Origin of the sequence: Dietzia sp. PP-33 (assembly GCF_033790845.1) — a bacterium.
Lineage (GTDB): Bacteria > Actinomycetota > Actinomycetes > Mycobacteriales > Mycobacteriaceae > Dietzia.
Genome location: NZ_JAMYEI010000007.1, coordinates 1 through 115,343 on the forward strand (window position 1 = coordinate 1; position 115,343 = coordinate 115,343).

Sequence of the window (115,343 nt, forward strand, 5' to 3'; positions counted from 1 at the left end):
ACGCCATCCCCCCCGCCGTCCCCCATCCCCATGCCATCCCCCCGCCGTCCCCCATCCCGGTTGGCGGACATCGCCCCGCGCCTGGCGGACTTCTCGCGCGAGATCCGGCCCGAGAATCAGCGAGGAGTCCGCCAACTAGGTGGGGCTGTCCGCCAACCGGGGTGACGTGGGATTCGCGGGATGCCGGATGGGCGCGGATAATCGACGCCCGTGACCACTTCATCGCAACAGAACCCTGACCTGCGCGGGCCTGGGCGGCCGGACGGGACCACCCCCGAGCCGGCGCGCAGCACCCCGAACCCCACAGACTCGACCACTACCGATACGACCACCTCCGATCCCCGCTCCGGCGCCGACTCCGGCACCGGCACCGGCACCGGAACAGCGACCGACCGCAGCAGGACCGACCGCGCGGTCTTCGCCACCGTCGCCAGCCCGTACTTCGGCTACCTGATCGCCCTGTTCGTGGGCGTCATGCTCATCAGCAACGTCTCCGGCACCAAGGGCGTCCTCCTCTTTCCCGGCCTGAGCTTCGAGCTGGGGTTTCTCAGCCTCGACGGGCTCGTGACCGACGGCGCCTTCCTGCTCTTCCCGCTGGCCTACGTGCTGGGCGACGTGATCAGCGAGGTGTACGGCTTCAAGGCGATGCGCCGGGTCGTACTCTCCGGCTTCGCCGTCCTGGCGCTGGCCGCGCTGAGCTTCACGTTCACCGTCCACCTGCCGGCGGCCCCGTTCTACGAGAACCAGGACGCGTTCGAGGCCGTCGCCGGCGTGATCCCGCAGTTCTTCCTCGCCGGCCTGGCCGGGTACGTGGTCGGCGAGCTGCTCAACTCCTACGTCCTGGTGTGGATGAAGCGCCGCACCGGCGAGCGGACCCTGTGGGCGCGGCTGCTCGGCTCGACCGTGGTGGGCCAGCTCGCGGACACGATCGTCTTCTGCACCATCGCCGCCCCGGCCCTGGGCATGGTGCTCGGGTCCGGTGACTACTGGAACTACGTGGTGATCGGGTTCGTCTGGAAGACCCTCGTGGAGGCCGTCCTGCTCCCGGTCACCTACGTCGTGATCGCGTGGATCAAGAAGCGCGAGCCGAGCTACCAGACCGCCCTGGCCGGCTCGACCACGGCGGGATCACCAGTGCCGGGATCGCCAGTGGCGGGATCGCCCCCGTCGGACCCGAGGGCATGACATCCCACCACGAGGGCTCGGGCGACGAGGGCTCGGGCGGCGGGGACGGCGCCGGCGCATCGATACCGGTGCTCGGCGCCACCGTCGACGACCAGACCCGCTGCGTGCACTACCGCGGGCCCCTGGACGTGGTGGCGATCCGGTTCCACTGCTGCCTGGACTTCTATCCCTGTTTCCGCTGCCACGCCGACGCCACCGACCACGCGCTGTCGGTGTGGCCGCGGGACGAGTTCGACTCCCACGCCCTCCTCTGCGGCGCCTGCCGGACCACGTTGTCGATCACCGAGTACCAGTCCACAGACGCCTGCCCGGCCTGCGGCACGGCGTTCAACCCGGGCTGTTCCCTGCATTACCCGCTCTACTTCGAGTCCTAGACCGGGCGCAGCGACCGCCGGCGCTCCTCAGGCCACCCAGGATTCATGTAGATCCCCCGTTCACCCGGGTTGCGACCTCATAGTGAGGTATGGCCTCACAACGAGTATCCGGCACACTCGCACTACTGTCCGCCGCCCTGCTTCTGGCGGGGTGCGCGGGTTCGGGCGAGGACCCGCCGGTCATCAGCACGCAGGGCACCGGCATCGTCAACGGCTCCCCCGATACCGTCAACATCGTGCTCGGTGTCGAAACCCGGGCATCTGAGGCCAGCACCGCGCTGAACGACAACGCGGAACGCGCCCGATCCCTGATCGAGACCATCAGAGCCCAGGGGGTCGAAGAGCAGGACATCACCACCGAGAACCTGTCGGTGCGACCCGATTTCCAGCCCGACGGCGGCATCGACGGATACATCGTCACCAACCAGGTGACAGCGACCTTGCGCGACGTCGACAAGAGTGGCGAACTCATCGATGCAGCCGCCGGAGCCGCCGGCGATGCGATCCGGATCGAGCAGCTGACGTTCTCCATCGACGACGACAGCGATCTCAGGGCACAGGCCCGGGCCCGGGCAGTCACCCGTGCGCAGGAGCAGGCCGAACAGATCGCCGACGCGGCAGGCGCGGAGCTGGGGGCGGTGCGATCGATAGCCGAGGTCCCGGAGACCGACGCGACGCCGTTCCCGGCGTCGCGGTCGTTGGCGGACGGTGCATCGTCCACGCCGATCGAGGCCGGTAGCCAGGAACTCACGGTATCGGTCTCCGTGACCTACGAGATCAACTAGACGACTCCGCCGAGGAGACCGGGCGCGGTCCGGCCGGTCAGCCGACGATCACCGTCCCGAGTAGTACCGCCCGAGGAACTGCTCCTTGTACGCCAGGTACTCGTCGGGCCCGGCGTCCATCGCGGCGCGCACCTCGTCGACCAGCCGCACCACGAAGGCCAGATTGTGCATCGTCAGCAGGGTGGAGCCGAGGAACTCCTTGGCTTTGAACAGGTGGTGGAGGTAGGCGCGGCTGTACTCCTGCGAGACCTCGGAGGGCTCCTCGGGGTCGAGCGGGGTGTGGTCGTGCCGGAACTGGGCGCGGGTGACGTTGACCCGTCCGTCCAGGGTGTAGATGCCGCCGTGGCGGGCCAGTCGGGTGGGGGCGACGCAGTCGAAGGTGTCGGCGCCGTTCTCCACGGCGGTGAAGATGTCGTCGGGCTCGCTGATCCCCAGCAGGTGTCGCGGCCGGTCCTCGGGCAGTTCCTCGGTGCACCAGCCCACGATCGTGCCGAGGTTCTCCTTCTCCAGCGCCCCGCCGATCCCGTAGCCGCCGAACCCGCGCCGCCCCTGCGCCTCGGCGCGGTCGCTCATCTCCACCAGGCCGCGCACCGCCTGGCGCCGCAGGTCCTCGAACTGGGCCCCCTGGATCACGCCCCACAGTGACTGGCCGGGCCGGTGGGCACGCTGCTCGGACAGCTTCTGGTGCTCGTCGAGGCAGCGCTGCGCCCAGCGGCGGGTCCGCTCGACGGAGCTCTCCTGGTAGACGCGGGTGTTCATCAGGGTGGTGAGTTCGTCGAACGCGAACAGGATGTCGGCGCCCAGCCCGTGCTGGATCTGCATGGAGACCTCGGGCGAGAAGCGGTGGCGGGAGCCGTCGAGGTGCGAGGTGAAGGTGACCCCGTCCTCGTCGACTTTGGCCAGTCTTCCTTGGCTTTTGTTGGTGGCGGAGTCGTCGGGGGCCTTGGCCGCGCCCGCGGACATCTCGATGACCTTCTTGAACCCCACCCCCAGGCTCATCACCTGGAAGCCGCCGGAGTCGGTGTAGGTGGGCCCGGGCCAGCGCATGAAATCACCCAGACCCCCGGCGGCGTCAACCACGTCGTGTCCGGGCTGGAGATACAGGTGGTAGGCGTTGGCCAGGACTGCCTGCGCACCGGTGGAGCGGATCTGCCCGGGCGTGAGCGTCTTGACCGTCGCCTTGGTGCCGACGGGGATGAACGCCGGGGTGGCGATGTCGCCGTGCGGGGTGTGGATGACGCCGGTGCGGCCCCCCGCGGCGCCGTCGAGGACCATCCGTGACCCCACGTCGAACGTGGTCGCGCGCGGGGTGGCGGGTGCGTGGTCCGACATGGGTTCCATCGTGGCACGCACGGCCCGGGGGGTCGGCCGTGGCCCTACGATGGGAGGGATCGACGACGGCAGGGATCGACGACGACGAGGTGGGCGATGACCGGTACGAGCGGCCGACGGCTCCCCCGGCACGAGCGCCGCGACCAGCTGATCGGCCTGGGAGTGAGGCTCCTGGAGACGGTGCCCTTCCACGCGCTCTCGATGGATGATGTCGCGGAGCGGGCCGGGGTCTCGCGCAGTCTGCTGTTCCACTACTTCCCCACCAAGCTGACCTACCTCACGGCGGTGGTCAACGCGGCCGCCGAGCACGTCCTGTCACTCACCAGGGTGCCCGAGGGGACGAGCGCGGAGGACGTCACCCGCGCGATCATCACGGCGCTCGTGCGCTACATCCAGCGGCGGCGCGACAACTACGTGGCGGTCCTGCGCTCGGGCAGGTCCGTGGACCCGGTGTTGGAACAGGTCGTCGACGGCATGCACCGCACCATCAGCCTCCGCATCCTCCACAGCATCGGGATCGCCGGGCCCGGCCCCATGGCTCTGGTGCTCACACGCGCCTGGTTGGCCGGAGTCGAGGAGTTGGCGCTGCTGGGCGAGGAGTCCGGGGTGCCACAGGAGACCGTGATCGAGTCTGCGCTGACCACTCTCCAGGCGGTCGCGACCCTGCCGGAATTCGTCGCGGACGCGATCACGGACGGGCACCTGCCCGGCCCGGACGACAGGGGTTGACGACGACAAGAGTTGACGACGACAGGGGGTGACCCTGCCCCACCCGGGCAGCGGGTGCACAGATGAGAGAACCCCGGACCTCGACTCGAGATCCGGGGTTCTCCCGTGGCGGTGGCGGTGGGATTTGAACCCACGGTTGGGGGTTACCCAACACAGCATTTCGAGTGCTGCACCTTCGGCCGCTCGGACACGCCACCGCCGATCAGGCTACTTCACATGCGGCCGCAGGCGGAAATCGCCTGGTCGCACGGGAAGGTCAGCTCACTTGTCGTGGCCGGTGAGCTTGCCCGCGGCCTCGTTGGCCTTGTCCTTGAGCTTCTCGGCACCCTGCTTGATGCCGGCCGAGCCCTGGTCGGCCTGGCCCTCGGCCTGGAGGTCACGGTCGCCGGACGCGGCGCCCGCCGACTCCTTGGCGCGGCCGCCGAGCTCCTCGGCCTTGTTCGAGAACTTGTCTCCCACACCCATGCGGTGCTCCTCTCGATCACGGCGCCGGTGCCCGGCGCCTGTCCCCGTCCACGGTACGGAGATGCCCGGCGGGCCTCCACCGGTCGGCGGTCACGGTCGCCGTCACCGCAGGTACCGACGGCGGGCGGGAGCATCGTCAGCGCCGCGCCCGGAAGAACTCCTCCACCAGCCCGGCGCACTCGGCCTCGAGCACCCCGCCGCGGACCTCGGGACGGTGGACCAGTCGCCGGTCGCGCACGACGTCCCACAGCGACCCGCACGCGCCGGTGCGGGGCTCCCACGCGCCGAAGACCACCCGACCGACGCGCGCGGCGACCGCGGCGCCCGCGCACATGGTGCACGGTTCGAGGGTCACCACGAGGGTGCAGTCCTCCAGTCGCCAACCGTCACCCAGGACCCGGGCGGCCTCACGCAGCGCGAGCACCTCCGCGTGGGCGAGGGGGTCCCCGTCCGCCTCCCGGCGGTTGGTGGCGGCCGCCAGCTCCCGGCCGTCCGGACCCACCACGAGGGCGCCGACGGGCACGTCCTGCCCGGGGGTCCCGGCCGCGACCACCAGGGCCCGCCGGACCAGCTCCTCGTCGGCGGCCCGGGGCGATATCAGGGGCATCGACGCCACGGGGACGACCGCCTCACGAGTCGGGCAGGTGCCGCTCGAGCTCCTCGCCGAAGCCCATCCGCTCGGCCACCGACTGCAGCTGCTCGTCGGCGTAGAGGTCGGTCTCGGACACGATGATCTCCAGGACCCCGGGCGGCAGCCCCAGGTCCTCGAGGATCGCCATGTCCCCCTCACCCCAGGGGTCGGTGTCCTCGAGCTCCTCATCCGACATGTCGGGCACGTCCACGTTCAGCTCGTCCAGCACGTCGGCGGCCAGGTCGTAGTCCAGTGACGCGGTCGCGTCGGACAGCATGAGCCGCATCCCGGACGGGCCGGGGCGCAGGATCACGAAGAACTCGTGGTCCACGTCCACCAGACCGAACGACGCCCCCTCGGTGCGGAGTGAGCGGACCTGCCGGGCGGCGTCGTCGAGACTGGACAGCGCGGAGTCGTCCAGCCGGGTGATCTGCCAGGAGCCGCCCTCCTGCAACACCCCGAGTGCGGAACCGGTGACCCGGTCGCTGTCGTTGCCGGTGCTGCCGCTGTCGCGGGAGCGTTGGTCGGAGGTGCTGGCCATGGGCCCAACCGTAGTCTGCTGTGAGAACCTTGTCAGGTGGCGGCGGTGACGGACGTGTGCGTGCTCGGGGTGGGCCTGATCGGCGGTTCGATGCTGCGGGCCCTGGGGCCGGACCGGGCGTTCGGGTGGAACCGCTCGACAGCGGGCGCGGGAGCGGCCTCGGCGGCGGGTTTCGACGTCTCCACGGACCTCGCGCACACGCTCCGCCGGGCCGGGCGGACGGATGCCCTCGTCGTCGTCGGAGTCCCCCTCCCCGCCCTCGGCGCCGTCCTGGACGCGGTGGCCGACCACGCGCCCACCGTCGCCCTCACCGACGTGGTGAGCGTCAAGGGGCCGGTCCTGGCCGCGGTGCGCGAGCGCGGCCTGGGCGCGCGGTTCGTCGGCGGACACCCCATGGCCGGCACCGCGCACTCCGGATGGGACGCCACCGACCCTGACCTCTTCCGCGGGGCGACGTGGCTGGTGGCCGCGGACGACGACGCCGACCCCGACACCTGGTCCCGGGTGGCCCGGACGGCACTGGACTGCGGCGCCCGGATCATCTCGTCCACCTCCGCCGACCACGACGCGGCCGTGGCGCGGATCTCCCACCTCGGGCACGTGCTGGCCGAGGCGCTGGCGCTGGCCGGGGGCCGGGGCGGAGACCTCGCTCTGGCGTTGGCCGCCGGGTCGTTCCGCGACGGCACCCGCGTGGCGGGCAGCGCGCCGGACCTCGTCCGTGCCATCTGCGAGCCAAACCGCGACGCGCTGCTGGCCGTGCTTGACGAGTGCCTGGGCGACCTGGGCGCGGCGCGGGAGGCGCTGGCCGAGCGGGGCACCCTGGGGCCGCTGATCGACGAGGGACATCGCGCGCGAGGAGCCTACGAGGCCGTTCAGGCGGGGCGCGCGGACGCGGTCGTGACGGTGACGCCGGGCGCGCCCGGCTGGCTGGAGGCCCTGCGCCGGGCGGGGGCGGACGGGACGGAGGTCAGGCCCGCCGGCTGAGTCCGGCCACGTCGATGATGAACCCGTCGGGGTCGACCGTCGCGCTCGTGGCCGCGGTGGCCGTGATCCCGTGGACCTTCTCGTCGTCGCTGGAGAAGGTGACCGAGTCCTCGGTGACGTCGAGCGTCAGGGAGTCCACCGAGAGCACCCGCTGCTCGACCGAAGCGGGCTGCGAGTGCAGGCCGAGCCGTCGGCTGATGACGCTGGCGAAGAACACGCTGTACGTCACGTCCACGTCGACCACACCGTCACCCCCCATGCGGGAGCGCGTGTCGGCGGGATCGTCGAGCAGCCAGGATCCGTCGTCGTCGCACACCAGGTCGATCGTGCGCTCGTACTCCTCCGTGGAGACGGTGAGCTGCACCCGGTGCGGCGCCAGGTCCGTGCCGATCTCGACCTGGTACTCCAGCGTGAACGCGGCGTGGTCGGGATGCGCGGCGGAGACGATTCGGCCGCGGGCGCGGGAGGAATCGCCCTTCCGGACGATTCTCACCTGCTCGATCACCCTGCCGGTCTCGGAGATCCACGTGTACACGCGGGGAGCGGAGGCGCGCGGCGCTTCGGCCTGCGGCGAGGGCGACTGAGAAGCGTTCACATCTCCTACGGTAGGAAAATCTCCACCGAAACGCACATCGGTGGCCCCTCGCGGCGGCACGGTGCTCACCTCGGGCGCAGTTCGAGACGGGCGCGCCGCCAGGGGTACAACGTCACATTCCGCGACCTCGGCCACTCCCGGCCGCTACCCACGGGGGCGAGCCGATAGCGCTCCAGCACCTGTCGGAGGATCACCTCGCCCTCCATCATCGCGAAGGACGCCCCGATGCACCGCCGGGCGCCGCCGCCGAAGGGAAGCCAGGTGGTGGGGGTCGGGATGTCGCCGAGGAAGCGCTCCGGATCGAAGTCCTTCGGCGCCGGGTAGGCGGCGGGGGCGCGGTGGGCCAGGACGATCGACGGCGAGATGGTCAGCCCCCGCGGATAGGTGCGGCCGCCGACGGTGGCGGGCTCCTGCAGCTCCCGCATGACCATCGGCACCACGGGGTGTAGTCGGAGGGCCTCCTTCAGTACGGCGTCGAGATAGTCCGTCTCCCCGCCCCGTGTGATCTCGTCGACGCACCGGTCCTGGATCCGCGGGTGCCGGGCCAGCTCGAGCATCGACCAGGCCATCGCCGTGGCGGTGGTCTCGTGTCCGGCCGCCAGGAGGGTCATCAGCTGATCGCGCAGTTCGGCGTCCGACAGGCCCTGTGTGTCGTCCGGGCCCTTTTCGTCGTCCGGGCCCTGTGCGTCATCCGCCGAGGCCCGGACCAGGAGCGCCAGCAGGTCCTTCCGCTCGGCGAGTGCGGGATCGCGGCGCGCGGCGGCGATCTGCTCGTCCAGGAACTCGTGGATGCTCGCGAGATCGCGGATCTCCCGGGTCCAGGGCCAGAGACGGCGCAGAGCGGGAATCGCCAGCCCGATCATCATCACCGGCCCGGCGTCCACGGTGCGGGCCACCACCGGGCGCATCTGGTCCAGCCGCTCGGAGTCGGTCACCCCGAACACCACGCGCAGGATCACCTCGAGGGTCAGCTCGTTGAGCAGGACGTGGGCGCGGATCCGACCCGAGCGCGGCCACCGGCTCAGCTGCTGCGCCGTGACCTCCTCGACCAACGAGCGGTAGCCGGAGATCTCGCGCCGTCCGAACGCGGGCGCCAGGAGGCGACGGGCCCGGGCGTGCGCGTCGCCGTCCTGCAGGAGCAGCGAGTCCTCCCCGAGCAGAGGTCGGAGCAGTTCGTTGCCCTTGCCGGCGTGGAAGACCGACGGCGATCCGGCGAACACGTCCTTGATGTCCGCGGGATCAGCGACCGCGACGATTCTCCGCCCCTTGGGCATCAGGTCGAGCCTGAACGGCACCCCGTATCTCCGGGCCGCCGCCGGGAAGACGGCCGCGGGGGCCGACAGGGTGAGCAGGGCCTGCACCAGAGTGGGGAGGCGGGGGCCGGGGGGAAGACCGTTGTCCGTGGTCACACTGTCCATGGTCACACCGTAGGAGGCGGCGGGTGTCGCCGCAGCCGGTCCGGCCAAGACGGCCGACCGCGCCGACACCTCCCCGGCTGGGAGGTGTCGGCGCGGGTCCGCGATGCGACAGGTGTCAGTGTCCCAGGCCCGCACTGCCGAGGGAGCCGGTGCCGACACCTGCACTCCCCGCGAGACGTGCCCACGGGCCGGTGACCGCGAAGGTGATGCCGTCGCCCTGGATCGAGACGAACATCACCGACCCGTCCTCGTTGAACACCGGGCCGGCGAACTCCGAGTTGCTCACGCGGTTGCGGGCGATGGGGTACGCCTGACCCCGGTCGTTGACGCCCACGACGTGCTGGATTCCGGAGCCGTCCTCGGAGATCACCACGCCGCCGTGGGGCGAGACCGTGATGTTGTCCGGACCGTCGAAGCTCCCGCCGTCCGCGAGCTCGACGGACGTGTCCGGGTTCTTCCCGAAGATCGAGTACAGCGTGATGGACGCACCGTCCGGCGCGATGCGCCAGACCTGGCCGTCGTGCTCGGCCGCCGAACCGTCCCCCATCCGGGCGAACGAGGCCACGATGTACGCGCCCTCCTTCCACCACGCGCCCTCGAGCTTGCGGGAGCGGGTTCCGCGCTCGCCGTAGGACTGCCTACGGATCGAGGTGGTCTCGGCGAGGCGGTCGCGGCCCGGAACCTCGACCCATTCGACCTGGTAGGTCGTCCCGACGGTGGTGGCCACCGACAGGTCCGGGACGTGCGCACCACCGGAAACGCAGCGCATCATCTCGAAGGTCCCGGCCGTGTCGCCGCCCTCCGAGCGGGCGAGCTCGGCGAGCGCACCGGTGCCGGGACGGAAGCCCGCAGGCGGGGTCCAGCGGTACACGTGGCCATTGGGATTGCCGGCGTCCTCGGTGAGGTAGATGACGCCCGTCGTGGGATGCACCGCGACGGCCTCGTGGGCGAAGCGCCCGAGGAATTTGAGGGGCACCGCGGCCTGGGCCTGGTTGAGCGCCGTGTCCGGCGAGACCTCGAACACCCAGCCGTGGTCCATCGACGCGGTCTTTCCCGCGAGCGACCTGCCGCCGGCCTGGACGTCGGTCTCCTCGCAGGTGAGCCACGAGCCCCACGGGGTGACGCCGCCCGCGCAGTTGTTCACCGTGCCGGCCACGCCCACGTACTGTGCTTTGCGCTGCCCCTGGGCGTCGACGGCGATGACCGTGCAGCCCCCGCCCGCCTGGTCGTCGAAGGTGACGCCATCGGTCACCGGCACGACATGAGGCTCATTGTTACTGATCTCGTGGTTCAGGATGAGGAACCCGCCCCCCGCGCCCACTCCGAGCGAACCGAGTGCTCCGGAGAGCGAACCGAGGAACCCGGAGGCCTCGAAGTACCCGGCGCCGTCGGGGTCGGACGGGGACTTCGCGCCGCCCTCCATGGTGGTCTCACCGGCGTGGGTGACCACCGAGTAGGTGAATCCCTCGGGCAGATCGAGCAGGCCGTTCGGGTCCGGCACCAGGTCCCCGTAGCCCTCGGTCCCGACACCCGTGGCGCTCGCGATGGCACCGGAGCCCGTGAAGGTGCCGGTGAGGTTGCCCGCGACGTAGACTCCCGCGCCGACGGCGGCCGCGCCGGCCAGGAATCGACGGCGATCGATGCTGATTTCTGCCATGGTTCCGGTGTCCTCTCCCCGCGTCCGGCCGTTCCGGTGCGCGGGCTCCGACGCTAGGACCCGGTGGAGACGGCAACGCGCCGTTGAGGTGTCGCGCCAGTGAACGCACGGCGGAGACCCGGTGCGGGCGGCCGAGGACCCGCCACACGGGTCCGGCCGTCCATCCACGGCTCGCCGACTGTTCACCGACGAGCAATCGACCGAACCCTCGACTTGGCCTAATGTGACCGGCATGGCCCTGCTCCCCGTGGACCTGGACTCGACGCCCGACGACATCGTCTCCCTCCTCGCCGTGGACGCCGCGGTGCGGGTGGCGGTGGGCCTGGAGCACTGCCCACCGTCCACCTCCGCCCTGCACTGGAGCGGGGAGGAGGGCATGTGGATGGCCCTCGTCCGGCCCGGTGAGGGACGCGCGCTCCTGGCCGGCTGGCACCACGAGTTCTCACTCACCGAGGGCAGCGGCCGCGCCGGCGAGGCCGGGACCGATCTCGTCGGGGACGCCCCGGGCTGGTGGCGCCGTGGCGTCGAGCACGCCCGCTCGAGGGGCGCCTACCTGGGGTTCCTGTACGGCTGGGACGGCGACGGGTGGTGGCGGTTGGACCAGCCGGTGGACGACGGCTTCGATCCGGAGATCTTCCCCGTGACCACCGCGGCCGTGCGGGACATCATCGACGAGCTGGCCGACGACACCCTGCTCGACGCTCCCGCCGCCGGGGCGGTGGACGCGCTCCTGGGAGCCGGTGCGCGGCTGTCCGCGCCGGATCTGGCGGCCGTCCTGCACTCCCCCGACGGGTGGCCGGAGGTCGACCTCGAGGCGGGTGTCCGCGCCGCCCGGGAGTTCGGCTCGCCGGTCCCGGCCTGAGCCCAATCCACCCACGGATCCGACGAATCCGCTGGTAAGGATAGCCTTTCGAGGCTTGCCGGTCCGCGCGGCTGCTCCTACGGTGATCGTGTGGCCCCCACCCCGCGCCCGACCCCTCACCTCGCCGTCGAACCGCACGCGGTGTCGTTCTCCGACAAGCTCAACCGCCTGCGGGCGGCGGTCCTGGGCGCCAACGACGGCCTGCTCTCGACCGCCGGGTTGGTCATGGGCGTGGCCGCCGCGACCACCGACCGTTCGGCGATCTGGATCGCGGGGATCGCCGGACTCTCCGCCGGCGCGATCTCCATGGCGATCGGCGAGTACGTCTCGGTGAGCACGCAGCGCGACACCGAGAAGTCGCTCATCGCCAAGGAGGCGCGCGAACTCGCGGAGGATCCCGAGGCCGAGTTCACCGAGCTCGTCGATCTCTACACCGCCAAGGGGCTCAGCGAGGAGACCGCCCGGCGGGTGGCCACCGAACTCCATGCCGTGGACCCGCTCGCCGCCCACCTCGACGCCGAGCTGGGGTTGGACGCGGACGAACTCACCAACCCCGTCCACGCCGCGGTCTCGTCCGCCGTCGCCTTCGCGCTCGGAGCGCTCCTGCCCCTGCTCGCGATCGTCGCGCCGGCCACCGTCCGGGTTCCGGTGATCGCGGTTCTCACCGTGGTCGGTCTCGCGCTCGCGGGTTACGTCTCGGCCCGGCTGGGTGACGCGGACCGGAGGAAGGCGGTCCGCAGGCTCGTGCTGGGAGGGCTCGCCGCCATGGTCGTGACCTACGGGATCGGCCTGCTCCTGGGCACCACCGTCGCCTGACCGGCCCGGCACATCCGCGCCCGATGCCGGAATTCTGCCACCATGGTCTGGTGCGAAGACTCGGTTACGTCGCGGCGAAGCGCCTCGCGCTCGAGACTCTCGGGTGGACCCTCGTGGTGCTGGGCATCGCGGCGCTGTTCCTCCCGGGCCCCGGACTGCTCATGCTCTTCTCCGGGATGGTGGTGCTCTCCCAGCAGTACGAGTGGTTCGAGAAGCGGGTCGACCCCGTCAAACGCCTGGCGATGGAGGGCGCCTCCCGCGGGGTTCAGACCTGGCCCCGGATCGCGGCGTCGATCCTCGGGGTGACGTGGCTCGTGGGACTGGGCGTCTTCTGGGGAGAGCACCCCCCGGCGCCCGGGTGGTGGCCCTTCGACCCCGACTGGTGGTTCATCGGCGGCTGGGGCACCGGGACCAGCCTGATCGTCTCCGGACTGATCGGCCTGGCGCTGCTGGTCTACTCGATCCGGCGCTTCCGGGGGAACCCGTACGACCACCACGTTGAGACCGAGCGGGAGCGGGAGCGTCACGCCGCCCGGCACCGCGAGAGGGAGGAGCGGCACCGCTCTCCCAGCGGCGTCACCCGGGCCTGATCCTCACCCTGGCCTGATCCTCATCCCGGCCTGACTTCACCCCGGCCTGATCTTCACCCCAGGCTGAACGTCTCCTCGCCACCCACCGCGACCAGCCGCTCCTGCCCGGCCACCCGAACCCGGACGGGGGTCGCGTCGATCACCCCGTCGTGGTGCTGCACCGTGACGCTGTCCCTCATCACCGTCACCGTCAGCGGGGAACGCAGGTAGGTCATGTTGAACGAGACCCCGTCGATCCCGCGGGGCAGATTGGGGTCGAGCCGCAGCATCCCGCCCCGGACCCGCATGCCGGCGTAGAACCGCTGCACCAGATCGACCGTCCCGGACATCACCCCCATGTGGATCCCCTCACGCGTGGTGCCGCCCTGGATGTCACCCACATCGCTGGCCAGCGCGATCTTGAACCGCTCCCACGAGGCGTCGGGGTCGAAGCGCGCCAACACCCCGGCGTGGGTGATGTAGGAGAGCGTCGAGCCGTGCGAGGTCCGCTGGTCGTAGTACTCGATGGTCCTCCGGGCGGCGTCGGGGGGGAAGTCGTATCCGAGCCTCTCGACGACCCGCCTGAGCTCGGAGTCGCTGAACAGGAAGAACAGCATCACCGCGTCCGCCTGTTTGGCGAGCTTGTACCGGTCCGGCGTGTCCCCCTCGGCCTTGAGGATCCGGTCCAGCCGCTGGATGTCGCCGTACTCGGCGCGGTAGGAGTCCCAGTCCAGCTCCTCGAGGTCCTCGTAGCCCTCGAACTGGCTGATGATCCCGTCATGGAACGGGACGAACATCTTCCGGCTCATGTCCTTCCACCGGGTGATCTCCTCGTCGCGCAGTTCTAGCCGGGCGCGCACCGCGTCGGCCCGGGGCTCCGGGAGGAGGTCGAGCAGACTCGCGGCGATGTCGCAGATCCAGGCCACGAAGACGTTGGTGTAGGCGTTGTTGCGCAGGCCCCCCTCGGAGGCACCGGGGTACTTCTCGTGGTACTCGTCCGGCCCCATGACCCCGTGGATCTCGTAGCGGTCCCGCTCCGGCACGTACCGGGCGATCGACGACCAGAAGCGGGCGATCCCCAGCATCATCTCCGCCCCCCGGAACTCGAGGAACATGGTGTCCTCGGTGAGCGTGACGTACTGCCAGACGTTGTAGAAGATGGCCGCGCTGACGTGGCGCTGGTGATGCGAGAGGTCCTGGTCCCACTGCCCGGACATCGGGTTGAGGTGGACCTCCTGTGTCTCCTCGGTCCCCAGGGAGGCGCTCTGCCACGGGAACATGAAGCCCTCGTAACCTGCGGCCTCGGCCGCCGCCCGCGCCTCCGACAACCGGCGGTAGCGGTACATCAGCAGGCCCCGAGTGACGTCCGGGGTCCGGAAGGTCAGGAACGGCAGGACGAACAGCTCGTCCCAGAAGATGTGTCCGCGGTAGGCCTCCCCGTTGATCCCGCGGGCGGGCACCCCGGCGTCCAGGTCCGCGGTGTGGTGGGAGCACGTCTGCAGGATGTGGCTGATGTGGACCCGCAGCAGGTGCTGGGCCTCGTCGTCGCCGAACACCCGCACGTCACACGCCTGCCACTGTCGGTCCCACGCCTGACGGTGGTGCGCGTGCGCGGACTCGAAGGACCGGCTGCGCACGACCGACCGGTGCGCGCGAGTCAGCGTGTTCCCGGTGGCGGGGTCACGTGAGGTGAACAGCGACACCGACTTCTCGATGGTCACCGGGACCCCGCGCTCGAGGTCCAACCCCAGTGTCTGCTGGATGTAGTCCGAGGTCCGGAAGTCCGCGCGCGGGACGTCGAGCTCCTCCCCGCCCGAGTGCACCAGGGTGCGCGCGGCCAGGCTGATGACGACCTCGGACTGCCTCGTCTGCGACTTGAGGGCGATGACCTTCGGCTCCGGGAACACGGTGCTCCCGGGGCGCAGATGGTCGCTCTCGAGCTGCCGGTAGCGGGGCACCCCGTCATTGGTGACCCGTCCGTCGATCGCGGTGACCACCTCTGCCGGACCCGACCAGTTCAGTGGCGTGATGGTCCACTCGAGGTAGGCGTGGTGGAGCGCGGCCATCGAGACGAACCGCCTGCTGACCAGCTCGGTCTCCCGGCCCTGCTTGTCCCGGAACCGCAGGCGCCGGGTGAGCGTGGCGGACCGCAGATCGAGTGTGTGGTCGTAGTCGAGCAGTTCCACCTCGGCGAGCCGCAACACCTCCGCGCCTCCGATACGGAGCTTGAGGGGCAGCCAGTTGGGGAGGTTGACCAGGTCCTCGTTGTGCACGGGGACCCCGCCGAGCATCGTGGTCGCGCGGTTGTACACGCCGTGGACGTACGTCCCGGGGTAGTGGACCCCGTCGGCGTCCTCCCACTCGGCGGCGCCCCGGGTGGCCATGTAGCCGTTCCCCGTCGAGGAGAGGGTCTCGCGCAGTCCCTCCACGGCGGGATCGAACCCGGTATAGGCCAGCGTGAAGGCGTCGGTCTGCTCCGTCATGGCGTCCTTCGCGGGTCCGGGGTGCGGGTGTTCACCCCTGCGACCCTATCCACCGACCTGCGGTGTCGACCCTCTTCCGGAGTGGGTGTTCCCGCGATCGTCATCTCACCGAGATGCTCGGGTCACGGCCTTGGGGTATGATCTACGTCACAGTCGGGACGGCCGGGGCCGCGCCGCGTGCCCTGTCGTCGACCGTTCCGCCGGAACAGGGGTTCGCCATGACCGTCCAGCTCATCGAGATCACGGAGGACGTGGCCGACAGGCTGCAGGTCCTCACCACACCGACGGCCTGCCAGGTCGGCGATGCGCGCATGATCATCATCGATCTGCTCGGTTCGGGGCCGTCCTGGCCGCTGTCGGTGCTGGTCGACCAGGTCTGTACCGCGTACGAGGCCCCGGACGGGGAACGCCTCATGGTCGATCTCCGGGACCGCGAGCACATGGCGGAGAGCGACCTCCGCGACGAACCGGCGCTGCGGCACGTGACGTGGGTGCGCGCCACCCGCCGCGCTCTACGGGACCTCACCGACTCCGGCGAGGTGGTCTGGAGTCTGCTGTCCGACGATCCGGACGAGGTGGACCATCCCGAGGTCGAGATCCTGATGTCCGGCGCCGAGCCGCGCGCCTTCCGCGTCTACGTGGGGGAGCCGCTCCCCGACGGTTCGGTGTCCCTGCGGTAGCGGACGGCCACGGCGAGCATCACCGCGCCCACCGCGATGAAGGACAGGACCCGCAGCAGTCCGGGCAACGTCGCCAGGTCCAGGAAGAGCAGTTTGGCCAGCGCGAGCGCACCCAGCACGAAACCCATCCTGCGCGCGTCCTTCAGTCGGGGGCTCGGGGAGAGGATCAGCCGGGCCGCGCAGCTGATCCACAGCACGGTGACCACCAGGTGCGCGACGAGGAAGCCGTTCCGGGGTGCCCCGGCCAGGTCCCCGATCACCACGCCCGTGGCCACGACCATGACCGAGAAGGTCAGCAGCGCGACGACCGCGCCCGCCATCACCACCCGGGCCGCGTCGTGCGGGAGTCGGCGGGAGGCCCACCACGTGGCGGCGACGGCCAGGACCGTGATCGCGAACGCCGCCACCACGTCCTGGTAGGAGAGCTCCAGGACCGCCATCTGCTCGTCGAGCGCGAACAGTGGCCGGTTGACGACCGAGTACACGGTCAGCGCGACCACACCGCCGATGCCCGCCACCCAGTCCATCCATCGCCGGCCCCACAGCCCGGCGGCCACCAGGTAGGCGGTGGAGCTCAGGGTCAGGGCCAGGCTCGTCGACTCCCCGCCACCCAGCTCCACCCACGCGCCGACCAGCAGCGCACTCCCCACGATTCCGGTGACCGCGGACAACAGGACCGGTCCCGGTTCCTGGGGGCGGCGTCCGGCCAGGACCGCGACCGTGAGGTAGGCGGCGGCCAGGACCACCCCGACCGGCCACCCCGGCTGCAGGAGGTAGAGGCTCGGGACGAGGAGCAGGGGGGCGGCGGTGGGGACGACGACGAGAGCCGCGTTCGGCGGCGCCGGGCTGCGGCGGACGGAGTCGTACCAGGCGATCCCGACGCCCACCCCGGCGAGGACGAGCGCGGCCACGATGAGCGCGATCTGTTCGCCGCGGCCGTGAAGATGCGTCTGCGACAGGTAACCCGCCAGGACCGGCGCCGGGAACACCGACCACACCACCCTCACCGCGACACCGAGATCGGCGGCAAGGACGGCGGTGGCGGTCGCCAGGATCACCAGGAACACCGGCAACTCGACGCCGGTGGAGATGAGCGGGGCCAGCAGCATCGTGCCGGCCGAGACCAGGCAGGCCAGTAGTCCGGAGGACCACCGTTGTGCGAGAGCCATGCCTCCCAGCGCCAGTCCGCCGACGAACATGTACGCCGCCGGCACCGGGATCCACTGGTACAGGGTGGTGGAGGCGATCACGTCGAGCATCGCCGCCGCCAGGCCGGTGCCGACCAGGGCCAGCGCGCCGGGGTTGAGAGGACGCTCCGTTGTGGCCTCGTGCCGGGACTGGAGCCACAGCCCCAGACCGAGAAGCACGGCCGCCAGCACCGCCGCGGCGACCACCCGTGCGATCGGCGGGAACAGTCCGGCCTGGATGGCCACGACCAGCAGGAACGCGATACCGGCGAGCATCACCGAACCGCCGATCGCGGCGATCACCGTGGCCGCGGTGATGCGCGGGGTCCGGCGGGGGCGTGGCTCGACCGGGCCCACTGGGCGGAATCCGCCGGGGGCCGGAGCACCTGCCTGCCGCGCCCCCGCGCGCCACACCGAGTCCCCGCCGGGGCGCTGCGGATGCACTCGCGAAGGGGCCTGGGACTGGTGCTGGGGAGAGCGCTCGGGCTGGGGCGGGTGTTGGTGCGTCGGGTCTGTTGAGGCCTCGGTGGACCGCAACTGCCCGGCCGCCGCCGCCAGCCCGGCCCGGACCTCGGCGACCTCCGCGGTGATGCGCCCCAGCCGGGCGTCGAGGTCCGCGAGCGTGCGCTGGACGTGGTCGGGCTGCTGCGGGTTCACCCGTGAATTCTCCCCCGCCCGGTCCACCGGCGTCCACAGTCTCCCCGCGGACGCGCTGCGCGCTACCGGCGCTCGTGGTGAGCTTGTGCCCTGGCCCGGGACCGCAGCACCAGGATCACGCCGACCGCGCTGACGGCCATCCCCACCACCGCGAGGAGGGTGATCGGCACGCCGAACATCAGCCACACCCAGATCATCGTGGTGGGCGGCGTCAGATAGAGCAGCACGCTGGCGACGGTGGCACCCCGGGTGCGGGTGACGAACACGTACAGGACGTACCCACAGAGCGTCGACAGGAACACCAGCCAGGCCACCGCGGCCCAGAACTCGGGTTCGACCGGCACCCTGCCCTGCCCCGCCAGTAGCATCGCCGCCACCAGGGCCACCGCCGCCACGACGGACTGCATGGTGATGGCCTGCAGCAGGGTCTCCTTCGGCCGCAGACGCTGGGTGAGGACCGTTCCCGTGGCGAGGCTGAGCATCCCGGCCACCGGGAACAGATACGCCCACCACGGGGCGATCCCGGCGCCCAGGCCCCCCGAGACCACCACCACGACGCCCGCCATCCCGAGGAGCATGCCGATCCACATGACCGGCGTGGTCCGCTCGCCGAGGAACCTGCCCGCGACGGTCGCCACGAGCAGGGGTTGCAGCGCCGCGATCAGCGCCGCCGTCCCGCCGTCGACGCCGCGGGCGACCCCTTCGAAGATCATGAACAGGAACACGGCCTGGCTGAACAGTCCCAACACCGCCTGCCGTGTCCACGCCCTCCGGTCGGCCAGCCGCACCCCCAGCACCAGGCAGACCGCCACCAGCAGTACGCCCAGGATCGAGAACCGCCAGCCCAACAGCTGCAGCGGGGTCCCGCCGGTCCGGGTCCCCAGCTCCGCGCCGACGTAGCCCGAGCTCCACATGATCACCAGTGCCACCGACGCCAGATGGCCGGCGTTGCGGCGGAGCGCGTCTCGGGCGGGCGTGGTCATCGTCACAGCCTACGAAGGGGCCGACCTCGTCGTCGTACGGAACGGGCACCCCACCCCCGTCCCGGCCGCGGGGCGCGGCACCGGGCGGACAGGCGGGCAGGCGGGCAGGCGGGCACCCACCCCACGGTCATCCCTCCGCGTCGACGATGACCGCCCCCGCTTCGAGCCGGGTGTCCGTGGGACCGGAGACCGTCCGATCGTCGTAGTCGACCTCCAGCGCCTGCACCGAGCCGAAGAGCCCTCCCGGAGATTGCGACACCTGCCACCCCAGTGCACCGACCCCCTGGGCCGCCGGTGATCCCACCAGCGCGGGTTCCACGACGAGGGTCTGCGAGGCGGAATCGAACCGGAACCGCGGAGCGGCCACCGCCTCCTCCAGCGACTGACCCATGAGGGCCCACCGGGTGAGCGTGACGGCGAGGATACTGACGATGTTCGCCCCACCCGGCGTACCGATCCCCAGAACCGGCCGACCCTCGTCGTCCAGGACCATGGTCGGGTTGGACCACGTCACCGATCGTCTGCCCGGCTCAGGCTGGTTCCGGGGGGAGTCCACGGTGTCGAACCTGCTGAGCTGATCGTTGAGGAAGAACCCGCCGACCTCGGTCCCCGAACCCCAGAACTGGGTGAGCGTGTTGGTCATCGACACCACCGTGCCGTCCTTGTCGACGACGGTGAGGTGCGTCGTGTTCCCGGGGGTCTCCAGGTTCTCGCCCGTCGTGTTCCCGCCCGGGCCGGCCGGAGCGTCTCCGGTCGGCACCGAGGGCGCGGGGCCGCCTGCGAGTTCGGCATTCCTGACCGGGTCGACGAGTTCGTCGACGGGCACCTCGGTGAAGTCCGGGTCGCCCAGCTCCGTGCGGACGGTCTGCTCGGCCAGGGCCCAGGCCTCGGAGACGAGCCGGAGATACTCCGTCGACTCCGGGTCCACCCCGGAGATCCCCTGGCTCTCGAGCACCTGCAGCATCTGGATGAGCGCGACACCCGGAAGCGCCGGAGCCCCCGAGACCACGTGGTAGTCCCCCACCGGGCCCTGCGGGGGTTCGCTCTGCTGTACCTCGTACCGCTCCAGTGACGCGGGGTCGATGCCCTCGACAGCCGTGAGCTGCCCGGCGACCTCGCCGGTGTAGAAACTCTCCGGCCCCTCGGTCTGGAGGGTCCGGAGGGTGGCGCCGAGCTCGGTCTGGACGAGTGGCGCGCCCACCTGCAGTGGTGCCCCGCCCGGAGAGAACTGCTCGAGACCCGCGACCGCGTCCGCGCCGCCCACGGCGATCCTCTCGACGAGCGTCCCGGTGGCGGGGACACCACCCTCGGCCATCCGCGCGGCAGGCTCCAGCAACTCGGCCCACTCGAGACGTCCGTGCCGGTCGTGGAGTTCCGCCATGCCGGCGACGAAACCCGGGATCCCCGTCTCGGACGGCGGGATGACCCCGTCCCGGGCGACGACCTCGCGGTAGTCGAACGCCTCCGGAGCCCCCTCCCGGGTCGCGACCAGCGCCGAACCGCCGCCTCCCACTCCGGAGGCGTAGGGCTCCACCACCGAGACCGCGAACGCGGCGGCGATCGCCGCGTCCACCGCTGTCCCGCCCGACTCGAGCATCTCCATCCCGGCCTCGGCCGCGAGTGGGTGTGCGGCGTTCACGCCCTGCTGGGCCAGCACCGCCGACGGTTCCGGGGCGGGTTCCGGTTCCGTGGTGGCCGGGTCCCGGGGATCATCAGCGGGGCTGTCACCGGTCCCGGCGCACCCCGCGAGAGTCAGCACGGCGGCGAGCAGGGCCCCCACGACGCCCCGGTGCCCGAGTCGCGTGCGACGTTCCGGAACGCTGTTACGCATACACTCTGCCCCACACTTCGCCCTCGATCATCACCCTGGGACGCCGCCCACGCTAGACCACCCCTCACCTGGCGACCACCGTGACCGCGATGCCTCCCGCGGTGGGCGCCGCCCTACGTGGGAGGCCGATCCGGGGAGAGGAGGACACGTGAAGGAGAGCGAACAGCCTGAGTCGTCCACGTCGTACACAGACGTCGTCAAGTCACGAATCAGACGACTGGAGCCACCGACTCGTCTACCCGGGGTCGACCTGGCGCGGGGAGCCGCCGTGCTCGGCATGTTCGCCGCCCATCTCGTCGTCACCACGCCGCTCCGGTGGGGTTCACCCGCGACGTGGACCGGAATGGTCGACGGGCGATCGTCGATCCTGTTCGCCACACTGGCCGGAGTCTCTCTCGGTCTGTCCCACCCGGACTCGGCGGACCGAGGCGGTCGACGGCTGGCCACATACCGTCGACGGCTCGCCGGCAGGGCGGCGATCATCTGGGCACTCGGCATCGCTCTCGTCGCGCTCGCCGTTCCCGTCAACGTGATCCTCCCGGCCTACGGAGTGTTGTTCGCCATCGCGATCGCCCTGGTCGCGTTCTCCACACGCGCCCTCGTCGCGATCGCGGCCGTGCTGGCCGTCTCGATGCCTTTCGCGGTCGGGGCGGTCAATGCCGTCACAGGTGGTGGAGTAGACGACGAGAGCACCAGCACTCTCGCCGTCATCGTGGGCTGGCCCTACCCGTTCCCGCTGTGGGCGGCGTTCCTCGCTGCGGGGATGGCCGCCGGCCGGTCGTTCGTCGTCTCGTCCCGGTGGGTGTTCGGCCTCGTCGGCATCGGCACGGCGCTCGCCGTCATCGGCTACGCCGGACTGGGCCCCGTCGGCAACCGCGCCGCCGATGCCCTCGGGGACGGAGCACAGGGGGATGTCGGACTCTGGCTGTTGTCGCGCCTCGGAGACGAACCCCACTCGTCCGGTATGGGCGAAGCGATCGGCTCCGGAGGGTTCGCACTCGCGGTGATCGGAGTGTGCGTACTGGTCGGCGGGACACGACTGCGGTGGCTCTTCTGGCCGGTGCGGGTGCTGGGGTCGATGCCGCTCACCGCGTACACCGCGCATCTGGTCGTCTGGGCGGTGTGGATCGCGACGCATCGCGACGACGGCGGAGAGCTCGACCCGACGACTGACTTTCATGCCCTGGAGCCGTTCTGGCCGATGGCTCTCGGGGTGATGGCCGGGTGTGTGCTCTGGGCGGTGTTCGTCGGACGAGGTCCGCTCGAGACCGCCGTGTCACGGCTCGCGGCCGGAGTGACGGACCGGGAGCCACCCTCCTCGCACGGTGCACCGGGGACGTGACGTGGTTCGTTGAAATAGTGTGTGACACACACTAATGTGTCCAGCATGGACGACGAGTCGCCGGCGGTTCTGAACACCCACCTGCAGGAGATCCGGCGGGGCTCGGTGGTCCTGGCGAGTCTGCTGGCCTGCCGGAGCCCGCGCTACGGATACGCCCTGCTCACCACACTGGCCGAGGCGGGCATCGCCACCGAGGCCAACACCCTGTACCCGCTCCTGCGCCGCCTGGAGAGCCAGGGCCTGCTCACCTCGACCTGGCACACCGACGATCCCCGGCCCCGCAAGTACTACGAGACCACCGAACTCGGCACCCGGACCGCCGAGCGACTCCATTCCGACTGGCTGGCGCTGGGCGCCGGCTTCGCCGAACTACGGAAGGCGGACGCATGATGTCCACGCTCACCGATCGCTACATCTCGCAGGTGGTGCGCCGCCTGCCGGAGCACCACCGGGACGACATCGCCTCGGAGATCGCCGCGACCATCGACGACATGGTGGCCGCGGAAGCCGAGCCCGCCGGCGACGGCACAGGGGCGCCCGGGCCCGACTCGGCCGAACGCAGGGTGCTCGGCCGACTGGGCGATCCCGCCGAACTCGCCCGCCGCTACTCGGGGGCACGCCACTATCTGGTCGGGCCGGAGATCTACCCGGTCTGGCTGCGGGTACTGCGGTGGCTCATGCCGATCGTCGGCGTGATCGCAGCCGTCGCCGGAGGGGTCCTCTACCTCTCCACCACCCCGGAGGCCGGACTCGGCGGGCTCATCGGCGAGGTCGTGACCGCGGTGGCCTCCGCACTGCTGTGGCTGTTCGCCGCCTGGACACTCCTCGTGGTGATCGTCGAGAGGACGACCCCCGAGGGAGACCGCAATCCCCTCGCGACGGCCGCCTCCTGGGACCCGGCCGAGTTGGACCGCGCGCCCGCCCCGGCCGACTCCCGGGTGGACGCGATCGTCTCGCTGGTGCTGCTCGCACTTCTGGCCGCGGTGCCGTTCGTGCCGTCGACTTTCCTCTACATCGGTCACCTCAACGGCGGTGAGCCGCTGGTGGACCCCGCCATCCCCACCGCCTGGATCGCGGGCTACCTGGCGCTGATCGGCACGCTCGCGCTGGTGCAGGTGTGGCACCTGGCGCGACCTGCCACGTCCCGGGTCCGGTTGGCCGTCGAGGTGCTCGCCGACATCGTGTTCGGCGTATTCCTCACGGCTCTCGTGCTGAGCCAGGACTCTGTGATCCACCCGGAGATCGTGTCGGCGGGCGGGAACGACCTGGCGACCACGACGGTCCGCTGGGGGGTCATCGCCAGCATCTGGGTGATCGTGGTGTGGGACCAGATCGAGACCCTCCGGGCATATCGGCGGGACGCGGCCGAGGCGGGGTGAACGACGAACGCCCCCGTCCGAACGGACGGGGGCGTTCCTGCTGTGCGCCCGAAGGGACTCGAACCCCTAACCTCCTGATCCGTAGTCAGGTGCTCTATCCATTGAGCTACGGGCGCATATTCTTCTGTCGTGCCAGTTCAGCCGGTTTCCCGGTGCTCCGGCATGGCGGAGGCGAGAGGATTTGAACCTCCGGTCCCCTTTGGAGGGACAACTCATTAGCAGTGAGTCCCATTCGGCCGCTCTGGCACGCCTCCTGGAGGCTCTGCTGAGCCAACGAGGGATAACAGTACACACCGGTCTGCGCGGTGCGCAAAACGCCCGGACACCCCGCCGTCATCCGGTGGTCCTACTCTGTACGTATGGCCCCCGACGTGCGCAGCGACCTTCACGCGATCCCCTCCTACGTCCCCGGGGCGACCGTCCCGGGAGCGGTCAAGCTCGCCTCCAACGAGACCACCGCGGGACCTCTGCCGAGCGTGGCGGCGGCCATCGCGCAGGCGGCGGCCGGGGCAAACCGCTACCCGGACATCACCGCCGGCACGCTGGTGGCCAGGTTGGCGGAGCATCTCGGCGTCCCGGCCCGGAACGTCACGGCGGGCTGCGGCTCGGTGGCCCTGTGCCAGCAACTCGTCCAGGCGGTGTGCGCCCCCGGTGACGAGGTCCTCTACGGCTGGCGCTCCTTCGAGGCCTACCCGATCATCGCCCGGATCGCCCACGCCGTGCCGGTACCCGTCCCCAACCGGGCCGACGGCGCGCTGGACCTCGACGCGCTCGCGGATGCCGTCACGGACCGGACCCGCCTGATCTTCGTCTGTACCCCCAACAACCCCACCGGCCCGGCCGTGTCCCGGTCCGAGCTCACGGCGTTCCTCGACCGGATCCCCGAGCGCATCACCGTCGCCCTGGACGAGGCGTATTTCGAGTACGTGCGCTCGGCGGACGCGGTGGACGGCGTTGCCGAGGCGATGGCCCGGCCCAACGTCGTGGCACTGCGCACGTTCTCCAAGGCGTACGGCCTGGCGGGTCTGCGCGTGGGATACCTCGTCGGGCCCGTCGACCTCGTGGTGCCCGTGGCCAAGATGGTCGTCCCCTTCTCGGTGAGCTCGCTCGCCCAGGCCGCGGGCATCGCCTGTCTCGAGGCGGGAGACGAGCTCCGCGCCCGCACGGACGCGGTGGTGGCCGAACGCCGGAGAGTGCGGGACTCCCTCCTCGACCTCGGGCTGGAGGTGCCCGAGAGCCAGGCCAACTTCGTGTGGCTGCCCCTCGGCGACGCCGCGGCCGCGTTCGACTCACACTGCCGTGACCGCCTCGTCGTCACCCGGTGTTTCGCCGGCGACGGGGTGAGGGTGACGATCGGGGACAGGTCGGAGAACGACCGCCTCCTCGAGGCCGCCCGGACTTTTGTGACCCGAACGTGACCCTTCCGGCGGGCTCCCGTGACCTCCCACCGGCACAGTGGGCGGGGTTGACTCGGGCGGAATCCTTCCACCCGTGATCCGAACATGCCCGCGCGCGACTGAAACCGAAGGAGCCGGATGCCACAGCAGAGCTCACGTGACGATGTGAGCTTTTCCGGCACCTACTCGCTGCACCGGGGCGCACTCCTCGCGGTGGTGGTCGCGGTGATCGGCGCGTTGACCGCCACCCTCGCCGGCCCTCCGCCCGCGGCGGCCCGCACCGGCGACTCGAGTCGGTCGTGGGCTCCCGGGGACGAGACACAGTCGGTGCGCATCCTCGGCATCGGTGAGTTCTCCGGAGCGCTGACCCGGCCGGTGGGATTCCAGGGTGAGCTCCGTGACGGTTCGGGGAACGTCCGGCCGGCGGGTGGCGGGGCACATCTGGCGGCGACGGTGGGCAAACTCCGCGACCAGGCCGGGGACGCGGTGCTGCTGGCCACCGGCGACTCGATCGGGGGGACCGCACCGGAGGCGGCGCTGCTGGGCGACCGTCCGACCATCGAGTTCTTCAACCGGCTCGGGGTGGACGGTGCAGGCGTCGGACGACGCGAGCTGGAAAAGGGTGCCGACCACACCCGCGCGCTGGTCAGGCCGGAGTGCCGGACCGAGCAGGACTGCCGTGTGGACCCGCCCCTGCCGCCGTTCCGCGGTGCCACGTTCCCGTTCCTGGCCTCCAATGTCATCCCCTCCCCCAACTCCGCGCCGACCTTCCCGTTCTCGATCCACCGCGTCGGTGACGTCCGGGTGGGGGTCGTGGCGGTCACTCTCCCCTCCGAGAGCGTCCCCGAGACCACGACCCGGCTGGACGACCCCGTGAGAGCGGTCAGCGAGGCCGTCGACTCGCTGCAGTTCCTCGGCGTCGAGGCCATCGTGGGTGTGGTGCAGTCCACCACCGTCCACGGGAACCTCGACCCCGGCGACTGTCCGGAGGAACTCACCGAACTTGACCTGGTCAAGCGCCTGGATCCCGATGTGGACGCCCTGATCGTCGGCGCCTCGGGTGGGCCCGCCACCTGCCGGGTACTCGACTCGGAGAACGACGAGCGGGTGGTGGTGGCGCCCGCGTCCCACGGCCGGTCGGTCACGGTCGTCGACCTTGCCGTCGATGCCACCACCGGAGACGTCATCCGCCCCCAGACGTCGGCCTTCAACCAGACCGTCAACCTCGACATCGAACCCGACCCCGGCACGGAGGAACTCGTACGCCAGGCCGAAGCCGCCGCGGCGCCGGAGGCCCGCAGGCCCCTCGGCTCAGCCGCCGAGACGATCCCCCTGGCCATGGACACCAACGGCGAGTCCCCGCTGGCGAACCTCATCGCCGACTGCCAGCTCTACGCCACCCGCGGCCGGGGCGCGCAGCTCGCGCTCTCCAACCCGGATTCGCTGCGCACCGATCTACCGCTGGGGCCCCTCGACTACGCCGCCCTGCACACGGTCCAGCCCTACGGCGACCGCCTGTACCTGGTGACGGTGACGGGCCGGGAACTGCAGGACGCGTTCGACCACTTCGCCGACGACATCGGCGACAACGGACCGGCGGTCTCGTCCAACGTGCGCTACACCGTGGACACCCGGCTCCCGGTCGGCTCGCGGGTGACCGAGCTGGTGATCGACGACGAACCGGTCGATCCCGGTCGGGACTACACCGTCGTGGTCAACGAGTTCCTCGCCTCCCCCGAGTTCAACGGCTCCCCCCTCGCCGAGCAAGGCGAACGCCGGGAAGCCGGCCTCACGGACCTCGACGCCCTGATCCGGTACGTCACCGAGGAGGGGCCGCTGAGCGCGCCGGACCTCGGACGCGTGCGGGTCATCAGATAGCACCCGGACCCACCGGGGCCGTGACCCCCCTACCCTCGGGTATCTTCGCGTTCTGGCGCCGTGCATTCTAAGATTGAGTTCACCACACGGTCCGGCAGCCACTCGCCGGGCCGTCATTATTTGCTGACGCGTCCACCACGGGCGCACCGGTGGCTAAACCTGATAGATACCTGAGAAATGGGTGCGCATGCCACAGCGACGACGGTCCTGCCTACCGACGCGGATCGCGCGGATCGGCCTGGGCCTGACGACCGTCCTGGCGCTCGGCGCCGGATGCGTGACCACCGGCGCCGCCCCGCGCGTCGACCTCAACTTCGCGTCCCCGCCCAGACTCGACGAGGTCACCGTCCAGCGGTTCGAGTACCCCACTCACGACACCCCGGACCCGGAACAGAACTGGGCGGACCTCTACCTCCCGGCCGGCGAACAGCGGATCGACACCATCCCCCTGGCGATCCTCATCCACGGCGGGGCGTGGCAGAGCCAGATGGGGGCTGACGTCTTCGACCCCCTCGCCCGCAAGCTCGCCAGCCGCGGGATGGCCGTCTACAACATCGAGTATCGACGTGGTGGTGCCGGCGGCGGATGGCCCACCACGTTCCGCGACGTGGCGAGCGCCCTGGACCACGTGGTCGAGGTGGACAAGCGGTTCCCACAGATCACCACCGACGACGAACTGGTGGTGGGTCACAGCGCGGGAGCCCAGCTCGCCGTCTGGGGCGGCACCCGGCACCTGCTGGACGACGGCGAGGTCGGGGCCGAGCCGGCGTTCCGCCCGACGCGGGTGGTCTCGATCGCCGGGCCACTGGACATGGTCTACGCCGCGAACAACGGCGACGACAGGATCGTCACGGCGCTCGGCGGGACCCCGTCGGAGGTGCCGAACCGCTACGCGATGGTCGATCCCATCCAGAACATCGACCCCTCGACCCCGGTGGTCGCCATGCACGGAGCCCGCGACGTGACCGTGGGACCCGAGAACTCCCGGCGTTACGTTGACGCGGTCGTCCGGGCCGGGGGCAAGGCCAAGATGGTCCTGTTCAACGAGGAGGACCATGTCTCCCTCGTGTCCGGGGACTCCCGCGCCTACCCGCGGGTGCTCGAGATCATCCGCTACGTGTCGGAGGCGGATCTCGACGAGGCGACCGCCTGACAAGGCCGAGTGGTCGAGCGGGGCGATGTGGCCCGCACGATCGCCCGGAACGGCGGTCAGGGCAGCACGGCGTCGAGCCAGCCGAACATCCGCGCGTCGGTGAGCTGTCTCGCCAGCGGCTGGCAGTGGAAGTTTGCGCCCTCGGCCGCCGTGAACCGCGCCAGATGGGTGGGACCGCCCGCCCCGGCGGCGAGTTGCTCGGACTGGCCGGGCCAGAACTGCTCGTCCTCGGGATCGGTCACCAGTAGGGGCGTGCTGATACCCGCCATCTCGTCCGCGGTCAGCGCGTACCTGTGTACCTGCGTGAGGGTGTCGAAGTACCCGGCCTCGCCGTACGGACGGGCCCGGAACGTCCACGTCCGCGCGGTCGTGGACGAGAACTTCATCCCCAGGGACATGTCACGGTCGAACGCCTCCTTCTTGCCCGCCCGGAACAGCGTCAGCAGACTGGACGGGATGTTGGCTCCCCACGACGCCGCCACGTCGACAACCCCGGGGTCCGCGACCGCGGCGGCGAACCGGTGTTCGTACGCCAGAGCCCGGGCCACCCAGTAGCCGCCCTGGCTGATGCCGTAGACGGCCAGTCTGGCGGGGTCGACGTCGGCGCGGCCCAGGAGGAAGTCGACGACGGGGGTGAGGACCGACTCCCAGTCCGGGCGGAATCCGATTCCGCGCTGAAAGAGCATCGACTGCTGCCCCGGCCCGTCGAACAGCAGCACGTTGTATCCGCGCGCCAGGGCTCCGGCAGCCCCGTTGTGCCACAACCCGCTGGTCGCCCCGTCACTGCCGTTGACCATCACCAGTGTCCGACGGGGGTCCGTATCGGTGGACGGACGGAGGAACCACCCGGGCATCGCGTCGTGTTCCCAGGGGATCGACACGCGCTCCACGACCCGGTCGGTGGTGTCCACGAAACCCTCCCAGCTCGACCTCTGGAGGCGGAAGGTGGACGTCAACTGGTCGTCGGACTGCAGCCCGCTCGCCGCGTTCACCGCCACGGCGAAGTAGGTGGCCGCCCGCAGGTAGGCCATGGACGCGGTCACCGTCCTCCCCGCCGCCGCCTCCTGCTCGGCCGCTGCGCGGACACTGCTCCCGAGGTCGTGCCAGGCCTGGAACCAGTGGTCGTGATCGCCGTCGCCGACACCGTCCACGGTCGCCAGGACCTCACCGGCCTCGGCGGAGCCGTAGGCGACGGCGCCGAGAAGACACCGCACCTCGTAGTCGAAGTCGGGGTTCTTGTAGAAGCCCTTGCTCAGGGCGCGGTGGGGGCGGGCGGAGAAGAAGGTCGACATGGTCATGTCCCCTGACAGTTGGAGGTGGGGGCGGCTCCGGCGAACCGGTCGGTGAGGAACTGGGCTGTCTGCGCCTGGAAGGGCACGAAGGCCTCGGAGTGGCCGAGGCGGTCGTACTGCGCGTAGGTGACGGCGACTCCGCGGGTGCAGTACTCGTGCGCCAGGCCGGCGACGTCCGCGGTCACCATGACCGAGTCGCCGATCCCGTCGACGTTGCCCACGGCGAGCAGCATCGGAACCCGTGGCGTGCCCGTCGTGCCCATCACATTGTCCCCGATCGCGCTCACCACCGCCGGGATGTCCAGCAGGGAGGTGTACGGGGCGCGGACCATCTGGGCGTCGGTGAGTCCGGGGTAGTCGGCGGCGAAGGCGTTGATGCACTGCGAGCTGACGGTGTCGACGAGCTGTCGGCCGTAGTCGGACAGGAAACTGTCGGTGTCGATTCCATATGCGCGCTGATAGGACACGACGAGTGCGGGGATGACCCCGGCCCATGTGGCGCTCCCGCTCACATACGGGAGGTTATGTGCGACGTTCACGGGGAGCCCCCCGGCGGCCGCGCCGACGATGTTCAATTCCGGCGCGTACGTCGGCGCCATCTCGGCACCCCACTGGGTGGGCACGGACCCACCGGAGTATCCGGCCAGCCCGACCGGGGTCGAGGCGGGCAGACCGAGGTGGCTGATCGTCGCACGGACGCCGTCCAGCGCCGCATAGGCGGACTGGCGTCCGATGGTCCACTCCAGGTCGGGGCCCTCGTAGTCGGGGACGACGACGGTGAAGCCGGCGGCGAGGTACCCGGCGATGACGCCCTGCTCGGCGATGCCCGCGTGGCTGGGCGCGCCGTTGCCCGTCAGGGTGTACGAGGGGTCGCATTCGGACCCCAGGGCGTCGTAGGCCATGTGGTACGAGATGAGCTTCGGCGGACCGGGGACCAGCGGCCGGAGGATCGTCGCGACCGTGGTGCTGGGCCCACCCGCCTGGTCGGTGGTCCGGTACAGCACCTGGGTACTCGAGAGCGGTGTGGCGTGCTCGAGAGATCCGTAGGGCATCGATCTGCTCGCGATCACCGATCCCGGCGCGAGATGCCCGACCGGCCCGTCGGGGGTGTAGAACGGGTCGGCGGACGGCAGCGGCACGGGGGGTGGGGCGGCGGACTGCCCCGCCGCCGATCCCGCGCCCAGGACGGCGCCCGCACAGAACATCAGGAGCGCGGCGAGAGTGGATGCGGCGCCCCGCCGCAGGGCCCGCGCGTGAGGACTGGTCCCGGCCATGGTGATCTCCCGGTGTCTGGTCGCCTCTGGCCGGTGAGGTGGTGGGGACCACATCACCGATCGCGAACGGCGGGAGGGCCCGCACGCCCACCATGATGATGACGCAGATCACCGCATCCGGGGCCCGGTTTCACACACAGGTCGGCCTACGCCGGTGCGCCCGTGCCCGTGCCCGTGGACACTCACCGGTCCAGTTCGTCCAACAGGTTCACCGCCGCCCGGGCGTAGTCACCGATCCACCGGTCGTGGATCCGCTTGATCGGCAGCGGCGCGAGAGACAGGTGGCGCTCGCGTCCGATCCTGCGCCCCGTCACCAGGTCGGCCCCCTCGAGCACGCGCAGGTGCTGCAACACCGTGGTGCGGTCGTTCTCGGGGAACAGGGCGCAGAGCTCGCCTGTCGTACGCGGTGAATCCTTGAGTGCGTCCAACATGCGCCGCCGTATCGGGGCGGCGAGTGCCTTGAACACGGCGTCGTCATCACTCGAACCCTTGCCCTCGGTGGCTGACATGTTGTAAATATACAACATGTCAAATGAGTTGAGAGAACTGTCCTTCACGGTGTCGGGGCGCGTGGGGCGGCCCGTCGACGAGGTGTACGAGGCCGTGGCCGACCCGGAGCAGTTGACCCGCTACTTCACGACGGGGGGCGCTCGTGGCCGGCTCGAACCGGGCGCGGAGGTGTCGTGGGAATTCGCCGACTTCCCGGGAGCCTTTCCGGTGACAGTGGTCGAGGCCGACGCGCCGCGACGTCTGGTCATCAGGTGGGAGGGTGTCGATTCCATCGATCCCGACACCACCACGATCTTCGAGTTCGAGCCGGTGGACGACGGCGCGCGAACCCTGGTCACGATCACCGAGCGGTCCTGGCGACCGACGCCCGGCGGAGCGGAGAACGCCTTCGGCAACTGCGAGGGGTGGACGATGATGCTCACCGCACTCAAGGCGTGGGTCGAGCACGGCATCAACCTGCGGGAGGGGTTCTACGCCTGAACGTACGCACGATGACGTCCTGTGCGGAAGTGGAGGGATTTGAACCCCCGGTGCTGTTTAGGCACGCTCGCTTTCAAGGCGAGTGCATTCGGCCGCTCTGCCACACTTCCTCGTCGTCACCCGCGACACGCTCGGGCGCGTGGTTCCACGTGGAACCCGCGTCGACGACGTCGCTCATCGTAGTGGACCCACACGATCACACGCAGCCCGGCTGCCGTCGGGCGCTCCTCGCGGCTACGGTCGAGAGCATGAAGGCGATCGAGTATGACAACGGCCCGGATTCCGTGCGGCTGACCGAGGTCGACGACCCCGTCGCGGGCCCCGGCGAGGTGCTCATCGACGTGGCGGCCACCGCCGTCAACCGCGCCGATCTCCTGCAGTCGAAGGGTCACTACCCGCCGCCCCCCGGCGCTTCGGAGATCCTCGGCCTCGAGTGCTCGGGGCGCATCTCGGCCGTGGGCGAGGGGGTCGAGGGCCTGGCGGTCGGCGACGAGGTGTGCGCCCTCCTGGCCGGCGGTGGGTACGCCGAGAAGGTCGCCGTACCGGCCGGGCAGGTGATGCCGGTCCCGGTGGGCGTGTCTCTGCACGAGGCCGCGACACTGCCCGAGGTGGCCTGCACGGTGTGGTCGAACCTCGTCATGACGGGCGGGCTCGGCCGTGGCGTCCTGGCCGCGCACTCCCGCTGGGGCGACACCGAACTCGGAGCTCCCCGGGTGTTGATCCACGGTGGTGCCGGCGGCATCGGTTCCCACGCCATCCAGGTCTGCCGCGCGCTCGGCGCCCGCGTGGCCACCACCGCCGGCGGGCCCGAGAAAGTACAGAAGTGCCGCGACCTCGGTGCGGATCTGGTGATCGACTACCGCGACGAGGATTTTGTCGACCGGGTGAAGGACTGGACCGACGACGACGAGAGGGGCCGTGGCGTCGATCTGATCCTCGACGTGATGGGCGCGAAGTACCTCGAGCCCAACATCGCCTCTCTCGCCCCGGACGGCCGGCTGATCGTGATCGGCATGCAGGGCGGGGTGAAGGGTGAGCTGAACCTGGGAGCCCTGCTCCCGCGCCGCGCCGGCGTGCTGGCCACCAACCTCAGGGCCCGCCCGGTGGACGGTCCCGGCGGCAAGACCGGCATCTGCCGGGAGGTGGTGGACAACGTGTGGCCGATGGTCGCCGCGGGCGACGTGACCACCCGCGTCTCCCGGGAGATCCCGTTGGAGCGGGCTGCCGAGGCGTTGACCCTGCTCGAGTCGGGCGAGAGCCACGGCAAGATCCTGCTCACGGTCGACTGATCGTCACGCCCCGGGAGAAGCCGCCGGCAGTCGGTCCATCACCTCGAGCGTCTCGTCACACCAGGTCACCCACGCCTGCTCCACCTGGATCCCCAGTGTGAGGATCTGGTGCTGGAGCGCGTTCCGCGCGTCGGCCGGGTCGACCGTCGCGAAGTCACGTTCCTCGATGTCGCGGTACCGCTCCAGGTTCGCGAGGCGCTGTCGGCGGTGGTGCTCGAGAGCGTGCCGGACCTCGTGCGTGTTCCCGGTGGCGGCCGCCGCCCGCACCCGCACCGCCGTGGTGGAGCGGATCGGCTCCGGCTCGTCGACCTCGCGGATCCACTCGACGAGTAGCCGCCCGCCGTCCTCGGTGACCTCGAACCGGCGGGGATTGCCGCGCGAGGGGGCGCCCTCGCGCGGCAGTTCGCGGATCAGGCCCGCCTCCCCCAGCCGGTCGAGCTCCCGGTAGATCTGCTGGTGGGTGGCGGGCCAGAAGTACCCGATGGACTTGTCGAACCGCCGTGCCAGTTCGATTCCGCTCCCGGCCCGCTCGGTCAGGGAGGTGAGGATCGCGAACTTCAGCGACACGGGCTCAGCGCGCTGCCAGGGCGGAGGCCGCCTCATCGTACTCCCGGCGAAGGCGCTCCACCAGGTCACGGACGGTGCCGGTGGAGGTGACCGCGCCGACGCCCTGGCCCGCTCCCCAGATGTCGCGCCACGCCTTGGAGTCCTCGCCCCCGCCGGAGCCGAAGTCCATCGCGGTCGGGTCCGAGACGGGGAGGTCGTCCGGGTCCAGACCGGCGGCCTCGATGCTGCCGCGGAGGTAGTTCCCGTGGATCCCGGTGAACAGGTTGCTGTAGACGATGTCCTCGGCCCTGCTCTGCACGATCATCTGCTTGTAGTCGTCGGTCGCCCGGGACTCCTCGGTCGCCAGGAACGCCGACCCCACGTACGCCAGGTCCGCACCCGCGGCCCGGGCGGCGAGGATCGACCGACCGTGGGCGATCGCCCCGGACAGCAGCAGCGGTCCGTCGAACCACTCGCGGATCTCCTGCAGCAGCGCGAACGGCGACTGGGTCCCGGCGTGACCACCGGCTCCGGCGGCCACCGCCACCAGTCCGTCCGCACCCTTCTCGATCGCCTTGCGGGCGAACTTGTCGTTGATCACGTCGTGCAACACGATGCCGCCGTAGGAGTGGACGGCCTCGTTGACCTCGGTGCGGGCGCCCAGGGAGGTGATGACGATCGGCACCTCGTGCTCGACGATCGTCGCCAGGTCCTGCTCGAGCCGGTCGTTGGACCGGTGGACGATCTGGTTGACCGCGAACGGGGCCACGTACTGCTCGGGGTTCGCCGCCGCGTAGGCCGCGTTGCTCTCGGTGATCTGGTCGAGCCACTCGCCCAGCACCGACTGGGGGCGGGCGTTGAGGGCGGGAAACGCTCCGATCACACCCGCCTGGCACTGCGCGGCCACCAGCTCGGGGCCGGAGTAGATGAACATCGGCGAGGCGACCAGGGGGACGGTCAGGGGGCCGGAGAGAACGGAGGGAAGCGGCATCGGGTCTCCTGTCGAGCAATCTGCGACGGGTGTCGCAGTCTGCTCTGACCGTACGTGCGGAGGAGCACCTATGCAACAAGTTGCACAAAGCACTCGCGGCGGAGCGTCGGGCGCCTCCGGTGTGGGTTTCAGCGCAGTGGGCCTCAGCGCAGTGGGCCTCAGCGCAGTGGGTATATCTCGCCCGCCAACGCCTCGGCGGCGCCGACCCGTTCGGAGACGACCGCCGGGTCGAAGCCCCCGGCTGTGGGGACGCCGGGGACATGTCCGTCCCCGGTGGCGACCGCCGTCCAGGCTGATCCGGCGGCACGGAGCGAGTGGTGTTTGACGTCGTAGTACGCGGACCCGGTACTCAGGGCCACCCCGGAGGCGCCGCAGGCCGCCGCGAACAGATGCGGATGGAAACGGGTCGTCAACCAGACCTGCCCGGGTCGAGCGGGCAGGCCCGCGGACCACAACTCCTGGAAGGGGACGAACCGCGCACGCGGCAGATCGAGTCCGGCGAGCGCCGGTCCCACCTCGTCGTCGTCCTCGCCCGTGGCGGTGGTGGCGGCGGCAGCAGTGGCGGCGGCGGCGCGCTCACACACCATGTCCCACACCACCCGGTCACCCCCGGGGATGGACTCGATCACCGTGATCCGCTCGCCGGGCACAGCCCAGTCCGCCAGGACGCGGGCCACGGCGTCGGCGATCTCCGCCGGTTCGCCCAGGTCGGACTGGGCGCAGACCACGAGATCGCGGCAGGTGTCGGGTTCGGCGGAGTAGACCGGGTGGTCACCGGCCTCCACACTGCCCGCCGTGGACAGGGCCAACCAGCCGTCATCGGCGACGTGGCGGACGGGCACGCCGGTGCGGACGAGGAGGTCGTGAGAGGCCTCGTCGCGGACGGCGACCAGTTCGAAGCCGGAGAACGCCTCGGCCAGTACCGCCACGTCTGCGCACGGCACCAGGCCCTGGCCGGTGGCGACCACCCGAGAGCCGGACACGCGGCCGACCTCCCCCGCCGCGGCCGCCACCCCGAGGTGGTGCGGCCACAGGTCGTTGACGTACCCGCCGCCGATCAGGTGCACCACCGGGGCGCTGAGCAGCAGATCGACCCCCGACGCCACCGCCGGCCGCATCCCGGGGTCCCGGACGGCGCGCCGGGTGAACCCGATCGCGGACCGGGCGTCGCCGCACTCCCCCGCCAGCCGCCACAGGGTGTCGGTGAACAGCACGTCCGGGTGTTCGCCGTGGTGCAGGACCGCCGCCTGCCCCGGGGTGTGACAGTCGACCACCACGGGCGTACCCGGCAGTCGATGCCGGAGATGCCGCAGCCAGCCCGCCAGGAGCTGCTCGTCACCGTGGTTGGGGTGCCCGGCGGGAGCGACCAGATAGATCGGCCGATGGTCCTCGCGGGGCCTGCCCCACCGGGCGTCCGCGGCGGACCGGGCCCCGTCGACCTGCTCGCGGGCGCGGCGGCGGAGACCCCCGGCGATCCGGCCGGGCAGATCCCTCGCGGACGCGGTGGCGGCGGACACGACTCGGCGGGGCGGCGGGATCATGTGTCCACCCTGCCCCACCGCCGGGCCGACCCCCGGCCCACCCCCGCGGCTCTAGATCTTGACGAGCATCTTCCCGACGTTGGCGCCACGCATGAGGTCGAGGAACGCGTCGACCGAGTTGTCGATGCCCTCCACCACGGTCTCGTCGAAGACGATCTCGCCCGAGGCCACCCACGGCCCGACCTTCTCCGCGAACTCCTTGAACACGTGCATGTACTTGTTGACGGTGAACCCCTGCAGCGTGAGCCCGCGGGTGATCGCGTGCCACATGTTGTCCGGGCCGGGCGTGCGCTCGGTGGCGTTGTACGAGCTGATCGCGCCGCACAGGGCCAGGCGGCCGTCGTCGTTCATCAGGTCCAGCGCGGCCTCGAGGTGGTCACCTCCGACGTTGTCGAAGTAGACGTCGATGCCCTGGCCGTTCTCGTTGCCGAAGTGCTCGCGCAGGAGCGTGCGGACCGGACCGTCCTTGTAATTGAGGGCGGCGTCGAAGCCGTAGCTGCTGGTGGCCTTCTCGACCTTCTCCGCGCTGCCGGCCGAACCGACGACCTTCGAGGCGCCCATGAGCCGGGCGATCTGCCCGACGGCCGAACCGACCGACCCGGCGGCACCGGAGACGAAGACGGACTCGCCCTTCTGGAACCGCCCGATGTGCAGGAGCCCCACGTACGCCGTGAGGCCCGTGGTCCCGAGGATCCCCAGGTACGCGGAGACCGGGACGCCCTCGATCTCCTGCACCACCCGGAACTGCCGGCCGTCGCCCTGGGCGACGTCCCGCCAGCCGAGGTCGTGCATCACGACCGCCCCGACCGGGTGGGCGTCGGAGCGGGACTCCACGACACGTCCGACGGCGCCGCCGGTCATCGTCTCGTTCAGCTCGAACGGCGGGATGTAGGACCGGCCCTCGTTCATCCGGCCGCGCATGTAGGGGTCGACGGAGAGGTACTCGTTGGCCACGCGCACCTCGCCCTCGGCGAGGTCGGGGAGGTCGACGACGACGGTGCGGAAGTCGTCATGGGTCGGCCAGCCGCGGGGACGGCTGACGAGCTGGATCTGGGTGCTGGTCGTCATGACACATGTGTACGCGCCCTGTCTGCGGGGCTGCCACCGCCCACACCTCTAGTAGGCTTCGCCTTCGTGCAGGACCAGCCCACTCCCGACCCCGCTGCGGCGACGCTCCCCGACGAGCGCGTCCGCGGCGAGATCGTCAACGACTCCCACACCTTCCGCCGGGCCGTGGCCGACCTGCGTCAGGGGCTGAGCCAGCGGGAACTGTGGCTCTCCCTGGGCTGGCAGGACATCAAACAGCGCTACCGCCGCTCCACCCTGGGCCCGCTGTGGATCACCATCGCCACCGGTGTCATGGCCGTGGCGCTGGGCCTGCTGTACTCGATCCTCTTCCAGATCCCGTTGGCCCAGTTCCTGCCGCACGTCACCGTGGGGCTGATCCTCTGGGGTTTCATCTCCGGCTGCATCAAAGAGGGCTCCGAGGTCTTCATCTCCAACGAGGGCCTGATCAAGCAGCTGCCCAGCGCGCTGAGCGTCCACGTCTACCGGCTGGTGTGGCGGCAGTTCCTGTTCCTGTGCCACAACCTGGGCATCTGGGTGGTGCTCATGCTGATCTACCCGCGGCCACTGGGCTGGGATCTGTTGCTGGCCGTCCTGGGGCTGGTGGTCCTGATGGTCAACGGGGTCTGGGTGGCCATGCTCTTCGGCATCCTCGCCACCCGCTTCCGCGACATCGCGCCCCTGCTGGACTCCATGGTGCAGCTGCTGTTCTACATGACCCCCATCGTGTGGACCACGCAGACGCTGTACGAGCAGGGCGGGGAGATCGCCGACCGCGCCCGCATCGCCGAGCTCAACCCGCTGTACCACTACCTGGAGATCGTCCGCGCCCCCATGCTCGGCGAACCCACCGCCCCCTACCACTGGTGGATCGTCCTGGCCTGCACGGCCGTGGGCCTCGTCCTGGCCTTCGCTGCACTGCGGAAGTTCCGCTCCCGAGTCCCGTACTGGGTATAGGAGAGTCATCCCATGAGCCCCGCAGCCCCCACCCCTGGCGGCGTGTCCATCGACTGTGTGGACGCGTGCGTCGACTTTCCGATCTTCGACGCCAAATCGCGCTCCCTCAAGAAGGCGGTCCTCGGCTCGGCGGGTGGCGCCATCGGTCGGAACGCGTCCAACGTCGTCGTCGTCGAGGCCCTCAAGGACATCACCCTCTCCCTCCGGGAGGGGGACCGCATCGGCCTGGTCGGGCACAACGGTGCCGGCAAATCCACCCTCCTACGGCTGCTGTCCGGCATCTACGAGCCCACCCGCGGCGCCGCCCGGATCCGTGGCCGCGTGGCGCCGGTGTTCGACCTGGGCGTGGGCATGGACCCGGAGATCTCGGGCTACGAGAACATCATCATCCGCGGCCTGTTCCTGGGGCAGAGCCGCAAGCAGATGAAGGCCAAGATCGAGGAGATCGCGGACTTCACCGAGCTCGGCGACTACCTGGACATGCCACTGCGCACCTACTCGACCGGCATGCGCGTGCGGCTGGCGATGGGCGTGGTGACCTCGATCGACCCGGAGATCCTCCTGCTCGACGAGGGCATCGGCGCCGTGGACGCCGAGTTCATGAAGAAGGCACGGATCAAGCTCGCCGACCTCGTCTCGCGGTCCGGCATGCTGGTGTTCGCCTCCCACTCCAACGAATTCCTGGCCCAGCTGTGCGACTCGGCCATGTGGATCGACCACGGGCGAATCCGGCAACGCGGGAGCATCGAGGAGATCGTCACCGCCTACGAGGGCCCCGAGGCCGGGCGATCGATCTCCGAGTACATGGAGAGGATGACGCGTGAGGGCTGAGTCGACCGGTGCGCACGGCGCTCCCGATGGGGACGCACGGCGGGTCGTGGCCGTGGTGGTCACCCACCGCAGGCTCGAGCAGCTCCGCGCCTCGCTGGAGGTGGTGTGCGGGCAGACCCGCCCCGTCGACCACCTGGTGGTGGTGGACAACGCCGACGAGCAGGACGTGCGCGAGCTGGTCGAATCGCAACCCGTGGAGGCCACCTACCTGGGCTCCAGGCACAACCTCGGTGGCGCGGGCGGGTTCGCGTTGGGCATGCTGCACGCCCTGGCGGCGGGCGCCGACCTGGTGTGGTGCGCCGACGACGACGGCCGACCCGAGGGCCCGGAGGTCCTGGCCACGCTGATGGGCTGCATGGACCGGCACGGGCTGGCGGAGGTCTCGCCGGTGGTGTGCGACCTGGCCGAGCCCGATCGGCTGGCCTTCCCACTGCGGCGCGGTGTGGTGTGGCGGCGCTGGCGCAGTGAGCTGGTCGCCGACGGCACGGGAGAGCCCCAGACGGATCTGTTGCCCGGCATCGCCTCGCTCTTCAACGGCGCACTGTTCACCTCCGATTGTCTAGACCGCGTGGGGGTCCCGGACCTGCGGCTGTTCATCCGCGGCGACGAGGTGGAGATGCACCGCCGCCTGGTGCGCTCCGGACTGTCCTTCGGCACCTGTCTGACCACCGCGTACCTGCACCCACAGGGCTCTGACGAGTTCAAGCCGATCCTCGGTGGGCGCATGCACACCCAGTTCCCCGACGATCCGGTCAAGCGGCACTTCACCTACCGCAACCGCGGCTACGTCCTCACCCAGCCCGGGAACCGGCGGCTCATCCCGCAGGAGATCCTGCGCTTCGGCTGGTACTTCCTGGTGACCCGGCGCGATCCGGCCGGCCTGCGCGAGTGGATGCGCCTCCAGCGCCTGGGGGCGGGCGAGCGCTTCGACAAGCCCTGACCGGTGCCGGGTCGCCCCGAAGGTCGACGCCGCCGGGCCAGCGGGCGCACCATGGACACATGACCGACTGGATCGCCCTGCAGGCCCTCGCCGCCGACCTCTACGACGAGCTGCTGCCCGCCGTGACCGACTGGGATGCGGCCACCCCGTGCAGCGACTGGACCGCGCGCGAGGTCCTGGCCCACGTGGTGGACGAACAGCTGTGGGTGCCGGGCCTGCTGGCCGGCGGCACCGTCGAGGAGGTGGCGGACGACCTCTCCGACCGCCTGCGACGCCTCCACGACGCCTCCGGCCCCGACCTGGTGGAGGAGTGGCGCTCGGTACGGGCGCCGGTCGCGGCGGCCTGGCGCGGGACGGACGCCGACGACGAGGTCCAGCTCTCGTACGGGCAGGCCCCGATGGGGCACTACCTCGCCCAACAGACCTTCGACCTGGCCGTTCACGCGTGGGACCTGGCCGTCTCCCAGCGGATCGACCTGCGGTGGGGCGAGGAGCTCGACCGGGCCGTACTGGAGTTCGTCCGGGCCGACCTCGCCGACGACCCGGCCCCGCAGCTGTTCGACCCGCCGGTGCCCGGCTACGACGACCCGGACGTGTCAGACCGGGACACGGCGCTGGCGCTGACCGGCCGCGACCCGGGAGCGTGGCCCGTCAGGCCTCTGTGAGCGCCGCCATCGGGCACTTCTGGACGGCCTTGCGGGCGCGCTTCTCGTGCTCCGGGGGGACGTCGTCCACGAGCAGGCGCACCACCTCGTCGTCGTCCCCCAGGGCGAACACCGCCGGAGCCAGGCCCACACACACGGCCTGTCCCTCACAGCGGTCCGGATCCACGATGATCTTCATGTCACGCCTCCTGCTCGATGGTTACCACCCCGAAAGTAGACAAATTGCGGCCTTTTGTCCAGGGGCGGGGCAGCGTGCGCGCCCGTCCGGCCAGAACTGACCCGCGAGTAAGTTAGGATCGGTGGGTGCCCAAGACGATGCTGCACCGCTACACCTCCAGCCCCCGCGCGTTCCCACTCCTGGCCTCGCTCTATCCCCCACTGCTCGGCTCGGGGATCCGGATCCGGCACATCGCTCCCGACTGGAGCCGCGGGGAACTGAGCATGCACGTGGCCCCCTGGACCGCCAACACCAACGGCACCGCGTTCGGCGGAGCCCTGTTCGCCGCGACCGACGTGCTCTACGGGGCCCTGTTGTCCGGACGCCTCGGCGGCGGGTACCAGGTCTGGACCAAGAGCGCGACGATCGACTTCCGGTCCCCCGGCCGGGGCCGGCTGCGCTGCGTGGTGGAGGTCCCGGACCAGGAAGCGGACGCCATCCGGGAGCAGCTCGAGACCCGGCCCAGTACCAGCGTCCTCCACACCGCGGTGGTCACGGACAGTCGGGGCACGACGGTCGTCGAGGCGCAGCACACGATGTTCATCCGGCGCAGGGACTGACGGAGGACGTCGGCTCCGCCGGAGACGCGTAGGATTGTCCGGTCCCCGGCCCTCCTCGGAAAGGATCCCCGTTGGGAGCCACCCCGCTCGCCTGGTCGCTGTCCGTCGGTCTGATCATCGGACTGCTGCTGTTCGACTACTTCTTCCATGTGCGAAAAGAGCACATCCCAACGCTCAGGGAGTCGGCCATCTGGTCCGCCCTGTACGTGGGCATCGCCATCGTCTTCGGTTTCCTGGTCTGGATCTTCGGCGGCACCGACATGGGCGTGGAGTACTTCGCGGGGTACATCACCGAGAAGGCCCTGTCGGTGGACAACCTCTTCGTCTTCCTGCTGCTGCTGACCAGCTTCAAGGTGCCGCGGGCCGGGCAGCAGAAGGCGCTGCTGTTCGGCATCGTCTTCTCGATCATCGCGCGGACCGGCTTCATCTTCGTGGGTGCGGCGCTGCTCAACCAGTTCGCGGCACTGTTCTACGTCTTCGGCCTGTTCCTGCTCATCACCGCGGGCCGTCTCCTGGCGGAGGACGACGAGGACGACGACGCGGACAACGTCGTGGTGCGCCTGGCCAAGAAGTTCATCCCGGCCACCGACCACTACGACCACGACAAGCTGTTCACCATCGAGAACGGCAAGCGCGTCATGACGCCGATGATGATCGTCATGGTGGCCATCGGCGGCACCGACATCATGTTCGCGCTCGACTCGATCCCCGCGATCTTCGGTCTCACCCAGAACGTCTTCATCGTGTTCACCGCCACCACGTTCTCGCTGCTCGGACTGCGCCAGCTGTACTTCCTCCTGGACGGACTGCTCGACCGCCTCGTCTACCTCAAGTACGGCCTGGCCGCGATCCTCGGCTTCATCGGCGTCAAGCTCATCCTCCACGCGCTGCACGAGAACAACCTGCCGTTCATCAACGAGGGCGAGCACGTCAACGTGGTGGAGGTGCCCACCTTCCTCTCTCTCGGCATCATCATCGGCGTGCTGGTCGTCACCATCGTGGCCTCGCTCGTGAGCCCGGCGGGCAAGGCGCTCACCGTCCTGGGCAACCTCAAGCGGTACTCGTACGAGTTCGTCAACAAGGACTTCGCCGACGACCCGGTCGAGCGGGCCCGGCTGTGGAGCAGGATCCTCGAGAACGAGGACAAGCTCAAGACGATCGACCGGAAGTACTTCGGCTCCGAGGGCGACGTCTGGGAGCTCGAGCAGCTCCTCCGCCGGGTCTGGGACGAGCAGGCGCGCTACGAGCGGGCCACCGACTACACCCGCTGACACCGCCCCCGGGCGAAAGACCCGGTCACGGGCATCGGGTCTCCCACATCCCGAGCGGGTCGGCGGCGGGCTCCCCGATCAGCGGAGGGAGCATCACCGCTGCCGGCCAGCGCGACCTGAGGACCTCGAACGCCCGGCTCCCGGCGTCGTCGTCCGCCGCCGCGCGGTGCGGGACCACGACGCCGCTGTGGGGGTCGGAGCGGGGGTGGGTCTCGGAGCCGGCGGGCCCGCGCACCACCAGGACGGCCCAGCCCGCGCGCCGCAGCCCCGTCCGGAGGCGGTCGGAGCCCGGCCCGTCCAGCGGGCCCGTCGTCCCACCCGGGGTGAGCACCACGCACCTGGCCGCCGGGTCGGCCAGTGGGAGGAGCACGTCGCGCCCGCCGATCCTCGCGCGGTGCCCCTCGGAGAACCCGCCGGATCCCGCCGCCGCCAGCAGGATCCGGGCGCGGGTGGACTCGGCGGACCCCGCTCGCGGGTCCACCGCCGCGACCACGGCCGCGAATCGTCGGGCGCCCCGTCCGGTCGGGTGTGCGGCCGCCGCCCGGAGGCACCCGGCCAGCCCCGGGACCGCCGCACACACCCGCTCCACCGCCACCACCGCGTCCTCCGTCTCCAGATCGCAGGCCAGGTCCCGGCACGTGCGCAGCGGGGTGGTGACGCGGAGCCCTCCGAGTTCGGTGACGGCGGACCCGGACATCGCCCCGTAGCGGTACACCCGTCCCTCACGGGATCGACGGGTGGAGGGCAGCCAGATCTCCGGCAGGGTGTCGGCCGGGGCGGAGTCGTCGCCCCACAACAGAGCGGCGCTGCGACCGCGCAGGACCCCCTCGGGCCAGGTCCGGGCCAGCGCCACGCTGCGCAGTCGCAGGTCGTCGACCTGGTCCTCCCTGCGGTAGAGCCCGTGCCAGATCCGCAGGTAGCGGCCGCGGTCCCGGGGGTCGGGAACGGCGGTGGCGAGCTGGGCGGTGGTCAAGGGTCCCGGCGGTAGCTCGTCCGCGTAGTGCTCCGCGAGGCCCCCCGAGCCGAGGGTCCGCAGGTGGACAGAAGTGGAGGTGTTCATGCCACACACTCTGCGGCCCCGATTCGCCCCACCGGGAGGTAGGACCGCTTCAAGGCGACCACCTGTGGATCAACCGAGCTTGTGGATGACGACCGGGCACGCGGAGACGATCACGCCTGCGATGCCGCTGCAGTACGCGGACAGCGGGATGCCCGACCTCCTCTGAGGAATCCTCTCGCGACGAGCTCGCGGTCCCCGCTGGGGTCAGGGACGGGCACTGGGCCCGAAGCGCCAGACGAGGAGCGCGAGGAACGACAGGGCGGTAACTTCCACAGCCACTGCGGAGATGCCTCCCATCGTGAAAGTCAGCGGGCCGACGACTCCGCCGAATCCGCCGATGAAGAAGACGATGAAACTGAAAGCGGTATTGAGTTGAGCCGAGTGCTCGGGCGACGTGGATAGCGCCTGCACCTGGTTCCCGGACAACGCAGACTGGGTCGCCCACGTCGAGAAGAAGAGCACCAGACCGAAAAGCACCGGTGCACTGTGGGTGAAATAGATCGACGCAGACGAGAGCAGGAGGACCATCAGGAACAAGCCGGTCATCCGGCGGGCTCCGTACTCGTCGATCAGTCGGCCCGACCACGGGGTCAGCAGACCTGCCAGGAGTCCGACGAGACCCAACAGCCCGGCCTGCGTCACCGACCACGAGAGCGGACGGCCGGTGAGGTGCAGGACCATGACCGCCCATACCGAATTGAACGCTCCGAGAACGAGTGACTGGGTTAGGGCGGCACGGAGCAGAACCGGGTTCCCGCATGCTCCCCTGAGCGCTGCGGACATCAGGGAGAAGTGCGACAGCGCGCTGCCGACGGGTGGGACAGCACGGCGCAGCGCCCAGAGTGTCGTGGGGAGGGTCAGTGCGACCAGGAGTGCGCACGCGCCGATGGTCCCCCGCCAGCCGATCCAGTCCGCGGACACGCTGGCCAACGCCCTGCCACCGAACAATCCGATGAGCAGGGCGCCGACGAGGACGGAGTTGGTGGCCCCACGCTTCTCGGGGGCACACATTCTGTTCGCCGCCGGGATGATGACCTGCGACAGGTTTCCCACCAACCCGACGGCGAAGAACGCAAGTGTCGCCGCGACAACGTTCTGGGACAGTGCGGCGAGGAGAAGAGCCACGGCGAGGACAGTCCCCTGAACGGCTACCTGCGCTGAGGACCGGACACGGGTACCGAACGGAACGAGAAAGGGGATGCCGATGGCATATCCCAGCAGCGTGCTCGCCGCGATCACACTGGAAGCCTGATGCGACACGTCGAAATCCGTCGAGATGTTGGTGAGCAGAGCCTGCGGTATATAGACGGTGCTTGCGGATATCCCACAGAACACTGCGAGAGCGAGAAGATGACGAGGCGCCATTCGCTCATAGGCTTGTGGGGACATGTTCCGATTCATCTCGTGGATCTACCCGGCGACATCTACGACCTTCTCGTTGCCGCGATGTGTTCAGGGCGCACTGCCTCGCCGGAAGAACCAGGACGGGCTTCGCCAGAAGACCGTTGGCGACGATCCGCCACGAGGGACGGTCACGCCGGCACCGTGGCCTTCTCCAGTACCGGGTGCTTCTTGTGGTAGTCGGTCACCGACTGGAATGCATGCGCGGCGCGGACGAGCAACTGCTCGGAGAAGTCGCTGCCGCACAACTGGAATCCGATCGGCGTGCCCCTCTCGGTGACGCCGCCGGGGAGTGTGATCGTCGGAGTACCACTGATATCCAGCGGAGCCGTCGGCACCAGAAGGCCCGCCAACAGTTCGGGCGAGGTGCCGAGCGACGCCATCGTCTCGGTGGTCGGCGACGCGAGGCCCGCCCCGGGGAGCAGCACGAGATCAACGTCGTGGAAAACCCGCTTCAACCGCCCGGTGAATGCCCGTCGCCGCGACAACAACGCCTGGTAGTCGACCGCGCTGAGCCCGAGCCCGATGTCGATGAGATGCGCCAGTGCCGGACCGTACTCGCTCGCGCGAGACGGATACGTCGCGGAATGCGCGGCTGCGGTCTCCACCGCGCACATGCTCTCCCATTCCGCACTGATGCTCGGGAAATCCGGAAGCTCGATGGGGTAGACGCGCCAGCCCAGGGACTCCACGATCCTGACGACCTCTGTCAGCATCGCCTGTGTCGGCTCGTCGAATGTCGCCGTGAGGTCCCAGTCGATGCCCACACTGGGGGCATGGTCGAGTCGCAGGTATCCGGCGTAGTCCGGCACCGGTACCGGCGCTGCGGTCGGGTCGTGCGGGTCCTCACCGGCGATAGCTGACAGCACCACTCCCGCATCCCGCGCGCTGCGGGTCATCGGGCCGATGTGGTCGAGGCTCTCGGCAAGCTCAAAGACGCCGTACCGGCTCACGCGCCCCCAGGTGGGCTTGATGCCCGTCACGCCGTTCTGCGCGGACGGCAGTCGGATCGACCCGCCGGTGTCCGAGCCGAGCGACGCATAGCAGAGCCCCGCCGCGGTGGCGACGCCCGAACCGCTCGAACTCGACCCGGTCCAGGTGTCGGCGTCCCACGGGTTCACCGGACTCGGCAGCGACGGATGATGTTCGGCGTAGGCGCCCTCGGTCATCCGCAACTTTCCGGTGATGACGGCTCCCGCCGCTTTCAGCCGTCGCACCACGGTGGCATCACACGGCGGCACGAAGTCGGCGAATATCGTCCCGCCGGCCGCGGTCGGAGTGTCGGCTGTGTGGCAGAGGTCCTTCACCGCCACCGGTATCCCGTGCAGCGGGCCGCGGTATCGTCCCAGCGCGATATCGGCATCTGCGGTGCGCGCCGCCTCGAGGGCGGCGTCACCGGTGACCGTCGCGTAGCTCCGGAGCTGGTCGTCACACGCGTCGATGCGCTCGAGGATCGCCTCGGTGAGCTCCACCGAACTGACCTGCCGGCCGCGGACGAGCTCCGCGACCTCGGTGAGCTCGAGGAACGCCAGATCTCCGCCGGCACTCATACCGCCGCCTTCAGCGGCGCCAGGGTTCCGATGTGGTCGGTCGCGCCTTCGTAGACCGAGGCCACGCGCAGCACGTCGCCTTCATGGAACGGCCTGCCGATCAACTGGGCGCCGAGCGGCAATCCGCCCTCGTCCGAGTATCCGACGGGCATCGAGATGGCTGGGAGGCCGGTGAGGTTCGCAGGCGCGCAGACGCGGCTGTAACCGGTCGTCGCGCCCTCGATGTCCTCGGGCCCCCACTCGAAGAACGGGTGCTCGGCACTCACGGCCGGGCCGGGGAGGGTCGGCGCCAGGAGGACGTCGATGTCGGAGTACATGTCGCGCCAGCCCTGCTGCATGAGGGTCCTGGTTCGCAATGCGTTGATGTAGCTCGTCGCCAGGACGCCCTCGCCGACCTCGAGGAGAGTCCGGACCTCGTCGGTGAAGAGGTCCGGGGTGGTGCGGAGCGCCTCCTGGTGATACGCGCTCGCCTCGGCCAGCATGATGGTCCACGCGGTGGACAGCACCTTGTCCGCGAGGGGGATCTCGACCTCGACCAGCTCCGCGCCGAGCTCTTCCAGCACGCTCGCAGCGGACATCGAGGCGTCCCAGATCTCGGACTGCACGCGCTCGTTGTAGAAGTTCTTCGGAATACCGATCCGGGTACCCTTCACCGATCCGGCGAGGTCAGTTGTCCAGTCGGGCACCGGCTTGGCGACGCTTGCGGGATCGCGCCTGTCGTAGCCGGACATCGCTGCCATCACGAGCGCGGCCTCCCGGACGTTTCGGGTGAGCGGCCCGACATGATCGAGGGACCAGGAAAGGGACGCGACTCCTACGCGCGGGGCGCGTCCGTACGTCGGCTTGATGCCCACCGTGCCGCAGACCGAAGCGGGGATGCGGATCGATCCGCCGGTGTCCGAGCCGAGAGCCACGGTCACACCACCGGAGGCGACAGTGGCTCCCGACCCTCCACTCGATCCACCGGGGACTGTCGAGGTGTCCCACGGATTTCGGGTGGTGGGTGTGGTCGCACCGAACGCGAACTCGTGAGTCTGGGTCTTGCCGACGACCACCATGCCGGCTGCGGTGAGCTTCTGCACGCTGACGCTGTCGGCGTCGGGCACGTGGCCGGCGCGGACCTGCGAGCTCGAGGTGGTGAGGATCCCCTCGGTGTCGTAGAGGTCCTTGACCCCGAGCGGGATACCGTGGAGAGGGCCTTTGTAATTCCCGGCGGCGATCTCCTTCTCAGCCACTCTGGCCTGCGCGAGCGCCAACTCTTCGGTGACCGTGACGTAGGCGTGGATATCCGGTTCGACCTCGCGGATCCGCTTGAGTGAGGATTCCGTGAGTTCGACCGGGGACAGCTCCCGTGCGGCGATCTTGTCTGACGCCTCGATAAAGCTGAGTTCATACGGTTCCATGGTCGTCACTCCCACCCTGCGTTGAAGGCGGTCGCGGGCGCGGTGTCACCGAGTGGCTGGAACGGCTCGGTGTTCGCGATCTCCAGGAGCGGTGCGTAGTCGGCGAGCTTGGCGGACAAGCGCTCATCGGTCACTTTGCTGTCGGCGTAGTCGAACAGTGCTCTGACTGCCACTTCCGTGAATACCTTCGGCGTTCCTGACATGGGATCTCTCCTTCTGAAATGTGTTCTCGGGGGTTCTTCCAGACGCCGGTGATGCTCCGGAGTCGGTGAGCGTGGGGTGTCGGGCGGACCAGGAGCGATGTCCCGGTCCGGCAGCTAGCGCGCCGCGAGCGGCGGGACCAACGAACCCCAGTCGGTTCGTTTCTCGTATGCCCGGCCTATGGCGAGCGCGAGCGCGTCGGCGCCGGGCGCGGTCATGATGTGCATGCTCACCGGCATTCCTCCGCGAGTGAGCCCGGCGGGCACGGCGAGCCCTGGCGCACCGAGGAGATTGGCCTGGACGGTGTAGGCGTTGAGCCCCGAGAGGGTGGACATCTCCTGGCCGCCGAGCACCATCGACGTCGCACCGAACGGCGGCGGTTCCGTGCCGACGGTGGGCGTGATCACGGCGTCGACCTCGGCAAACATGGCGTTGCACGCCTTCTTGAGCGCCGCCTGGAACTCGAGCGCCTCGAGGAGATCGACGGCACTCAGGTCGAGACCCGCGTCGAGAGCTGCCGCGACATCGGGTTCGAAGTCCACACGACGCGTGGCGAACCGCTCGCGATGGTAGAGAGCCGCCTCGGCTGCCGCGATCGCCACCACGGCGTCGCCGCACTCCTCAGGAGTGGGGAAGACGATGGGCACGAGCCGCGCACCCGCCGCCTCGAGCTCGCGCGCCGCCGTGTGGACGGCCTCCGCGATATCCGTGTCCGAGGTGTCGAAGAAGTAGTTCTCAGGGATACCGAACGTCAGTCCTTCCACGCCCCGGTCCAGCGAGGCCACCGCTTCGGGGGCAGGGAACCGTCGGCTCCCGGGATCGGTCGGATCGAATCCGGCGAGGGCGTCGACGACAGCCGCGGCGAGCGAGACGTTCGCGGCCAGTGGACCGGCGTGGTCGAGCCTCGGGCTGCAGGGGGTGATGCCTGTCCGGCTGATGAGCCCGAAGCTGGGCTTGAATCCGACCACGCCGCACACCGCCGCCGGCATCCGGATCGACCCTCCGGTGTCGGTGCCCATGCCGACCGGGACTATGCCTGCGGATACTGCCGCGCCCGATCCACCGCTGGACCCTGCCGGCACACGGTTGAGGTTCCACGGGTTTCGGGTGGGAGGCGACATGGCTCCGAATGCATACTCGTGTGTCACCGTCTTGCCGACGATGACGGCCCCTGCCTCACGGAGCTTCCTGACTGCCGCGGAGTCCGCGCCCATCGGGGTGACCGCGGCCGCCCTGGAGCCGCTGAGTGTGGCGCGGCCCGCGACGTCATAGAGATCTTTGACGGCGACAGGGACCCCGGCGAGCGGGCCGGTGAGCCCCCTCGCGATCACGGCGTCGGCCTCTGCCCGTGCGTCGGCCTCGAACACCTCCACGAATGCCTTGATCTTCGGGTCGAGCTCGGCGTACCGCGCCACGACATCGGCGACGGTGTGCGATGGACCCACGATCGCGTCGGGACTCATCGCCATCACGCCGCCTTCGGTTCGAGCACGGCGTCGAGAAGCTTCCGCGTGACCTCGCTCTTCGGGTTGCGGAACACCGTGTCGACGGGGCCCACCTCGGCGAACCTCCCTTGGTCGAGCACCCCGGCGGAGTCGCACATGTGTTCCACCAAAGCGAGGTGGTGGGTGATGAGCAACATCGTGAGGCCTCGTTCAGCCTGCAGATCCTTGAGGAGGTTCAACACCTGCGCCTGCACCGACACGTCGAGCGCCGCGGTGGGTTCGTCGAGGACGAGGAACTCGGGATCGGTGGTGAGTGCGCGCGCGATGCCGAGCCGCTGCCGCTGCCCCCCGGAGAACTCGTGGATGTACCGGCCGTAGTGACTCTCGTCGAGTCCCACCTTCTCGAGCAGCTCCAGCACCCGCCGGGTGGCTTCCTTCCCGTCGCACAGACCGAAGCGACGCAGGGGCGCGCCGACCTGCGGTCCCACCGGAAGGCGCGGGTTGAACGCCGAGCCGGAATCCTGAAAGACGACCTGGACCTTCTGTCGGACCCGTCGCATGCGCTCGCCCGTCAGGTTGGTCGTCTCGTGACCGTCCACCACGACGTGCCCGGAGGTGGCGTCCTCGAGGCCCAGGATCATCCGACCGGTGGTGGTCTTTCCGGAACCGGATTCACCGATCAACCCCCACGACTCACCCCTTCGGATATGGAACGAGATGTCGTCGACGGCCACGACTTCCCGGCTCTTCTTGCCGAAGCCACCCGAGACATTGAAGACTTTGCGCAGGTTGATCACTTCTACGAATTTGGTGTCGCTGGCAGACATGTTCAGGCCTCCTGAAAGACGTGGAGTCGGCGCTCCGCGCGGGGAATTGTCCGGACCGAATCATCGAGGTGGAGCTTCGGAACAGAGCTGATGAGTGACTGGGTGTAGGGATGCTCCGGCGCACTGAGGACCTGGTGGGCGGTGCCCTGCTCGACGATGCTGCCTTTGCGCATCACGGCGACCGTGTCGCACATGTGCGACACCACGCCGAAGTCGTGCGTCACCATGAGGATCGCGGTACCGAGTTCGCTGTTGATCTGGAGTAGCAGGTCGAGTATCTGCTTCTGCACGGTCGCATCGAGAGCCGTGGTCGGTTCGTCGGCGAGCAGGAGTTTCGGGCGGGCAGCGAGAGCGATGGCGATGACTACGCGCTGGCGCTGACCGCCGGAGAGCTGGTGCTGGTACGCCCGCAGTTTCTGTTCGGGATCCGGCATCGCCACGCCTTCAAGCGCCCGGACCGCCTCCTTGTAGGCGTCGGCTTTCGACAGCCTCTGGTGTAGGCGGATCACCTCCACCATCTGGGCCCCGATGGTGAACGACGGGTCCAGGGCACTGAGCGCGTTCTGGGAGACCAGGCCGATCTCCTTGCCCCGGATCTTGACGAGCTCCCGCTGTGACATCTGCAGGAGGTTCGAGCCGTTGAGGAGGATCTCGCCGGACGAGATCGTCGCTCGCCGCGTCCCGAGCAATCCCAGGATCGTCATCGAGGTGACCGATTTTCCTGAACCGGACTCTCCGACCAGTCCTCGGATCTCCCCCTCTCCCACGGACAGGTTCACGTTCTTCACCGCATGGACGACGCCGCCGTCAGTGTGGAAGTCGACGCTGAGATCGTTGATTTCTAGCATGGGGTCTCACACTCACTTTCTTGAATACGCGGATTTTCCTGAGTACGCGGATCAGGTGGTCTGCTTACGGGGATCGAGGGCGTCGCGGACGCCGTCACCCAGCAGGTTGAACGAGAGAGCGACCACGAGGATGGCGAGACCCGGAATGGTGGCCACGTGCGCGTAGCCCTCCAGCAGGACTCCGGCGCCGTCGGCGGTCATGATCCCCCAGTCGGGAGTCGGCGGGATGATGCCGACACCCAGGAAGCTCAGGCCCGCGGCGAGGACGACCATGAGACCGCACAGCGTGGTCGCGTAGACCACCAGGGGCGAGACGACGTTCGGGAGCAGCTCCTTGAAGAGGATCTCCGGGGTCCGTGCTCCACCCGCCCTGGCGGCCTCGATGTACTCCCTGGACGATTCCTGGACCGTCGACGTATACGCCACCCGGGCCATGTAGGGGATGAGGCTGATGCTGATCGCGAGCATCACGTTGCCGAGCCCTGCCCCGAGCACCGCGGCCAGCGCGATGGCCAACAGTACGAGTGGAAAGGCGAAGAGGACGTCGAGTAGTCGCATGAGCGTCTCACCGACCCGGCCCTTCGCGTAGCCGGCCACCAGTCCGATGAGTAGCGCGACGGGGAGGACGACGAGGACCGGGAACACCGCGACCGACAACGAATACCGGGTACCCCAGATCAGCCGGGACAGGATGTCACGGCCCTGGCCGTCCAGTCCGAGAACGTGCCCCTCCGTTCCGATCCCTTCCAGTCGCCGCCCCGAGTCTCCGATGGTCGGATCGTCGGGACTGAGTACCGGTGCGAAGATCGCCACCGCGATCGTGAGTAGCAGGATGACGGCCGCGACAGCGGCCATCCTGTCCCTCATGAACGCGCGGAACGCGAGCATCACCCTCGAGGGCCGCTGTGCAGGTTCTCCAGACTGAGGATCGGCCTCACTTGTCGGCCTTCCTTTTTTTCCGTTGCCGTCTGGCGAATCCACAGCCGGGGACGTGCCGAGAATCGAACTCATGCCGTGACCTTTCTGCGGGTGCGGGGATCGAGCACACCGACTGCCGCGTCGGTCACCAGATTGACGAGGACAAAGACGAGCGCGATGAACAGGACGCCGGCCTGGACGAGCGGCATGTCGTTCTGCGTGATCGAGGTGTAGAGCTGATACCCGAGTCCCGGCCAGGAGAACACCACCTCGACGAAGATCACTCCGCCGAGGAGATAGCCGATCTGGAGACCGATGACCGTGACTATCGGAGGAAGCGCGTTCCTGAAGCAGTGTCTCCAGAGAATGGAGCGCTCAGAGATGCCCGAGGCCCGCAGGGTGCGGATGTACTCCTGCTCCATCGTGTCAACCATCACGCTGCGCGTCATACGGGCGATGACAGCCAGCGGCACGGTTGCAGCGGCGATCGCGGGAAGCACGAGGTGCAGCAAGAGATCACCCGGTCCTCCGTCGGGATTGCGCGGATTCGACATACCGGACGTCGGAAACCATCCGAGCTGAAGGGCGAAGAGCCCGATCAGCATGAGACCGAACCAGTAGACCGGGACACTCGCTCCGGCCAGCGACACGAACATCGAGACGCGGTCGAAGATGCCGTACTGCTTGCGGGCGGCGGTGATTCCGAGCGGAACACCGATGACGATGCAGAGCACGAGTGCCGCGAACGACAGCACCATCGTGTTCTGGAACCGCGGCACGATGATGTCGAGGACCGGCTGGTTGATGGTCAGCGAGCGACCGAAGTCGCCGGTCAGCAACCCGCCCAGATAGCTGAAGAACTGCATGACCACCGGCTGGTCGAGACCGAGGTCCCGGCGGACGGCCTCAACAGCATCCTCCGTCGCACCTGCGCCCAGAATCGTCCGGGCCGGATCACCGGGCACCAGTTGCAACAGCAGGAAGACGATCAGCACGACGCCGAACAGGACGAAGACGGTCGACGCGAGGCGCTTTCCAATCACGAGCAGCATGGCCTAGTCCTCGAAGTTCAGGCTGACGCCGGTGAGGTCGTACCACTCCTGGCTCGCCGAGACCCAGCCCTCGACCTCCGGTGCCAGAATGTACGGAGCGCGGTCGTTGACGATCGGTGCGAGTGCTGCATCCTCCGTGGCGATCTGGTTGGCCTGCTGCCAGTACTCGATGGACTCCTCCTCCGTCGCCGCCGTGATCGCCTGCTCCATGACGGCGTCGAGTTCGGGGTTGTCGTAGTACCCGACATTCGGCCCGTTCGGGGCGATCATGGCCTGCGAGGTGACGATGTACAGCCAATACGGGGTGTCCATGCCCCAGGACATCTGCATCATTCCGACATCGCCGGCGCCTTCGCCCCAGCGCCCGAGGTAGGAGATCCACTCCATGGTCTCGATCTCAACGTCGATGTTGATCTCGGCGAGATTCTGCTGGATGAACACGGCCATCGGCGCCGGAACAATCTGACCGGATCCGTCGACCGAGGTTGCAAGGCTGGTCGAGAAGCCGTCTTCAAGCCCGACCTCCGCGAGGAGAGCACGCGCCTGTTCCAGGTCACGGGCGTACGCGTCGGTTCTCTCGACGTAGGCGTCGTTCGCTGGTGCCTGGATGTCATACGCGGGTTCGGCCGTGCCCTGGAGGAGGTCGCTGGCCATCCCTTCGCGGTCAATGGCCAGGTTGATGGCCTGCCGGACCTCCGGCATCGACATGTACTCGTCCTGCATGTTGAAGGAGAGGTACCAGACGTGGGGCGGCGCACCGTCTGACAGTTGGAACCCTTCGTCGACGAGCTGTTCGACCGAGTCCGGGGAGGGCACTGCGATCACGTCCACTTCACCGTTGCGGATCGCGGCCGAGCGGCCGGCGGGATCCGGGATCGGGCGGAAGATGACGCTGTCGAGTTCTGGCACGTCGCCCCAGTAGTCGTCATTGCGCAGCAGCGTGATCCGTTCGCCGCGAACGCGCTCGTCGAACAAGAACGGCCCGGTGCCGGACGGATTCTCGGCGATATCCTCGCCGTGCTCCTCCAGCGCAGCGGGGCTGATGATGCCGGTGGAGCCGTTTCCGCCCTGCGCCAGCATGCGGAGGAACGGGGAGAACGGCTGGGTCATCCGGACGACGACCGTGTGCTCGTCGACGGTCTCGACGTCCTCGACGAATTGCCACACGTAGACCGTCTGACCGGCAGCGGTGGCGTTGTACTGCGGCGCCGACTCATCCCACATGCGCCGGATGTTGTACTCGACCGCCTCGGCGTCAAGTTCGGTGCCGTCGTGGAAGGTGACGCCCTGGCGAATGTTGAACGTGTACTCGAGACCGTCGTCGGAGACTTCCCACGACTCTGCGAGACCGGGGCGTAGTTCGGGGACGGGCGCCTCCTCGGAGGGGGTCTGAAGATCGTGCATCACGAGAGGCTCGTACATCTGGGAGTTGATGCGCCACGTCACCCAGCCGCCGGCGACCTGCGGGTCGAGGACGTCTGCCTCGGACTCGATTCCGATGATGAGCGTCTGGTTGTCACCGCCTCCAGACCCGCCGCTACACGCGGCGAGGGCCAGGGACAACGTGAGCCCCGCGGCAAGCGCTTTGGTCCGACGCTTCCACCCAAGGGATTTAGCCGATTTCTGCATGAGATGCGTGCCCTTTCCTTGAGCCACCGGCCGCCAAGGGGTTGGCCGCCAATCTGAAATTGAATGCGAGGTGAACAGTAGAAAGGGTCGCTAGGCTCTGGGAATACGTCATAGTGCGTATTTCACCGGGGCCACTGCCAACCCGCAGGTGCCCCGTGGCCGAGTGTGATCCAGCTCATTACCAGGCACATTCGAGGCCGCCGGAAATGACACACGGAAAACCCCTCGGGTGGGAATTCAACAAGTCGCAACCAACGTTACGAACTATTAACACAGCGTCGACACGGTTGGCAGTAGCCGGTGGCCATACTTCAGTGCATCGGTGCCCGCCACGGCTGGAGGCCGGATCGGTACCCGTGGACGAGAGTTTTGGAGAGAACGATGAAAGCGACGACGATTCTCGACGCAACATTCAACGCGGTGCGCGTGACTCAGGCGGACGTGGTTCCGCCGATCGCCGCTGCAGACGAGGCCCTCTCGGAACTCAACAGATTCGTAAAGTACCCATCGTTGGAGATCGCGGAGTGGGATCCGGAGCGTGGGATTCACCAGCCGCTGCACACCAAGCGGTTCCCGCAGAAATTGCTGGACGCGCTCAACGGGCAGGTGTTCCTGGACGACCTGTGCTGGCCCGCACTCCACAGGGACAGGCGGCCCAAGGGGTGGGCCGATACCGACGCCCACATCAACCGCGCGGACTCGTGCCTCTACCAGGAGTTCATCCTTCCACTGGGGTACCGGGAGGGCATCTATCTGCCGCTCTTCCATCAGGAGCGCTACGTGGGGATGGTCACCGGGAATACTGACGCACCTCGGCCACCCGGGGAAGCGGAGAAAGCGGCACTATCGGCTGCGGCTCCGGCGTTGGGCGAGTTCCTCTTCCGCACCCGTGAGCGACGCACCAGGAGCGAAGCGGATGGCGCGCTCCTGGTCGACCTCGGGCTCAACCTGACGAGCTTCGAACCAGAACACAGTCACGAGGTCGCGGAGCTCATCCGTTCCGTACTTCTGCGGACATGGCCGACACGGGGTCAGGTCACGCGTTTCGCGATCTGGCCCGACGACGCCGAGGTGCCGCTGCATGTCCGGGTGGAGGGCGCACGGCGAGGGATCGGCGGGTTCTACGTGTCGTGGCGAGAAGGGCCGATGCCGGCCGGACTCTCCCGGCGGCAGGCGGAGGTCGTCACCGGAATCGTCGAGGGGTGTTCTAATACGGAGATCGGGGAGCGCCTGTTCACCAGCCCACGGACGATATCGAAACACGTGGAGCACATTCTCGTGAAGCTGGGTGTGCCGAATCGCAGTTCCGTGACACGGATGGCGATGATAGATGGGCTATACCTGCTCGGACATCCGGCTTTCTCCCGATAAGAATAGCTATTCAGGTTCTGCCACCTCGTCTGCTTCCACTGGGCTTCGAAATCCACGGTGCACTGAATTCCACGATGCTTCGCGGGTGACGGTTTCGCCACAACCCGGTTGCCATGAGATAGGCAGCGATGAGGGAAATGGGTCGAATGACGTATTCCTAGTCCGGACTCACCACTCTAGGCTTGGACAATGGAGACGTTCCGCAATGTCATCGGACATCGATTCGATTCGGAGATCCGCAGCTCATTGCTGCCACTGGAGGACGCCGGACGCATTATCCGGCTCAAGGTGCCGCAGGCAGAGCTAGGACGTAGGCGCTTCAAGGCTGTCGATCAACACGGTATCGAATACGGAATCGCACTTTCCAGAAATGTGAGGATCACCAACGGGGCGGTCCTGGAGCTCACCGGGTCCCGCGCGGTGGTCATCGACGCGCAGGAGAGCGAGAGGCTGCACCTCAAGGCGCGCGACGCGGAGGGGGGTATCCAGCTGGGTTGGCACGCGGGTCACCTTCACTGGAGGGTCCGCATGTCGGGTGCATACGCGACGGTGCTTCTCGACGGGCCCCGTGACGACTATCTCGTACGCATAGAGAGATTCCTCGACAGCGGCGTGATCGAGGTCGTGGATTCCGCCCCGGGGACCGATGGCGCGGACGCCGCCACACCCGAATCGCTCACCCACAGTCACGGTGCACACGGCCACGTCCACGTCCACGGCCAGGAGCTCGAGCACGCGCACGAGGCGGCCCCGGCGGGTGAGCGATGAAGGCGATCGCGTCACGCACCGAGCTCCTACTCCACGCCGACCCGGCGTTCGCGGCGGGGTCCGGCTCGTTCTCGTCCGGGTTGGAGACGCTGGCGGAGGAGGGGTGGGTCACCTCGGTGGACGCTCTGGAAGACCTCCTCGACGAGGCACTCGTCTACCGCTGGAACTCCTTCGATCGCGTGTTCCTTGTCCGGGCCTACCAGTGCAGCGACACCGACGGGCTTTCCCTTCTCGACGACCAGGTCGACGTTCACCTCCTCGGAGAGTCCGTACGGAAATCGTCGCGTCGTGCGGGCCACGCGCTTCTCGGGGTGTGGGCACGACTCGGCGACATGCAGCTCGCCCGACTCCGGGAGGCGATCCCGGCGGGGGCCCACCTGCCGGTGGCACAGGCCGCCGTCGCACAGACCCGGGGGATGTCTCTCGCGGACATCGAGGCGCTCTACGGCTGGCAGGTCATCTCGACCTACTCGAGCAGCGCCCTGCGACTGGGATTGTGCGGGCATCGCAGCATCCAACAGCTCATGACCCGTGCGTCCGCACGTCTCGGTGAGCTCCTGGCCAACCCGGTCCCCGACGGCGCCCTCCCGAGGGCCTGGACCCCGAAACACGACATCGCCGCGGAGCGTCACCGCCATTCCGATATGCGGCTGTTCGCGTCATGAGTGAACCGGAAGTCACACGAAACGAGAAGAGATGATGAGTATCCCGAAGCAGTTGGCCACGACGCGCAGGAGGTGTCCGGTATGAACCTGACACCCACGGAATCGGAACGACTCACCATATTCGCCGCGGCCGAGTTCGCGCGGCGCAACCTGCGGGAAGGTATCCCACTGAGCCACCCCGAGGCTATCGCGTACCTCACCGATGAGGCGATGGTGATGGCGCGCTCGAACATGCCCTTCCCGGAGGTCCGCGAACGGGCCGGCCAACTCCTCACGCCGGACCAGGTGGAACCGGGGGTGCCGAGCATGATCTCGTACATCATGCTCGAGCTGCCGACTCCCGCGGGCAGCAAGCTGCTCACCATCTATTCGCCGATCGCGGAGACGGCCGATGGTCCCGTACCCGGAGAGGTCTTCGCCGTCACCCACGCGGAAATGGCATTCGATCCGGCCGAACTCATCGAACTCGAGGTCGTCAACTCCGGTGATCGCGACATCCAGGTCCGGAGCATGACCCACTTCTTCGAGGTCAACAAGGCCCTGAAGTTCGATCGTGTGGCTGCCTACGGCTACAAACTCGCGATCAACGCCGGCGGCGGAACACGGTTCGAACCCGGCATCCCCAAGGTCGTCACACTGACGCCGTTCGCCGGCGGGCGGTTCATTCACGGTCAGGCGGGTCTCGTCAACGGACATCTCGATGACCCAGGAATCACTACCCGGGCCTTTGAGAAGGCCCGCCGGCTCGGCTACATCCAGGAGGAATCGTGACACCGCGTAGTACGTTCCTGACCCCTGCGGCCCGCGCCCAGCTCTACGGCCCGACCACGGGCGACCTCGTTCGTCTCGGCGACACCTCACTGCTCGCCGAGGTGGAGAAGGACTTCACCCGACACGGCTATGAACTCACCGTCGGCGCGGGAAAGAACATGCGCGACGGTGAGGCGCTGTCGGCGACGGTGACATCCGACGACGGCGCGCTGGACGTCGTGATCCAGAACGCTCTGATCATCGATGCCGTCCAGGGCATCGTCAAGGCGGATATCGGTATCAGGGACGGCCGGATAGTCGGCATCGGCAAGGCGGGCAACCCGGCGACCATGCCGGGTGTCGACGACAACCTCGTGTGCGGTCAGAACACGACCTCGGTGTCGGCGCAGGGCTGCATCGTCACCGCCGGGGCGATCGAATCGCACGGGCACATGTTCTCCGCCGACCAGTCGGAACACGCGCTGGCCGGCGGCACCACGACGTTGATCGGAAGCTCACCGGGCCCGGTGTTCGACGTCGGCTCCGGTACGGCCCACGTCATGGGCCGCTACCTGCAGGGGACGGAGAGTTCACCGGTCAACTTCGGGTTACTCGCCCGCGGCGGATCGGACCCTGGCGCCGTGGTCCACGCCGTGAAAGCCGGGGCGATCGCCGTCAAGGTCCACGAGGATTTCGGGGCATCGCCCGAGACGATAAACGGTTCGCTCATCGCAGCGGACAAGCACGACTTCGCAGTGCATCTACACACGGACTCGATCAACGAATTCGGCTTCGCCGAGGACACGATGGCCGCGATCGGCGACCGGACGATTCACATGTACCACGTGGAAGGCGCAGGCGGTGGGCACGCACCGGACATCTTGAGCGTGGTGTCCTACCCGAACGTCATCCCTGGATCGACCAATCCGACGAACCCGTTCGCGTGGTCCGCACTTGAGGAGGGCGTCCCGATGACCCTCATCGGACATCAGATGGACCCCCGGTCGGAGGCTGATGTCGCGTTTGCCGAGGGCCGGATCCGACCGCAGACGATGTCCGCCGAGGACCTGTTGCACGACATCGGTGCGATCTCCATCTTCGGCTCGGACACCCAGGGCATGGGACGACTCGCGGAGAACGTGGCGAACTCGTGGCAGTTGGCGAGCGTGATGAGGGACTACCGCGGGCGCCTTCCCGAGGAGACGACCGGGCGCGCCGACAACGAACGGATCAAGCGCTACGTCGCCAAGACCACCCTGAACCCCGCGATCGCGGTGGGAATCGACCAGCACGTCGGCTCCATCCAGCCGGGCCGCATGGCGGACCTCGTCCTGTGGCCGTTCGAGTCGTTCGGGGTGAAGCCGACCCAGGTGATCAAAGCCGGGATGATCGTCTGGGCCACGATGGGTGACGCCGCGGGCAGCCTGATGATGACCGAGCCCATGGTCCAGCGGCGGATGTGGGGCGGCCGCGGCACCGCTAAAAAGCATGTCAGCGCAGTGTTCGTGTCCGACATCGTGGCGCGGTCCGGCTCGTTGGAAGGCTTGGGGCTCACCAAGTCCGTTCTTCCGATCACGTCTACGCGCAACCTCCGCAAGAGCGACATGGTTCGCAACGACGCGCTGCCCGACGTGCGCGTAGACCCGCGCACATTCGAGGTGACCGTTGACGGCGAGAAGCTCACGGTGCACTCGTTCGACGAGCGGCCCTTGACCAGGAAGTACATGCTGCGATGACCAGCGGGAGGACGAGTTCTGTGACGCAGACGGACACCACGGCGCCGCAGGGCCCGGCGGCACGTGTGGGTATCGGCGGGCCGGTGGGGTCGGGCAAGACCGCGCTGGTGGAGAGGCTGATTCCGGAGCTGGAGATGATCGGTAAATCCGTCTCCGTCATCACCAACGACCTGGTGACGTCAGAGGATGCGGAGCGGCTGCGTCGCTCGAACATCATCGACGCGAACCGGGTGCTCGCGGTGGAAGCGGGAGCCTGTCCACACACCGTGATCCGCGAGGACCCCACCATGAACATGGAGGCCGCCGAACAGCTCGATCTCGCCTTCCCCGGAACCGACGTGATTCTCCTCGAAAGCGGGGGCGACAACCTGGCATCGACGTTCTCCGACGATCTCGTGGACTTCTGGGCGTTCGTAATAGATGTCTCCGGAGGCGGCGACATCCCGCGCAAACGTGGGCCGGGAGTACTGCGAGCGGACGTGCTCATCATCAACAAGGCAGATCTGGCGCCGCACGTCGGGGTGGACCTCGAGTTGATGATCGCGGAGGCCCGAGAGGTGAGAAGGGGAAAACCGGTCTTCGTGACGAACTGCTCCACTGGAGAGGGCGTAGCCGAGGTGGCCCGGTTCATTTCCGATGAGGTGCTTTTCTGAACGCGCCGACGACCCCGTCGTCACCTGCCTATTCACTCGACCTGGAGATCTCCCGCCAGGGAACCCGCAGCTTTCTCACCCGGAGGAACTTCCGCTGGCCGTACGAGATCGGCATCCTGACGCATGGCCACAACCGGGGAGCCGCCGACGACATGGCCTCACTCGTCGTGCAGTCGGCGACCAGCGGATTGATCACCGGCGAGCACCTCAGACAGCGCATCGTGGTGCGCGACGGTGGTCGGGTGCGGGTAGTGGGCCAGGGCGCGATGCCTGTCCAGAAGGCGCAGAGCCAGCAGGGGTCCGCGGAGGACCTCCAGTTGAACGTGGTCTCCGGCTCGCGCCTCGAATTCTTCGCGGAGCCCCGGTTGCTCTTTCCCGGTTCGGAGTTCAGCCAGGTCACGAAGGTTGCCCTGGACTGCTCTTCAGACATGGTCCTGGTGGACGCTGTGGTGCGCCACCCCGAGCCCGGCGCGGTGTCGTACTCCTCCGAGATCCGACTCGAGTTCGACGGGACGGTGGTCGCGGTGGAACGCATGGGTTTCGCGAGCGTGCCGGAGGACCGCTTCGGGGCGACGGCGCTCATACTCGCGGTGGGTGGGTTCGTCGCCGGGCTCGACTGGAAGCCATGGTTGGAGAAGCACAGCACGCCGACGAGTTACGGCGCGGTATCACCCCTTCGAGAATGCACTGGGGCAAGCGTTCGTATCGTGGCCGACGACGGGCGCCACCTGAGGGCGGCGATCGACGATGCGCTCGCGATCCTCTCGTGAGCCCGCCGACGGTCGACGGGATGGCCAGCGCGGTCCGGGGCACGTCTGGCCCGACCCGGCGAAGCCGCTGCTACACCCCGTACAACCGCGCCCAGTTCTCGCGCGTGGTGAGCCGGGTCTGCGCCCGCCGCCACCTCTCCTGGGCGGCGGGGGCCTCGCGGATGAACCGCGCCAACAGCGCGACCAGGCGTTTCTGCAGCTCCGAGGCCCGCGCGGGGTCGACCTTGCGGTGGTGCACGCCGGTCTGCGAGGCGTCTGTCACGTACACCTCGTCGAACAGCGAGACGTGCCACCAGGCCGCGTCCTCGTACGGGATCGCCACGACGCCCCGGCGCTGACGGCCGAGCTTCTGGACGAGCAGCCGCTTGGCCAACACCTGGTCCTCGCGGTCCTCACGGGGGATGCCCACCTTGCGCTCCACCCCGATCCCCGCGGGCAGCGCGCCCACGTCGAGCCTGGCCGTCTCGGGGTACCCGGCGCGCTCGACGCGGACGGCGGCCAACGCCGCCTGCCCGCCGTCGCCCATGCCGAGGGCGCCGTCGGGCCCGTCCAGGAACGCCTCGATCCCGCGCATCCGGGTGGCGGCGAGCCCGTACTGCATGGCCACCAGCGCCCGGAGGACGCTCCGGCCCAGGTTCTTGGCCATGTCCTTCGGCTCGATCCCGTGTCGGATCGCGGCGGTGACCAGTGAGTTCCGGTGGGAGAAGAACTGGCCGAAGTCATCGCCGTCCTTCCAGTAGAAATCGGCGTGCCACACGGCCGCCCCCTGCAGGGTGCAGGTGGGGATCCCGGCCTGACGGCAGCGCAGCCCGTACTCGATGTCGTCCCACTGGAAGAAATAGGGCAGGGGCAGCCCGACCTCCGCCACGGCCTCCCCGGGGATCAGGCAGGACCACCATGCGTTGTACTCGGCGTCGATCCGGCGCTCCTGCCGGCCGTCCACGACGGACTCGTCCCGCAGCGCGAACTCGTCGGCGTCGAGCCCGCCCTTGAGCTGGTCGAGCCGCGTCCGTTCGGCGGAGACCAACAGGTAGTCGGGGTTGAACAGGTAGAGCATCTGCGCGCCCACGAGCATCGGTTCGCGCGTCACGGCGGCGAAGGCGAACAGTCGCAGCACGGTCTCCGGTTCGACCCGCACGTCGTCGTCCATCAGCAGCACATCCACCGGCCCCGGAGCGCCGGGCGCGGTGGCCTCGAACATCCCGCGGCTGAAGCCCCCCGCGCCGCCGAGGTTGGGCTGACGCAGATAGTGCAGCCGGTCGCCGAACTCCCCCGCCGCACGCCGGAACGGCTCGCGGGTCTCCACGAGGTCGGTGCCCTGGTCCGTCACGTAGAGGTCGTCGATGAGCTCGGCGACCAACGGATCGGAGGCCAACGACTCGACGGTGGCCGCGCAGTCGTCGGCCCTGTTGAACGTGCAGATGGCCACCGCGGCGCGCCGGGCCGGGATCGTCGTCGTGGCTCCCCACGTCACCTCGGACACCGACACCGCGGCGTCCACGGCGTGGAACTCCAGCCACATCGCCCCGCCGTCGACGAAGGTGTCCACCGGCACGTGCAGCACCGCCATGCCGTCCCCGTGGTGGTGGACCACGTCCACGGTCCGCACGTGGGAACCGATGTCGGAGGCGCGGACCAGCACGTCCACCTGCCCGCCGGTCTCGATCGACACCCGCACGGTCAGCTCGGTCACGGACGTCCAGCGCTGCCAGTAGGAGGCCTCGAACCGCCCGAAGTAGGTGTTGGTGTCCACGATCGCGCCGGCGTCCAGGTGCAACTCTCCGCGGGTGCGGCGGACCACGCCGCGCACGATCCGCGAGTACAGGTCGTCGTTGACCCACCTGCGCGGACCCGAGAACAGGGTGCGCTGGAGCAGCAGGTCACGCTCTGCCCGGGCGGAGCCGGCGTCGGGACCGGCGGCGGTCACGGTGGTGGCGTCCATGTGGCGGGTGCTCCTGGGGTTTCGGGGCGGGGATCGACTCACGCCCGGGCCACATCAGGGTCCGGTCGCGCCGTCCAGGCTAGTCCCCGGCCCGGCGGGGGCGGCGGCGACCAGCGGCGAGTCGGTGTTCGGCGGCTGCACCGGCGGCACCTCCACCGGGATGCCGGGCGGGGGCGGCAGCGGTGCGTGGTCGGCGGGTACCGGCAGCACCTCGTACAACCGGGCGCCCGTGGTCTCCTCCACCAGCCGCAGGTGCGGATTGAACTGCAGACCGATGAAACCGGTGGGGCGACCGGGCCCGCCCACGACGCCCGTGCCGACGACGACCCAGCGCACGTCGAGGTCGCGTGCGACGCGGGTGACGCCCGGGTCGAAGCCGTACCGGTTGAACGAGGTGTAGAGGGTCATGCGGTCGGCGCCGACCTGCGCCACCGGGTCGTCGGCCAGGGGTGCGCCGAACACCACGGGCACGCCGTGCAGTGCGTACACCCAGGCGGTGCCGTCGAACGGGTCGTTCACCACCGACCCCCCTTCGTAGCGGGCGTCCAGTGCGTCCAGGACCACCCGCTCCTGCGCGGTGACCGCCGGCCCGTCGCCGTAACCCCACACCCGCAGATGCTCTGCGAGCACGACGTGGCCGGAGGCGACCACCAACCCCAGCACCACCGCCACGGCGATGCCGCCCCGGGCCGCGGGCCGTCGGAGCGAACCCCGCGGTACCAGCGCGCGCACGCCCGCACCGGCGAGCACCGCCGAGGGCAACACCAGCAACGAGGCGAAACGGTAGTAGTCGTCCCACCAGAACCCGGTGAACGTCCGGACCCAGTCGCCCTCCACCGCGGCCGCCAGCACGTACAGCCCGCCGTAGACCGCGAGTGCGACGACGGGTGCCGCGAGCGGGCGTCTGCGCGCCGGGTCCGCCACCGCGGAACCGAGTCCCACCAGCACCGCCACCGCGATCCCCACCGACGCCACGGCGATCGGTCCGAGGTCCAGCACGCCCGCCACGGCCCGCCAGACGCTCATCTCGCGCGGCCAGGAGAACTCCGCGAGGGCCCCGGTCGTACTGGAGGAGACCATGGACACCGACCACACGACGTACGGCGCCGCGATCGCGCCGGCCAGGGCGAACGCTCCCGCCACGACCAGACGGGGTCGCGCGGCCGGGGCGGCCAGCACACCGGCCGCGGCCTGCGCGGCGAGCGGCACCGCCGCCGCCAACGCCACCGACGGGTGCACCGACCACGCCCCCGCCATCCCGGCGCCCAGCAGCAGCCCGTGGCCCACGAGCCACGGGCGCCGCGCGGCGAGGTGGTCACCCAGCAGGACGAGCCCCGGGATCACCGCGATCCCGAGCGCGAACGGCAACACCGGGCCACGCCCGAGCGGCAGGTAGGGGAACGCCCACGCCGACGCCGCCACGAGGGCTGCAGCACCCGCGGCGAGGCGGGACCCACCACACAACCGTCCCGTCAGCACCGCCGCACCCAACACAAACACCGTGCCGGTCGCGGCGGAGACCGCGTTCAGCGCTCCGGGCGGCACGCCCCCCGGGAGCCCGACCAGCAACGCGGCCAGCGCGTGGTAGGTGTCGGGGTAGAAGTAGTTCTCGTTGGCGGGTTGACCCACCGGGGCGAGGTCGGCGACCCCGGCCCGCCCGGTCTCGGCGATGAACCGCGTGGCGCCGCCGTGGAAGATCGCGTCCCAGCCCTGGGGGATGGCCGTGAGACCGCGGGTGGCGAGGAGGATCTGGACGGTCGGGACCGCGGCCAGGACGACGACGACGACGAGGTCGGCCAGCGTCGGGCCCGGCCCGCGACCGCGGGGCTCGTCGTCGTCGCCGTCCCCCTCCCCGCTCCGACCCGCGCGCCGGTCCGCCACCCGGTCCGGCACCCGACCCGCCACCCGGGCGGCGATACCGAACGCGACAGCGCCCAACAGCGCCACCACCAGCGCCACACCCGCGGACACCGGGCCCCAGCGGACGTCGACCGCGGCGGTGACCGTGGTGCCCACCGCCACGACGGCCAGTGTGAGCGCCGGACCGGCCGCCACCGCGTCCCGCCACCGGGTGCCCACGGCCAGGCAGATCGCCGCGCCGGGCGCCACCAGCAGGGCCACCGCGGCCGCGATGAGCATCAGGGCGGCCACGCGATCAGCGCACCCGGAAGATCACGGTCCGCTGGACGATGAAGTTGGTGACGGTGGCCACTCCCTGGGCGATGACGTAGCCGACCGTCGTGGCCCAGAACGTGCTCCAGCCCAGGTCATGGAACCACGGCACCAGCAGCATGAACAGGCCCCACTGCACCCCGAACATCAGCGCGTACAGGCCCATCGTGGCGACGAAGCGGGCCCGAGAGGGCTCGGCCTGGAAGGTCCACCGGCGGTTGAGCGAGTACGCGGTGAGCGTGCCGGCCACGAAGGACAACGCCTTGGCCGGGCCGTAGCCCAGGCCGAGGAGCATGAACAGTTGGAGCAGCCCGTAGTCGACGACCGCCGAGAGGACGCCGGTCAGGAAGAACCTGGTGACCTGGGTCCTGAAGTCCGTCGGTCGCGTGGGGTCGGATTCGTGTCGGGCCTCGAGCGGGTCGACGGCCCCACGGAGGGAGTCGAGGACGGAATCGTCCGGGAGGTCCGCTCTGGCTCCGTCGGATGCTGCGCCGCTGGGTGAAGTCACTCGACCAGGGTAGTTCCCGGGCGATCCCGACCGCGTCGCGCACCGCCGAGGAGGACACTGGGAGTGTGTCCTCTCCCAACCCAGTCAGCCGCCGCCGCGTCCTCGTGGTGGACGACGAACCGCACATCCGCCGGGTCCTGGTCGGCTATCTGGAGGCGGACGGATTCCGCGTCGTCGAGGCGGGCACCGCCGCCCAGGCGCGGGACCTGGTCGGTTCCGCCGATCTGGTCCTGTTGGACATCGGACTACCCGACGGCAACGGGCTGGACCTCCTGCGCGACCTGCGGTCGGTCTCCCCGGTGTACGTGATCCTGGTGACCGCCCGCGCGGAGGAGGTCGACCGACTGATCGGCCTCGAGGCGGGGGCGGACGACTACGTGGTCAAACCCTTCAGCCCCCGCGAGGTCAGCGCCCGCGTCCGGGCCGTCCTGCGACGGGCGCGCGAGGTCGGACCGGTCGGGGCGCCGCCACTCACCGTCGGCGGGCTCTCCGTGGACGTCGGGGCCCGTGAGGTCACCGTCGACGGGGTGGGGGTGCCGCTCACCCCGATCGAGTTCGACCTGCTGGCCACCATGGCGGCCGCGCCGGGCCAGGTGTTCTCCCGCCGGCAGCTCCTCGACGCGGTGTGGGAGGGCGGGCACTTCGGAGACGAACGCGTGGTCGACGTCCATGTTCGTGGACTACGGCGGGCCCTGGCCGACGATCCGGCGACGCCCCGGTTCGTCGCCACCGTCCGGGGCGCGGGGTACAAGGTCCTCCGACCCGGGGGCCACGGGGGTGCGCGATGATCCGCACCCTGCGCGGCCGGTTGTTCCTGTCCCACCTCGCGGTGGCGGTCACCGGCGTCGCCGTGGTCCTGCTCGTGGTGCGGCTGACGGCGCCGATGCTGTTCGACGAGTCCCTCCGGCCCGGCGGCCCCGGCTCAGACGGTGCCCGCGGGGCCGGGGCAGGCCTGCGGGCGACCGTCGCCGACGCCGTCACGGCAGCCACCGTGTGGGGCGCGGTCGCCGGCGTGACGGTCGCCCTCCTCGCGGCCGGGATCGTGGGCCGCCGTCTGCTCCGCTCCCTCGCGGAGGTGGGTGCCGCCACCACGGCGATCGCGGCCGGGGACTACACCCGTCGGATCACCCGTCCCCCCGAGCGCGAGATCGCCGCACTCGCGGACGACGTGACCACCCTCGCCCGGACGATCGCCGAGACCGAGGCGCGCCGGATGCGCCTCATCTCCGAGGTCGCGCACGAGATGCGGACTCCGCTGACCGTGGTGGACGGGTACGTGGAGGGCATCGCCGACGGCGTGTTCGGAATCGAGGAGCTGCGTCACGTCCGCGCCGAGAGCGCCCGGCTCAGGCGACTGTCCGAGGACCTGTCGACGCTGTCACGGGGCGCGGAAGGCAGGATCGAGCTCGCGCTGACGGAGACCGATCTCGCCGTGCTCGTGCGCGGCACCGTCGACCGGCTGCGACCGCAGTTCACCGCGACGGACGTCGAGCTCCGACTGGTCCCACCGGAGGGGGCGGTCCCCCTCGTCGTGGACCCCGACCGCGTCGCACAGGTGCTGGAGAACCTCGTCGTCAACGCACTGGCCGCCACCGGGCACGGCCAGGTCACGGTCTCGGTCCGACGTACCCCGGGCGGGGCGGAGATCTCAGTCGCCGACACCGGCATGGGCCTGGACGCCGAGTCGGCGGAGCGGATTTTCGAGCGTTTCCACCGCGGCCCCGGCGGACACGCAGGCGGGTCGGGTCTCGGGCTCACCATCGGACGGCAGCTGGCCCGGGCCCACGGGGGCGACCTCACGGTCACCTCCCGGGGCCCGGGTCAGGGATCCACCTTCGTGGTCAGCCTCGCTCGAACGCCCGTAGGTGCTTCTCCGACCCGGCCCTGAGGTGGTCGTAGACGGCGTCCAGATCGGGCTGCTCGGTGGCCTCCATCGCGGCCTCCAGGCCGGCGATGTCGAGCTGCTCGAGTTCCGCGCCCACGGCGAGCGCCTCGGACTTCGAGGTCAGGCCCCGCTCCAGCCAGCCATCGTAGAGCTCCTGGAGCTCCGGGTAGGCGTAGACGCCCGGCGTGGAACCGATGGACGGATCGGGTAGGTCGTGGTTGGCGAGCACCGTGGCCGTCGCGTCACCGTGCCTGGTCTCCGCGGCAGAGATGTTGTCGAACCGGCGGTCCGGCCACGCCTCGCCCAGCGCCACGTACAGATCGCGGGCGAGACGCTCCTCCTCGCGCATCATCGACAGCGTCTCGGACTCCTCCGCGGACAGGGTGCCGGCGGAGGCGGGGATCTCGAGCTGGTGGTCCTGCTGGTCGTGACCCTCCTGGCCCGGCTCGTGGCCCTGCCGGCCCTGCCCGGGACCGCCCTCTCCGGGCGCACCGTGACCCCGCGGACCCCTTCCCTGCTGTCCCCCGGCGGCGACCTGCTCCTGGGCGGCGACCGTCGCGACCCGGGCGTCCTCGGTGGGCCCGTCGTTCCCGGCCAACGCATATCCTCCGGCAACGGCGACCGCCACCGCCCCGGCCGCGGCGACTGCCGCCACCGTCCGACGGATGGTCCTGTTCACGTTCGTCCTCATCGTCCTCACCTCGTCCCGGCCCCACCGTGGGGGCCTCGCGTGCTGGTTCCTCCAGCACCTCGATTCCACCGCCCGGGCGTGAAGCATCCGCGGGCGAATCGTGTGGATACCGTGAGGATCGTCACGAGGCTTGCCCTCCCGGCCGCGGCGTGCCATTCTCATGAGATCGCGCGCATACCAGCGCGCTTCTGGTCGAACTGACGGGCGGCACATCCGCCGAGTGCGTTCGATTCCGCGGGAGCGATCCGTTCCGGCCACCCCATCTCCACCTCGGCGTCCACACCACAAGGTCCGCGCCATCCCCCGGGTGAGTCGTCATCGCCTCCGCAACGCATCGCCAGCAGGACGCGTCAGCGCCGCCCCGGGCGGCCTGTCGTCGATCCTTCTCTCGCCGACCAGGAGGAATCCCATGTCCCAGTACCGCAACTCCGCCATGAACAACGCGCCGACCGCGTTCTCGTACACGCCGACCGGCCGCGCCATCCCGCCGTCGTCGCCGCTGCCCACGCCGGGCCGTCGCCCGGCCGCGCCGTCGTGCACGCCCACCGGCCGCATCGTCCTGTCGACACCGACCACCCGCGGCTCCGCCTGAGCGACACCCGTTCACCGGCACCTACACCCGGTCGGCGGCCACCAGCAGGGTGGTCACGACCAAGGCGATCGCGCCGCAGGCGAGGATCCCGGTCGAGACGAACAGTTGCATGACGCCGGCCTGCCACGGCTCGGCGCCACCGAGGACCATGCCCACGAACGCGCCCGGGATGGTCACGAGGCCGATGGTCCGGGTCTGGTCCAGCGACGGGGAGAGCGCGGTCGCGGCCGCCTCCCGGCAGACCATCATCCGCGCCGGGTAGTCGGTGAACCCGAGCGACAGCGCGGCCTCCACCTCGCCGTGGCGCACGTCCAACTCGTCGTGCGCCCGCCGCCCGGCCAACCCGACGATCGCCATCGCGTTGCCCATGAAGATGCCCACCACGGGGATGATCGACAGACCGTCAGGACGTACGACCCCCGCGGCGAGCAGGCCACCCACCACGACGACGGGCGGCACAGCGACGGGGAGCGCGCACCACAGCGCGTCCCGCACCGTGGCCCGGGGTGTGTCCGCCCGCGGAGCGCTGCGACGGGCCAACCGCCTCGCCGCCGCCCACGAGGCCGTCGTCGCCATCACGACCACGAACACGCCGACCAGCCACACCCGATCGGCGACGTAGCCGATCACGAGTGCGAGCACGATGAGTTGCAGGGCGGCGCGGATCGACGCCCACGGGACCTCGCGCTCCAGCCCCGTCCGACCCAGCCAGGCCACCACCGCCCCGATGACGACGAACAGGACCACGGCCACCGCGAGGGCGGGGCCGATCTCGATCATCGTGGAGCCCACGAGAGCGAGCGTACGTCGCGACGGGGCATCCGTCGCACACCCGACACACGTATCACGCGTCGTCCCCGGGCGGCCGCGATACCGTACGCGCATGATCACGCGACGCCCCTTCCGTACCGGAACCGCGGTCGCCGCGATGGCCCTGGCCGTGGCCTGTGCGGTCTCGGGCTCCCCCGCCCTCGCCCAGTCCGACCCCCTGTCCGCGTTCCGGCCGGCCCCGCCCGAACAGCGCACGCCGGAGCGGTACCTGCCGAGTCCCTCGCCCGACCCCTGGTACTCCTCGCCCCCCACGGTCGACCCCGCCACCGCTCCCGGCACCGTCCTGGCCACACGCCCGGTGACGATCCCCCCGCACAACGTCCGCAACTTCGGTCGCGGGTGGCAGGTCCTGGTCCAGAGTTCCGACTCGCACGACCGTCCGCAGCAGATCGTGTCCACGATCATCGAACCGCGCACACCCTGGCCCGGCCCGGGTGCGCGGCCGCTGGTCTCGTTCAACGTCACCATCGACTCGCTGGGGCTCGAGTGCATGCCGTCGCACGTCCTGCCCCACAAGTTCAACCTGGAGCTGCCTCCCTTCCTGCAGATCCTCGCCGATCGCGGTTACGGGCTCGTCCTCACCGACTTCCAGGGCCCCAGGGCCGCGTACGCGGCGGGGCGGGCCAACGGGCGGGCCGTCCTGGACGGGATCCGTGCGGCCCGCGAGTTCATCCCGGCGGCCGATCCGGGCCCGTTGTTCTCCGACTCGCGCGTGGTCCAGGTGGGCTACTCCGGCGGGGGGATCGCCACGGGCTGGGCCGCCCAACTGCAGCCGGTGTACGCGCCCGAGCTCACCGGGGTGCTCGTCGGATCCTCGGTGGGCGGGGTCCCCGCGGACTACGCGGACCTGTTCGACACGATGGACGGCACGCTCGCCTCCGGCCTCTACCGCGCGGCCGTGCTGGGGTTGGCCCGCGAGTACCCGCAGCTGTACCCGCTGCTCAACGACACCGGCGACGTGGTGGCACATCAGCTCCGGGACGCCTGCGCCTCGGCCAACACCGTCGGGGGACTCGCGCCCTTCCCGCTGTCGACACTCACCGACGTCGACCCCCGTACCGACCCCACGGTGCAGGCGGTGATGGCGCGGAACCGGCTGGGGCGGGCCGATCCCACCCACGGAGCGGATCCACGTGAGGTCCCCTCCGGGCCGGTGCAGGTGTGGCACGCCGACGCGACCGTCCCGATGGGCCCCGGTCCGGGCTCGTCACAGGGCCCCGGGGACACCTTCGTCCCGGAGTGGACCGCCCACAGGCTGGTCGAGGAGTGGTGCGCCGCGGGTGCGGACGTGGAGTACACGCCCGTGGCCGGTGAACACGTGACCGGCGCCTACACCGCCGTCGGCCCCGTGATGGACTGGGTCGACGCCCGCGCCCGCGGGCAGGCGTTCACCAGCGGCTGCGGCTGACCCACACCTGTACACCCGCCGCCCCGACCCGACCGCCCGACCTCGCCGACTTGTGCGGCCCCTCCGGCCTGCGCGGCCCGAATGCCCGGATCGGCCCGGTTCACGCTGCCGGAATGGACCCGACAGGCAGCGCACGTCGGGCAAGCAGCGCGAGTGGGGAAGGCAGCGCACCCGGGCGTCGCGTCGGCGGCTCACCGACGACGAACGGTAACCTCGACCGCGTGAGCACCACGCGAAGCACCACCCCGGCCCAGTCCTCCCTGGACACCGAACTCAAGCGTCTCACCGGCTGGGGACGCACCTCACCGGCGATGAGCCACGTACTCACCCCGCGCTCGGTCGAGGAGATCTCCGCAGCCGTCGCAGCGGTCAACGACGCCAACGCCTCCGGGCCGGCACACCTGCAGCGCGGAGTGGTCGCACGGGGGTTGGGCCGGTCCTACGGGGACAGCGCCCAGAACTCCGGCGGCCTCGTGCTGGACATGAGCCGCTTCAACCGCATCCACGAGCTGAGTGCCGAGAGGGCGCTGGCCGTGGTCGACGCCGGCGTGAACCTGGACCAGCTCATGCGTGCCGCGTTGCCGTTCGGCCTGTGGGTGCCGGTCCTGCCGGGCACACGCCAGGTCACGGTGGGCGGTGCCATCGGTCACGACATCCACGGCAAGAACCACCACTCGGCCGGGTCGTTCGGCAACCACGTCACGCGGATGGAACTGCTCGTCGCGGACGGCCGGGTCCTCACCCTCGAGCCCGGCGGGACCGTCGATGACCCGGAGGGCACCCTCTTCTGGGCCACCGTCGGCGGCAACGGGCTGACGGGCATCATCCTCAAGGTGTGGATCGCGATGACCCGCACCGAGACCGCGTTCTTCCTGGCCGACTCCGACCAGACCTCCTCGCTCGAGGAGACCATCGCGCTGCACACCGACGGCTCCGAGTCGAAGTACACCTACTCCTCCGCCTGGTTCGACGCGATCAGCGCGCCGCCGAAGCTCGGCCGGGCCGCCGTGTCCCGCGGGTCGCTGGCCACTCTGGCCCAGCTCGAGGAGTACGCGCCCGAGTTGGCGAAGAACCCGCTGGCGATGGACGCCAAACCTCTGGTGACGTTCCCCGACGTGTTCCCGAACGGCCTGGCCAACAAGTACACCTTCGGCCCGATCGGCGAGGTGTACTACCGCCTCGGCGGCACCTCGCGGAACAAGATCAAGACACTGCCCGCTTTCTATCACATGCTCGATCTGTTCTCGGAGTGGAACCGGGCCTACGGATCCAAGGGTTTCCTGCAGTACCAGTTCATCGTCCCGCCCGGCGCGGTCGAGGGCTTCAAGGAGATCATCGGCGACATCCAGCGCTCCGGGCACTACTCCTTCCTCAACGTCTTCAAGCTCTTCGGACCCGGCAACCAGGCCCCGCTGTCGTTCCCGATGGAGGGGTGGAACGTGTGCGTGGACTTCCCCATCAACGACCGGCTGAACGCGTTCGTCAACCATCTCGACGCCAAGGTCCTGTCGATGGGCGGCCGGTTGTACACGGCCAAGGACTCCCGAGTCCCGGCCGAGCGTTTCCACGCGATGTACCCGCAGATCGACTCGTGGATCGCCACCCGCCGCGGCATCGACCCCAACGGGGTGTTCGTGTCCGACATGGGGCGTCGACTCGAGCTGCTCTGACCCGCTCCGACCGGCGCGGCGGGCGCGATGAGCGCCCGTGACCCGTGAGCGGCGCGGCCGTCTCAGGGGGCCTCGGTAGACTCCTGCGCATGATCAATGCCGTCGGCGTCCCCCAGACACTGCTCCTGCTCGGAGGAACCTCCGAGATCGGCCTGGCCATCTGCGGGGAGTACCTCCAGCAGGGCCCGATGCGAGTGGTGCTCGCCTGCCTGCCCGGCGACCCGGCGATCGATGACGCGCGGGCGGAGATGACGGCAGCCGGGGCCACCGCCGTCGACGTGGTGGACTTCGACGCCGCCGCCACCGACACCCATCCGGCCGCGTTCGAGCAGATCTTCGCGGGGGGCGACGTGGACGTGGCGATCGTCGCGTTCGGCCTCCTCGGGGAGAACGAGGAACTCTGGTCCGACCAGCGCAAGGCCGTGCAGATCGCGCAGGTCAACTACACCGGCGCGGTCTCGGTCGGCGTGCTGCTCGCCGAGCGGATGAAGGCGCAGGGGTACGGCCGGATCATCGCCATGAGCTCGGCCGCCGGGCTCCGTGCCCGCCGCTCCAACTTCGTCTACGGCTCCACCAAGGCCGGGCTCGACTCGTTCTACACCGGCCTCGGGTACGCGCTCGCCGAACACGGGGTGGATGTGCTGGTGATCCGTCCGGGCCAGGTGCGCACGCGCATGTCGGCGCACGTCAAGGAGGCGCCGCTGACCGTCAACAAGGACGACGTGGCCCGCATCGCGGTGAAGAACGCCGGGGCCGGCAAGGGCGCGGTCTTCGCCCCCGCCGCGTTCGGCGGGGTGATGGCCGTGCTCACCCACGTGCCGCGACCGATCTTCCGCAAGCTCCCCTTCTGAGCATGCCGGTGGCGCTCCGGGGGCCGGGCCTGGCGGCCGCGGCGACGCTGCTGGCCGCGGCCGTCACCGCCGTCGTCCTTCTCGGCACCTCCCTCGTCTCGTTCCCCGCCTACGGCAACTCCAACGTCCTGCGCGCCCTGACCGTGGTGGGGCAGGCAGCCGCCTTCGCCCTGGTGGTCGCCGGCGTGCTGTGCGCGCGCGCCGGCGAGCGGCCGGGCGGGCGGCCCGCGCTGGTGCGGGTGGGCAAACTCGCCGCCCCCACCGGGTCGGCCCTGCTCGTGGCGTCGACGCTCGGCATCCCGCTCGCCGCGTCCCGGTTGTACCTGCACGGGGTGAGCGTCGACCAGGAGTTCCGCACCCAGTTCCTCGGCCGCTCGGCCACCTCGCTCGGACTGCCCGACATGGCCTACGCCGACCTGCCGTCCTTCTATCCCTCGGGCTGGTTCTGGCTCGGTGGGCGGTTCGCGAACCTCGCCGGCCTCGAGGGGTGGGCGGCCTACAAGCCGTGGTCGATCCTGTCGCTGGCGGTCGCCGCGGCGCTCGTCACCGTGTTGTGGACCCGCCTGCTGCGCACGGACCTCGGCGCGGTGGTGGGCGTGATCTCGACGTCGGTGATGCTGGCGTACGGCAGCCCGGAGCCCTACGGCGCGGTGGTGGCGCTGTTCCTGCCGCCCGTGCTGATCCTCGCGTGGCACGCCGTGGCACCCACCTCGCGTCACGGGGGTCGCGGCGCGACCGTGGCCACGACCCTGTTCCTGGGTGCCTCTGCCAGCACGTACACGCTGTACACAGGGCTGGCGGCGGGCACGGTGGTGCTCATGGCCGCGGTCTCCACTGTCCTGGCCGCGCTCGCGCACCGCAGCGGCGGCGACGGGCGGCCACGCCCGTTCCCACCGCGTTCGTTCCCACCGCATCCGTTCCCGCTGTGGCTGCCCGCGGCCCGGCTCGCGGTCATCGGGGTCGGGTCGATCCTCGTCGCACTCGTGGTGTGGGCGCCCTATCTGCTGGCCGCGCTCGGCGGCGCCCCGGCCGACTCGGGAACGGCCCTGCACTACCTGCCCGACGCCGGCGCCCGCCTGCCGCTGCCCATGACCGCCGGCGGACTCACCGGCTGGGTGTGCCTGGTCGGCCTGGTGTGGATCGTGGCGCGCGCGTGGACCTCGCGGCGCGCGCAGGCACTGGGGCTGGGAGTGGTCGCCGTGTACCTGTGGAGCCTGGCCTCGATGGCGGTCACGGCCCTGGGGACCACCATGCTGGGCTTCCGGCTCGAGCCCGTACTCATCCTGCTCCTGGTGGTGGCCGGCGTGTTCGCGATCGTCGAGCTGGCCGGCCTCATGGTGCGCGCAGCCGGGCGTCAGGGCGGCGAGGACAGGCCCGCCGCCGAGGCCCGCGACCGGCGTCGACGCGCCACCGCCGTCGTGGGGGTCCTGGCCACCCTCGCCGGCCTCGCCCATGCCCAGGGGATCCCCGATCACCTGCACGAGGAGATCCGGTTGGCCTACACCGACACCGACGGCCACGGCACCCGCGCCGATCGCTACCCGCCCGGGCCCGAGTCCCACTACGCCGAGGTCGACCGGGTCATCCTGGAGGCGTTCCCGGACCGCGAGAGGACCGAGCTCGTCGTCGCCAGCACCGCCGACGCCTTCCTCGCCTACCACCCGTACCTGGCCTACCAGGCCGTCACCTCCCACTACGCCAACCCGCTGGGCAGGTACGCCGAGCGCAACGAGGCGATGACCGGCTGGGAGGACGCCACCAGCGGCGACGAGCTGTACGCCATGATGAACGACACCCCGTGGCGGCGCCCGGACGCCATCGTCGCCCGGCCCTCGGGCTCCGGGTACGCCCTGCGCCTGGCCGAGGACACCTACCCCAACGACCCCAACGTGCGCCGCTTCGGCGTCACGATCCCCGCCGAGGCCGTCACCGGCCCCCACTTCGAGGTCCACGACGTCGGCCCGTTCGCCGTGATCGTGGTGCGATGAGGTGAGTGGACGGTGACGGCGAGCGGCGGGGGTGACGGCCCGGGGACCGGGGCGGTGAGACCGGACGACGACGTCCGCGATCGCGATGGCGGGCGCCCCCTCGGGTTGCACCCGTACCCGGGCATGGACCGGGATCGCCGACTCGCCGTGATCACCGGTTTCCTCGGTGCCTTCCTGGCGATCCTGGCCGGGTTCCTGCCCGTCCACCAGGACACCACCGAGGTGCGCTGGACCGCCGGGCCCGACTACGCCTCGGTCACCGCCCCGCTGGTCTCCGGGCGACCGCTCGACCTGACGATCACCGCGCCCTGTGGCCCGCTGGCGCAGGTGCCCGCCGACACCATCGTGTTCTCGACCCTGCCGGAGGACGCCCCGGGGCGGATCTCCGACGGGCTCGTGGTGCAGCGCTCCACCGACGCCGCCGGGGACCCGGCGATAGAGGTGGCGGTCCGCAACATCACCCTGCTCTCGGTCCCGCTGTCCACGTTGCGGGACCCGTCGTGCGAGTCGCTCCGCGTCCGGGCGGAGGTCGGGGTGTTGACGGCCGAGTTCACGGGACTCGACCGGGGCCCGGACGACACCGACGACCCGGTCAGCGCCGCCGTCCCCGGCACCATGCGCCCGCAGGTCACGGGAGTGTTCACCGATCTGACACCCGCGACCGCCCCGGACGGCCTCGGCGCCTCCACGGTGGAGATCACCGTCGACTCCCGCTACTCGTCCAGCCCCACCGTCCTCAAACAGGTGCTGATGGTCCTGGGCGTCCTGGCCACCCTCGCCTCGGTGGTGTTCCTGCACCGCCTCGACGGGATCGACGGGCGGTCCGGGCGGCGGTTCGTACCCCGCTCGTGGACCCGGTTGTCGGCCGTGGACGCCGTGGTGGTGGGCGTGCTGGGTTTCTGGCACCTCGTGGGTGCCAACACCTCCGACGACGGCTACCTGCTCACCATGGCCCGGTCGGCCGGCCCCAGTGGGTACATGGCCAACTACTACCGCTGGCTCGGCTCCCCCGAGTCGCCCGTGGGGTGGTACTACGAGATCCTGCGCGTGTTCGCGGAGGTCTCCACCGCGAGCCCGTGGATGCGCCTGCCCACCCTGGCGTGCGGGATCCTGGCCTGGCTGATCATCAGTCGGGAGGTGGTCCCCCGGCTGGGCAGGCTCGCGCGCACCTGGCACCGGCCGCGCTGGACGGGCGCCGCGCTGTTCCTGGCGTTCTGGATGGCGTTCAACAACGGGCTGCGCCCCGAACCCGTGATCGCGCTGGGCGCGCTGCTGACCTGGTCGCTGGTCGAGCGGTCCATCGCCACGCGCAGGCTCGTACCGGGGGTCGCCGCGATCGGGGTGGCGGCGTTCTCCCTCGGTGCGGGACCCACCGGGCTCATGTGCGTGGCCGCGCTGGCCGCGGGAGCGCGGGAGTTCGTCCGCATGGTCCGCCGACGCGCCCTGGTGATCGGCTGGGCACCCATCGCCGGCCCGGTCCTGGCGGTGGGACTGGCCCTGCTCTACACCGTGTTCGCCGACCAGACCGGCGCCGCGGTGCTCGAGGCCACGCGCCTGCGCACCGAGCTCGGCCCCAACCTGCCCTGGTACGGCGAGAAGGACCGGTGGGAGGCACTGTTCGGGGTGTCCGCCGACGGCGGGGTGGCCCGCCGCTTCCCCGTCCTGCTCATGCTGATGTGCCTGGCGCTCGTCTCGGCCGTGATGCTGCGCCGCGGCCGGATCCCCGGAGCCGCCGCGGGGCCCTCCCGCCGCCTCATCGGCGTGATCGCCGGCTCCCTGTTGTTCCTGGTGTTCACGCCCACCAAGTGGACGCACCACTTCGGCGTGTTCGCCGGGCTCGCCGGGGCGCTGGCCGTCCTCGCCGTGATCGCCCTGAGGTCCTCGACCGTCTCGCTGCGCCGCAGTCGATGGCTCGTCGGTGCCGCGCTGTGCCTCGTCGTGGGTCTGTCCACCGCCACCAACAACACGTGGTGGTACGTCTCCGACTACGGCATCCCGTTCTCCGACACGTTCCCCGAGTTCCTGGGGGTGCAGGTCCAGTACGTGGCGTTCGTCGGCGGTTTCGTGTGTCTGCTGATGGCCGGGCTCATCCACGCCGGGATCCTGCCCGAATCGCCCGACGGCGCGGTCGCCCGCACGCTCGCCCGCGTCCTGCCCTTCCGCAGGTCCGCCCCCGACACGCCCGCGGCCCGGAACCGCGATCGCCGCCGGATCCGCGCCGGACGGGGACCCGGCATCGACGGCGCCCCGCTGACGATCGTGGCGTTCTCCGTGGTGATCTTCGAACTCTTCTCCGCCGTGACCGCGGTGTTCGTCCAGACCCCGGCCTACACGGTCGGCCGGGCCAATCTGCGCGCGCTCACCGGCGAACCGTGTTCCCTCGCCGACTCGGTGCTCGTGGAGGAGGACTCCAACGACGGCCTGCTCCGGGCCGTGGGCGCCGGACCGGAGATCTCCCTGGGTGCGGGAGTGGTCAACGGCTTCGCGCCCAACGGCCTGCCCGACACGATCACGGTCGACAGTGAGGAGTCCTCCGGGTCGCTGGCGCTGTCCGACTCCGGTGAGCGCGAGCCGGGGGACGGCGTGGACGCCGGCACCACCGGCGGCCGGGGCGAGGTCACCGTCAACGGCTCCACCGTCGCGTTGCCCTTCGGCCTCGACCCCGAGACCACCCCGGTCCTGGGTTCCTACCGTCGCGGCCCCCAGGTCGCGGCCGAACTCACCTCGGCCTGGTACCAACTGCCCGCCCGTCGACCCAACAGTCCGCTGCTGGTCATGGCCGCCGCCGGACGCATCGGCTCGGGCGACCTGAGGATCGAGTACGGCAGGCCCGGCCGGGTCGGCGCCTCGGGCCCCACCGACTTCGAGGTCATGGGGTCCATGGCGCCCATCGACATCGGCCCCGCCCCCGCCTGGCGCAACCTCAGGATCCCACTGGAGTCGATTCCCGAGGATGCCCAGGTCGTGCGGGTGGTGGCCACCGACGGCAACCTGGACCCCGACCAGTGGCTCGCCGTGACCCCGCCCCGGAACCCGCGACTGCGCACCCTCGACGAGGTCGTCGGCCACACCGACCCGGTCCTCGTCGACTGGGTGGTGGCCCTCGCCTTCCCGTGCCAGCGCCCGTTCGTGCACAACGGCGGAGTGGCCGAGATCCCCCGCTACCGGATCCTCGCCGACCGCGAGTCCTCGGCCGCCGCCAACTGGTGGCAGAGCTCCGGCGGCGGCGGGCCGCTCCTGTGGACGGGCCAGACCGTGGAGCCCGTGACCGTCCCCACCTACCTCGACCACGACTGGTCGAGGGACTGGGGTTCGCTCCAGCGCTTCGAGCCCCTCGACCCCGGGGCGGCGCCCGCTGAGCTCGTACGCACCAGTTCCGTGCAGTGGGGCTGGACCACGCCGGGTCCCATGAACTGATCGTCGCCTAGAATCGGGCGTCGTGTCAGATTCCACCGCAGCCTCCGGCCCGGTCGCCGCCGACGCCCGTGTCGCGAGGCTCCGCCTCGTCGCCATCGTCAGCGGCCTCCTGGGCACCCTGTGCTTCCTGTGCCTGCCGTTCCTGCCGGTCTCCCAGACCACCTCGACCGTGCAGTGGCCGCAGAACGGCACGGTCGACTCGGTGACCGCGCCGCTGATGGCGCACTCGCCCCAGCGGTTCACCGCCACCGTGCCCTGCACCCTGGCGGCGGACCTGCCGGCCGACGGCGGGATCCTGCTGTCCACCGCCCCGGCGGGCGGCGAGGAGGCGGGCGACCGGGCGCTGTTCGTCCGCGCCTCCCAGGACACCGTCGACGTGGTCTCGCGCAACCGGGTGATCGTCTCCGCACCGCGCGACCAGGTCGCGGGCGGCGAGTGCACCCAGCTCAGCGTGGTGGCGGCGCCGACCTACGTCGAGGCAGACTTCGAGGGGATAGACGGGGCGGCCCGACGCGTCGACGCCGACGACCTCCGGCCGATGGTCGTGGGCGTCTACACCGACCTGCCCTCCGACACCGCGGTCCCCGAGGGCCTCGATGTGGCCGTCGAGGTCGACTCCCGCTTCACCACCGACCCCACCGCCCTGAAGTGGACCGCGATCGTGGTCGGGCTGATCGCCACCGCGGTGGCCCTGTGGGCACTGCACGCCCTCGACCAGACCGACTGTCGACGGTCCCGCCGCTTCCTGCCCCGGGGTTGGTTCAGGATCCGCCCGCCCGACGTCGCGGTGATCGGCACACTGGGGCTGTGGCACGTCGTCGGCGGCAACACCTCCGACGACGGCTACATCCTCACCATGGCCCGGGCCGCCGATCCCGCCGGGTACATGGCCAACTACTACCGCTGGTACGGGGTCCCGGAATCGCCGTTCGGCTCCCCGTACTACGACCTGCTCACGCTGTTCTCCCACGTCTCCACGGCCAGCCCGTGGATGCGGCTTCCCGCGCTCATCGCCGCCGTCCTGTGTTGGCTGGTGATCAGTCGCGAGGTCCTGCCCCGACTCGGGCGCGCCGCGCGCACCACCCCGGTGGTCGTGTGGAGCGCCGCCGCCGTGTTCCTGGCCTTCTGGATGGCCTTCAACAACGGCCTGCGACCCGAGCCGGTGATCGCGCTGGGAGCGCTGCTGACCTGGGTCTCCGTCGAACGGGCCATAGCCACGCGGCGAATGCTGCCGTACGCGATAGCGGTGATCCTGGCCTCCTTCTCGCTGGCCACCGGCCCCACCGGCCTGATGGCCGTGGCGGCCCTCGTCATGGGGATCCGCCCGGTCCTGCGCACCGTCGTGGTGCGTGGACGCGAGATCGGCTCCCGCCTCGCGCTGATCGCACCAATCCTGGCCTCCGGGACGATGGTCCTCATCAGCGTGTTCGGCGTGCAGACCCTGGCCTCGGTCCTCGAGGCCATCCGGGTACGTGGCGAGATCGGCCCCAACCTCAACTGGTTCGAGGAGTTCGTCCGCTACTACTACCTGATGATCCCGACGGTCGACGGATCGCTCTCGCGCCGACTGCCGGTGCTGCTGGTCCTGTTGTGCCTGGTCGTGGTGATCGCCAGCCTGCTGCGCCGCGGCAAGGTCCCCGGCGCGGCCTCCGGCCCGGTGTGGCGTCTGGTCGGCGTCGTCGTGGGAACCGCGTTCTTCATGATGTTCTCCCCCACCAAGTGGACCCACCACTTCGGTGTCTACGCGGGGATCGGTGCCGCGATCGCCGCACTGGGCGCGTTGGCCATCTCCGCCTCCGCGGTCCGGACCGCCCGGAACCGGACGGTGTTCCTGGGCGTCGTCCTGGTGGTGCTCGCGCTGGCCTTCGCCGGCCCCAACGGCTGGTGGTACGTCTCCAGCTACGGCATCCCCTGGTGGGACAAGGCCCCCAGTGTCCGCGGGATCGACGCCGCCACCGTCCTCCTGGCGCTGGCGGTGCTCACCTTCGCCTATGCGGGCTGGCAGCACCTGCGGCAGGACTACATCGGCACCCAGGCGCCCCGGACCACCGAGGGCCGCCGCCGGATGCGGACCATCGCCGCAGCCCCCATCGCGGTGGTCGCGGGTCTGCTCGTGGTGTTCTCCCTGGCCTCGTTCGCCAAGGGCCTCCACAAGCAGTACCCGGCGTACACGATCGCCGCCGGCAACGTCTCCGCGCTCGCGGGGAACCCGTGCATGCTCGCCGACCGCGTCCTGGTGGAACCCGACGCCAACAGCGGCATGCTCACCCCGCTCGCCGCCACCCCGCGGCCAGATGGTTCCGTCGACCCCCAGGACCGTGCCACCGCCATCGACGCCGGCGGGGCCACCGGCTTCACCCCGGACGGTGTCGCCCCGGACCTGTCCGCCGACGCGGTGGTCTCCGATCCCGGCGCCGCCAACACCACCCAGGAGCCCGGTGGCGGCCCGTCGGTCAACACCGGTGAGAGCGCCGGCACCGGCGGCGGCAGCGGCGTCGAGGGCGTGAACGAGTCCACGGTGGCCCTGCCGTTCGGTCTCGATCCCGCCACCACGCCGGTCCTCGGCTCGTTCCTCGTCGGCCCCCAGCGTGAGGCCGACCTGGAGACCGGCTGGTACCGCCTGCCGGAGAACCGCGAGACCCACCCGCTGCTCGTCATCTCCGCCGCCGGTCGGATCGGCCGCTACGACGCCGACGGGATCTACGAGTACGGCCAGGAGGTCGTCGTGGAGTTCGGGCGGTCCACCGAGGGGGGCGCCGAGATGATCGGTGAGCCCGTCGTGCCGTTCGACGTCGGCCCCGCCCCCACGTGGCGGAACCTCCGGGTGGACATGCAGGACGTGCCCGCCGACGCCGACGTGATGCGGATCAAGGTCGACGACAACGACCTCACCCCCGAGCAGTGGGCCGCCATCACCCCGCCCCGTGCTCCCGAACTCGTCACGGTGCAGGAGATGGTCGGGTCGGACTCACCCGTCATGCTGGACTGGGCGGTGAGCCTGCAGTTCCCGTGCCAGCGTCCGTTCGCGCACTACGCCGGCGTGGCCGAGCTGCCGGAGTTCCGGATCCTGCCGGACCGCCCGCTCGCCGTGAGCGCCACCAGCACGTGGCAGTCGTACGAGTCGGGAGGTCCGCTCGGGTGGATCGAGGTCGCCGAGCGCGCCCGCACGATCCCCTCGTACCTGCGGCACGACTGGAACCGGGACTGGGGTTCGATCGAGGCCTACACCCCGCTGGGCACCTACCAGGACGAGCCACCGGCGCCCGCCGAGGTGACCACCGGGACCCAGACCAGGTGGGGCTGGTGGCAGCCCGAGGGGCCGATCCTGGTGACCGACCCCGAATAGGCCGGCTCACCGCCCGTGCTGGTGCTCCCGGGCATCGCTGCGCTCGCCGTCGTCATCGTCGTTATCGTCGTCGTCGTCGTCATCGTCGTCATCGTCGGAGCGGTGTCGCACGGTGAACCACTGCGCGACGACGATGACCAGGGCCACGACGGCGGTGACGCCCAGCGTGAACGGGTCGGACTGCGCCTTGAGGATGAGGAAGGGCACGAGCACCGCGACGTCGAGGACGATCGCGACCCACGGGATCCACGCCGTGGCGTCGACCTCGTCCCTGAGACGTCGGACGATCCCGAAGTGGATGGCGATGTCCATGGCCAGGTACAGGATCGCGCCCAGGGAGGCGATCTGTGACAGGTCGAAGAAGGCCGCCATGAGGATCGCCAGGCCGGCGGTGATGTAGAGCGACTGGTGTCCCCCGGCCCCGGGCAGCCCCGGCACCTGGCCCATGTCGCGGAGCATGTCGTAGAGCTTCGAGACCGAGAACAGGCTCGCGATCAGTCCCGACAGCGTGGCCACGACCGCGATGATCACGGTCAGCGTCACACCCCAGGAGCCGAACATCGGCTCGGCCGCCTCGGCGAGGGCGTAGTCGCGGGCCCCGACGATCTGCGGCACGGTCAGGCTGGCGGTCACCGCGACGGTGATCAGCAGGTAGAGCACCGTGCACAGGGCGATCGAGATCATGATGGAGCGACCGATGTTGCGCTCCGGGTCCCGCAGGTCCGCACCCTGGTTGGTGATCGTGGTGAATCCCTTGTACGCCAGGATGCACAGGGTGACCCCGGCCAGGAATCCCAGCCAGCCGTGGTCCGGTGGGGTGCGGTCGGCGACGGTGAACAGCCGGCCCAGCGAGGACACGCCCGCGGCCAGGATGCCGGCGATCGCCAACACCGCGATCCCCACGATCTTGAGCGCGGCGGTCGCCGTGGCCGAGCGCTCGACCCACCGGTTGCCCACCAGGTTGACCAGCGCTGTGGCCGCGATGGCGAGCACCGCCAGTACCGGCACCCACAGGGAGGAGTCCTGCATCCCGAACGGCCGCAGGACGTAGGTGCCGAAGGTCCGCCCCAGCAGGGACTCGGCGAGGATCATCGACACATACATGAACAGGGAAAACGAGCCGGCGACCACACCCGGCCCGTAGGCGGCCTTGAGCAGCATCGCGATCCCGCCCGAGGACGGGTTGGTGGCCGAGTACCGGATGTACGAGTAGGAGCTGAACGCCACCACCACGGCGCCGGCGAGGAACGCCCACGGCATCCACCCGCCGGCCAGCTCCGCGACCTGCCCCACCAGGGCGAAGATGCCCGCCCCGATCATGACCCCGGTACCCAGGGCGACGGAACCGGTCAGCGTGATCTTCTTCCGGTCGTCGTTCCGGCCCTGCTCGTTCCGGCCCTGCTCGTTGTGGTCCATGCGACGGCTTCTCCTTCGCGGTTGGCGGGCTGGGTGGTTGGCCTGGATGGTTGAACTGGATGGCCGGCCTGGTGGTGGTCAGTAGTCGTAGGAGGACTGCTCCGTGTGGGTGTCCGAACCGAGGCGCCGCAGATGGATGCGGCGGGCGAGCCGGATGGCGGGTCGGGCGAGGAATTCCAGCGAACCGAGCAGGAACAGCCAGGTGCCGATGGTCTGGGTGTCCTCCGAGAAGAAGAAGATGCTGCCGACCAGGAAGAACAGCGCGATGAGGACGTCGTTCACGATCGACAGCGTCTCGTATCTGTCGTTGATGACGACCTCGGTCGGTCCGACCGCCAGACGCAGCGGCGACGCGGTCCCGGTGCCATCTCTCGTCGTGGTGCTCATACCAGCGAACCCTAGCGACGACCACGGGGGGGTGCGCAACCGTACGGCCCCGCGTCCGGGCTCGACGATGAGCTGGTCGACGTGCCAACCGGTGACGTGCCAACCGGTGACGCCGACGGCCGGATGTGTCTACCCTGTCGGGCATGACAACCACCCCTACCCGATACTCCGCGACCGCCACGATGATCCTCGCCCTCGGGCTCTCGGCCGCATGCGGTTCCGATGAGCCGGATGCGGAGCCGAGCAACCGGGGTGGAGGCGAGTCGACGGGGCAGACCTCGGTGAGGAACGTCTTCATCGAGCCCTCGTACGCGAGCGACTGCACGGTCCAGGTCGACGCGCCCGCGCAGCTGAGCTTCACGGCGATCAACGACAGTTCGACCGAGGACGAGACGTTGTCGGAGATCTCGACGCCGGCGGCGTCCCGCGTCGAGATCGACGCGCCGCCCGAGGCCCTGACCCTCTCCCCGGAGTCGTCGATCGCCGCCGGACAGCCAGTGGCGAACCCTGACGACGCGGACGCCCCCGCCCAGTCGTTCTCCGTGTGGATGGTCGACCTGGACCCCGGCGTCGAGCCCGGTCAGTCGGTCCCGGTCACCTTCACGTTCGAGCGCGCGGGGGAGATCACGCTCCCGGTCTCCGTGGACGGGTGCCCGACCCAGTCGAACTAGGACCGGGCGCCCCCCCTACATCGGCGCGATCGGGTGTTTGCGGGGCGGCTCGTTGCTGATCTTGTCCCGCAGCTGGGCGAGCGCGCCGCGGAGGATCAGCCGGGTCTCCGACGGCCGGATCACGGCGTCGATGTAGCCCCGCTCGGCGGCCGAGTAGGGCGTCGCGATGAACTCGTTGTACATGTCGATCAGCTGCCTGCGGAGCTTGGGCCCCTCTTCCGGGCCGGCCTCCTCGATCTGGCGACGCTGCAGCAGGTCCACCGCGCCCTCGGCCCCCATCACCGCGATGCGCGCGGTGGGCCAGGCGAAGTTGAGGTCGCCGCCGAGGTTCTTGGACCCCATCACCGCGTACGCGCCGCCGTAGGCCTTGCGGACCACGAAGGTCACCTTGGGCACGGAGGTCGCGGCCACCGCGTAGCCCATCTTGGCGCCACGGTGGATGATGCCGAGCTTCTCCTGCTGCACGCCGGGGAGGTATCCCGGGGTGTCGACCAGGTAGACCAGAGGGATGGAGTACGCGTCGCACAGCATCATGTGCCGCGTGGCCTTCTCCGAGGCGTCGATGTCCAGCGAGCCCGACAGATGTAGAGGCTGGTTGGCGACCACGCCCACCGACTCGCCGTCGACCCGCGCGAATCCGGTGATGATGTTCGGGGCGAACTGCCCGGAGGTCTCGACGAACTCGCCGTCGTCGAACATCCGGATGAGCACGTCGTGCATGTCGTACGCCGCGTTGTCCGAGTCCGGGATGATCGAGTCGAGCTCCAGGTCGGACGCGGTGGGTGCCGGTTCGAGACCCGGGTTGATCCGCGGCGCCTTCTCCGCCGCCGAGGAGGGCAGGTAGCTGAGCAGGTTCCTCACGTACATGAACGCGTCGTGCTCGCTCACGGCCACGTGGTTGACGTTGCCGTTCTTGGCCTGCTGCAGGGCGGAGCCGAGGTCCTCCATGGAGATGTCCTCGCCGGTGACCTTCTTGATGACGTCCGGTCCGGTGATGAACATGTACGCCTGGTCCTGGACCGCCACCACGAAGTCGGTGGTCACGGGAGCGTAGACGGCACCGCCGGCGCACTTGCCCAACATGATGGAGATCTGCGGGATGTACCCCGACGCCGGGTACTGGCGCTTGGAGATCTCCGAGTAGTAGGCCAGCGAGGTGACGGCGTCCTGGACGCGGGCGCCACCGGAGTCGTTGATGCCGATGATCGGGCACCCCACCTTGAGGGCGAAGTCCATGATCGCGCAGACCTTCTTGCCGAAGCCCTCTCCGACGGACCCGCCGAACACCGTGTTGTCGTGCGCGTAGACCACCACGGGTCGACCGTCGATGGTGCCGCGGCCGGTCACGACGCCGTCGCCGAACGGATTGTCCGGGCTCCCCGGGGCCTTGGCCAGCTGGCCCATCTCCACGAAGCTGCCCGCGTCGAGCAGCTCCGCGATGCGCTCCCGCGGTGGCGTGAATCCCGCCGCGTCACGACGGGCCCTGGCCCGTTCACTGCCCGGGTCCCGGGCCTGCTCGGTCTTGACCCGCAGTTCAGCGAGCTTCTCCGCGGTGGTCCTAGCCGTCACGCGTCCGATCCCTTCAGTACTCCCGCGTCGATCTCGACGAGTCGACGCGCCAGGTGCTTTCCGACCGTACCGACCACCGGCTCGTCGACCACCGCGAGGTGGTCACCCTTGAGCTGGACCACCTCCAGATCGGAGACGATCCGGGCCCAGCCACCGTCGCGGTCGACGTGGGCGTAGCGGGGTTCGAGCTCGATGGCGCCCTCGTGCATACGCTCCGCACGGTAGAGCACGAACGGCACCTCCGCGCCCACTCCCGACCACGTGGACAGGTCCGCGCTCTGGAGGATGCGGTTGTCCACGAAGCTGGCCCGCTGGTGCTCGATGACCCCGCCGCCCATGGCGTTCGCCTCCGCACCGAGTCCCTCGAGGAGCATTCCCAGTACGCCGTCCTCGCCGTGCTCGGCGAGGAACTCGCGCGGCACCTCGACGTCCAGACCGTAGGTCCGCTTGGCGAACTCGGAGTAGCGCTTCCACCGGGCCTCGGCCTCGTCGAGCGTGTCCGGGATCGGCTCGGACGGCTGCACGGTGTCCAGCAGCACGACCAACGCCACCTCGTCGCCGGCGGCCCGCAGCTGGCGGGCGACCTCGACGGCAAGTGCTCCACCGAACGACCAGCCGCCCAGGGCGACGGGTCGCCCCGCGGCGATCTCCCGGATCCTGTCCAGGTACCCGGCGGCCCGCTCCCCCAGCGGCCCCTCGGTCCGCTCGACGCCGTACACCGGGTTGTCCCCGCCGAGACTGTCGACCAGCGGCTCGTACACGAACGAGGACCCGCCGGCGGCGTGGAACAGCAGAAGCGGGGTGCGGTCCGCGGAGCCCTCGCGCAGGACCCGGATGTTGCCCTCGACCGCGACCTCGGTGAACGGGCGGAGCAGGTCCGCGACCTCCGCGATCGTCCCGGCCCCGGCCAACTGCTCGGCGGAGATCTCGCCCCCGCAACGCTCCGACAGGCGGGCGGCCAGCGCCGCGCGGGTGTCGTCGTCGAGCGCGGGCAGGGTCCCGGTCACGCCGGGGGCCGCCGCGCCGGTCACCACGGCCCACGCGCCGAACGCCATCCGTTCGGTGTCGTCCCGGGGCGCGATGGCGACCTCGGACGCGGCGGCGTCACCACCATCGCCGCCCCCGGCCCCGGCCCCACGCAACGAGGCCACGTCGACCGCGCCCTCGCCGCGTGACTGCTGGTCGGCGAGCTCGCCGACCTCGTCCGGGTGCTCGACGGCATAGGTGACCATCTGCGCGACATCGTTCATCGACGCGTCCCGCATGGCCTGCAGCTCCATCGGCGGGATCGAGAACTCGTGTTCCACACGGTTCTTGATGCGCACCGCCATGAGCGAATCCAGGCCCAGGTCCAGCAGGGGAAGTTCCCGCGGCAGGTCGTCGGGGCTGTACCCCATCGACGAACCGACGATCCGGGCCAGGCGATCGCTGATCGACTCTCCACTGTCCGCGTTCCAGCGGGTGTCCACCTCGTCGTCGTCGTCATCGGTGTCCACCACCGGCGCGTCGGACTCGGCCGAGACGTAGTGCGGTCCCGGCTGGTCCTCCGGATCGATCGGCGTGCCGCCGCTCACCGCACATTCGGCCACCAGGACGAAGGACTGCGCGGCCCCGTCGCCGGTCTGCGCGTGCACCTGGAGCGAGGCACCGCCGGGGTGCGGGGTCATGGTGGTGGTGACCGCGCCCGCCACCGGCAGCACGCCGGGGCGGTGGACGGCGGTGACGACGGCGCCCTCGAGGACGGACGCGGCCGCGGAGCCCATCAGCGCGTCGACACTGGGGACGACCTCGGCCCGGACCTGCCACGCGTGGCGACCGTCCGGCAGCGCGACGTGCGAGCCCGGCATGCGGCCCTCGCCCGAGCCGCCGCCGGCGGTGACCGTCGGCCACAGGGTCCGGCGCTTCCACGCCGTCCCCGGCACGGCGGCGTAGCGCCCGGGGCCGGTGACGTAGCCGTGCAGCATCTCCACGACCTGGTCCATGTTGACCTCGTGGCCGTGGACGTACAGCTGGGCGATCGCATGGAGCAGGGTGTCCGCCTCGGACTCCTTGCGCTTGAGCGTGTGGAGCAGGTTGGGCTCCATCAGTCCGGCGTCGAAGCAGGTCGCCGCGACCGACATCGCGGCGACGGGGTTGGGCGCGAACTCCAGGAACGTCACGTACCCGGCCTCGACGGCCTTGCGCACGGCATGGGTGAACCACACCGAGTGGCGCATGCCCTTGACCCAGTACTCCTCGGCGTGGATCGGCTCGTGCCCGGCGCGGTAGAAGGTCTCGCGGTCCACCGAGGAGAACAGCCCGGAGGTGAGCTCTCGCGGCTCCAGGCCGGCGATCTCGGCGGCGAGCTCGCCCAGCAGCATGTCGACGTCCGAGGTGTGCCCGGCGCCGCGCACCTGCAGCTGGCGGGCGAACTTGCCCTGCTCCTCGACCCAGGCGACGAAGTCGGCGACGGGCTTGGCGCGGCCCCCGACCGTGGTGTGGGTGGGCGCCGCGTAGACCGCGGGCTCGATCGAGGCGAACTGCGGGTTGTCGGCGATGATCTGCGCGATCTCCTCGGCCGAGTATTCGACCAGCGCCATGGCGCCGGCGTCCTCGTCGGAGACCTGCTGCTCGGCGTCGCCCATGAGGCGCGAGCGCACACAGATCACGCGCACCGCGTCCTCCAGGCTCAGCCCGCCGGCCGCGTAGGCGGCGGCGACCTCACCCATGGAATGGCCGACGACGGCCTCCGGCTTGGCGCCCAGGGCCTTGAGGGTGTCGATCAGCGCGACCTGGACGGCGAAGATGCCGACCTGGGCGTTCTCCACCTCGTAGGTGACCGAGTCGTCGAGGAACATCTCGACCATCCGGTATCCGGCCTCGAAGTCGATCAGCTCGTCCACCGCGTCCAGGCACGAGGCGAACAGCGGGTTGGACAGGTACAACTCCTTGGCCATCTTCCGGTGCTGGGCACCGAAGCCCGAGAACACCCAGACGTCACCGGTGCCGGCGGGGGCGTCCGCGCTGAAGACGCCGGGGCCGGGATCGCCGGCCGCCAGGGCTCGCAGTCCGGCCACCAGCTCGGCGCGTGTGTGGCCGACCACGGCACCGCGGGAGCGGCCGTGGTTGCGCGTGGCCAGGGTGCGCGCGACGGCACCCAGATCCACGGAGTCGTCCTGCGCCTCGAGCCAGTCGGCGAGCTGCCCGGCGGTGGACTTGCGGCGCGAGGGCAACGAACCGGACACCACGAGTATCGTCGCCGCCGCACCGGGGGCGGAGGTGCCGGTCGTGGCGAGTTCCCCGGCGTTGCGCCGGACCGCCTCGGCGACGCTCCGGGCCACGTCGTCCCGGGGAGCGTCCCCGGTCACGGTGGCCTCTGATGCCGTGTCCTCGGAGGAGTCGGTCCCTGCGGTGCTGACGCCCGGCTCGACGGCGCCCGGCGCGACGGCGTCCGGCGCGACGGCGTCCGGCGCGACGGCGTCCGGCGCGGGCACGACCCGTACGGGGGCGGGCTGGTACTCGGCCACCACGACGTGCGCGTTGGTACCGCCGAAGCCGAAGCCGGATACGCCGGCCAGCGCGCGACCGCTGTAGCGCGGCCACGGTCGGGTTTCGGTGACCACGCTCAGACGGGCGGCGTCGAAGTCGATGTACGGGTTGGGGCCGGCGAAGTTGAGCGTGGGTGGGAGTGCGTCGTGGCCCATGCCGAGGATGATCTTGGCCAGGCCCGCGGCGCCGGCCGCCGACTCCATGTGTCCGAAGTTGGTCTTGGCCGAACCCAGCAGGGTCGGCCGGTCGGCGTCACGGCCGCGGCCGAGCACCTGGCCGATCGCGGTGGCCTCGATGGGGTCACCGAGGATCGTTCCCGTGCCGTGGGCCTCGATGTAGTCGACGTCCTTCGGGTCCACGCCGGCATCGGCGTAGGCCTGGCGCAGGACCGCGACCTGGGCGTCCGGGTTGGGCGCGGTCATCCCGTTGGAACGACCGTCGGAGTTGACGGCGGACCCCTTGATGACGGCGAGGACCTGGTCCCCGTCCCGTTCGGCCTCGGACAGGCGCTTCAGGATGAACAGTCCCCCGCCCTCGGCGCGGCAGATGCCGTTGGCGTCGGAGGAGAAGGCCTTGATGCGACCGTCAGGGCTCAGCGCGGCGCCGGTCTTGGCGAAGCCCATCGTGGCGGCGGGCGCCAGCATCATGTTGACGCCCCCGGCCACGGCGAGGTCGGACTCGTGCAGTCGCAGGGAGTTGACGGCCTCGTGGAGCGCGACCAAGGAGGTCGAGCAGGCCGTGTCCAGCGTCATCGAGGGGCCGCGGAAGTCGAACGTGTACGAGACACGGTTGGAGATGATCGAGTTGGACGCACCGGTCACCGCGTACGGGGAGGCGGCGGCGGAGTCGGAGGTGAGGAAGACCTGGTAGTCGCTGGACGATGAGCCGATGAACACTCCCACCTCACGGCCCTTGAGGTCGCTCGCGGGCAGATGCGCGTGCTCGAGGGCCTCCCAGGTGAGCTCCAGCGCCAGGCGCTGCTGCGGGTCCACCATCTCGGCCTCACGGGGGCTCATGCCGAAGAACTCCGCGTCGAAGTCCCGCACCTCGGAGTCGTCGAGCCACCCGCCCCGGTCCGGGGCCTCGGCCAGGACCTGCTGGACATAGGCGTCGCCCGCCCACTCGGACCAGCGGGTCGCCGGGCGGGGGCTGGTCGCGTCCCGGCCCTCGGACAGCAGGTCCCACGTGGCCTCGGGCGAGTCCGCACCCCCGGGGAACCGGGTGGCGAACCCGATCACGGCGACATCGAACTCCATCCCGGCCCCGCGGTGACGGAAGGTGTGCAGGTCGGCGGGCTCGTCGAGCTCGGCGGGCCCGTTGACCACGAATTCGGCGAGCGAGGCGATGGTGGGGTGCTGGTAGGCGACCGTGGCGTCCAGGGGCCGGCCGAGCAGGTCCTCGAGGTCCGCCGAGAGGGTCACGGCGTCGCGGGAGGACAGTCCGAACTCCTCGAGGGAGCGGTCGTCCGACACCTTGGCGACGTCGAGCCCGGTGGCCCGGGAGACCCAGCCCCGCAGCCAGTCGCGGAGCTCCACTACCGTCATCTCGCTCTGTGCCATCCTGGGGCTCGCCTTTCGATCGGGTCTCGTCCGGGGTGCCCGCCCGTCGCCGCGGGGCACTGGTGGTGCCGTGAACCGGCCGGGGGCCTACTCCGTCGGCTCGTCCGGGAACGCGGTCTGCTGGTGACCTCCCCGGAGCGTGCCGTCGACGTAGGCGGTCTTGCAGGCGCGGCGGGCGATCTTGCCGCTGGAGGTCCGGGGGATCGACCCGGCGGGTACCAGGATCACGTCCTGGGCGGTGACCCCGTGTCGCGCGGAGATGGCCGAGCGGACGGCGTCCGCGACGGGCCCGGGATCCGCCTTACCCGCGCCGGGGGCGCGCTCGCCCACCACCACGAGGGTCTCCGAGGAGTCATCGGCGGCGATCTCGGCGCCGTTACGGGCGTCGATCGGGAGCTGGTTGGCGGGCACCGAGAACGCGGCGACGAAGCCCGGGCGCAGCGAGGCGGAGGCGTCCTGCGCGGTGTTCTCCAGGTCCTGCGGGTAGTGGTTCCGTCCGGCGACTATCACCAGGTCCTTGACCCGCCCGGTGATGTAGAGCTGACCGTCGACGTAGGCACCGTAGTCGCCCGTGCGCAACCACCGCGCGTCCTCGGGGACGGTCCCGAACTCCCGGACGGACCGGGAGTCCTCGGGGAGTCGCTCCGAGAGCACGTTGCCGAAGGTGGCCTCGGTCTCCCCGGGCCGACCCCAGTAGGCGCGGCCGACGTTGGTGCCGTACAGCCAGATCTCGCCGACCCGCCCCTCGGGGAGTTCGCGGCCCGTGCCGTCATGCTCCCCGGTGGACCCGTCGACGCCGGGCTCGACGATCACCGCCCACTGACTGGGTGCGACGTACCCGCAGGCGACCTGTGGAATGGCGTCCTCGTTGCCCTCCACGCGGTCGGGCCCGAGGACGGTCATGACGCCCTTGTTGAGGTCGCCGCGGTCCACGTGGATGACGATCGCCTCGTCGTCCTTGCGCGGCGAGGAGACGAAGAGCGTCGCCTCTGCCATGCCGTACGAGGGTTTGATGACCGTCGGCGCCAGGCCGTACGGGGCGAACGCCTCGTTGAACGCGCGCATCGAGGCGGGGGTGACGGGCTCGGACCCGTTGATGATGCTGGTGACGCCCGACAGGTCGAGAGACTCGCCCTCACGGGGCAGGCCGCGGCGGGCAGCGTGCTCGAACGCGAAGTTGGGGGCTGCGGCGAAGACACCGTCGCCGTCGGCCATGGCGCCGAGCTGGGTGACCCAGCGGCCGGGTCGCTGCACGAAGGCGCGGGGGCTCATCACGGTGATGGCGGCACCGCCCATCGCGGGCAGGATCACGGTGAGCAGACCCATGTCGTGGAACAACGGCAACCAGGTGACGCCCCGGGAGGCGCGGGTGATGCCGAGACCGTCGAAGAGCTGCATGACGTTGGTGACGACGTTGCGGTGCGTGATCTCCACGCCCGCCGGGACGCGTGTCGAACCGGAGGTGTACTGCAGGTAGGCGATGTCGTCCGCGCCCAGCTCGGGGCGTGACCAGCCCGAACCCAGCTCGGCCGGGATCGCGTCGACGGCGACGGTGCGCGGCCGGTCCCGGGCCGGCAGCTCGCGGAAGAGCTTGCGCACCCCCGCCGCTGATTCGGTGGAGGTGAGGATGACGGACGGCGAGCAGTCGCCCAGAACCGCGTGGAGACGATCGTGATGGCCCGGCTCGTCGGGGTCGAACAGTGGGACCGCGATGAGCCCGGCGTGGATCGCGGCGAAGAACGAGACGATGTAGTCGAGCCCCTGGGGCGCGAGGATGGCGACGCGGTCCCCCGGGGCCGCCACCTGCTGGAGTCGCGCCGCGATCGCGTAGAGCCGGTCGCCGAAGTCCGACCATGAGAGTTCGTGTACCTCACCCTGGCGCGACGTCGAGTAGTCGATGTAGCGGTAGATCAGTCCGTCGTCCGCGGGATCCCGGCGCGCGGCGCAGACGTTGGCCTCGACGAAGTCGACCAGGGTGGTGCGATCAGGGATGACGATCGCCCCGCTGGCGTCGTGGTACTGCTCGAACTCCACGTTGCTCCGTTCCGAACCGATGACTGGATGGTCGACGTCGCCGACCTCGGACATACCGGGCGACAAGCTTGGTCGATCTTACAGCGTGCCCCAGCGCGCATCCGAACTCCGAATCTTCGGTCCGTTCAGGCGTGTCGCGACGTGCGGATCCCGCGTGGTCGGCCCCTCAGCCGTGCGCGATCTCCGGTGCGGCGTCGACGAGCTCGCGTACGTGTCCGATGGTCCACTCCGGGACCGTGGTTCCCGCGATGACGTCCGGGTTGGTGGCGTACATCGCGTGGATGGCGTTGTTGGCGACGAACTCCTGGAACCGTGCCGCCCCGTCCACCACGTTGAGCGGCGCATTGCAGATGAGGTCCCGCGAGTCGCAGATCTGGGCGGTCCGGTCGTCGAGCTCACCGAAGCCCCCGGGGCGGGGGCCGGTCATGGTGGCACCGGCGATGAGCTGGGTGAAGCCGGTCACCGGCTGTAGCGAGATCTCCATACCCTGACCGTTCCCGGACGACAGCCCCGGTGACTGGCCCTGCCCGGGGAGGCGCCGACCGTCGGCGATCAGGACCGATCCCCGCACCAGCTCGGCCGGGACCGGCCCGTTGCCGGTACCGATCTCGCTGGTGAGATCCCCGGCGATCACCGCCCCCTGGGAGAATCCCAGCAGGATGAACGAGGTGTACGGGCAGCGCTCGTGCACGGCGGCGAGCTCGGCACGCGCGCGTTGCGTGCCCTCGGCCCGGCTCTGGTCGTAGGTGATCTCCTCGGGCGCCTGCGGGTTCCGGAACTGCGCCACGTACGGGACCGTGAAGACCTCGAGACGCTCGGCGGGGTACTGCTGCCCCAACGGGTCCGTGATCGTCCTGAGCAGTGCGTTGGGCAGGAACGTGGGCTCGTAGGGGTCGTCAGTGGGGCTGCTCTCCCAGGTCCCCGGCACGGCGATCATCTCCACGTCGGGGCAGTCGGCGGGCTGCGTCACCTCGGGCACGTCCGGGCCCGGACGGGGTCCGTCGGGACCCGTGGGCAGACCCCGGTTACCGATCCACCAGCCGATCCCCAACACCAACAGGACCACCAGCACGAGTGCTCCGAGCGAGCACCCGAGACGGCGGCCGCCTCCACGACGCGATCCACGAGCCACGATCCGAACTCCTTTCCGGCACCCGACGCGAGTCCGCGGGCAGCCGACGACACATCCAACGCACCACGGGGCCACCGGGTTCCACAGGGTCCGCCCCGGTGTCACGACTCACCCGAACCGCCTCACGGGCAGAGCTGGATCACGGGCGGAGCTGGATCACGGGCAGAGCTGGGTCACGGGCAGAGCTGCCCCGCCGCGGCGTCGATGATGATGCCGGAGAGCTCGTCGACGTCACGGTCCGAGTACCCGCCCACCGAGATCTGGCCGGCCACGGCGTCGGCGATCGTCGTGGTCTCCCCCGCGGCCCCGCCGGTCGTCCGGATGCGGCAGATCGTGTTGCCCGCGGCCACGAGGGAGTCCGACATTTCCGCTGTGTCGATGTCGCCCGCCTCGAGCTCCGCGAGGTACCCGCGTTCCCGCGCGCCCACGACCGGGGCGGTGTACCCAGGGGCGTCCGAGACCACCGGCGCGGGCGCCTCGGTGAAGCGGCCGGAGTCCTCGGTGGCGGGAACACGTGCCGGTGAGGTGGCGGTGCCGCCGGGGGGCGGTGCCAGCGTCTCGGAATCGGGGACGCCCGACACCGTGGAGTCACCACCGCCGCACGCGGTCAGCATGCCGCCGACCACGACCAGTGCCGCTCCGATCGCCGCGGCCCTGCCCGTCACGAGATCCCTGCTCGTCACGAGATCTCCGCCCGACCACCGGTCACCGTGATCCGACCGCCCTCGAACTCCATGACCTGACCGTTCTGGGTGCTGCGCAGCGCACTCGTGGGGTACCCGAGTCGTCCGCGTTCGTAGTCGACCGTGCCCCAGGCGTCGAACACCGGCCCACGGGGGACGACGTGCGCCCCTGTGAGCGGCGCCCAGTAGATCGCGCCGCCCTGGAAGCGACTGAACGCGCCGCCCCGGGTGCTGAGCGAGATCTCGTCGGTGGTCGGGTATCCGAGCTCCGAGTTCTCCGCACCCGCCTCCCGGTAGGCGCTGAGGATGGCGCCCTCGACCACCTTGGGGCCCGTGTCCGAGGACCAGTAGACGGTTCCGCCCTGGAAGCCCTGGACCACGCCGGGCTTGTTCGGATTGGTGATCTCGTCGGTGGTCGGGTAGCCGAGGTCACCGCGCTCGGCTCCGCGGTCCTGCCACATCGACCGGATCGCCCCGCGGATCGCGTGGGCCCCGGTGGTCGGCGACCAGTAGATGACCCCACCCTGGAACTGGGTGAACCGGCCCTTGCCGTCGGGTGTGGTGGTCTCCCCGGAGGTGGGCAACCCGAGCGGCCCCTCGGGCCCGCCCTCGGCCTGGTAGGCGGCGCCGATGGCACCGAGCACCGCGTGGGCACCGGTCGGCTGCGACCAGAAGACGCGACCGAAGCGGAAATCGGTGGCCTTGCCGCCCCTGACGTCGTACTCGCCCGTCAGACAGGGCCCGAGGCCGGGCTGACGCTCGGCGACGCGGGCGATCTCCCCCTCCGCCGCGCACGGGGCCTCGACGTTCTCGATCCCGACCGCGTTCGCGAACTGCGGCCAGGCCTGCATCATCTCGAACTGCCAGTAGGGCCAGGTGTGGGTGCCCGAGGGCCGGAAGTTGGCCGTGACCTCGACGTCGTTCCCGCGGGCCTTGTTGACGAAGGTCTGCGTGGTCATCCGCGACAGCAGCTCGAGTCCGTAGCCCGGGAAGTTGGTGGGGATGTCGGGCAGGCCCGAGGGCTGGTCCCACGGCCCGGTGTTGCCGCTACCGGCGGAGACGTAGAGACTCTGGCCGCGCAACTTGTCGGTGTGGAGCTTGGGGTCCTGCTCCTGCCAGCGGGCCGAACCGAGAGGTCCCCACATGCGCTCGGCCTGGTATCCGCCGGCGTCCTGCATGGCGACCTTGATGGCCTCGGGCATACCGAAGCTGGTGGTGTCGAGGAACCCCGAGAAACTGCCGGCGAACCGGAAGTGCTCCGGGTAGCGCTGGGAGAGCATCATCGCGGCGGTGCCGCCCATGGACAGGCCGGCCACACCGTGCTCGTCGCCGACCCGCCAGTCCCGCGCGAGCAGCGGCGGCAGCTCCTCCATGAGGAACGTCTCCCACTGGTACGCCGAACCGTTGGCGTCGGAGACCCAGTCCGTGTAGAAACTCGACTCACCGCCGACGGGGAGCACCACAACCGCGTTCTTGGCGTCGAAGAACTGGGAGATCTTGGTCTCGAGGGTCCACCCGCTGGCGTCGCTGCGCGCCCGCAGCCCGTCGAGGAGCAGCAGCGACGGGTAGGTGCGCTCGGGCTCCGAGTTCCAGCTGGCCGGGAGCATGAGCTGCACCTGGATCGCCTGTTCCATGGCCGGCGACTGCACCCACAGCGCCACGCGGTTGGCCGCTTTCCACTCCACCTTGTCCAACCGCACGCCCGTGGGCACGGTCGCGGGCACGCGGAGGGACGGGGAGTCCACCCCACCCTCGGGGGTCGACGGCGTCGGGCCCGCCTGACCGGAGGTGGACGGTGACGGGGAGCCCTGGGTCGGACTCTCCGGGGCCGGGCTCTCCTGGGTCGGGCTCACCGGCGTCTCCTGGGCGGCCGCGACCGGGGGGACGAGGAGACCGGAGCCCACCACGCCCGCCACGAGTGGAGCCGCCAGGAGGGACGCCCACCGGGTGCGGGGGCTCGCGTGCGCGCTGGGGGTCGCCATGTGTTGTTCTCTTCCTTGCCGCGTCGTCGCCGAACGTCTCGTGGAACGGGTCGCGGATGCGACCCGGACAGCTGGTGCCCGGGGGCCCTGTTCTCCGTGGCACGTCCGCGGGTTCCCCTCCCGCGGCCGGTCCCGGTGGTCACACAGACGACCGGGGCCCCGCACGAGAATCTACGCACGGGGCCCCGGTGTGACGGGTGAGGACTCGCTGAGCGGAGCCCGATTCGTCGGCTATCCGGCCGAGATCACCACGCCTGCGCGTTCATCACGGGCAGGATCTGCGCCGAGCGGGCCGCGATGAGGTCGTCGTTCCAGTAACCCCAGCCGTGGATCCCGGTGTTGCGGTAGTCGAACGTCGCCTGGTTGGGCTCCGCGTTGAGGGTGTTCTGGAACGCGATGGTCGACCCGCGAGACAGGCCCTCGAGGATGATCCCGTTGAAGGTGTTGAACACCGACTGCAGACTGGTGGGCTGGTCGTACCGGCCGGGGATGGCCGAGCCCGCCGTGATGTACATCGGGATGTCGCGCAGCTTGTCCGCGTTGAGCAGCGGGTCGTTCTGCCCCCAGCGCGGGGAGCCCGGCAGGCCCCACATGGCGAACGGGTCGCACTTGCACTGGTCGAACATCGCGAGCGGGATCATGGTGTACATGCCCGGCGCGGTGGGGTTCATGTAGCCGGAGAACACCGAAACCTGCTTGAACTGGTCGCGGTTCTTGGCGGCGAGCATTGCGGCCGCGGACCCGCCCATGGACAGGCCGGCGATGGCGTTGTTGTCCGTGCGCACGCCGAAGTGCTGCTGCAGGTACCCGGGCAGCTCGTCGGTCAGGAAGGTCTCGTACTTGTACTCGACGAGGTTGCCGCCCAGGTTGATGGGCCGATCCCAGTCGGTGTAGAAGGAGACCTGACCGCCGACCGGCATGACCAGGGTGATGTTGTCCTGCAGGAAGATGCGCTGGGCCTGGGCGTCGCGCGTCCACGCGTTCCAGTCGTCGCGCGCGCGCAGTCCGTCGAGGAGGTACAGACCGGCGTTGCCGCCGAAGCGGGCGGGCTGGACCTGGACCTTGATGTGGCGGTTCATAGCCGGCGACCAGACGTCGCACAGCTGGACCCACGAGGCGACCGGGTCCCAGCTGCAGCCGGGGCGCAGCCAGTTACGGAAACCCACCGGGTTCTCGTCGCCGGCGACCGGTTGGAAGGCGGGGGCCGGCGGCGCACCGGCGGAACCGGCGGAACCGGCCGAACCGGCGGAGCCGAGGCTGGCCGACGAGCCCTGCTCGGTGGCCTGGGCGCCGACGAGAGCCGGGGCGCCGACGACGAGGCCTGCAGCCGTCGCCAGGGCGGTGAGCCCGGCGGCGAACTTGCGCCGGAGGGTGGTCTGGGACATTCGTGGGTTCCTTTGTTCGTTCCTGGTGCCCCCAGGGGATCCGGGGCATCGGTGACGTCCATCGGACCGGCCCCACCAGGGGAGGACCGGAACTGCGACATCGTTACTGTCGCGCATTCTGGGACAGGTGTTACAGGTCAGAGGTCGAATCGACCCCCGACTGTTACCGATTCGAGATAACAGTAGGCGCCACCCTACCGAGTGCCCTGGTACTTCTCCACTTTCTCCGGCATGGGCAGTCCGCACCTCTGCACCTCGTACGCAGGGATTCTGTTGATCCGGTACTCGGCGAATGAGAATGCATTTACCAGGTTGGACCAGCGCTTCTCCAGTGTCAACGGGCCCGTGTAGGAGTCGATCAACGCCTGCGTGGCAGGGCACTGGAGCGCCACCTCGGCCTGGTTCACCCAGTTGACGTCGATCCACCGCGGGAAGTTGACCGGGTCCTCGACCACTCCGGTGCGCGCCAGGACCCAGTCGTACGGCAGGAACTTGTCGTGTCCGATCCGCCCGTCCTCCATGCGGTCGGTGTGGGCGGCCAGGGGCGACGCCAAACCCACGGTGTCGTAGACGTCCACGTCGAGCGGGAGATTCATGCTGGTCATTCCCAGGTTGAGGAACACGACCGTCTTGAAGGGATCGACGGGCAGCTCGAACGGCGCCAGACCCGGCATCGGGCGGTCGTAGGACACCACGTCCCACCGGTCCTGGACGCCCGGGACGGGCAGGAACACCGCCCCCGTCCGGTTGGACGAGACGTCCCGCACCAGCGCCCGCATCCGCGGGAAGTCCAGGTAGTCGTCGGCCAGCAGCGGGTGCTTGTGGCCCGTGCGCTGGATGTAGAACTGCCGCTCGTCGACGATCCCCGCGGACGTGATGGACTCCGGCTCGGCGCGGAACGGGTCCTGGACCACCTCGACGGTCACCGCCCACCCGACGACGACGAGCCACGCACCGGCGACCACCGGGACGGTCACCCGCCGCACACGGGCCTCGTCCGCCCCCCGAGCGGGCCCGAGCGGGAGCGGGACCACCGAGACCGGCAGGAGGAACAGGAACAGGGACGGCAGCAGCACGCGGCCGTGCATGAAGTCCCCGCCCACGCGGGTGACGTAGGCCAACATGATCACCGCGACCAACAGGAAGGCGATCGTGACGACCGGGGTCGAGCGGACCCGGCTGCGCAGGCGGAGCAGCCGGCCCACCTCGTCGTCGTCGTCATGCGGTCCCGTGGCCTGGACCCGCGCGGCGGCGGTGCGTCGCGCCGCCCACAGTGACACCAGCCCCGCGGCCAGGATCATCACCAGCGGCAGCAGCAACACGTACGGCGACAGCAGGTCCCACAGGTATTCGACGCCCTTGTCCCACTTGGAACCGCCCGCGTCCTTGGCGACGGCGGTCAACGGATAGGGCAGGGCGTAGTAGGACATCCGCCAGATCTGGTACACCACCGGGGCGGTCCCCGCGATCACCACCAGCCAGCCCAGGTGCCGCCACGACTGCCCGGCCGCCGCCAACAGTGCCAGGAACACGACCGATGCCAGCGCCAGTTCCGGCCGCACCAGGGGCCCCAGCCCGGCGACCAGGGCGACGAGGGCCGTTCCCGCCGTGGGCAGGCCGGCCCGACCCTCGCGGTGCGAGGCCCGCGCCCACCGCTGCATGCCCAGCCACATGACGCCGATCCAGCAGATCACCAGCCCCGTCTCCAGGCCGGAGGTGGCGAAGTCCCGGGCGGGCGGCAGCATGATGTAGACCACCACGCCCAGCGGGAGCAACAGCACCGGCCCGCCCACGCGGGCGTGCCGGGTCCCGCGGTACATCACGCGGGTCCCGAGCATCGCGCACGCGACCGCGACCATGCTCAGCGTCAGCGCCAGGCCCAGCGCCACCAGCTCGAGCCGGTAGCCCACCACCTCGTGGGTGAGGTAGACGAGATAGGTCCACAGGGTGGAGGTGTTGGACTCGACCCGCTCCCCCGCGTTGAAGACGGGACCGTTGCCGGCGATGAGGTTGCGGACCGTGCGCAGGACGATCAGCCCGTCGTCGGCGATCCACCGCCGCTGCCAGGCACCGGCCAGGAAGACCGCCACCACCACGACGAGACCGGTCCAGAAGACCGCCGGCTCGATCCTCGGCCGCGTCGTGGCCGGTGCGGACCCGGTCGACGAGGTCGGCTCCGCTGCCGAACGCTCCCCGGTCACCTCCGACATCGCCCGCCCTTCCCGGTCAGGCGATGGACGGCACGATGTAGACGCCGATCACCACGGTCAGGACCCACAGCGCGGCCAGCACCTGCAGGACGCGGTCCCCGAGCGCGATGTCCTCGGGCTCACCGGCCTGGGCGGCGTCGACGTCGACCGCGTAGCGCAGCACCGCGATGGTGAACGGCACGATCGAGATCTGCAGCCACACGGCGGACCCGGACGGCTGCGTGGGGTCGGAACCGCGGTCGTACGCCCAGAGGGCGTAGCAGAGCACGAGGACGGTGGCCGAGAGCGTCCAGACGAACCGCAGGTAGGTGGGCGTGTAGCTCTCCAGCGCCTTGCGGATCTTGGCCCCGGTCTTCAGGTGCAGGCTGAGCTCGGCGTATCGCTTGCCGGCCGCCATGAACAGCGAACCGAACGCCATGACCAGCAGGAACCACTGGGAGATCTCGACCTCGGCCGCCGCACCGCCGGCCACCGCGCGCAGCAGGAAACCGGAGGAGACGAAGGCGATGTCGAGGACCGGCTGGTGCTTGAGACCGAAGCAGTACATCAGTTGCAGCACGATGTACACGGCCACGACGATCGCCAGCGCCGGGTGCGTGAACAGCAGCGAGATGCCGATCGACGCGATGATCAGCAACACGGCCATGCCGTAGGCCAGACCCACCGGGAGCACCCCGGCGGCGATGGGCCGGAAGCGCTTGGTGGGGTGCGCGCGGTCCGCCTCGACGTCCATCGCGTCATTGATCAGGTAGACGCTGGAGGCGGCCATGCAGAACGCCACGAACGCGATGAAGACCGAGAACAGCACGTTCGTGTCGGTGAGCGTCTGCGAACCGGCGGCGGCGGGCGCCGCGACGACCAGGACGTTCTTGACCCACTGGCGCGGCCTGAGGGCCTTGACCATGCCGTCGAGCAGGTTCTTGGGCGGGGAGCCCTTGGCCTCCTCCTCCGCCTCCGCGAGGTCGATCTCGTTGGCGGTGTGCGGCTCCGAGCCGAGGAGGTGGTGGTGATCGCCCCCGCCCCGGGCGGCCGGGACTCCGGTCTGATCGGTCATCGATTCTCCTCGGGGGTCAGGGTGGTGCGCGGTCCGCGTGCGCCGTCACGGAGCGCCTCCGGCAGTGCGCGTTGGACGGCGTCGGTGGGCCAGACGGCTCGGGTGAGCGCCGCGCAGCCCGCGCCGACAGCGGCGCCGGCGAACACATCCGAAGGGTAGTGGACGCCCAGCACGAGCCTGGACGCCAGCATCACCGGAACGAGGGCGGGCGCCACGGGGACGCCGCTCACCGCTCCGGCGAGCAGGGCGAACGCGGTGGTCGAGGTGGCGTGGGAGGAGGGAAAGCTCAGCGACGAGGGCGTACCCACGCCGACGGTGACCAGGGGGTGGTCGGGGCGCCGGCGTCGGACGACCCTCTTGACGACGACGGAGACCGCGTGCGCCCCGAAGCTGCCGACCCCGACCATCGCCCATCCGCCCCGGCGGGCCGGATCCGCCACCACGCCGACGGCGGAGATCGCCACCCAGCCCAGCGCGTGCTCCCCGACGTGGGAGAGCGACAGGGCCGCCCCACGCGAACCGGGCACCGCCAGGAGCCTGCGCTGGATGCCGGCCAGCAGCCTGACCTCTCCGCCGGGCACGGGGATCTCCACCGTCGGAGCCGCGCCACCGGCGCCATCGGGGTCGGCCGGCCCGCGTGCGGTCTCAGGCGTCGAAGACACGGCTCCAGGCCTCCTTGGTCACGAGTTCGGTGTGCGCGTCACGGTAGCGCCGGCGCATCTCCGGGAACCGGCGGTAGAGCTCGCGGTGCACGGCCACCGACTCCTTGAACAGGGACCCGGCCAGGTCGCGGTCGCGTTTGCGGTAGACCACACCGCGCCCGTCGGCGGTGGTGACGGTGGCGCCGTCGACCCTGCTCAGCGAGTACCAGCGCGCCTCGACGGGCGGGAAGTTGGCCTGGGGCACCGCGTGGTGCACCTTGTCGTCGCGACTCAGGGTGTGGGTGAGGCCCTTGGCCAGGGCGAGGACCTTGCCTGCCCTACCCCTGGGCTCGGAGTGGATCCCGGCCGGTCCCCCGGAGGGGGCGGGCAGGTCCACCGCCGAGGGGATGACGACCGCGTCGGAGAACTGCGCGCGCATCGCCCGCACCTTGGGAAGCGCGGCCGGCAGCAGTTCGTAGAGCGCCTCCGGTCCGCGCAGGAAGTCACGGATGGCCTCGATCTGGATGGCCACCGTCGAGTACTCCAGGCACACCAGGTGCTTGACCAGCGCCTTGAGGCTGGACTGCATGATCCCCTTGTGGTCGCCGTCGTGGTAGAGCGAGGCCACCACCAGGCGGTTGCGCAGGTGGAAGTAGGCCTGCCAGTCGATCGCGTCGTCCTTGTCCGACCACGCCATGTGCCAGATCGCCACGCCCGGCATCGACACCGTGGGGTGGCCGGCGCGCCGCGCCCGGAGTCCGTACTCCGCGTCGTCCCACTTGATGAACAGCGGCAGCGGCTGACCGATCTTCTCGGCGACCACGCGCGGGATCAGGCACATCCACCAGCCGTTGTAGTCCACGTCGATCCGGCGGTGGAGTTCCTTGGGGTTCTCCCGGTCCGTGAGGGGGTACCGGGAGAAGTCGTAGTCGTAGTCCGCGTGCGGGGCCGCGGTCCACATGAAGTCGTGGGCCCCCACCACCTCGCCCATGGTGTGGAGGTGGCTGCGCTCCTGCAGGTTGAGCATCTGGCCGCCGACCAGCATCGGGACGGTGGAGAAGCGCGCGAAGGCCAGGGCCCGCAGGATCGAGTCGGGCTCGATCTCGATGTCGTCGTCCATGTACAGGATGTACGGCGAGTCCGTGAGCCGCCGGGCCTCGTACATGATGCGGCTGTAGCCACCCGATCCGCCCAGGTTGGGCTGGTCGAAGATCCGCAGGCGCTCGCCCAGGTACTCGGCCGCCTCGGCGAACCCCGGCTCGTCACGCACCTTCTTCTCGCCCTGGTCCGGCATGAGCACCGCGTCCAGGACCGCGTCCACCTCGGGATCGGAGGTCAGTGCCCGGAGAGCGGCCACGGCGTCCCCGGGGCGGTTGAAGGTGGGGATCCCCACGGTCACCCGACGGTCGTTGGGCACCTGCACCGACGGGTCGGGAGCGCCGTCCGGACCCGCGTCGGGGCGGGTGGCCGGCGCGTCCACGGCCGAGTACCAGCCGCCGGCGAGCAGCTCCACGTCCGTGTCGGAGGTGAGGTCGAACCAGATCCAGCCGCCGTCCTCGAACGGGCCCAGGTCACAGGCGAACTCGACCGTCGTCACCCGGTCCGCGCCCGCCTCGCCCGGCTCACCGACCACGTCGCCGGTGACCGCGATGCGGGAACCGTCGATCTTGGACCGGTAGAGGTCCACGCGACCGGCGCCGCGGATCGTCAGACGCAGGATCACCTTCTCCAACACGGTCCACCGCCGCCAGTAGGCCGCCGCGAAGGCGTTGAAGTAGGTGGCGAAGGAGACCTCGGAGTCCGCGCCGACGCCCAGCGTGGTCCGGCCGGTCGAATGCGCGCGGCGGGCGTTGGTGGGGGCCTCGGCGAGGTAGAGGGACCTCACGTCGAGGGGCTCACCCGCCCGGGGCAGGATGATCCGCTGGAGGCATTCCCGCCCGAGCGGATCCGCGAGCCCGGCGACCGACCGCTCGACCTCGTCGACCAGTTCGTGGTGGCCGTGGTGTTGCATGTGGATGAGTCCCCGTCCCGACGGCCGTTCACTGTCCGCCCTTTGTGCACGTCGCGCGTCGCGCCGACGCTAGTCGAAAGCCGGGTCGATCGTACCCGGCGGGCCGGGCCGACCCCGCCCACCACGCGGAACCGGGGGCCACCCGTGTGGACCCGGCACGCGTGGACGCGGCCGATCCCGTCGATACCTCTAGTCTCGAGCCATGCACCTCACCGCTGCCACCCGTCCCCGTCCGACTGTCCGCTCCGCTCTCGGGGTCCTGGCGCTGTCAGTGCCCCTGGTGCTCGCCGGGTGCGGATCCGACGAGCCGACCACCGAGGACACGGCGGCCACCGGCACGAGCGCGGCGGCGCAGTCCGGGAGCGCCTCGTCCGACGGCGACACGTCCGAGGCAACCGCGGTCGAGTGCCCGCCCACCGAGGGCACGGCCGAAAGCACCACCTCGTTCGAGTCGGCCCCGCCGATGTGTCTGACCCCCGGCGTCGACTATTCCGCCGTCATCACCACCGACGCCGGTCCGGTCACCGTGGACCTTCTCGAGGAGAAGGCCCCGGAGACCGTCAACAACTTCGTGTTCCTGGCCCGCAACAAGTACTACGAGGGCGTCACCTTCCATCGCGTGATCCCCGGTTTCATGATCCAGGGCGGCGACCCGCAGGGCACCGGCAGCGGCGGCCCGGGCTACCAGTTCGCCGACGAGCTCCCCGCGGACGGCGAGTACGAGGTCGGATCGATGGCCATGGCGAACGCCGGCCCGGACACCAACGGCTCGCAGTTCTTCATCGTCACCGGCGACTCGGGTGTCTCCCTGCCGCCGGACTACAGCCTCTTCGGCACCGTCACCGAGGGGATGGAGACGGTCACGGCGATCGAGGACGACGGCAGCGCGCAGGGGGCCCCGCAGACGCTGCACACGATCGAGTCGGTGGAGATCCGGGAGAGCTGACCGCCCCCGCGGGTCAGTACCCGCTCGACCCGCCGCCGCCGGAGAACGAGGCGTTCGAGTAGCTCGTGTTGGTGGAACTCGCCGCCGCGGCCGCCTGCACGTCCTGGGCGTGCCAACTGGAGACCACGTAGAAGGGCACGAAGCCGTTGTAGCCGTACCCGGCTCGCCAGTCGCGGTCGTACAACCTCGGCGCGTGGCGGTCGTCCGCGTCGTCCGCCGCCTCGACGTCCGACATCTCGCGGGCCCGGATCGCCTCGACCACTAGACGGTAATCGACCACGAGCCTCGCGTAGCGGTCCATGAAGTCGGCCGCCCGCGTGTCCCGGGAGAGCTCGTCCGCACGTGCGTCCAGGGCCCTGGCCTCGGCGGCAAGCCTCTCGTCCTCCGTTCCCAGCGCGGCGGCGAGCATGTCCTCGTGGAGTTCACCGAGCTGGCGACGGCGCACGTCGGCGTCACCCTGCTCCATACGGAAGAGCTGGTCGATGTTCCTCTCTGCGGTCTCCATCTGATCGACCGTGGTGTGCGCGGTCTCGATGTCGTCGGCCTTGTCGCGGAACTCGGAATCCTTCGACTCCGGCCGCAGCTCACCGATCCGGCCCATGACCGTGTCCAGCGCGAGGAACCGGTCCCGCACGTCCGCCCACTGCGACCGCAGCTCGTCGTCGGCCAGCGGGGAGGTCAGTGAATTAGCGCGGATGTCCAGACCGTCCAGCTCCCCCGCGACCCGCCCGTACTCGCGGGAGACCCGGTCGTAGCGCTCCCTCGCCGTCGTCGCCTTCTTCTTCCGGCTCGCCGCGACGGCGGCACCGATCGCGCCCGCGGCCACGACCCCCACTCCGCCGAGAGCCCACGGCAGCCAGGCCGGCGCGCCCTCGGGCTCCGCGGCCACGACCGTGGGGTCGGCCGCCGCCTGCGCACCCGCCAGCAGCCCCACCGCGTGGTTGTCGCGCCGCATCGGGTCCTTCATCGCCTCGAGTGACCCGTCGAGATGCGGGCCCTCGAAGACGTCGAGCGCCGCGCACACGTCGTCCCCGCAGTAGATGCCGACCTGTCGCGCCTCCGCGTCGTTAGCCACGATCAGGGTCCCGGGCGCCCACTTCTCCCTGTCCTCCGACACGAGATCCGGCCGCTCGTCCTGCGCGAAACGCTCGGTCGTGTCATTGAGGTTGTCGTCCCCGTCGTCGAAGACCAGGTACTCGACCTGCCGCACCTGCGGCGGGAACGCGATGCGTCCGGTCTCGGTGCGGAGGAGTTCCTTGTCCCCGTCCGAGAGCACCCCGGCGCGGTCGTCGACGCCGACGCTGACCAGCTGAGACTCGGCGGGTGCGGGTGCGGGGGCCTGGGCGCGGGCCGGAGCGAACGGCATCAGGAGCAACAGAAGGGCCGCGGCGCCGAGCAGCACCACGAGCAGGAGGCGGGGGACGCGGGACACCGAGCTGGTCATGCGTCCACTCTAGGTGCGGAGCTTCGTCGTCGTCTCGCCCATTCCGGCAGGCCTGCAGATCGACCGACAAGAGTGCCGGGCAACGGGTCGGGTGCTCCCGCTCCCCCCGATGCTCGCCGGCCCGCCCCGCGGCGCGCGCGCGAGTTCATGCCCGGGAGCGCCTGTGGTCGGTGCGGACAGGCGCTCCTGCGGATGCCGGCCGGTGGTACGCACGCAGCGCATCCCGCTAGCCTCTTCCAGTGTTCATCCTGGAAACCCTCATCGCCATCACGGTCGCCCTGACCACCGCGTTCGGCGGTCTGGTCGCGGAGGATCTCATCACCCGCGACGCGGCCTGCAGCATCTCGGCGGTGCCGGATCTGTGGTCGCAGGAGTGCACCTCCCCCTCCCGCCTCGCCTGGTTCGTCGGGACCCTGGCGGTGCTCATCACGGCGATGGCCGTCCGCGCCTGGATGATCGCCCACAACGGCACCCTCTACTACCTGCGGCTGCTCCCGGCCGAGACCGCGGACCGGATGCGCGCCGCCGTGGACGTGGCCAACGCCCGGAGTCTGGACTTCCGTTCCGCGACCGGGTGGTTCGGCACCGACTACGAGGTCGTGGACCTGCGGCGCGAGGTCGACCACATCTCGGACGAGCTCGAACGTGCGATGAACGACGACGACGACGCGACCGGCTACGTCCTGGCCCCCAACCTGGCGTTCCCCGCCGCCCTGGCAGTGGGGTACGACACCCTCCTGCGCGAGCGCACCCACCTTGCGGAGCTGCCCACGAGCGCACGTCGGCGGCGACTACCCGGAGGGGATACCGGCGTGCGGACGGTGTACTTCGACGACGGCGACGACATGTGGGCCGAGCGCCGGTGGCGATCCCGCCGCAGCCGACCGGATTCGGAGCTGTCCATGGTCACGCTCGGCGCCGTGCCCCCTGAAGTCGGCGCGCCCTCGAATGCCGTCCCCGGGGACCGGGCGGCCGTGGGTCGCGTCTGGCTCTCGCTCCAGCTCGACGGCGGGGCAGCCGTATCCGAGGTCGATGCGCAGCATCCCCTGCGCGCGACGGCGGACCTCGTCGTCGTCGTGGGTCCCACCGCCACGACCGACGGCGTCGAGACCCTCCGGCCCTGGTCCCTCCCGGCGGGCCGGTGGTACCCGGGGGCGAGCGGTCGGCAGATCGACCGTCGGGCGTTCGCGCGGATCGTGGAGGAGCTCTCCGGCGCGGTAGAGCAGGTGCTGGACGACTATCCCGAGGCCGACGTGCTCCTGTCCGGACGGATGCCACGGAGTGTGGCGTTCGCGCTCGGCTACGTGATCTCCCAGCGCAAGGACGACAAGATCGAGGGCAAGCGCTCCGCCCACCACCCGACCCGCTCCGACGACACCCGAGCCGAGCGCGCGCAGGCCCTCGCGGAGAACGACGGCCTGAGTTCGCTGAGTCGATTCTGGTCCTCGGTCACCCCGGTGCTCGAGCACCTGGGCGAGGCCAAGCCGGCGCTGGTGCACGCCGCCCAGCGACCGGAGACGGTCCGCGCGCTGGTCGGGCACGACTCGGAGGTTCGCGACCCGCGGTGACGGCTCGTATCACGGCAGCCGGGACGACACGGGCACTCCCCGCTGTCTCACTTCCGACAAGAACCGACGGGCAGCAGGTGCGAGCCCGGGCATCGGAGTAGCTTCCCGGATACTGCCGTCGGTCGACGCCGGATGAGGAGCACAGATGTTCACCAAGGTCCTGGTCGCCAATCGCGGAGAGATCGCGATCCGCGCGTTCCGTGCGGCATACGAGTTGGGCGCGGGCACGGTGGCGGTGTTCCCCTACGAGGACCGCAACTCGGTGCACCGGTTGAAGGCGGACGAGTCGTATCAGATCGGCGAGATCGGCCATCCCGTCCGGGCGTACCTCTCGGTGGAGGAGATCGTCCGAACCGCTCGTCACGCGGGCGCGGACGCGGTGTACCCCGGCTACGGCTTCCTGTCCGAGAACCCGGATCTCGCGGCGGCGTGTGAGGACGCGGGGATCACCTTCATCGGACCGCGTACGGGGGTACTGGAGCTGGTGGGTGACAAATCCCGGGCGGTCGCCGCCGCACATGAGGCCGGCCTGCCCGTACTGGCGTCCTCGCCACCGTCGACCGATCCCGGGGAGTTGCTGAGGGCCGCGGCGGAGATGACGTTCCCCCTCTTCGTCAAAGCCGTCGCCGGTGGTGGCGGCCGGGGAATGCGCCGCGTCGAGCGGGAAGAGGATCTCGCGGAGGCGATCAGTGCAGCGGCGCGGGAGGCGGAGTCCGCGTTCGGCGATCCGACGGTGTTCCTCGAGCAGGCGGTGATCGATCCACGGCACATCGAGGTCCAGATCCTGGCTGACGCCCGGGGGGATGTGGTGCACCTCTACGAGCGGGACTGCAGTCTTCAGCGGCGGCACCAGAAGGTCGTGGAACTGGCGCCGGCCCCCAACCTGGCGACGGAGTTGCGCGACCGGATGTGCTCGGACGCCGTGGCCTTCGCCCGCCACATCGGTTACTCGTGTGCGGGAACGGTGGAATTCCTCGTCGATGAGCTCGGCCGGCATGTGTTCATCGAGATGAATCCGCGCATCCAGGTCGAGCACACGGTGACCGAGGAAATCACCGACGTCGACCTGGTGGGGGCGCAGCTGCGGATCGCCGCCGGGGAGACGCTCGAGGACCTCGGGCTGAGCCAGGAGCGGATCACTATCCGCGGGACCGCACTGCAGTGCCGCATCACAACCGAGGACCCCGGAAACGGTTTCCGTCCCGGCACCGGCCGGATCACGGCCTACCGTTCCCCCGGCGGGGCCGGGGTGAGACTCGACGGCGGGGCCACACTCGGTGCCGAGGTGACCGGCCATTTCGACTCGATGCTGGTCAAACTCACCTGCCGCGGCCCCGAGCTCGAGGTCGCGATGGCCAGGGCGCGGCGGGCACTCGCCGAGTTCCGGATCCGCGGCGTGGCCACCAACGTGTCGTTCCTCCAGGCGGTACTGGACGATCCCGACTTCCGGGCAGGCCTTGCGACCACCTCCTTCATCGAGGAGCGCCCGCAGTTGTTGAGAGCGCGCCCCTCAGCCGATCGTGGCACCCGGATCCTCACCTACCTCGCGGACGTGACGGTGAACAAGCCCCATGGCGAGCGCCCGGCGTCGGTTTACCCGCGGGACAAGTTGCCCGACCTCGGTCGTGGTGAGGGGGCCGTTCCGCCGGAGGGGTCGCGGCAGCGGTTGCTCACCCTGGGCCCCGATGGGTTCGCGGCCGATCTGCGGGCACGTCCGCAACTGGGGGTGACCGACACGACGTTCCGCGACGCGCACCAGTCACTCCTGGCGACCCGCCTGCGCACCAACGACCTGCTGACCGTGGCACCTCACGTGGCCGTCCTGACACCGCAGCTGCTGTCGGTGGAGTGCTGGGGAGGGGCGACCTATGACGTGGCCCTGCGGTTTCTCAAGGAGGACCCGTGGGAGCGGTTGGCGCAGCTTCGCGAGGCGATTCCCAACATCTGTCTCCAGATGCTGCTCCGGGGCGCCAACACGGTCGGCTACACCCCCTATCCCGACGAGGTGACCACCTCGTTCGTCGCGGAGGCCACCGAGGTGGGTGTGGACATCTTCCGGGTCTTCGACGCCCTGAACAACGTGGACGCGATGCGCCCGGCCATCGAAGCGGTCCGCGAGACCGGATCCGCCGTCGCCGAGGTGGCGATGAGCTACACCGGCGACCTGTCCGACCCGACCGAGCAGCTGTACACCCTCGACTACTACCTGCGCCTCGCCGAGCAGATCGTCCGCGCCGGGGCACACGTGCTGGCCATCAAGGACATGGCCGGACTACTCCGGGCGCCGGCCGCATCCCGCCTGGTCGGCGCCCTGCGCTCCGAGTTCGACCTGCCGATCCACGTCCACACCCACGACACCCCGGGAGGCCAGCTCGCCACCTACCTGGCCGCGTGGGAGGCCGGCGCGGACGCCGTCGACGGGGCGAGCGCCGCGCTCGCGGGAACGACGAGCCAACCCGCGCTGTCGGCGATCGTGGCCGCGACCGCGCACACCGACCGCGACACCGGACTCGATCTGGGCTCGGTGTGTGCCCTGGAGCCCTACTGGGAGGCCGTGCGCAAGGTGTACGCACCGTTCGAATCCGGGATCCCCGCGCCGACCGGTCGCGTCTACACTCACGAGATCCCCGGTGGCCAGCTGTCCAATCTGCGACAGCAGGCCATCTCGATGGGGCTCGCCGACCGGTTCGAGGCGATCGAGGACGCCTACGCCGACGCCGACCGGATGCTCGGGCGCCTGATCAAGGTCACCCCGTCGTCCAAGGTGGTCGGCGACCTCGCCCTCACCCTGGTCGGCCGCGGGATCACCACCGAGGAGTTCGAGGTCGACCCGACCGGTTACGACATCCCCGATTCGGTCATCGGGTTCCTCAACGGGGAACTGGGCGAGCCCGCCGGTGGATGGCCCGAGCCACTGCGCGGCAACGCGCTCCAGGGCCGGCCGACCCCACGACCGGCCGTGCCGCTCAGCGATGCCGAGCACATCGCTCTGACCACCCCCGGGAGAGCCCGGCAGCAGACGTTGAACCGCCTGCTGTTCCCCGAGCCGACCGAGCAGTTCAACGACCACCGCGACCGCTACGGCGACACCTCCAGGCTGTCGTCGAATCAATTCTTCTACGGACTGCGCAACGGCGACGAGCACCGCGTCCAGCTCGAACCCGGGGTCGAGCTCCTCATCGGCCTGGAGGCCATCGGAGAACCCGACGACCACGGTTACCGCACCGTCATGTGCATCCTCAACGGTCAGATCCGCCCCGTGCAGGTCCGCGACCGGTCCGTGAGCGTCGACGTCCCCGCCGTCGAGAAGGCCGAGAGCGGCAACGATCGTCATGTCGCGGCTCCCTTCGCCGGAGTCGTCACCATCACCGTCGACCTCGGTGACGTGGTCGAACCGGGAGCGGCCATCGCGAACATCGAGGCGATGAAGATGGAGGCCGCGATCACCACCCCCCGGGGTGGCACCGTCACACGGATCGCCGTCGCCGGAGTGACCCAGGTGGAGGCGGGAGATCTGATCCTCGTGCTCGACGGGTGAGCGGTGCCGGCGACGACCCCGGACCGTCTCGATCTGCGACTGGGGGCGGGTCCCAGCGAGGGCAGCATGGACTTCCGGGCCGTGCTCACAACTCATACGGCCCGCCGTCGGACCTCCACTCCCACGCAAGGGGCCACCATGATCTGGATCAACGTGAAATTCACCGTCAAACCCGAGTTCGTCGACCGCTGGCTCGACGCGACCCGGGAGTACACCGAGGCGACCCGGGCCGAAACCGGGAATCTGTGGTTCTTCTGGACGAGGTCCGTCGACCGCGATGACACGTTCCTCCTGTGCGAGGGATTCGCCGACGACGGCGCCGCAGCCCACGTCAACTCCGACCACTTCACCGCGGGCATCGCGACCATGAGGCCGATGCTCGTCACGACCCCCGACATCATCAGCCGTCAGGTCGACGGCGAGGGGTGGGACAAGATGGGTGAGATGCAGGTCGGGTGACACACATGAGCGGCCCGGCATCTCGATGCCGGGCCGCTCGGTGCCCCTACACCCGGCCGGGGACGCCAGTGGCCGGTCAGGCGTAGTGGATCAGCGACGCCGTGCTGGCCCCTCCGTTCCCGGTCGCGGGATGCAGGTCGTCGAGTCGGGGTTGAGTGCCTGACCGCGGCGGACCGGTCAGTAGATGTTCGACGGTCGGACCATTCCCTCGGCCAGGTCGCCGAAGCCCGGAGCCATGACCGCGCCTGGATTCGGCCCCACCTCCTCGACGATCGCGGTCTCGGTGGTGATGAGCAGTCCGGCGATGGAGGCCGCCGCCTCGACAGCCGCTCGCGTGACCTTGAGCGGGTCGACGATGCCGGCGGCGAACAGGTCCACATACTCTCCGGCCATGGCGTCGAAGCCCCTCTCGTCCGACAGCTCCCCGACCGACCTGACCACCTCGACGCCGTTGTACCCGGCGTTGTCCGCGATGAGCCTCAGCGGCTCGGACACGGCAGCGGCGACGACCTCGCGTCCGATGGCTTCATCCCCGGTGAGCTCGAGCCGCCCGAGCGCTTCCCTGGCGTGGGTGAGCGCCGCTCCGCCACCCGCGACGATCCCCTCCTCCAGCGCGGCCCTCGCGGCGGACAGCGAGTCCTCCACCCGCAGGAGGCGCTCCTTGAGCTCTACGGATGTCGCACCGCCGACCTTGATCGACGCGACCGTCCCGGACAGTCTCGACTGCCGCAGCTGCAACGAATCCTGATCGTGCTCGATCTTCGCCCGCTCGAGCTGCGACGCGATCTGGTCGATGCGCGCCTGCACCTCCGACGGATCCCCGTGGCCTCCCATGATGGTGGTGGCGTCCTCGGTGATGGTGATCCGGTCGCACCCGCCGAAATGCCGCTCGTTGATCTCCGTCAGTTCGAGACCGGAGTCCTTCGAGACGACCCGGCCTCCGAGCGCGTAGGCGAGATCCTCGAGTTCCGAGATCCGGCGGTGCCCGAAGCCCGGCGCACGTACCACGCATGACCGGAACGTCCCGTGCATGTTCCCGGACGTGAGCATCTGCAGGGCGGGGCCGTCGACGTCCTCTGCCACCAGGACCAGCGGCCGGTCGGACCGTCTCGCCGCCTCGACCACCGGCATGAGCTCCTGCACCTGGCTGATCTTCTGGTTAGTGAGCAGGATCGCCGGGTTGTCGAGGACCGCCTCCATGCGCTCGCGGTCGGTGACCATGTACGGGGAGATGTAGCCGTGGTCGAAGGAGATCCCGTCGACCATCTCGACGCTGATGCCGGAGGTGTCGGTCTCCTCGACGTCGACGACCCCGTTTCGCCCGACGAGTTCGAGCGCCCGGGCGATCGCGTTCCCGATCGCCTCGTCGTCCCCGGCTGCGAGGGTGGCGATGTGCCGGACCTCCTCGGTGCCGGACACCGCTCTCGACCGCTCGCGGAGCGCCTCCACCAGGACCGGCACCGCCTTGTCCATGCCCCGCCGGACGCGCATCGGGTTGGCCCCGCCCTCGACCGCCTTGAGGCCCGACGCGACCAGTGCCTGGGCGAGCACCGTGGCAGTGGTGGTGCCGTCACCGACCTGCCCGTTAGTCTTCATCGCCGCCTCCTTGACGAGCTGGGCCCCCATGTTGGCGAACGGCTCGGAAAACTGGATCTCCCGGGCGATGGTGACCCCGTCGTTGGTGATGGTGGGCGGCCCCGTCATCTTCTCCAGGACCGCGTTGCGCCCCTTGGGACCGAGCGTCACCTTGATCGCGTCGGCGAGTCCGTCGACGCCCGCCTTCAACCTCAGGCGCGCGTCACTGTTGAATCTGAGTTCCTTGGCCATGTCTGTCACTCCTGTGCTGTGTGTCCCGCCCGATTCGGCGAGACCGGTGTACGAACATCGGGATACCCGGGCGGGCCCGCGGGCCGGTGCCGGGAACGGGTGGAGAGCGGGCGGCGTGCAGGGTCAGGGCACGAGGATCGCCCTACCGCGCACCCGGCCGGCGACGAGATCGTCGATCGCCTGCTGGAAGTCGTCCAGTGCGTACTTCTGGGTGTGCAGTGTGACCTTGCCCTGGGCGGTGAGCGCCATCAGCTCCTTGAGGTCGTTGTAGGTCCCGACCAGGTTGCCGATGATGTTGCGTTCGGTGGAGATGAGGTCGATCGTCGGGATGACGATCTCCTCGCCGTAGCCGACTATGTAGTAGTCGCAGTTCCGCCTGGTCATGGCGAGCCCCTGAGAGGTCGCACCACCCTCCCCGACGAAGTCGATCACGGCCTCGGCGCCGGTACCGTCGGTGAGCCCGAGCACGGTCTCCACCTGGTCCCCGTCCGCCGTCACGGTCACATCGGCCCCGACCTGTTTCGCCAGCTCCAGCGCCTGCTCGTTCCTGTCGATGACGATGAGCCTCGCCGGCGACAGCGCCTTCAGACACTGGATGCCGATGTGCCC

95 protein-coding genes and 4 tRNA genes (1 of these 99 running past the window's edge) are annotated in these 115,343 nt (G+C 70.1%); 43 read left to right on the top strand and 56 right to left on the bottom strand.

Annotated features, from left to right (window positions below):
• The first annotated feature begins 210 nt into the window (after positions 1-210).
• From NJE57_RS12690 to NJE57_RS12700, 3 genes are all read left to right on the top strand, one after another.
• Positions 211-1,185 (top strand): queuosine precursor transporter, encoded by a 975-nt coding sequence (locus NJE57_RS12690; RefSeq protein WP_319028811.1) that lies wholly within the window; start codon positions 211-213, stop codon positions 1,183-1,185.
• Positions 1,182-1,559: a CHY zinc finger protein gene (locus NJE57_RS12695; RefSeq protein ID WP_319028812.1), complete on the top strand. Its 378-nt coding sequence runs from the start codon at positions 1,182-1,184 to the stop codon at positions 1,557-1,559. Before NJE57_RS12690 ends, NJE57_RS12695 begins: the two co-directional genes overlap by 4 nt.
• 89 nt (positions 1,560-1,648) lie before the next feature.
• Positions 1,649-2,344, top strand: coding sequence for an SIMPL domain-containing protein (locus tag NJE57_RS12700; protein WP_319028813.1), 696 nt, complete (start codon positions 1,649-1,651; stop codon positions 2,342-2,344).
• A 48-nt stretch (positions 2,345-2,392) separates the two neighbouring features.
• On the opposite strand, the gene tgt is transcribed toward NJE57_RS12700, so the two are convergent.
• Positions 2,393-3,676 (bottom strand): tRNA guanosine(34) transglycosylase Tgt, encoded by a 1,284-nt coding sequence (tgt, locus tag NJE57_RS12705; protein ID WP_319028814.1) that lies wholly within the window; start codon positions 3,674-3,676, stop codon positions 2,393-2,395.
• A 96-nt stretch (positions 3,677-3,772) separates the two neighbouring features.
• Here tgt and NJE57_RS12710 point away from each other — a divergent pair, with 96 nt between their 5' ends.
• Positions 3,773-4,405 carry a TetR/AcrR family transcriptional regulator gene (locus NJE57_RS12710; protein ID WP_319028816.1) on the top strand — a complete coding sequence of 211 codons (633 nt, stop codon included), beginning with the start codon at positions 3,773-3,775 and terminating at the stop codon, positions 4,403-4,405.
• Positions 4,406-4,511: 106 nt separating this feature from the next.
• Here the strand turns inward: NJE57_RS12710 and NJE57_RS12715 are convergent.
• The 4 genes from NJE57_RS12715 to NJE57_RS12730 all read right to left on the bottom strand — a co-directional run bounded on the left by NJE57_RS12715 (position 4,512) and on the right by NJE57_RS12730 (position 6,042).
• Positions 4,512-4,602 (bottom strand) — tRNA-Ser (locus tag NJE57_RS12715).
• Between the two features lie 64 nt (positions 4,603-4,666).
• A complete protein-coding gene (locus tag NJE57_RS12720; protein WP_319028817.1) occupies positions 4,667-4,870 on the bottom strand; it encodes a CsbD family protein in 204 nt (67 codons plus the stop codon).
• A 136-nt stretch (positions 4,871-5,006) separates the two neighbouring features.
• Positions 5,007-5,477: a nucleoside deaminase gene (locus NJE57_RS12725; RefSeq protein ID WP_319028818.1), complete on the bottom strand. Its 471-nt coding sequence runs from the start codon at positions 5,475-5,477 to the stop codon at positions 5,007-5,009.
• A 22-nt stretch (positions 5,478-5,499) separates the two neighbouring features.
• Positions 5,500-6,042: a tRNA adenosine deaminase-associated protein gene (locus tag NJE57_RS12730; RefSeq protein ID WP_319028819.1), complete on the bottom strand. Its 543-nt coding sequence runs from the start codon at positions 6,040-6,042 to the stop codon at positions 5,500-5,502.
• A gap of 90 nt (positions 6,043-6,132) precedes the next feature.
• Here NJE57_RS12730 and NJE57_RS12735 point away from each other — a divergent pair, with 90 nt between their 5' ends.
• Positions 6,133-7,026: a prephenate dehydrogenase gene (locus NJE57_RS12735; protein ID WP_319029058.1), complete on the top strand. Its 894-nt coding sequence runs from the start codon at positions 6,133-6,135 to the stop codon at positions 7,024-7,026.
• Here the strand turns inward: NJE57_RS12735 and NJE57_RS12740 are convergent.
• From NJE57_RS12740 to NJE57_RS12750, 3 genes are all read right to left on the bottom strand, one after another.
• Positions 7,010-7,621, bottom strand: a complete 612-nt coding sequence (locus NJE57_RS12740) for a putative glycolipid-binding domain-containing protein (RefSeq protein WP_319028820.1) — start codon at positions 7,619-7,621, stop codon at positions 7,010-7,012. The two genes, NJE57_RS12735 and NJE57_RS12740, sit on opposite strands and share 17 nt — an antisense overlap.
• A 65-nt stretch (positions 7,622-7,686) precedes the next feature.
• Positions 7,687-9,039 (bottom strand): cytochrome P450, encoded by a 1,353-nt coding sequence (locus NJE57_RS12745; RefSeq protein WP_319028821.1) that lies wholly within the window; start codon positions 9,037-9,039, stop codon positions 7,687-7,689.
• Positions 9,040-9,154: 115 nt separating this feature from the next.
• Positions 9,155-10,696 carry an alkaline phosphatase PhoX gene (locus NJE57_RS12750; protein WP_319028822.1) on the bottom strand — a complete coding sequence of 514 codons (1,542 nt, stop codon included), beginning with the start codon at positions 10,694-10,696 and terminating at the stop codon, positions 9,155-9,157.
• 232 nt (positions 10,697-10,928) lie between these two features.
• Here NJE57_RS12750 and NJE57_RS12755 point away from each other — a divergent pair, with 232 nt between their 5' ends.
• The 3 genes from NJE57_RS12755 (at position 10,929) to NJE57_RS12765 (ending at position 12,964) form a co-directional block, all read left to right on the top strand.
• Entirely contained in the window at positions 10,929-11,558 is a 630-nt protein-coding gene (locus NJE57_RS12755; RefSeq protein WP_319028823.1) for a hypothetical protein, read from the top strand.
• A gap of 90 nt (positions 11,559-11,648) precedes the next feature.
• Positions 11,649-12,374, top strand: coding sequence for a VIT family protein (locus NJE57_RS12760; RefSeq protein ID WP_319028824.1), 726 nt, complete (start codon positions 11,649-11,651; stop codon positions 12,372-12,374).
• A gap of 50 nt (positions 12,375-12,424) precedes the next feature.
• Positions 12,425-12,964: a PGPGW domain-containing protein gene (locus NJE57_RS12765; protein ID WP_319028825.1), complete on the top strand. Its 540-nt coding sequence runs from the start codon at positions 12,425-12,427 to the stop codon at positions 12,962-12,964.
• Positions 12,965-13,017: 53 nt separating this feature from the next.
• On the opposite strand, the gene NJE57_RS12770 is transcribed toward NJE57_RS12765, so the two are convergent.
• Positions 13,018-15,426: a glycoside hydrolase family 65 protein gene (locus tag NJE57_RS12770; RefSeq protein ID WP_319028826.1), complete on the bottom strand. Its 2,409-nt coding sequence runs from the start codon at positions 15,424-15,426 to the stop codon at positions 13,018-13,020.
• A gap of 137 nt (positions 15,427-15,563) precedes the next feature.
• Here NJE57_RS12770 and NJE57_RS12775 point away from each other — a divergent pair, with 137 nt between their 5' ends.
• Positions 15,564-16,106 (top strand): hypothetical protein, encoded by a 543-nt coding sequence (locus NJE57_RS12775; RefSeq protein WP_319028827.1) that lies wholly within the window; start codon positions 15,564-15,566, stop codon positions 16,104-16,106.
• On the opposite strand, the gene NJE57_RS12780 is transcribed toward NJE57_RS12775, so the two are convergent.
• The 3 genes from NJE57_RS12780 to NJE57_RS12790 form a co-directional block, all read right to left on the bottom strand.
• A complete protein-coding gene (locus NJE57_RS12780; RefSeq protein ID WP_319028828.1) occupies positions 16,061-17,950 on the bottom strand; it encodes a DUF2339 domain-containing protein in 1,890 nt (629 codons plus the stop codon). The two genes, NJE57_RS12775 and NJE57_RS12780, sit on opposite strands and share 46 nt — an antisense overlap.
• A gap of 62 nt (positions 17,951-18,012) precedes the next feature.
• The gene (locus NJE57_RS12785; RefSeq protein ID WP_319028829.1) at positions 18,013-18,933 is read right to left on the bottom strand and encodes a DMT family transporter; all 921 of its coding nucleotides are present in this window, start codon (positions 18,931-18,933) and stop codon (positions 18,013-18,015) included.
• 127 nt (positions 18,934-19,060) lie between these two features.
• Complete coding sequence (locus NJE57_RS12790; RefSeq protein WP_319028830.1) at positions 19,061-20,764, bottom strand: gamma-glutamyltransferase; 1,704 nt, start codon at positions 20,762-20,764, stop codon at positions 19,061-19,063.
• A gap of 148 nt (positions 20,765-20,912) precedes the next feature.
• On the opposite strand from NJE57_RS12790, the gene NJE57_RS12795 reads away from it, so the two are divergent.
• From NJE57_RS12795 to NJE57_RS12805, 3 genes are read left to right on the top strand one after another with little or no spacing between them, the layout of a single operon-like run.
• The gene (locus NJE57_RS12795) at positions 20,913-22,106 is read left to right on the top strand and encodes a heparan-alpha-glucosaminide N-acetyltransferase domain-containing protein (RefSeq protein ID WP_319028831.1); all 1,194 of its coding nucleotides are present in this window, start codon (positions 20,913-20,915) and stop codon (positions 22,104-22,106) included.
• Positions 22,107-22,151: 45 nt separating this feature from the next.
• The gene (locus NJE57_RS12800; protein ID WP_319028832.1) at positions 22,152-22,496 is read left to right on the top strand and encodes a PadR family transcriptional regulator; all 345 of its coding nucleotides are present in this window, start codon (positions 22,152-22,154) and stop codon (positions 22,494-22,496) included.
• A complete protein-coding gene (locus NJE57_RS12805; protein ID WP_319028833.1) occupies positions 22,493-23,485 on the top strand; it encodes an HAAS signaling domain-containing protein in 993 nt (330 codons plus the stop codon). Before NJE57_RS12800 ends, NJE57_RS12805 begins: the two co-directional genes overlap by 4 nt.
• A 43-nt stretch (positions 23,486-23,528) precedes the next feature.
• Here the strand turns inward: NJE57_RS12805 and NJE57_RS12810 are convergent.
• Positions 23,529-23,601 (bottom strand) — tRNA-Arg (locus tag NJE57_RS12810).
• 47 nt (positions 23,602-23,648) lie between these two features.
• Positions 23,649-23,739 (bottom strand) — tRNA-Ser (locus NJE57_RS12815).
• Positions 23,740-23,844: 105 nt separating this feature from the next.
• On the opposite strand from NJE57_RS12815, the gene NJE57_RS12820 reads away from it, so the two are divergent.
• The 3 genes from NJE57_RS12820 (at position 23,845) to NJE57_RS12830 (ending at position 27,913) form a co-directional block, all read left to right on the top strand.
• Positions 23,845-24,903, top strand: a complete 1,059-nt coding sequence (locus NJE57_RS12820) for a histidinol-phosphate transaminase (RefSeq protein ID WP_319028834.1) — start codon at positions 23,845-23,847, stop codon at positions 24,901-24,903.
• Positions 24,904-25,020: 117 nt separating this feature from the next.
• On the top strand, positions 25,021-26,760 hold the full coding sequence (locus NJE57_RS12825; RefSeq protein ID WP_319028835.1) for a bifunctional metallophosphatase/5'-nucleotidase: 1,740 nt from the start codon (positions 25,021-25,023) through the stop codon (positions 26,758-26,760).
• A 187-nt stretch (positions 26,761-26,947) separates the two neighbouring features.
• The gene (locus tag NJE57_RS12830; RefSeq protein ID WP_319028836.1) at positions 26,948-27,913 is read left to right on the top strand and encodes an alpha/beta hydrolase family protein; all 966 of its coding nucleotides are present in this window, start codon (positions 26,948-26,950) and stop codon (positions 27,911-27,913) included.
• A 56-nt stretch (positions 27,914-27,969) separates the two neighbouring features.
• Here NJE57_RS12830 and NJE57_RS12835 read toward each other — a convergent pair whose 3' ends face one another.
• From NJE57_RS12835 to NJE57_RS12845, 3 genes are all read right to left on the bottom strand, one after another.
• On the bottom strand, positions 27,970-29,205 hold the full coding sequence (locus NJE57_RS12835) for an alpha/beta hydrolase family protein (RefSeq protein ID WP_319029059.1): 1,236 nt from the start codon (positions 29,203-29,205) through the stop codon (positions 27,970-27,972).
• Positions 29,206-29,207: 2 nt separating this feature from the next.
• On the bottom strand, positions 29,208-30,479 hold the full coding sequence (locus tag NJE57_RS12840) for a lipase family protein (protein WP_319028837.1): 1,272 nt from the start codon (positions 30,477-30,479) through the stop codon (positions 29,208-29,210).
• A 182-nt stretch (positions 30,480-30,661) separates the two neighbouring features.
• Entirely contained in the window at positions 30,662-30,988 is a 327-nt protein-coding gene (locus tag NJE57_RS12845) for a metalloregulator ArsR/SmtB family transcription factor (RefSeq protein WP_319028838.1), read from the bottom strand.
• A gap of 16 nt (positions 30,989-31,004) precedes the next feature.
• Here NJE57_RS12845 and NJE57_RS12850 point away from each other — a divergent pair, with 16 nt between their 5' ends.
• Complete coding sequence (locus NJE57_RS12850) at positions 31,005-31,469, top strand: SRPBCC domain-containing protein (protein ID WP_319028839.1); 465 nt, start codon at positions 31,005-31,007, stop codon at positions 31,467-31,469.
• A 24-nt stretch (positions 31,470-31,493) separates the two neighbouring features.
• On the opposite strand, the gene NJE57_RS12855 is transcribed toward NJE57_RS12850, so the two are convergent.
• A tRNA-Ser gene (locus tag NJE57_RS12855) sits at positions 31,494-31,579 on the bottom strand.
• A 138-nt stretch (positions 31,580-31,717) separates the two neighbouring features.
• On the opposite strand from NJE57_RS12855, the gene NJE57_RS12860 reads away from it, so the two are divergent.
• Positions 31,718-32,758: an NAD(P)H-quinone oxidoreductase gene (locus NJE57_RS12860; protein ID WP_319028840.1), complete on the top strand. Its 1,041-nt coding sequence runs from the start codon at positions 31,718-31,720 to the stop codon at positions 32,756-32,758.
• Positions 32,759-32,761: 3 nt separating this feature from the next.
• Here NJE57_RS12860 and NJE57_RS12865 read toward each other — a convergent pair whose 3' ends face one another.
• The 4 genes from NJE57_RS12865 to NJE57_RS12880 form a co-directional block, all read right to left on the bottom strand.
• Entirely contained in the window at positions 32,762-33,325 is a 564-nt protein-coding gene (locus NJE57_RS12865; RefSeq protein WP_319028841.1) for a PadR family transcriptional regulator, read from the bottom strand.
• Between the two features lie 4 nt (positions 33,326-33,329).
• Positions 33,330-34,295: a nitronate monooxygenase family protein gene (locus NJE57_RS12870; RefSeq protein WP_319028842.1), complete on the bottom strand. Its 966-nt coding sequence runs from the start codon at positions 34,293-34,295 to the stop codon at positions 33,330-33,332.
• Between the two features lie 158 nt (positions 34,296-34,453).
• Positions 34,454-35,836 carry a polysaccharide pyruvyl transferase family protein gene (locus tag NJE57_RS12875; RefSeq protein ID WP_319028843.1) on the bottom strand — a complete coding sequence of 461 codons (1,383 nt, stop codon included), beginning with the start codon at positions 35,834-35,836 and terminating at the stop codon, positions 34,454-34,456.
• Positions 35,837-35,887: 51 nt separating this feature from the next.
• Entirely contained in the window at positions 35,888-36,904 is a 1,017-nt protein-coding gene (locus NJE57_RS12880) for an NADP-dependent oxidoreductase (RefSeq protein ID WP_319028844.1), read from the bottom strand.
• A 66-nt stretch (positions 36,905-36,970) separates the two neighbouring features.
• On the opposite strand from NJE57_RS12880, the gene NJE57_RS12885 reads away from it, so the two are divergent.
• The 4 genes from NJE57_RS12885 to NJE57_RS12900 are packed head-to-tail and all read left to right on the top strand — an operon-like array spanning position 36,971 to position 40,294.
• Positions 36,971-37,858, top strand: coding sequence for an ABC transporter permease (locus NJE57_RS12885; protein ID WP_319028845.1), 888 nt, complete (start codon positions 36,971-36,973; stop codon positions 37,856-37,858).
• A 12-nt stretch (positions 37,859-37,870) separates the two neighbouring features.
• Positions 37,871-38,689 (top strand): ABC transporter ATP-binding protein, encoded by an 819-nt coding sequence (locus tag NJE57_RS12890; RefSeq protein ID WP_319028846.1) that lies wholly within the window; start codon positions 37,871-37,873, stop codon positions 38,687-38,689.
• On the top strand, positions 38,679-39,629 hold the full coding sequence (locus NJE57_RS12895) for a glycosyltransferase family 2 protein (protein WP_319028847.1): 951 nt from the start codon (positions 38,679-38,681) through the stop codon (positions 39,627-39,629). The genes NJE57_RS12890 and NJE57_RS12895 overlap by 11 nt, the downstream gene beginning before the upstream one ends.
• Positions 39,630-39,688: 59 nt before the next feature.
• Positions 39,689-40,294 (top strand): TIGR03086 family metal-binding protein, encoded by a 606-nt coding sequence (locus NJE57_RS12900; protein WP_319028848.1) that lies wholly within the window; start codon positions 39,689-39,691, stop codon positions 40,292-40,294.
• On the opposite strand, the gene NJE57_RS12905 is transcribed toward NJE57_RS12900, so the two are convergent.
• Entirely contained in the window at positions 40,281-40,472 is a 192-nt protein-coding gene (locus NJE57_RS12905) for a ferredoxin (RefSeq protein ID WP_319028849.1), read from the bottom strand. The two genes, NJE57_RS12900 and NJE57_RS12905, sit on opposite strands and share 14 nt — an antisense overlap.
• Before the next feature lie 125 nt (positions 40,473-40,597).
• On the opposite strand from NJE57_RS12905, the gene NJE57_RS12910 reads away from it, so the two are divergent.
• Positions 40,598-41,071, top strand: a complete 474-nt coding sequence (locus NJE57_RS12910) for a DUF4442 domain-containing protein (protein ID WP_319028850.1) — start codon at positions 40,598-40,600, stop codon at positions 41,069-41,071.
• A 71-nt stretch (positions 41,072-41,142) separates the two neighbouring features.
• Positions 41,143-42,342, top strand: coding sequence for a TerC family protein (locus tag NJE57_RS12915; protein ID WP_319028851.1), 1,200 nt, complete (start codon positions 41,143-41,145; stop codon positions 42,340-42,342).
• 25 nt (positions 42,343-42,367) lie between these two features.
• Here NJE57_RS12915 and NJE57_RS12920 read toward each other — a convergent pair whose 3' ends face one another.
• The 11 genes from NJE57_RS12920 to NJE57_RS12970 all read right to left on the bottom strand — a co-directional run bounded on the left by NJE57_RS12920 (position 42,368) and on the right by NJE57_RS12970 (position 54,676).
• Entirely contained in the window at positions 42,368-43,402 is a 1,035-nt protein-coding gene (locus tag NJE57_RS12920) for a hypothetical protein (RefSeq protein WP_319028852.1), read from the bottom strand.
• 204 nt (positions 43,403-43,606) lie between these two features.
• Positions 43,607-44,803 (bottom strand): MFS transporter, encoded by a 1,197-nt coding sequence (locus tag NJE57_RS12925; protein ID WP_319028853.1) that lies wholly within the window; start codon positions 44,801-44,803, stop codon positions 43,607-43,609.
• Positions 44,804-44,934: 131 nt separating this feature from the next.
• Positions 44,935-46,353, bottom strand: coding sequence for an amidase (locus NJE57_RS12930; protein ID WP_319028855.1), 1,419 nt, complete (start codon positions 46,351-46,353; stop codon positions 44,935-44,937).
• Entirely contained in the window at positions 46,350-47,756 is a 1,407-nt protein-coding gene (locus NJE57_RS12935; RefSeq protein ID WP_319028856.1) for an amidase, read from the bottom strand. The genes NJE57_RS12930 and NJE57_RS12935 overlap by 4 nt, the downstream gene beginning before the upstream one ends.
• A 5-nt stretch (positions 47,757-47,761) precedes the next feature.
• Positions 47,762-47,929: a hypothetical protein gene (locus NJE57_RS12940; RefSeq protein WP_319028857.1), complete on the bottom strand. Its 168-nt coding sequence runs from the start codon at positions 47,927-47,929 to the stop codon at positions 47,762-47,764.
• Between the two features lie 144 nt (positions 47,930-48,073).
• Positions 48,074-49,426: an amidase gene (locus NJE57_RS12945; protein ID WP_319028858.1), complete on the bottom strand. Its 1,353-nt coding sequence runs from the start codon at positions 49,424-49,426 to the stop codon at positions 48,074-48,076.
• Positions 49,426-50,229 carry an ATP-binding cassette domain-containing protein gene (locus NJE57_RS12950; RefSeq protein WP_319028859.1) on the bottom strand — a complete coding sequence of 268 codons (804 nt, stop codon included), beginning with the start codon at positions 50,227-50,229 and terminating at the stop codon, positions 49,426-49,428. Before NJE57_RS12950 ends, NJE57_RS12945 begins: the two co-directional genes overlap by 1 nt.
• Positions 50,230-50,231: 2 nt before the next feature.
• Positions 50,232-51,077 carry an ABC transporter ATP-binding protein gene (locus tag NJE57_RS12955; RefSeq protein WP_319028861.1) on the bottom strand — a complete coding sequence of 282 codons (846 nt, stop codon included), beginning with the start codon at positions 51,075-51,077 and terminating at the stop codon, positions 50,232-50,234.
• A 51-nt stretch (positions 51,078-51,128) separates the two neighbouring features.
• Positions 51,129-52,088 (bottom strand): ABC transporter permease, encoded by a 960-nt coding sequence (locus NJE57_RS12960; protein ID WP_319028862.1) that lies wholly within the window; start codon positions 52,086-52,088, stop codon positions 51,129-51,131.
• On the bottom strand, positions 52,085-53,047 hold the full coding sequence (locus tag NJE57_RS12965; protein WP_319028863.1) for an ABC transporter permease: 963 nt from the start codon (positions 53,045-53,047) through the stop codon (positions 52,085-52,087). The genes NJE57_RS12960 and NJE57_RS12965 overlap by 4 nt, the downstream gene beginning before the upstream one ends.
• Before the next feature lie 3 nt (positions 53,048-53,050).
• Entirely contained in the window at positions 53,051-54,676 is a 1,626-nt protein-coding gene (locus tag NJE57_RS12970) for an ABC transporter substrate-binding protein (protein WP_319028864.1), read from the bottom strand.
• 300 nt (positions 54,677-54,976) lie between these two features.
• Between NJE57_RS12970 and NJE57_RS12975 the strand changes: the two genes are divergently transcribed.
• From NJE57_RS12975 to NJE57_RS13005, 7 genes are all read left to right on the top strand, one after another.
• Positions 54,977-56,047 (top strand): helix-turn-helix transcriptional regulator, encoded by a 1,071-nt coding sequence (locus tag NJE57_RS12975; protein ID WP_319028866.1) that lies wholly within the window; start codon positions 54,977-54,979, stop codon positions 56,045-56,047.
• Between the two features lie 189 nt (positions 56,048-56,236).
• Positions 56,237-56,815, top strand: coding sequence for a hypothetical protein (locus NJE57_RS12980; protein ID WP_319028867.1), 579 nt, complete (start codon positions 56,237-56,239; stop codon positions 56,813-56,815).
• Positions 56,812-57,480 carry an urease accessory protein UreF gene (locus tag NJE57_RS12985; protein ID WP_319028868.1) on the top strand — a complete coding sequence of 223 codons (669 nt, stop codon included), beginning with the start codon at positions 56,812-56,814 and terminating at the stop codon, positions 57,478-57,480. The genes NJE57_RS12980 and NJE57_RS12985 overlap by 4 nt, the downstream gene beginning before the upstream one ends.
• A gap of 81 nt (positions 57,481-57,561) precedes the next feature.
• On the top strand, positions 57,562-58,251 hold the full coding sequence (locus NJE57_RS12990) for an urease subunit beta (protein ID WP_319028869.1): 690 nt from the start codon (positions 57,562-57,564) through the stop codon (positions 58,249-58,251).
• A complete protein-coding gene (locus NJE57_RS12995) occupies positions 58,248-59,966 on the top strand; it encodes an urease subunit alpha (protein ID WP_319028870.1) in 1,719 nt (572 codons plus the stop codon). The genes NJE57_RS12990 and NJE57_RS12995 overlap by 4 nt, the downstream gene beginning before the upstream one ends.
• A 20-nt stretch (positions 59,967-59,986) precedes the next feature.
• The gene (gene ureG, locus NJE57_RS13000; RefSeq protein WP_319028872.1) at positions 59,987-60,619 is read left to right on the top strand and encodes an urease accessory protein UreG; all 633 of its coding nucleotides are present in this window, start codon (positions 59,987-59,989) and stop codon (positions 60,617-60,619) included.
• Between the two features lie 152 nt (positions 60,620-60,771).
• Positions 60,772-61,389: an urease accessory protein UreD gene (locus tag NJE57_RS13005; RefSeq protein ID WP_319028873.1), complete on the top strand. Its 618-nt coding sequence runs from the start codon at positions 60,772-60,774 to the stop codon at positions 61,387-61,389.
• A 70-nt stretch (positions 61,390-61,459) separates the two neighbouring features.
• On the opposite strand, the gene NJE57_RS13010 is transcribed toward NJE57_RS13005, so the two are convergent.
• The 3 genes from NJE57_RS13010 to NJE57_RS13020 are packed head-to-tail and all read right to left on the bottom strand — an operon-like array spanning position 61,460 to position 66,011.
• Positions 61,460-63,331, bottom strand: a complete 1,872-nt coding sequence (locus tag NJE57_RS13010) for a glycosyltransferase (protein ID WP_319028875.1) — start codon at positions 63,329-63,331, stop codon at positions 61,460-61,462.
• A 54-nt stretch (positions 63,332-63,385) separates the two neighbouring features.
• On the bottom strand, positions 63,386-65,482 hold the full coding sequence (locus NJE57_RS13015; RefSeq protein ID WP_319028876.1) for a DUF6541 family protein: 2,097 nt from the start codon (positions 65,480-65,482) through the stop codon (positions 63,386-63,388).
• A gap of 4 nt (positions 65,483-65,486) precedes the next feature.
• A complete protein-coding gene (locus NJE57_RS13020) occupies positions 65,487-66,011 on the bottom strand; it encodes a GtrA family protein (protein ID WP_319028878.1) in 525 nt (174 codons plus the stop codon).
• A gap of 65 nt (positions 66,012-66,076) precedes the next feature.
• Here NJE57_RS13020 and NJE57_RS13025 point away from each other — a divergent pair, with 65 nt between their 5' ends.
• Both NJE57_RS13025 and NJE57_RS13030 read left to right on the top strand, forming a co-directional pair.
• Positions 66,077-66,799 (top strand): response regulator transcription factor, encoded by a 723-nt coding sequence (locus tag NJE57_RS13025; RefSeq protein WP_319028879.1) that lies wholly within the window; start codon positions 66,077-66,079, stop codon positions 66,797-66,799.
• A complete protein-coding gene (locus tag NJE57_RS13030; RefSeq protein ID WP_319028880.1) occupies positions 66,796-67,899 on the top strand; it encodes a HAMP domain-containing sensor histidine kinase in 1,104 nt (367 codons plus the stop codon). The genes NJE57_RS13025 and NJE57_RS13030 overlap by 4 nt, the downstream gene beginning before the upstream one ends.
• Here NJE57_RS13030 and NJE57_RS13035 read toward each other — a convergent pair.
• From NJE57_RS13035 to NJE57_RS13045, 3 genes are all read right to left on the bottom strand, one after another.
• Positions 67,853-68,575: a DUF2202 domain-containing protein gene (locus NJE57_RS13035; RefSeq protein ID WP_319028881.1), complete on the bottom strand. Its 723-nt coding sequence runs from the start codon at positions 68,573-68,575 to the stop codon at positions 67,853-67,855. The two genes, NJE57_RS13030 and NJE57_RS13035, sit on opposite strands and share 47 nt — an antisense overlap.
• A 327-nt stretch (positions 68,576-68,902) precedes the next feature.
• Entirely contained in the window at positions 68,903-69,163 is a 261-nt protein-coding gene (locus NJE57_RS13040) for a hypothetical protein (RefSeq protein WP_319028882.1), read from the bottom strand.
• 37 nt (positions 69,164-69,200) lie between these two features.
• On the bottom strand, positions 69,201-69,959 hold the full coding sequence (locus tag NJE57_RS13045) for an ABC transporter permease (RefSeq protein WP_413464413.1): 759 nt from the start codon (positions 69,957-69,959) through the stop codon (positions 69,201-69,203).
• Between the two features lie 103 nt (positions 69,960-70,062).
• Between NJE57_RS13045 and NJE57_RS13050 the strand changes: the two genes are divergently transcribed.
• The 6 genes from NJE57_RS13050 (at position 70,063) to NJE57_RS13075 (ending at position 82,690) form a co-directional block, all read left to right on the top strand.
• Positions 70,063-71,418, top strand: a complete 1,356-nt coding sequence (locus NJE57_RS13050; protein WP_319028884.1) for a lipase family protein — start codon at positions 70,063-70,065, stop codon at positions 71,416-71,418.
• A gap of 221 nt (positions 71,419-71,639) precedes the next feature.
• On the top strand, positions 71,640-73,088 hold the full coding sequence (locus NJE57_RS13055; RefSeq protein WP_319028885.1) for an FAD-binding oxidoreductase: 1,449 nt from the start codon (positions 71,640-71,642) through the stop codon (positions 73,086-73,088).
• An 89-nt stretch (positions 73,089-73,177) separates the two neighbouring features.
• Positions 73,178-73,939: a decaprenylphospho-beta-D-erythro-pentofuranosid-2-ulose 2-reductase gene (locus NJE57_RS13060; RefSeq protein WP_319028886.1), complete on the top strand. Its 762-nt coding sequence runs from the start codon at positions 73,178-73,180 to the stop codon at positions 73,937-73,939.
• A 2-nt stretch (positions 73,940-73,941) separates the two neighbouring features.
• Positions 73,942-75,927: an arabinofuranosyltransferase gene (locus NJE57_RS13065; protein WP_319028887.1), complete on the top strand. Its 1,986-nt coding sequence runs from the start codon at positions 73,942-73,944 to the stop codon at positions 75,925-75,927.
• 54 nt (positions 75,928-75,981) lie between these two features.
• Positions 75,982-79,344 carry an arabinosyltransferase domain-containing protein gene (locus NJE57_RS13070; protein ID WP_319028888.1) on the top strand — a complete coding sequence of 1,121 codons (3,363 nt, stop codon included), beginning with the start codon at positions 75,982-75,984 and terminating at the stop codon, positions 79,342-79,344.
• Between the two features lie 22 nt (positions 79,345-79,366).
• Positions 79,367-82,690, top strand: coding sequence for an arabinosyltransferase domain-containing protein (locus NJE57_RS13075; protein WP_319028889.1), 3,324 nt, complete (start codon positions 79,367-79,369; stop codon positions 82,688-82,690).
• Between the two features lie 6 nt (positions 82,691-82,696).
• On the opposite strand, the gene NJE57_RS13080 is transcribed toward NJE57_RS13075, so the two are convergent.
• Positions 82,697-84,106 carry an APC family permease gene (locus NJE57_RS13080; protein WP_319028890.1) on the bottom strand — a complete coding sequence of 470 codons (1,410 nt, stop codon included), beginning with the start codon at positions 84,104-84,106 and terminating at the stop codon, positions 82,697-82,699.
• A gap of 78 nt (positions 84,107-84,184) precedes the next feature.
• Positions 84,185-84,493 carry a YrhK family protein gene (locus tag NJE57_RS13085; protein WP_319028892.1) on the bottom strand — a complete coding sequence of 103 codons (309 nt, stop codon included), beginning with the start codon at positions 84,491-84,493 and terminating at the stop codon, positions 84,185-84,187.
• Between the two features lie 143 nt (positions 84,494-84,636).
• On the opposite strand from NJE57_RS13085, the gene NJE57_RS13090 reads away from it, so the two are divergent.
• Complete coding sequence (locus tag NJE57_RS13090) at positions 84,637-85,164, top strand: hypothetical protein (protein ID WP_319028893.1); 528 nt, start codon at positions 84,637-84,639, stop codon at positions 85,162-85,164.
• 15 nt (positions 85,165-85,179) lie between these two features.
• Here NJE57_RS13090 and NJE57_RS13095 read toward each other — a convergent pair whose 3' ends face one another.
• From NJE57_RS13095 to NJE57_RS13145, 11 genes are all read right to left on the bottom strand, one after another.
• Positions 85,180-86,733 carry an acyl-CoA carboxylase subunit beta gene (locus NJE57_RS13095; protein WP_319028894.1) on the bottom strand — a complete coding sequence of 518 codons (1,554 nt, stop codon included), beginning with the start codon at positions 86,731-86,733 and terminating at the stop codon, positions 85,180-85,182.
• A complete protein-coding gene (pks13, locus tag NJE57_RS13100; protein WP_319028895.1) occupies positions 86,730-91,820 on the bottom strand; it encodes a polyketide synthase Pks13 in 5,091 nt (1,696 codons plus the stop codon). The genes NJE57_RS13095 and pks13 overlap by 4 nt, the downstream gene beginning before the upstream one ends.
• An 87-nt stretch (positions 91,821-91,907) precedes the next feature.
• A complete protein-coding gene (gene fadD32, locus NJE57_RS13105; protein ID WP_319028896.1) occupies positions 91,908-93,908 on the bottom strand; it encodes a long-chain-fatty-acid--AMP ligase FadD32 in 2,001 nt (666 codons plus the stop codon).
• A gap of 112 nt (positions 93,909-94,020) precedes the next feature.
• Positions 94,021-94,986: a cutinase family protein gene (locus NJE57_RS13110; protein WP_319028897.1), complete on the bottom strand. Its 966-nt coding sequence runs from the start codon at positions 94,984-94,986 to the stop codon at positions 94,021-94,023.
• 173 nt (positions 94,987-95,159) lie between these two features.
• A complete protein-coding gene (locus tag NJE57_RS13115) occupies positions 95,160-95,669 on the bottom strand; it encodes a DUF732 domain-containing protein (RefSeq protein WP_319028898.1) in 510 nt (169 codons plus the stop codon).
• A complete protein-coding gene (locus tag NJE57_RS13120; protein WP_319028899.1) occupies positions 95,666-97,651 on the bottom strand; it encodes an alpha/beta hydrolase-fold protein in 1,986 nt (661 codons plus the stop codon). The genes NJE57_RS13115 and NJE57_RS13120 overlap by 4 nt, the downstream gene beginning before the upstream one ends.
• A gap of 245 nt (positions 97,652-97,896) precedes the next feature.
• Positions 97,897-99,036 (bottom strand): alpha/beta hydrolase family protein, encoded by a 1,140-nt coding sequence (locus NJE57_RS13125; protein WP_319028900.1) that lies wholly within the window; start codon positions 99,034-99,036, stop codon positions 97,897-97,899.
• A gap of 194 nt (positions 99,037-99,230) precedes the next feature.
• Positions 99,231-101,246: a flagellar motor control protein ZomB gene (gene zomB / locus NJE57_RS13130; protein ID WP_319028901.1), complete on the bottom strand. Its 2,016-nt coding sequence runs from the start codon at positions 101,244-101,246 to the stop codon at positions 99,231-99,233.
• A 16-nt stretch (positions 101,247-101,262) separates the two neighbouring features.
• Complete coding sequence (locus NJE57_RS13135) at positions 101,263-102,300, bottom strand: decaprenyl-phosphate phosphoribosyltransferase (protein ID WP_319028902.1); 1,038 nt, start codon at positions 102,298-102,300, stop codon at positions 101,263-101,265.
• The gene (locus NJE57_RS13140; protein WP_413464411.1) at positions 102,297-102,962 is read right to left on the bottom strand and encodes a phosphatase PAP2 family protein; all 666 of its coding nucleotides are present in this window, start codon (positions 102,960-102,962) and stop codon (positions 102,297-102,299) included. Before NJE57_RS13140 ends, NJE57_RS13135 begins: the two co-directional genes overlap by 4 nt.
• Positions 102,946-104,952: a glycosyltransferase gene (locus tag NJE57_RS13145; protein ID WP_319028903.1), complete on the bottom strand. Its 2,007-nt coding sequence runs from the start codon at positions 104,950-104,952 to the stop codon at positions 102,946-102,948. The genes NJE57_RS13140 and NJE57_RS13145 overlap by 17 nt, the downstream gene beginning before the upstream one ends.
• Positions 104,953-105,154: 202 nt before the next feature.
• On the opposite strand from NJE57_RS13145, the gene NJE57_RS13150 reads away from it, so the two are divergent.
• Positions 105,155-105,898 carry a peptidylprolyl isomerase gene (locus tag NJE57_RS13150; RefSeq protein WP_319028904.1) on the top strand — a complete coding sequence of 248 codons (744 nt, stop codon included), beginning with the start codon at positions 105,155-105,157 and terminating at the stop codon, positions 105,896-105,898.
• 13 nt (positions 105,899-105,911) lie between these two features.
• Here NJE57_RS13150 and NJE57_RS13155 read toward each other — a convergent pair whose 3' ends face one another.
• The gene (locus tag NJE57_RS13155) at positions 105,912-107,342 is read right to left on the bottom strand and encodes a DUF5129 domain-containing protein (RefSeq protein WP_319028905.1); all 1,431 of its coding nucleotides are present in this window, start codon (positions 107,340-107,342) and stop codon (positions 105,912-105,914) included.
• A 239-nt stretch (positions 107,343-107,581) separates the two neighbouring features.
• Between NJE57_RS13155 and NJE57_RS13160 the strand changes: the two genes are divergently transcribed.
• The 3 genes from NJE57_RS13160 (at position 107,582) to NJE57_RS13170 (ending at position 112,907) form a co-directional block, all read left to right on the top strand.
• The gene (locus NJE57_RS13160) at positions 107,582-108,910 is read left to right on the top strand and encodes a hypothetical protein (protein WP_319028906.1); all 1,329 of its coding nucleotides are present in this window, start codon (positions 107,582-107,584) and stop codon (positions 108,908-108,910) included.
• 145 nt (positions 108,911-109,055) lie between these two features.
• The gene (locus NJE57_RS13165; protein WP_319028907.1) at positions 109,056-112,448 is read left to right on the top strand and encodes a pyruvate carboxylase; all 3,393 of its coding nucleotides are present in this window, start codon (positions 109,056-109,058) and stop codon (positions 112,446-112,448) included.
• 138 nt (positions 112,449-112,586) lie between these two features.
• Entirely contained in the window at positions 112,587-112,907 is a 321-nt protein-coding gene (locus NJE57_RS13170) for a putative quinol monooxygenase (protein WP_319028908.1), read from the top strand.
• Between the two features lie 177 nt (positions 112,908-113,084).
• Here NJE57_RS13170 and groL read toward each other — a convergent pair whose 3' ends face one another.
• Together groL and NJE57_RS13180 are read right to left on the bottom strand one after the other, a co-directional pair.
• Positions 113,085-114,734 carry a chaperonin GroEL gene (gene groL / locus NJE57_RS13175; RefSeq protein WP_319028909.1) on the bottom strand — a complete coding sequence of 550 codons (1,650 nt, stop codon included), beginning with the start codon at positions 114,732-114,734 and terminating at the stop codon, positions 113,085-113,087.
• A gap of 123 nt (positions 114,735-114,857) precedes the next feature.
• Positions 114,858-115,343, bottom strand: the final stretch of a protein-coding gene (locus NJE57_RS13180) for an NAD(P)-dependent alcohol dehydrogenase (protein WP_319028910.1). 540 nt of this gene lie beyond the right edge of the window; 486 of the gene's 1,026 nt are visible here — the last part of the coding sequence; its start codon lies off the right edge, out of view; it ends in the stop codon at positions 114,858-114,860.

Coding starts and splice junctions, on each gene's coding strand:
- zomB (WP_319028901.1), bottom strand. CDS start 101,246: ATGTCGGAGGTGACCGGGGAGCGTTCGGCAGCGGAGCCGACCTCGTCG.
- NJE57_RS12735 (WP_319029058.1), top strand. CDS start 6,133: ATGCTGCGGGCCCTGGGGCCGGACCGGGCGTTCGGGTGGAACCGCTCG.
- NJE57_RS12750 (WP_319028822.1), bottom strand. CDS start 10,696: ATGGCAGAAATCAGCATCGATCGCCGTCGATTCCTGGCCGGCGCGGCC.
- NJE57_RS12775 (WP_319028827.1), top strand. CDS start 15,564: ATGATCTACGTCACAGTCGGGACGGCCGGGGCCGCGCCGCGTGCCCTG.
- NJE57_RS13170 (WP_319028908.1), top strand. CDS start 112,587: ATGATCTGGATCAACGTGAAATTCACCGTCAAACCCGAGTTCGTCGAC.
- NJE57_RS13125 (WP_319028900.1), bottom strand. CDS start 99,036: ATGTCCCAGACCACCCTCCGGCGCAAGTTCGCCGCCGGGCTCACCGCC.
- NJE57_RS12980 (WP_319028867.1), top strand. CDS start 56,237: ATGGAGACGTTCCGCAATGTCATCGGACATCGATTCGATTCGGAGATC.
- NJE57_RS12700 (WP_319028813.1), top strand. CDS start 1,649: ATGGCCTCACAACGAGTATCCGGCACACTCGCACTACTGTCCGCCGCC.
- groL (WP_319028909.1), bottom strand. CDS start 114,734: ATGGCCAAGGAACTCAGATTCAACAGTGACGCGCGCCTGAGGTTGAAG.
- NJE57_RS12935 (WP_319028856.1), bottom strand. CDS start 47,756: ATGGAACCGTATGAACTCAGCTTTATCGAGGCGTCAGACAAGATCGCC.
- NJE57_RS12960 (WP_319028862.1), bottom strand. CDS start 52,088: ATGAGTTCGATTCTCGGCACGTCCCCGGCTGTGGATTCGCCAGACGGC.
- NJE57_RS13050 (WP_319028884.1), top strand. CDS start 70,063: ATGATCACGCGACGCCCCTTCCGTACCGGAACCGCGGTCGCCGCGATG.
- NJE57_RS13120 (WP_319028899.1), bottom strand. CDS start 97,651: ATGGCGACCCCCAGCGCGCACGCGAGCCCCCGCACCCGGTGGGCGTCC.
- NJE57_RS12770 (WP_319028826.1), bottom strand. CDS start 15,426: ATGACGGAGCAGACCGACGCCTTCACGCTGGCCTATACCGGGTTCGAT.
- pks13 (WP_319028895.1), bottom strand. CDS start 91,820: ATGGCACAGAGCGAGATGACGGTAGTGGAGCTCCGCGACTGGCTGCGG.
- NJE57_RS12840 (WP_319028837.1), bottom strand. CDS start 30,479: ATGGCCGGGACCAGTCCTCACGCGCGGGCCCTGCGGCGGGGCGCCGCA.
- NJE57_RS13155 (WP_319028905.1), bottom strand. CDS start 107,342: ATGACCAGCTCGGTGTCCCGCGTCCCCCGCCTCCTGCTCGTGGTGCTG.
- NJE57_RS12965 (WP_319028863.1), bottom strand. CDS start 53,047: ATGCTGCTCGTGATTGGAAAGCGCCTCGCGTCGACCGTCTTCGTCCTG.
- NJE57_RS13165 (WP_319028907.1), top strand. CDS start 109,056: ATGTTCACCAAGGTCCTGGTCGCCAATCGCGGAGAGATCGCGATCCGC.
- NJE57_RS12905 (WP_319028849.1), bottom strand. CDS start 40,472: ATGAAGATCATCGTGGATCCGGACCGCTGTGAGGGACAGGCCGTGTGT.
- NJE57_RS12920 (WP_319028852.1), bottom strand. CDS start 43,402: ATGAACACCTCCACTTCTGTCCACCTGCGGACCCTCGGCTCGGGGGGC.
- NJE57_RS12725 (WP_319028818.1), bottom strand. CDS start 5,477: ATGCCCCTGATATCGCCCCGGGCCGCCGACGAGGAGCTGGTCCGGCGG.
- NJE57_RS12830 (WP_319028836.1), top strand. CDS start 26,948: ATGCCACAGCGACGACGGTCCTGCCTACCGACGCGGATCGCGCGGATC.
- NJE57_RS12945 (WP_319028858.1), bottom strand. CDS start 49,426: ATGGCGATGAGTCCCGACGCGATCGTGGGTCCATCGCACACCGTCGCC.
- NJE57_RS12710 (WP_319028816.1), top strand. CDS start 3,773: ATGACCGGTACGAGCGGCCGACGGCTCCCCCGGCACGAGCGCCGCGAC.
- NJE57_RS13080 (WP_319028890.1), bottom strand. CDS start 84,106: ATGGACCACAACGAGCAGGGCCGGAACGAGCAGGGCCGGAACGACGAC.
- NJE57_RS12695 (WP_319028812.1), top strand. CDS start 1,182: ATGACATCCCACCACGAGGGCTCGGGCGACGAGGGCTCGGGCGGCGGG.
- NJE57_RS12875 (WP_319028843.1), bottom strand. CDS start 35,836: ATGATCCCGCCGCCCCGCCGAGTCGTGTCCGCCGCCACCGCGTCCGCG.
- NJE57_RS12845 (WP_319028838.1), bottom strand. CDS start 30,988: ATGTCAGCCACCGAGGGCAAGGGTTCGAGTGATGACGACGCCGTGTTC.
- NJE57_RS13045 (WP_413464413.1), bottom strand. CDS start 69,959: ATGATCGAGATCGGCCCCGCCCTCGCGGTGGCCGTGGTCCTGTTCGTC.
- NJE57_RS12925 (WP_319028853.1), bottom strand. CDS start 44,803: ATGAATCGGAACATGTCCCCACAAGCCTATGAGCGAATGGCGCCTCGT.
- NJE57_RS13135 (WP_319028902.1), bottom strand. CDS start 102,300: ATGACCGATCAGACCGGAGTCCCGGCCGCCCGGGGCGGGGGCGATCAC.
- NJE57_RS12860 (WP_319028840.1), top strand. CDS start 31,718: ATGAAGGCGATCGAGTATGACAACGGCCCGGATTCCGTGCGGCTGACC.
- NJE57_RS13030 (WP_319028880.1), top strand. CDS start 66,796: ATGATCCGCACCCTGCGCGGCCGGTTGTTCCTGTCCCACCTCGCGGTG.
- NJE57_RS12900 (WP_319028848.1), top strand. CDS start 39,689: ATGACCGACTGGATCGCCCTGCAGGCCCTCGCCGCCGACCTCTACGAC.
- NJE57_RS12880 (WP_319028844.1), bottom strand. CDS start 36,904: ATGACGACCAGCACCCAGATCCAGCTCGTCAGCCGTCCCCGCGGCTGG.
- fadD32 (WP_319028896.1), bottom strand. CDS start 93,908: ATGTCCGAGGTCGGCGACGTCGACCATCCAGTCATCGGTTCGGAACGG.
- NJE57_RS13150 (WP_319028904.1), top strand. CDS start 105,155: ATGCACCTCACCGCTGCCACCCGTCCCCGTCCGACTGTCCGCTCCGCT.
- NJE57_RS13005 (WP_319028873.1), top strand. CDS start 60,772: ATGGCCTCACTCGTCGTGCAGTCGGCGACCAGCGGATTGATCACCGGC.
- NJE57_RS13010 (WP_319028875.1), bottom strand. CDS start 63,331: ATGGACGCCACCACCGTGACCGCCGCCGGTCCCGACGCCGGCTCCGCC.
- NJE57_RS12720 (WP_319028817.1), bottom strand. CDS start 4,870: ATGGGTGTGGGAGACAAGTTCTCGAACAAGGCCGAGGAGCTCGGCGGC.
- NJE57_RS12850 (WP_319028839.1), top strand. CDS start 31,005: ATGTCAAATGAGTTGAGAGAACTGTCCTTCACGGTGTCGGGGCGCGTG.
- NJE57_RS12930 (WP_319028855.1), bottom strand. CDS start 46,353: ATGAGTGCCGGCGGAGATCTGGCGTTCCTCGAGCTCACCGAGGTCGCG.
- NJE57_RS12745 (WP_319028821.1), bottom strand. CDS start 9,039: ATGGACAGTGTGACCACGGACAACGGTCTTCCCCCCGGCCCCCGCCTC.
- NJE57_RS12800 (WP_319028832.1), top strand. CDS start 22,152: ATGGACGACGAGTCGCCGGCGGTTCTGAACACCCACCTGCAGGAGATC.
- NJE57_RS13065 (WP_319028887.1), top strand. CDS start 73,942: ATGCCGGTGGCGCTCCGGGGGCCGGGCCTGGCGGCCGCGGCGACGCTG.
- NJE57_RS12835 (WP_319029059.1), bottom strand. CDS start 29,205: ATGTCGACCTTCTTCTCCGCCCGCCCCCACCGCGCCCTGAGCAAGGGC.
- NJE57_RS12805 (WP_319028833.1), top strand. CDS start 22,493: ATGATGTCCACGCTCACCGATCGCTACATCTCGCAGGTGGTGCGCCGC.
- NJE57_RS12950 (WP_319028859.1), bottom strand. CDS start 50,229: ATGTCTGCCAGCGACACCAAATTCGTAGAAGTGATCAACCTGCGCAAA.
- NJE57_RS13145 (WP_319028903.1), bottom strand. CDS start 104,952: ATGCAACACCACGGCCACCACGAACTGGTCGACGAGGTCGAGCGGTCG.
- tgt (WP_319028814.1), bottom strand. CDS start 3,676: ATGTCGGACCACGCACCCGCCACCCCGCGCGCGACCACGTTCGACGTG.
- NJE57_RS12785 (WP_319028829.1), bottom strand. CDS start 18,933: ATGACCACGCCCGCCCGAGACGCGCTCCGCCGCAACGCCGGCCATCTG.
- NJE57_RS12820 (WP_319028834.1), top strand. CDS start 23,845: ATGGCCCCCGACGTGCGCAGCGACCTTCACGCGATCCCCTCCTACGTC.
- NJE57_RS12985 (WP_319028868.1), top strand. CDS start 56,812: ATGAAGGCGATCGCGTCACGCACCGAGCTCCTACTCCACGCCGACCCG.
- NJE57_RS12970 (WP_319028864.1), bottom strand. CDS start 54,676: ATGCAGAAATCGGCTAAATCCCTTGGGTGGAAGCGTCGGACCAAAGCG.
- NJE57_RS12990 (WP_319028869.1), top strand. CDS start 57,562: ATGAACCTGACACCCACGGAATCGGAACGACTCACCATATTCGCCGCG.
- NJE57_RS12755 (WP_319028823.1), top strand. CDS start 10,929: ATGGCCCTGCTCCCCGTGGACCTGGACTCGACGCCCGACGACATCGTC.
- NJE57_RS13060 (WP_319028886.1), top strand. CDS start 73,178: ATGATCAATGCCGTCGGCGTCCCCCAGACACTGCTCCTGCTCGGAGGA.
- NJE57_RS12790 (WP_319028830.1), bottom strand. CDS start 20,764: ATGCGTAACAGCGTTCCGGAACGTCGCACGCGACTCGGGCACCGGGGC.
- NJE57_RS12730 (WP_319028819.1), bottom strand. CDS start 6,042: ATGGCCAGCACCTCCGACCAACGCTCCCGCGACAGCGGCAGCACCGGC.
- NJE57_RS12870 (WP_319028842.1), bottom strand. CDS start 34,295: ATGCCGCTTCCCTCCGTTCTCTCCGGCCCCCTGACCGTCCCCCTGGTC.
- NJE57_RS13085 (WP_319028892.1), bottom strand. CDS start 84,493: ATGAGCACCACGACGAGAGATGGCACCGGGACCGCGTCGCCGCTGCGT.
- NJE57_RS12825 (WP_319028835.1), top strand. CDS start 25,021: ATGCCACAGCAGAGCTCACGTGACGATGTGAGCTTTTCCGGCACCTAC.
- NJE57_RS12955 (WP_319028861.1), bottom strand. CDS start 51,077: ATGCTAGAAATCAACGATCTCAGCGTCGACTTCCACACTGACGGCGGC.
- NJE57_RS13090 (WP_319028893.1), top strand. CDS start 84,637: ATGACAACCACCCCTACCCGATACTCCGCGACCGCCACGATGATCCTC.
- NJE57_RS12890 (WP_319028846.1), top strand. CDS start 37,871: ATGAGCCCCGCAGCCCCCACCCCTGGCGGCGTGTCCATCGACTGTGTG.